The 100,316-nt window shown below is 64.2% G+C and carries 85 protein-coding genes and 1 pseudogene (1 of these 86 cut by a window edge); 44 read left to right on the top strand and 42 right to left on the bottom strand.

Annotated features, from left to right (window positions below; genetic code table 11):
- Window positions 1-200: 200 nt before the first annotated feature.
- The 6 genes and pseudogenes from BMW89_RS23210 to BMW89_RS23190 all read right to left on the bottom strand — a co-directional run bounded on the left by BMW89_RS23210 (window position 201) and on the right by BMW89_RS23190 (window position 7,586).
- Window positions 201-2,135 (bottom strand): alkyl/aryl-sulfatase, encoded by a 1,935-nt coding sequence (locus BMW89_RS23210; RefSeq protein ID WP_092029312.1) that lies wholly within the window; start codon window positions 2,133-2,135, stop codon window positions 201-203.
- A gap of 69 nt (window positions 2,136-2,204) precedes the next feature.
- Window positions 2,205-3,359, bottom strand: coding sequence for a GGDEF domain-containing protein (locus BMW89_RS23205; RefSeq protein WP_092029349.1), 1,155 nt, complete (start codon window positions 3,357-3,359; stop codon window positions 2,205-2,207).
- Between the two features lie 111 nt (window positions 3,360-3,470).
- Window positions 3,471-4,757: a TRAP transporter large permease gene (locus BMW89_RS38640; protein ID WP_349516534.1), complete on the bottom strand. Its 1,287-nt coding sequence runs from the start codon at window positions 4,755-4,757 to the stop codon at window positions 3,471-3,473.
- Window positions 4,758-4,994: 237 nt separating this feature from the next.
- Window positions 4,995-5,342: pseudogene (locus BMW89_RS38635) on the bottom strand (TRAP transporter small permease); the annotation flags it as partial.
- Between the two features lie 260 nt (window positions 5,343-5,602).
- Window positions 5,603-6,616, bottom strand: a complete 1,014-nt coding sequence (locus BMW89_RS23195; protein WP_092029311.1) for a DctP family TRAP transporter solute-binding subunit — start codon at window positions 6,614-6,616, stop codon at window positions 5,603-5,605.
- 199 nt (window positions 6,617-6,815) lie between these two features.
- A complete protein-coding gene (locus tag BMW89_RS23190; protein WP_092029310.1) occupies window positions 6,816-7,586 on the bottom strand; it encodes a methyltransferase domain-containing protein in 771 nt (256 codons plus the stop codon).
- Window positions 7,587-7,743: 157 nt separating this feature from the next.
- On the opposite strand from BMW89_RS23190, the gene BMW89_RS23185 reads away from it, so the two are divergent.
- The 4 genes from BMW89_RS23185 (at window position 7,744) to BMW89_RS23170 (ending at window position 10,612) form a co-directional block, all read left to right on the top strand.
- Window positions 7,744-8,487, top strand: a complete 744-nt coding sequence (locus BMW89_RS23185) for an SDR family NAD(P)-dependent oxidoreductase (RefSeq protein ID WP_092029309.1) — start codon at window positions 7,744-7,746, stop codon at window positions 8,485-8,487.
- A gap of 160 nt (window positions 8,488-8,647) precedes the next feature.
- Complete coding sequence (locus BMW89_RS23180) at window positions 8,648-9,106, top strand: hypothetical protein (protein WP_244547659.1); 459 nt, start codon at window positions 8,648-8,650, stop codon at window positions 9,104-9,106.
- Between the two features lie 202 nt (window positions 9,107-9,308).
- Entirely contained in the window at window positions 9,309-10,013 is a 705-nt protein-coding gene (locus tag BMW89_RS23175) for a hypothetical protein (RefSeq protein WP_092029307.1), read from the top strand.
- 206 nt (window positions 10,014-10,219) lie between these two features.
- On the top strand, window positions 10,220-10,612 hold the full coding sequence (locus BMW89_RS23170; protein WP_244547658.1) for an SDR family oxidoreductase: 393 nt from the start codon (window positions 10,220-10,222) through the stop codon (window positions 10,610-10,612).
- 90 nt (window positions 10,613-10,702) lie between these two features.
- Here the strand turns inward: BMW89_RS23170 and BMW89_RS23165 are convergent, their stop codons facing one another.
- The 3 genes from BMW89_RS23165 to BMW89_RS23155 all read right to left on the bottom strand — a co-directional run bounded on the left by BMW89_RS23165 (window position 10,703) and on the right by BMW89_RS23155 (window position 12,148).
- Complete coding sequence (locus BMW89_RS23165; RefSeq protein ID WP_092029306.1) at window positions 10,703-11,056, bottom strand: UBP-type zinc finger domain-containing protein; 354 nt, start codon at window positions 11,054-11,056, stop codon at window positions 10,703-10,705.
- A gap of 310 nt (window positions 11,057-11,366) precedes the next feature.
- The gene (locus tag BMW89_RS23160; RefSeq protein WP_143062808.1) at window positions 11,367-11,744 is read right to left on the bottom strand and encodes a hypothetical protein; all 378 of its coding nucleotides are present in this window, start codon (window positions 11,742-11,744) and stop codon (window positions 11,367-11,369) included.
- Complete coding sequence (locus tag BMW89_RS23155; protein ID WP_244547657.1) at window positions 11,741-12,148, bottom strand: hypothetical protein; 408 nt, start codon at window positions 12,146-12,148, stop codon at window positions 11,741-11,743. The genes BMW89_RS23160 and BMW89_RS23155 overlap by 4 nt, the downstream gene beginning before the upstream one ends.
- A 222-nt stretch (window positions 12,149-12,370) precedes the next feature.
- Here BMW89_RS23155 and arr point away from each other — a divergent pair, with 222 nt between their 5' ends.
- From arr to BMW89_RS23140, 3 genes are all read left to right on the top strand, one after another.
- Window positions 12,371-12,787, top strand: coding sequence for an NAD(+)--rifampin ADP-ribosyltransferase (arr, locus tag BMW89_RS23150; protein ID WP_092029304.1), 417 nt, complete (start codon window positions 12,371-12,373; stop codon window positions 12,785-12,787).
- A gap of 232 nt (window positions 12,788-13,019) precedes the next feature.
- Window positions 13,020-14,114 carry an amidohydrolase family protein gene (locus BMW89_RS23145; protein ID WP_092029303.1) on the top strand — a complete coding sequence of 365 codons (1,095 nt, stop codon included), beginning with the start codon at window positions 13,020-13,022 and terminating at the stop codon, window positions 14,112-14,114.
- A gap of 143 nt (window positions 14,115-14,257) precedes the next feature.
- Complete coding sequence (locus BMW89_RS23140) at window positions 14,258-14,719, top strand: hypothetical protein (protein WP_092029302.1); 462 nt, start codon at window positions 14,258-14,260, stop codon at window positions 14,717-14,719.
- Window positions 14,720-14,801: 82 nt separating this feature from the next.
- On the opposite strand, the gene cax is transcribed toward BMW89_RS23140, so the two are convergent.
- Together cax and BMW89_RS23130 are read right to left on the bottom strand one after the other, a co-directional pair.
- The gene (gene cax, locus BMW89_RS23135) at window positions 14,802-15,902 is read right to left on the bottom strand and encodes a calcium/proton exchanger (protein WP_092029301.1); all 1,101 of its coding nucleotides are present in this window, start codon (window positions 15,900-15,902) and stop codon (window positions 14,802-14,804) included.
- Between the two features lie 329 nt (window positions 15,903-16,231).
- The gene (locus BMW89_RS23130; protein ID WP_092029300.1) at window positions 16,232-17,293 is read right to left on the bottom strand and encodes an isocitrate/isopropylmalate dehydrogenase family protein; all 1,062 of its coding nucleotides are present in this window, start codon (window positions 17,291-17,293) and stop codon (window positions 16,232-16,234) included.
- A gap of 172 nt (window positions 17,294-17,465) precedes the next feature.
- Between BMW89_RS23130 and BMW89_RS23125 the strand changes: the two genes are divergently transcribed.
- The gene (locus tag BMW89_RS23125; protein WP_092029299.1) at window positions 17,466-18,854 is read left to right on the top strand and encodes an MFS transporter; all 1,389 of its coding nucleotides are present in this window, start codon (window positions 17,466-17,468) and stop codon (window positions 18,852-18,854) included.
- Window positions 18,855-18,859: 5 nt separating this feature from the next.
- On the opposite strand, the gene BMW89_RS23120 is transcribed toward BMW89_RS23125, so the two are convergent.
- The 7 genes from BMW89_RS23120 to BMW89_RS23090 all read right to left on the bottom strand — a co-directional run bounded on the left by BMW89_RS23120 (window position 18,860) and on the right by BMW89_RS23090 (window position 27,419).
- On the bottom strand, window positions 18,860-20,476 hold the full coding sequence (locus tag BMW89_RS23120; protein WP_092029298.1) for a B12-binding domain-containing radical SAM protein: 1,617 nt from the start codon (window positions 20,474-20,476) through the stop codon (window positions 18,860-18,862).
- A gap of 174 nt (window positions 20,477-20,650) precedes the next feature.
- Window positions 20,651-21,490 (bottom strand): aKG-HExxH-type peptide beta-hydroxylase, encoded by an 840-nt coding sequence (locus BMW89_RS23115; protein ID WP_092029297.1) that lies wholly within the window; start codon window positions 21,488-21,490, stop codon window positions 20,651-20,653.
- Between the two features lie 22 nt (window positions 21,491-21,512).
- Window positions 21,513-22,532, bottom strand: coding sequence for a class I SAM-dependent methyltransferase (locus BMW89_RS23110; protein ID WP_244547656.1), 1,020 nt, complete (start codon window positions 22,530-22,532; stop codon window positions 21,513-21,515).
- A gap of 389 nt (window positions 22,533-22,921) precedes the next feature.
- A complete protein-coding gene (locus BMW89_RS23105; RefSeq protein ID WP_092029295.1) occupies window positions 22,922-24,082 on the bottom strand; it encodes a radical SAM protein in 1,161 nt (386 codons plus the stop codon).
- A complete protein-coding gene (locus BMW89_RS23100; protein WP_092029294.1) occupies window positions 24,079-26,025 on the bottom strand; it encodes a RiPP maturation radical SAM C-methyltransferase in 1,947 nt (648 codons plus the stop codon). The genes BMW89_RS23105 and BMW89_RS23100 overlap by 4 nt, the downstream gene beginning before the upstream one ends.
- Complete coding sequence (locus tag BMW89_RS23095; protein ID WP_092029293.1) at window positions 26,022-27,080, bottom strand: radical SAM/SPASM domain-containing protein; 1,059 nt, start codon at window positions 27,078-27,080, stop codon at window positions 26,022-26,024. Before BMW89_RS23095 ends, BMW89_RS23100 begins: the two co-directional genes overlap by 4 nt.
- A gap of 84 nt (window positions 27,081-27,164) precedes the next feature.
- Complete coding sequence (locus BMW89_RS23090; RefSeq protein ID WP_092029292.1) at window positions 27,165-27,419, bottom strand: hypothetical protein; 255 nt, start codon at window positions 27,417-27,419, stop codon at window positions 27,165-27,167.
- A 269-nt stretch (window positions 27,420-27,688) separates the two neighbouring features.
- Here BMW89_RS23090 and BMW89_RS23085 point away from each other — a divergent pair, with 269 nt between their 5' ends.
- From BMW89_RS23085 to BMW89_RS23040, 10 genes are all read left to right on the top strand, one after another.
- On the top strand, window positions 27,689-28,138 hold the full coding sequence (locus BMW89_RS23085; protein WP_092029291.1) for a (2Fe-2S)-binding protein: 450 nt from the start codon (window positions 27,689-27,691) through the stop codon (window positions 28,136-28,138).
- Between the two features lie 10 nt (window positions 28,139-28,148).
- Complete coding sequence (locus tag BMW89_RS23080; RefSeq protein WP_092029290.1) at window positions 28,149-30,335, top strand: xanthine dehydrogenase family protein molybdopterin-binding subunit; 2,187 nt, start codon at window positions 28,149-28,151, stop codon at window positions 30,333-30,335.
- Window positions 30,336-30,381: 46 nt separating this feature from the next.
- The gene (locus BMW89_RS23075; protein WP_502686400.1) at window positions 30,382-31,665 is read left to right on the top strand and encodes an FCSD flavin-binding domain-containing protein; all 1,284 of its coding nucleotides are present in this window, start codon (window positions 30,382-30,384) and stop codon (window positions 31,663-31,665) included.
- A complete protein-coding gene (gene soxX / locus BMW89_RS23070; protein ID WP_092029289.1) occupies window positions 31,658-32,125 on the top strand; it encodes a sulfur oxidation c-type cytochrome SoxX in 468 nt (155 codons plus the stop codon). The genes BMW89_RS23075 and soxX overlap by 8 nt, the downstream gene beginning before the upstream one ends.
- Window positions 32,126-32,133: 8 nt before the next feature.
- Complete coding sequence (locus tag BMW89_RS23065) at window positions 32,134-32,601, top strand: SoxY-related AACIE arm protein (protein ID WP_092029288.1); 468 nt, start codon at window positions 32,134-32,136, stop codon at window positions 32,599-32,601.
- On the top strand, window positions 32,601-32,918 hold the full coding sequence (gene soxZ, locus BMW89_RS23060) for a thiosulfate oxidation carrier complex protein SoxZ (protein ID WP_092029287.1): 318 nt from the start codon (window positions 32,601-32,603) through the stop codon (window positions 32,916-32,918). The genes BMW89_RS23065 and soxZ overlap by 1 nt, the downstream gene beginning before the upstream one ends.
- The gene (soxA, locus tag BMW89_RS23055) at window positions 32,915-33,694 is read left to right on the top strand and encodes a sulfur oxidation c-type cytochrome SoxA (RefSeq protein ID WP_177196251.1); all 780 of its coding nucleotides are present in this window, start codon (window positions 32,915-32,917) and stop codon (window positions 33,692-33,694) included. Before soxZ ends, soxA begins: the two co-directional genes overlap by 4 nt.
- Before the next feature lie 82 nt (window positions 33,695-33,776).
- Window positions 33,777-35,099 (top strand): ABC transporter substrate-binding protein, encoded by a 1,323-nt coding sequence (locus BMW89_RS23050; protein ID WP_092029285.1) that lies wholly within the window; start codon window positions 33,777-33,779, stop codon window positions 35,097-35,099.
- Window positions 35,096-36,034: a carbohydrate ABC transporter permease gene (locus tag BMW89_RS23045; protein ID WP_092029284.1), complete on the top strand. Its 939-nt coding sequence runs from the start codon at window positions 35,096-35,098 to the stop codon at window positions 36,032-36,034. Before BMW89_RS23050 ends, BMW89_RS23045 begins: the two co-directional genes overlap by 4 nt.
- Window positions 36,031-36,855, top strand: a complete 825-nt coding sequence (locus BMW89_RS23040; RefSeq protein WP_177196250.1) for a carbohydrate ABC transporter permease — start codon at window positions 36,031-36,033, stop codon at window positions 36,853-36,855. The genes BMW89_RS23045 and BMW89_RS23040 overlap by 4 nt, the downstream gene beginning before the upstream one ends.
- Window positions 36,856-36,893: 38 nt before the next feature.
- On the opposite strand, the gene BMW89_RS23035 is transcribed toward BMW89_RS23040, so the two are convergent.
- Both BMW89_RS23035 and BMW89_RS23030 read right to left on the bottom strand, forming a co-directional pair.
- Window positions 36,894-38,240 (bottom strand): ATP-binding protein, encoded by a 1,347-nt coding sequence (locus tag BMW89_RS23035; protein WP_244547655.1) that lies wholly within the window; start codon window positions 38,238-38,240, stop codon window positions 36,894-36,896.
- Window positions 38,240-38,968 (bottom strand): response regulator, encoded by a 729-nt coding sequence (locus BMW89_RS23030; RefSeq protein ID WP_092029282.1) that lies wholly within the window; start codon window positions 38,966-38,968, stop codon window positions 38,240-38,242. The genes BMW89_RS23035 and BMW89_RS23030 overlap by 1 nt, the downstream gene beginning before the upstream one ends.
- Window positions 38,969-39,183: 215 nt before the next feature.
- Here BMW89_RS23030 and BMW89_RS23025 point away from each other — a divergent pair, with 215 nt between their 5' ends.
- From BMW89_RS23025 to BMW89_RS23005, 5 genes are all read left to right on the top strand, one after another.
- Window positions 39,184-39,438 (top strand): hypothetical protein, encoded by a 255-nt coding sequence (locus tag BMW89_RS23025; RefSeq protein WP_143062807.1) that lies wholly within the window; start codon window positions 39,184-39,186, stop codon window positions 39,436-39,438.
- Window positions 39,439-39,518: 80 nt separating this feature from the next.
- A complete protein-coding gene (locus BMW89_RS23020) occupies window positions 39,519-40,349 on the top strand; it encodes a DUF3313 domain-containing protein (protein ID WP_092029280.1) in 831 nt (276 codons plus the stop codon).
- Window positions 40,313-41,833, top strand: a complete 1,521-nt coding sequence (locus tag BMW89_RS23015; RefSeq protein WP_092029279.1) for an efflux transporter outer membrane subunit — start codon at window positions 40,313-40,315, stop codon at window positions 41,831-41,833. The genes BMW89_RS23020 and BMW89_RS23015 overlap by 37 nt, the downstream gene beginning before the upstream one ends.
- A 19-nt stretch (window positions 41,834-41,852) precedes the next feature.
- A complete protein-coding gene (locus BMW89_RS23010) occupies window positions 41,853-43,181 on the top strand; it encodes an efflux RND transporter periplasmic adaptor subunit (RefSeq protein WP_502686402.1) in 1,329 nt (442 codons plus the stop codon).
- A 2-nt stretch (window positions 43,182-43,183) separates the two neighbouring features.
- Window positions 43,184-45,157: a MacB family efflux pump subunit gene (locus tag BMW89_RS23005; protein ID WP_092029343.1), complete on the top strand. Its 1,974-nt coding sequence runs from the start codon at window positions 43,184-43,186 to the stop codon at window positions 45,155-45,157.
- Window positions 45,158-45,210: 53 nt separating this feature from the next.
- Here BMW89_RS23005 and BMW89_RS23000 read toward each other — a convergent pair whose 3' ends face one another.
- The 3 genes from BMW89_RS23000 to BMW89_RS22990 form a co-directional block, all read right to left on the bottom strand.
- Window positions 45,211-46,860: a regulator gene (locus tag BMW89_RS23000; RefSeq protein WP_092029342.1), complete on the bottom strand. Its 1,650-nt coding sequence runs from the start codon at window positions 46,858-46,860 to the stop codon at window positions 45,211-45,213.
- An 11-nt stretch (window positions 46,861-46,871) separates the two neighbouring features.
- A complete protein-coding gene (locus tag BMW89_RS22995) occupies window positions 46,872-47,570 on the bottom strand; it encodes a cysteine hydrolase family protein (protein ID WP_092029278.1) in 699 nt (232 codons plus the stop codon).
- A gap of 205 nt (window positions 47,571-47,775) precedes the next feature.
- Window positions 47,776-48,732, bottom strand: a complete 957-nt coding sequence (locus BMW89_RS22990; protein ID WP_092029341.1) for a hypothetical protein — start codon at window positions 48,730-48,732, stop codon at window positions 47,776-47,778.
- A gap of 165 nt (window positions 48,733-48,897) precedes the next feature.
- On the opposite strand from BMW89_RS22990, the gene BMW89_RS22985 reads away from it, so the two are divergent.
- A complete protein-coding gene (locus BMW89_RS22985) occupies window positions 48,898-52,374 on the top strand; it encodes an indolepyruvate ferredoxin oxidoreductase family protein (protein ID WP_092029277.1) in 3,477 nt (1,158 codons plus the stop codon).
- 132 nt (window positions 52,375-52,506) lie between these two features.
- Here the strand turns inward: BMW89_RS22985 and BMW89_RS22980 are convergent, their stop codons facing one another.
- The 4 genes from BMW89_RS22980 to BMW89_RS22965 all read right to left on the bottom strand — a co-directional run bounded on the left by BMW89_RS22980 (window position 52,507) and on the right by BMW89_RS22965 (window position 57,471).
- Window positions 52,507-54,231, bottom strand: a complete 1,725-nt coding sequence (locus tag BMW89_RS22980; RefSeq protein ID WP_092029276.1) for an FAD-dependent oxidoreductase — start codon at window positions 54,229-54,231, stop codon at window positions 52,507-52,509.
- A gap of 59 nt (window positions 54,232-54,290) precedes the next feature.
- Window positions 54,291-55,310 (bottom strand): S1C family serine protease, encoded by a 1,020-nt coding sequence (locus BMW89_RS22975; RefSeq protein WP_092029275.1) that lies wholly within the window; start codon window positions 55,308-55,310, stop codon window positions 54,291-54,293.
- 105 nt (window positions 55,311-55,415) lie between these two features.
- On the bottom strand, window positions 55,416-55,865 hold the full coding sequence (locus BMW89_RS22970; protein WP_092029274.1) for a gluconate 2-dehydrogenase subunit 3 family protein: 450 nt from the start codon (window positions 55,863-55,865) through the stop codon (window positions 55,416-55,418).
- Between the two features lie 7 nt (window positions 55,866-55,872).
- Window positions 55,873-57,471: a GMC family oxidoreductase gene (locus BMW89_RS22965; protein WP_092029273.1), complete on the bottom strand. Its 1,599-nt coding sequence runs from the start codon at window positions 57,469-57,471 to the stop codon at window positions 55,873-55,875.
- A gap of 201 nt (window positions 57,472-57,672) precedes the next feature.
- Here BMW89_RS22965 and BMW89_RS22960 point away from each other — a divergent pair, with 201 nt between their 5' ends.
- On the top strand, window positions 57,673-58,461 hold the full coding sequence (locus BMW89_RS22960) for a thermonuclease family protein (RefSeq protein WP_092029272.1): 789 nt from the start codon (window positions 57,673-57,675) through the stop codon (window positions 58,459-58,461).
- Between the two features lie 237 nt (window positions 58,462-58,698).
- Here the strand turns inward: BMW89_RS22960 and cyoD are convergent, their stop codons facing one another.
- The 4 genes from cyoD to BMW89_RS22940 are packed head-to-tail and all read right to left on the bottom strand — an operon-like array spanning window position 58,699 to window position 62,549.
- Window positions 58,699-59,088, bottom strand: a complete 390-nt coding sequence (gene cyoD / locus BMW89_RS22955) for a cytochrome o ubiquinol oxidase subunit IV (RefSeq protein WP_092029271.1) — start codon at window positions 59,086-59,088, stop codon at window positions 58,699-58,701.
- A complete protein-coding gene (locus tag BMW89_RS22950; RefSeq protein ID WP_092029270.1) occupies window positions 59,085-59,726 on the bottom strand; it encodes a cytochrome (ubi)quinol oxidase subunit III in 642 nt (213 codons plus the stop codon). The genes cyoD and BMW89_RS22950 overlap by 4 nt, the downstream gene beginning before the upstream one ends.
- Window positions 59,726-61,726, bottom strand: a complete 2,001-nt coding sequence (gene cyoB, locus BMW89_RS22945) for a cytochrome o ubiquinol oxidase subunit I (protein WP_092029269.1) — start codon at window positions 61,724-61,726, stop codon at window positions 59,726-59,728. The genes BMW89_RS22950 and cyoB overlap by 1 nt, the downstream gene beginning before the upstream one ends.
- Entirely contained in the window at window positions 61,716-62,549 is an 834-nt protein-coding gene (locus BMW89_RS22940; RefSeq protein WP_092029268.1) for a cytochrome ubiquinol oxidase subunit II family protein, read from the bottom strand. The genes cyoB and BMW89_RS22940 overlap by 11 nt, the downstream gene beginning before the upstream one ends.
- A gap of 230 nt (window positions 62,550-62,779) precedes the next feature.
- Between BMW89_RS22940 and BMW89_RS22935 the strand changes: the two genes are divergently transcribed.
- From BMW89_RS22935 to BMW89_RS22925, 3 genes are read left to right on the top strand one after another with little or no spacing between them, the layout of a single operon-like run.
- The gene (locus tag BMW89_RS22935) at window positions 62,780-63,592 is read left to right on the top strand and encodes an SDR family NAD(P)-dependent oxidoreductase (protein WP_092029267.1); all 813 of its coding nucleotides are present in this window, start codon (window positions 62,780-62,782) and stop codon (window positions 63,590-63,592) included.
- Window positions 63,593-63,605: 13 nt separating this feature from the next.
- On the top strand, window positions 63,606-64,160 hold the full coding sequence (locus BMW89_RS22930; RefSeq protein ID WP_092029266.1) for a carboxymuconolactone decarboxylase family protein: 555 nt from the start codon (window positions 63,606-63,608) through the stop codon (window positions 64,158-64,160).
- 1 nt (window position 64,161) lies between these two features.
- Window positions 64,162-64,962, top strand: a complete 801-nt coding sequence (locus tag BMW89_RS22925) for an SDR family NAD(P)-dependent oxidoreductase (protein ID WP_092029265.1) — start codon at window positions 64,162-64,164, stop codon at window positions 64,960-64,962.
- A 198-nt stretch (window positions 64,963-65,160) separates the two neighbouring features.
- Here BMW89_RS22925 and BMW89_RS22920 read toward each other — a convergent pair whose 3' ends face one another.
- Window positions 65,161-66,459 (bottom strand): PQQ-dependent sugar dehydrogenase, encoded by a 1,299-nt coding sequence (locus BMW89_RS22920; RefSeq protein WP_244547663.1) that lies wholly within the window; start codon window positions 66,457-66,459, stop codon window positions 65,161-65,163.
- 263 nt (window positions 66,460-66,722) lie between these two features.
- Between BMW89_RS22920 and BMW89_RS22915 the strand changes: the two genes are divergently transcribed.
- From BMW89_RS22915 to BMW89_RS22900, 4 genes are all read left to right on the top strand, one after another.
- Window positions 66,723-67,913: a urate hydroxylase PuuD gene (locus BMW89_RS22915; RefSeq protein WP_177196249.1), complete on the top strand. Its 1,191-nt coding sequence runs from the start codon at window positions 66,723-66,725 to the stop codon at window positions 67,911-67,913.
- Window positions 67,914-68,060: 147 nt separating this feature from the next.
- A complete protein-coding gene (locus tag BMW89_RS22910; RefSeq protein ID WP_092029262.1) occupies window positions 68,061-68,918 on the top strand; it encodes a VOC family protein in 858 nt (285 codons plus the stop codon).
- 77 nt (window positions 68,919-68,995) lie between these two features.
- Window positions 68,996-69,271 (top strand): hypothetical protein, encoded by a 276-nt coding sequence (locus BMW89_RS22905; protein WP_092029261.1) that lies wholly within the window; start codon window positions 68,996-68,998, stop codon window positions 69,269-69,271.
- 206 nt (window positions 69,272-69,477) lie between these two features.
- A complete protein-coding gene (locus tag BMW89_RS22900) occupies window positions 69,478-70,437 on the top strand; it encodes a lytic transglycosylase domain-containing protein (protein ID WP_092029260.1) in 960 nt (319 codons plus the stop codon).
- A 1-nt stretch (window position 70,438) separates the two neighbouring features.
- Here BMW89_RS22900 and BMW89_RS22895 read toward each other — a convergent pair whose 3' ends face one another.
- From BMW89_RS22895 to BMW89_RS22885, 3 genes are read right to left on the bottom strand one after another with little or no spacing between them, the layout of a single operon-like run.
- Window positions 70,439-70,822 (bottom strand): cupin domain-containing protein, encoded by a 384-nt coding sequence (locus BMW89_RS22895; RefSeq protein WP_092029259.1) that lies wholly within the window; start codon window positions 70,820-70,822, stop codon window positions 70,439-70,441.
- 11 nt (window positions 70,823-70,833) lie between these two features.
- Window positions 70,834-71,538, bottom strand: coding sequence for an SDR family oxidoreductase (locus BMW89_RS22890; protein ID WP_092029258.1), 705 nt, complete (start codon window positions 71,536-71,538; stop codon window positions 70,834-70,836).
- Between the two features lie 47 nt (window positions 71,539-71,585).
- Window positions 71,586-73,385: a thiamine pyrophosphate-binding protein gene (locus BMW89_RS22885; RefSeq protein ID WP_092029257.1), complete on the bottom strand. Its 1,800-nt coding sequence runs from the start codon at window positions 73,383-73,385 to the stop codon at window positions 71,586-71,588.
- Between the two features lie 229 nt (window positions 73,386-73,614).
- Between BMW89_RS22885 and BMW89_RS22880 the strand changes: the two genes are divergently transcribed.
- The 4 genes from BMW89_RS22880 to BMW89_RS22865 all read left to right on the top strand — a co-directional run bounded on the left by BMW89_RS22880 (window position 73,615) and on the right by BMW89_RS22865 (window position 79,353).
- Window positions 73,615-74,526 (top strand): IclR family transcriptional regulator, encoded by a 912-nt coding sequence (locus BMW89_RS22880; protein WP_244547654.1) that lies wholly within the window; start codon window positions 73,615-73,617, stop codon window positions 74,524-74,526.
- Between the two features lie 142 nt (window positions 74,527-74,668).
- Window positions 74,669-75,913, top strand: coding sequence for an ABC transporter substrate-binding protein (locus BMW89_RS22875; RefSeq protein WP_092029255.1), 1,245 nt, complete (start codon window positions 74,669-74,671; stop codon window positions 75,911-75,913).
- 27 nt (window positions 75,914-75,940) lie between these two features.
- The gene (locus tag BMW89_RS22870) at window positions 75,941-76,816 is read left to right on the top strand and encodes a branched-chain amino acid ABC transporter permease (protein WP_092029254.1); all 876 of its coding nucleotides are present in this window, start codon (window positions 75,941-75,943) and stop codon (window positions 76,814-76,816) included.
- Window positions 76,813-79,353 carry a branched-chain amino acid ABC transporter ATP-binding protein/permease gene (locus tag BMW89_RS22865; protein WP_092029253.1) on the top strand — a complete coding sequence of 847 codons (2,541 nt, stop codon included), beginning with the start codon at window positions 76,813-76,815 and terminating at the stop codon, window positions 79,351-79,353. Before BMW89_RS22870 ends, BMW89_RS22865 begins: the two co-directional genes overlap by 4 nt.
- Window positions 79,354-79,360: 7 nt before the next feature.
- On the opposite strand, the gene BMW89_RS22860 is transcribed toward BMW89_RS22865, so the two are convergent.
- The gene (locus BMW89_RS22860; protein WP_092029252.1) at window positions 79,361-80,344 is read right to left on the bottom strand and encodes a Bug family tripartite tricarboxylate transporter substrate binding protein; all 984 of its coding nucleotides are present in this window, start codon (window positions 80,342-80,344) and stop codon (window positions 79,361-79,363) included.
- Between the two features lie 407 nt (window positions 80,345-80,751).
- Between BMW89_RS22860 and BMW89_RS22855 the strand changes: the two genes are divergently transcribed.
- From BMW89_RS22855 to BMW89_RS22825, 6 genes are all read left to right on the top strand, one after another.
- Complete coding sequence (locus BMW89_RS22855) at window positions 80,752-81,357, top strand: hypothetical protein (RefSeq protein ID WP_092029251.1); 606 nt, start codon at window positions 80,752-80,754, stop codon at window positions 81,355-81,357.
- 756 nt (window positions 81,358-82,113) lie between these two features.
- Window positions 82,114-85,077 carry a patatin-like phospholipase family protein gene (locus BMW89_RS22845; protein WP_244547653.1) on the top strand — a complete coding sequence of 988 codons (2,964 nt, stop codon included), beginning with the start codon at window positions 82,114-82,116 and terminating at the stop codon, window positions 85,075-85,077.
- 155 nt (window positions 85,078-85,232) lie between these two features.
- Window positions 85,233-86,474, top strand: coding sequence for an MFS transporter (locus BMW89_RS22840; protein ID WP_092029248.1), 1,242 nt, complete (start codon window positions 85,233-85,235; stop codon window positions 86,472-86,474).
- Between the two features lie 48 nt (window positions 86,475-86,522).
- Window positions 86,523-87,728, top strand: coding sequence for a M20/M25/M40 family metallo-hydrolase (locus BMW89_RS22835; protein WP_092029247.1), 1,206 nt, complete (start codon window positions 86,523-86,525; stop codon window positions 87,726-87,728).
- 92 nt (window positions 87,729-87,820) lie between these two features.
- Window positions 87,821-88,909 (top strand): mandelate racemase/muconate lactonizing enzyme family protein, encoded by a 1,089-nt coding sequence (locus tag BMW89_RS22830; protein WP_092029246.1) that lies wholly within the window; start codon window positions 87,821-87,823, stop codon window positions 88,907-88,909.
- Between the two features lie 104 nt (window positions 88,910-89,013).
- The gene (locus tag BMW89_RS22825) at window positions 89,014-90,162 is read left to right on the top strand and encodes an amidohydrolase (protein WP_177196248.1); all 1,149 of its coding nucleotides are present in this window, start codon (window positions 89,014-89,016) and stop codon (window positions 90,160-90,162) included.
- Window positions 90,163-90,192: 30 nt separating this feature from the next.
- Here the strand turns inward: BMW89_RS22825 and BMW89_RS22820 are convergent, their stop codons facing one another.
- On the bottom strand, window positions 90,193-93,297 hold the full coding sequence (locus BMW89_RS22820) for a DEAD/DEAH box helicase (RefSeq protein WP_177196256.1): 3,105 nt from the start codon (window positions 93,295-93,297) through the stop codon (window positions 90,193-90,195).
- A 1,011-nt stretch (window positions 93,298-94,308) separates the two neighbouring features.
- On the opposite strand from BMW89_RS22820, the gene BMW89_RS22815 reads away from it, so the two are divergent.
- Entirely contained in the window at window positions 94,309-95,193 is an 885-nt protein-coding gene (locus BMW89_RS22815; protein WP_092029243.1) for a hypothetical protein, read from the top strand.
- Window positions 95,194-95,313: 120 nt separating this feature from the next.
- Here the strand turns inward: BMW89_RS22815 and BMW89_RS22810 are convergent, their stop codons facing one another.
- Complete coding sequence (locus BMW89_RS22810) at window positions 95,314-95,502, bottom strand: hypothetical protein (RefSeq protein WP_092029242.1); 189 nt, start codon at window positions 95,500-95,502, stop codon at window positions 95,314-95,316.
- A 101-nt stretch (window positions 95,503-95,603) separates the two neighbouring features.
- Here BMW89_RS22810 and BMW89_RS22805 point away from each other — a divergent pair, with 101 nt between their 5' ends.
- Window positions 95,604-96,119 (top strand): YciE/YciF ferroxidase family protein, encoded by a 516-nt coding sequence (locus tag BMW89_RS22805; RefSeq protein ID WP_092029241.1) that lies wholly within the window; start codon window positions 95,604-95,606, stop codon window positions 96,117-96,119.
- 64 nt (window positions 96,120-96,183) lie between these two features.
- Here the strand turns inward: BMW89_RS22805 and BMW89_RS37420 are convergent, their stop codons facing one another.
- The 4 genes from BMW89_RS37420 to BMW89_RS22785 form a co-directional block, all read right to left on the bottom strand.
- Window positions 96,184-96,468 carry a hypothetical protein gene (locus BMW89_RS37420; protein ID WP_143062805.1) on the bottom strand — a complete coding sequence of 95 codons (285 nt, stop codon included), beginning with the start codon at window positions 96,466-96,468 and terminating at the stop codon, window positions 96,184-96,186.
- 142 nt (window positions 96,469-96,610) lie between these two features.
- On the bottom strand, window positions 96,611-99,112 hold the full coding sequence (locus BMW89_RS22795; protein WP_092029239.1) for a two-component system VirA-like sensor kinase: 2,502 nt from the start codon (window positions 99,110-99,112) through the stop codon (window positions 96,611-96,613).
- Window positions 99,109-100,092, bottom strand: a complete 984-nt coding sequence (locus tag BMW89_RS22790; protein ID WP_092029340.1) for a cytochrome-c peroxidase — start codon at window positions 100,090-100,092, stop codon at window positions 99,109-99,111. The genes BMW89_RS22795 and BMW89_RS22790 overlap by 4 nt, the downstream gene beginning before the upstream one ends.
- Before the next feature lie 223 nt (window positions 100,093-100,315).
- Window position 100,316, bottom strand: partial view of a DUF1127 domain-containing protein gene (locus BMW89_RS22785; RefSeq protein ID WP_092029238.1) — a 1-nt sliver only. Its footprint extends 614 nt past the window's final position; only 1 of the gene's 615 nt is visible here; its start codon lies off the right edge, out of view; the stop codon is cut by the window's right edge — 1 of its three bases falls inside, at window position 100,316.

Raw genomic sequence — 100,316 nt, 5'->3', positions numbered from 1 at the left:
TCCGTCATCGTCCACATTCCGCTTCGCTGATCCGCGATGAAGCTAACCCGTTGGTCCATTGCGCAGCTCTCTCGCCAAGGCATCGGCTGTTCCTCGCAGCCGACAGAGAACTGTCACCTATCCATCCGGTCTACTGTGTTACCTATCTATCCGGTCTGGACATCGCGCCACCTTCTCCCACAAGGGGAGAAGGAAGAAAGTCACACCACCACCGCCCGCTTCGGCTCCACGATCTCGAACATCCGCGGAAATTCGTCCATCAGCCCCATCAGCTCGGCGAGCCGCATCGGGTTGCCTGACAGCTTGACCTTGCCGGCAGCGACCGCTTCCGGAAAGCTCGTCAATTTCGCGATCACCTCGTCGAGCGTCGCGCGCGCCAGCGTGAAGCTGGCATCGGCGCCTTCGGCCTGCACGCCCGCGGTGTAGGTGAGCGCGCAATTCTCCAGATTGAGCACGAACGTCTCGCCGGTATCGGAAAAACTCCAGTTCAGCACGATGTGCTTTCCTTCCGCCTTCGGCCCGTTGAGGCGAATACCCAGCACGTCCCAGAGCTGCTCGGTCCGAAGTGCGGCCAGCGTCTCGCGCGGCATCGGCGGGCGCGGCGGCGTCTTGGGCATGCCCTGACGCAACTCCTGCGCGCCGAACAGATAGGCGTTGCGCCAGGTCGAGCTCTCGGCGGCATAGCCGAGCTGCTCCAGCGTATCCGCCAGCAGCGCGCGCGCCGCAGCATTGTCGGGCTCGGCAAAGACGAGATGACCAAGCGCCTGCGCGACGAAACGGAACTCGCCCTTGCCAAAATCCACTCGCGCCCGCGTCAAAATCGCGTCGGCGCCGCCCATGTACTCGACATACTTCTTGCCTGATTCCACCGGCGGCAGCGGATCGAGATTGACCGGGTTGGCGTCATACCAGCCGAGATATTTTTGGTAGATCGCCTTCACATTGTGGCGGATGTGGCCGTAATAGCCGCGGCCGTGCCAGGCGCCTTCGAGACTCCTGGGCAGCTGGATCGTCTCGGCGATCTCGGTGGCGGTGAGGCCATGGTTCATCAGGCGGATGGTTTGGTCGTGCGCGAATTTGTAGAGGTCGCGCTGCTGGCGGATCATAGTGCCGATGCGCTCGCGTCCCCACACCGGCCAGTGATGCTGCCCGCACATCGCCTCCGCCTTGCCGTCCCAGAGCTGCAAGGCCTCACCCAGATATTTCGACCAGGCCAGCGCGTCGCGCACGTCGGCGCCGCGGAACGGCAGCAGATTGTGGAAATTATGCGTGCAGTTCTCGGCGAGGTTCAACAGCTTGTAGCGTGGGAGGAAGAAATGCATCTCCGCCGGCGCTTCGCTGTTCGGCGCCATCTGGAATTCGAATTCGACGCCGTCGATCACGCGCCTGTCGCCGGTCGCCATGATCAGATCGGTCGGCCGCAGCAGCGCAACCGCGCCTGCCGCCATCGACTTGCCGAGCCCGTTGTCGACCTGCCCCCGCACGCCCTTGGCGAGGAACGGACCAAATTGATATTGCGCCCGGCGGAGCATCGCCGGGCCCGCGATGATGTTCTCGGAGACGGCGTGCTCCATGAACAGGTTCGGCGCGATGATCGGAACGCGGCCGGTTGCGAGTGCATCCTCCTCCAGCACGCCGCGGGCCCCGCCCCAATGATCGGTGTGGGTGTGCGTGAAGATCACGGCCGCGACGGGCCGCTGCCCCCGGTGCTTGAAGTACAGATCCAGCGCGGCGCGCGCGCCTTCGATCGAGGTCAGGGTGTCCACGACGATGACGCCGCTATCGCCTTCGATCAGCGTCATGTTGGCGATGTCGAGCCCGCGCACCTGGTAGATTCCGGGCACCACCTCGAACAGCCCGTGATGCATATTGAGCCGCGCCTGCCGCCACAGGCTGGGATTGACCGTCGGCGGCGCCTGTTCGGCCGAGAGGAAGCCATAAGGCTTCAGGCTCCAGACCGTCCGTCCTTGCGGGTTGGTAATCTCCGCGTTCTCGATCGTGCCGAGAAAGCCGCGCGCGGCATCGTCGAAATCCCGCGTGTCGGAAAATGGCAGCGCGTTCAGCATCGCCGTCTGCTGCGCGATGACGGACGCCGTTGCGTCCTTCGGCGTGTCGGATGCGTCGATGCTGGTCATGAGGTTCCTCCCCGGCTCGTCTTGCTTGGGAGGCATCTAACCGCATCTCGATTGCGGTTCCAACCGCTCTTACGCCGCCAGCCCTTCGGAAACGGTCTGGCCCGATGTCGTGACCGGCATGCGAAGCTCACGGGCCAGCACATAACCGCCGCGGCTCTCCTTGGCCCGGTAGAGCGCCCTGTCTGAGCGCGACATCAGCGCCTCTGCGGTTCGACCGTCGTCCGGCGCGACGGCAACGCCGACGCTCACGCCGAGCTCGATGGCCTGCCCTTCGACCTCGTATGGCGCGCCGATCGATTGCACGATGTGCTGCGCCATCGCTTCCGCGTCGGCGGCCGCGCGCTGAATCAGCACGAATTCGTCGCCGCCCATCCGCACCACGAGGTGCTCGGCCGCGGCGATCGCCTTGAGCCGCCCGGCGACCTGCTTCAGCAAAGCGTCCCCAACAGGATGGCCGAACCGGTCGTTTGCCTCCTTGAATCGGTCGAGATCGAGCGTATGAACGGCAAGCCTCCCGGCCGCGAGCATGGCGGGCAAGTCCGTCGCGAGCACCGATCGGTTGGCGACGCCGGTCATCGGGTCGATGCGCGCGAGCTGCTCGAATTGTCGCTTGAGCGTAATCTGGTTGATCGAGGCGTTGAAGCTCAACCGCACCATCTCGAAGCTCGCGACCACATACATCAGGATGAGGAGCCCGAGACCGACATGGCGGAGATCCGGCTGCATGAAGGCCACGATCGCAGCGGGCGCAGCGATGGCGACGAGATCGAGCAGCGCCGCGACCGGGCGCAGCGCCAGCCGCGCCACCACGCCGGCACCAAAGCCGAATCCGATCCCGATTGCCATCACCGAGCAGAGCGCATCGCCCAGCACGATGCTGCGCGCGGCAAACAGGCCGAGGATGAGAGCCGTCACGACGGTGCCGGCAATATAGCGCCGTTCCCAGCGCGCGGCCTCGGCCCGGTCGAGCTGCGGCGATTGCCCGAGGCGGCGGCGGAATGCAAAAACTTCGAACAGACGGACGATGGCCACCACGACACCGGCGACCGTCAGGCCGGCCGTCACCATGTCGCCGGTCTCGTAGGTCGTGATGGAACCGACCATCGCCAGGCAAGCGGCCGCAAGAACGTTCGGCATCGTCGTGCCGTGAAGGCCCGTGATGACTTCCAGATAGACGGCGTCGGAGATCGAGGCCCGTCCGGATTCCATTCTGTTGAACAACATGCCAGCACCCATCCGCTGGCATGGTCGTACCGCACATCCGTAAAAATGCGTGCACTGCACCGCGACGGCATTTGAACGCGCGGGTTTACCGCGCGTTAGCCATACATCGCCTCACTGGTGCATCCCCAGCACCCGCGGCAGCCACAGCGTCAAATCGGGCCAATAGGTCACGATGACAAGGAAGCCGAGCATGGTGAGGAGCCATGGCATCACCGCGACCGCGAGCTCCGTTATTCGCATTCGCGCTATCATCGACGCGACGTAGAGATTTAACCCTACCGGCGGATGGCAGAGGCCGACCTCCATGTTGACGTCCATGACGATGCCGAAATGGACGAGGTCGATGCCGAGCTTCTTGGCTGCGGGCGCCAGGATCGGCGCCATGATCAGGATGATCGAGTTCGGCTCCATGAAGTTGCCCGCGAGCAGCAGCAGGACGTTGACGACCAGGAGGAAGCCGACCCAGCCGAGGTTCTGCGCCGCGATCCAGTCCGCCAGGACCGAAGGCAGGTTTTCGTTGGCCAGCACGAACGAGAACAGCACCGCGTTGGTGACGATATAGAGCAGCATCGCGCTGGTATTGGCGGCGCGCAGCAGCACCCGCGGCACGTCCTTCATGCCAATGGCCTTGTAGACGAAGACCGAGATGAAGAAAGAATACACCGCGGCCATCGCGGCGGCCTCGGTGGCCGTGAACAGGCCGCTATAGATGCCGCCGATGATGATGACGACCAGCATCAATCCCCAGATGCTCTCGCGGAAGGTGCGGACGGTCTCGCCCCAGCTCGCCTTCGGCAGTCGCGGATAGTCCCGCTTGCGCGCGAGCCACCAGGTGACGATGCAGAGCATCGTCGTCAGCAGGATGCCGGGCAGCAGGCCCGCGACGAACAGCGCGCCGATCGAAGTATTGGTCGAAACCGCGTAGACGATCTTCGGGATCGAGGGCAGCATCAAAATGCCGAGCGAGCCAGCAACGGTGATGATGCCGGCGCCGAAACGCATCGGGTAGCCGTGGCGTACCATCTCCGGCAGCACGATGGCGCCGATCGCCGCGACCGTCGCAACGCTCGAGCCGCACACCAGCGCGAACATCGCGCAGGCGACGATGCCGGCGAGCCCAAGGCCGCCGTGCCAGTGGCCGATCAGCGAGGTCGCAAAGTTGATCATGCGGCGCGCGACGCCGCCATGGGTGAGAAAATTGCCGGCGAGGATGAAGAACGGGATCGCCATGATCTCGAAGCCTTCGATGCCGGTGAAGAGCTTCATCGAGACGGCTTCGATCGGCACCGTGGTCAGCGTGAACAGGAACGTCATCACGGTGAGACCAAGCGCGATCGAGACCGGAATACCCGTCAGCATCAGCGCGATCAGCAGCGCAAAGACCGTCGCGGCCCGCATCCAGTGCGGCAGCTCCAGCACGCCAAACTTCTCGGCAAGACACATGGCGAAAATCAGGATCGGCGCCATGATCAGGATGACGCCCAGCGGCGAGACTTTTCGCGCAGCAGCCCTGGTTGCGGCGCCGGCGGGCTGCGGATGCAGCGCGGGCGAGCCGTCGGCCTCCACGCCCTCGACATGGCTCTCGTCGTGATGCGGCAGATGGCCGGTCCAGTAGTAGGACCAGCAGACCTGGAGGAAGCGGAAGCACATCAGGCCGGAGCCGAGCGGGATCGCGAGATACACGAACCACATCGGCGCTTCCAGATCGTTGGACTGCTGGCCGGTCTTGAACATCTCGTTGACGAAGGAGGCGCCAAAGGAGGCGATCATGCCGGTGAACAGCGCACCGCAGAGCAGCGAGAACATGATCACATGCTTGCGCGAATGCTCGGGCAGGCGGTTGACGAGGAGATCGACGCCGACATGGATGCCGGTGCGCACGCCATAGGCCGCGCCGAACTTCGCCATCCAGATGAACATGTAGATGCAGAGTTCCTGCGCCCAGGACAAATCGAGCTCGGACAGGAAGGTAAACACCGCCATCGACAGCGTCGCGAGCCAATTCATCCCGTGCGCGGCCGCCCATCTGGAGAGGACGATCGATTCGCCGGCGCCGTAACGGTGCACCACGGCGATGAAGATCAAACCGGTAGCAGCCGCAATGAGCGTCGCGATCAACCATTCCTCGAGATGATTGAGCGCCGAATTGAGCACGCGAAGCAAATCAAATTCCCCCTATCGATGCGAAACGGTCGGGAGTGCGCACACTCCCGACCGTTGGTATTATTCTCCAGGAAAACGCGTCAGTTCATCTTGACGTCGAGTTCCTTGGCGACGAGATCGAGCACTTCCTGCCCGACCCGGCCCTTGGCCCAGGCATAAGTCGGCCGCATCGCTTCCTGCCACGCCTTGCGATCGGCGTCGCTGAGATAATGCAGCGTGGTCTTGCCACCCTTCTTGATCTCGGCCAGCGCGTCCTCGTTTTCCTGGTGTGCGATCTGGTTGGTGTATTCGGTTGCGTCCGCCATCGCCTTCTCGACCTGGGTGCGGATGTCGGGCGGCAGGCCGGACCAGAATTTCGAGTTGACGATCACGGCGTATTGCAGATGCGCGTGATAGGACACGGTGATGTCCTTCTGCACTTCGTAGAACTTCTGCGTCAGATAATTGGACGCGGTGTTCTCGCAGCCGTCGACCACGCCGGTCTGGAGCGCCTGGTAGACTTCCGAGAACGCCATGATTTGCGGGATCGAGCCCATCAGGCGGAAATACTGATCGGCGATCTTCGATCCGGAAATACGAAACTTGAGCCCCTTGAAATCCTCCGGCTTCATCAGCGCTCGGTTCGACGACACCATGTGGAAGCCGTTGTCCCAATAAGCGAGCCCGGTGATGCCCTTGGCCTCCAGCTTCTGGAACAGCCATTTGCCGATGGTGCCCTTCATCGCGCTGGAATAGGTGGCGTCGTCCTTGAACAGCCAGGGCAGGTCGAGCGCCTCGAATTCCCGGATCCCGAGCGGCGCGAACTTCGCAGTCGAAGGTGCCAGCATCTGCACCGAGCCGAGCTGCAGCGCCTCGATCTCCTCCTTGTCCTTGTAGAGCGAGGAGTTCGGATAGATCTCGATCTTGACCTTGCCGTCGGTGTATTTCTCGGCAAGCTCCTTGAACTTCAGCGCGCCCTTCCCCTTCGGAGTATCGTTGGCGACGACGTGGCTGAACTTGATGACGATGGGGCTCTGGGCCTGGGCCAGATCAGGAATTAAGGCGGGGGCCACGAGAATAGCCGTGGCCGCGACCGCCAGAAGCAGCTTGCGCATGAGACAACCTCCCAACAACCTCTAAAACCGGGTCTTTTTTGTTTTACGGTTTCAGTAGTGGCAGCAATCCGCCACCCGAACAACTAGACCTAAGCCCAATTTGCCGCAGCCAAGCTATCTTGACGGCTGCTCTCGACGCAACCCGGCACCCGCTCCCTCCCCGGAAGCGAGCGCTTATGTCGCATTGCGATGCGTCGCATCAGCCCTTGCGCTGAGCAACCATGAACAGCCGCCGGAACGGGAACAGCGTCTGCCCCGCGGCATTCTTCGGGTAAGCCTTGGCGACCCGCTCGCCATAGGCCGCTTCGAACGCGGCCTTCTCCTCGCCCTGCAAAATGTCGAGATAGCGCGTTAGCCAGGTGCCCTTGGTCCATTCCTTAACGGGGTTGTCGCCTTCGAGCACCTGAAGATATTCGGTCTCCCAGATGTCGATGTTTTGCGACAACGGCGCCAGCAGATCGTGATAATAGGCCGGCCCCTCGACCGGCGGCGGCGTGACGAGATGCTCGACCTTGGACCGCCACGGACCGTTCAGCGCGGTCTCGCCGATCAGCACATGCGACGGGGCCAGGAAGTTGCGCGGCATCTGCACCGCCAGCATGCCGCCGGGCGCCACCTTCTCCATGACCGACGGAAACAGTGCCGCATGATTGGGCAGCCAGTGCAGTGCGGCATTGGAATAGACCACATCATATTGCCTGGCCGGGCGCCAATGGCCGAGGTCCTCGTGGGACCATTCCACGTCCGGCGCGGCCTTGCGGCCGGCGGCAACCATCTCGGCCGAGCCCTCGACGCCGGTCACCGCCGCATCGGGCCAGCGCTCTTTGATCAGTTTTGTCACGTTGCCCGCGCCAGCCCCGAGGTCGGCGATCGTGCGCGGACCAACATCCGGTATCCGCATCAACAGGTCGACCGCGGGCCGGAGCCGGTGGCCGGAAAATTTCAGATATTGCTGCGGATCCCAGACCATCGTTCGACGCCTTTTCTTTTTCGTGTTTCCTTCGCGGCGGCTCTTGGTTACCACTGCTCGTCCCGCTCAGGCAATTCGCAAAGCCGGCGGGACGGGCAGGAAACCAACACCCAACGAACCGCAATAAGCAAAAAAGCAATCAAGAGAGCGTGTGACCATGGACCTCGGGCTCAAATCGAAAACCGCTGTCGTCACCGGAGCGAGCATCGGCATCGGCCGCGCCATCGCCAAGGGCCTTGCCGCCGAAGGCGTGCGCATCGTCGGCGTGGCGCGGCGCACCGACCTGCTGGCAGAGCTGGTGAAGGAGGTCGGTGGCGGCTTGATCACGCCATTCGCGCAGGACGTGATGGCCAAGGATGCCGCCGAAAACATCGCGGCCTTCGCCGTGAAGGAGCTCGGCCATGTCGACATCCTCATCAACAATGCCGGCGGCAGCCGCCCCCTCCCCGTCGATGCGCCCGACAGCCAATGGGACGAGGCGATCGCGCTGAACTTCACCAGCTACCGCCGCATCGCACATGCGCTCTTGCCGCAGATGATCGAACGCAAATGGGGCCGCATCGTCAACATCACCGGCAAATCCGAGCCGGAAGGCCTCAACGCCGCGTTCGCAGCCAAGGCCGCCGTGCACGCCTGGGCCAAAGGCCTGTCGCGCGAGATCGGCGAGCACGGCATCACCATCAACTGCATCCCGCCCGGCCGCATCATGAGCGAGCAGATCCGCCGCAACTACGCGCCGGACTATCGCGAGCGCTTTGCCGAGGAGGAAATTCCGGTCGGCTATTGGGGCGAGCCGGAGGATCTGGCCGCGCTCGCGGTGTTCTTGGCGTCGCCGGTGGCGCGGTACATCACGGGGACGGTGATCCCGGTGGATGGGGGGCTGCGGCGGTATCAGTTCTAGGGCGGGGGTGTTGAGTCTGATCAACCGGATGCCGTGTCCGCTCTGCAAGAGAGAGCTCTCAGTGTCAGGCAGCCAAATATGAATGTGCTTTCTCCCCGAATTGGATAGCCTGAGCTATGCCTTGGAAATTGGCCAATTGCCATCGCTCGGGAGACCACGAATGAAGCGGATAGTCACCGCCACCATTGCGCTTGCTGCTTCGGTAATGTTCGCTGCCGCGCAGCCAGCAAAAGAGCTCTACCAACCGGGCCTTGGCGAATTCATGACAGCTACGCAGCTTCGCCACGCCAAGCTATGGTTTGCTGGCAAACAAAATAACTGGGACCTCGCTGCTTATGAGATCGACGAGATCAAGGAAGGCTTGGAGGACGCCGCAAGGCTTTTTCCAACACATGACGGCATCCCAGTCGCTGAGATGATCAAGACCATCATCGATCCACGGATAGAGGAGCTTGAAAAGGCCGTTAGAGCAAAGAGCGGTACCAAATTTACGGCCGCCTTCGACGAGCTTACCAGCGGCTGCAATAGCTGTCACGCGGGAGCCAGCAAGCCGTTTATACGCATTCAGCGTCCCATCGCGTCTCCACTGACCAACCAGAATTTTGCGCCAGAAAAATAATGGGAGTTGCGCGCATCGACCACATGACTTCCGAAAAGGGTCAGAAGCGGCGGTCAAAGTGAGTATGGCCCCGCGTCCGGTCTACCGCGGAGTGCTGACATCGCAACTGTCTCAGCTTTGCTCCGCTAAGGGGCCAGAAGCAGACAGAACAATCGCCGGTCTTTAGACGCGATCATTTATAGCTTATCAACCTGAAGCATATATGGGAGAAGCGCAAACTGCGGAACTGGAAATGAAGCCCGAGATAGCCTTCGGCCGATTAGCTCGATCTTGCATTGCCCCAGGGCTCATTTTAGTTTTGGGTCTATGGTCGTTCGACCGACAAGCAGCGGCGGCTTCTGACGAGCTGGAATATTTCCACGAGTGCGTGAAGCAAGAATTACCCACTACTCTGCACCTCTTCGTCATCAAAAATGGTCCAGATGGCTTAACCCGCGCCGAGGACAGCGCAAAAGTCGACATCGTTAATAGCTTATTTTCGGTTTGTAGACAGCGCGCAGTAGACAGCTCACACCGCGTGGATGACCGGTCTTACGTTGACGACAGCGTAGGATCATTCTTCAAGCAGATTCCCAGATTTGTCGAGCTACAGCGTCAAACAGAGCAGCTATGGAAGTCCGATCCTGATAAAGCGATCGAAGACCAAGCAGTGCGCACCTATCCCCTTTGCCTCGAGGGCACTGCACGAAGGTTAGCCCGAACTTCCGACGATCCTGCCGATACGATTGAGCACGGGGCACTCGCAGCGTGCGAGAAAAGTCGACAGACCATCTTCGACACATATTCCAGCCATGGCAAATCCTATGACCCGGAAGCGATGAAGGCTCTGGAGCAGGAGTTTCATCGTAAGTTGCCTGACGTAGTTACGAGGACACGGAATGACGTACGTAAAGCCACGCAGCAATAGCCATTTTTTCTGCCCGTGAAACAAATTCCACTCTGGGTCAAAAGCGGGAAGTGGCGGCCATCTCGCGGCCCGTCAGCTTATCTCTCAGCAGCAGACGTCGGTCGGCACGGAGGTCCGAGAAGGCTCAAAAAGGCGAAATACCGGAGTTGCCTGCCTAGGTCTGCTTCACGTCTCGAAGCGGACATACGCATGCGCTGCTGCCCCAGATGATCGCGCGCAAATGGGGCCGCATCGTCAACATCACCGGCAAGTCCGAGCCGGAAGGCCTCGACGCCGCCTTCGCCACGAAAGTCGCCGTGCACGCCTGGGCAAAAGGCCTGTCGCGCGAGATCGGCGAGCACGGCATCACCATCAACTGCATCCCGCCCGGCCGCATCATGAGCGAGCAGATCCGCCGCAACTACGCGCCGGATTATCGCGAGCGTTTTGCGGAGGAAGAGATCCCGGTCGGCTATTGGGGCGAGCCGGAAGACCTCGCGGCACTCCCGGTGTTTCTGGCGTCACCGGTGGCGCGGTACATCACGGGGACGGTGATCCCGGTGGAGTGGGGGGCGGAGGTATCAGTTTTAGGGACGGGGTTTGGATCCGATCACCCGTAGGATGGGTAGAGCGAAGCGAAACCCATCGATGGCATCCAACGTGAACATGATGGGTTTCGCAACTGCTCTACCCGTCCTACGGCTTATCGCCTATTCGTGGAGCAACCCTTGCCAGTCCGGAGGCACCGCTCCGGCCGGTCCAGGCACCGGCTGATCCAACGGATGCGAGTGAGGGCCTTGCAGCTTCGGTCCGGCGAAAGCCTCTCCTGTCCTATAGTCGTAAAACCATCGTTCGCCCGGCTCAAAGCTCGTGATAACAGGGTGACCAGTCGCCGCGTTGTGCTTCGATGCATGCTGATTGGGCGACGTGTCACAGCAGCCGATGTGACCGCATTCGGCACATCTGCGAAGATGAAACCACCACTCGCCGGCCGCCGAGCATTCCACGCAACCTGCTCCGCTTGGCTTGGCGGCGAGATTGATGCCATCCCTCTCAGACGTCATAGGCCAACTCACTGGAACTGCTCGTGGTCACCGCGGATGCGTTCACGTGGCGGTCTCGTCCCATCTCCGCCACGGCCGCACTTTGCCAGTGCTTTGTCGGACAGGTCAACGTCGCGGCAGTCCATAGGATGGGTAGAGTGCAGCGAAACCCACAACGGTATCCAGGTTGAAACATGATGGGTTTCGCAAGTGCTCTACCCATTCTACGGGCTCTAATAGTGCCCTGCCGCAAGGCTTGTAGAACGCAGCTCTCTGTGTGTGATTGAAATGTCGTCGCGGCGCAATTGCGATTGCCTGACCAAAGCCCGCTCTACTTGAAATACGACGGGTAGGTCCAATACTGGCCTTTCTCCTCCGGCAGATGTGCCCGCATGATTGCTTTTTGGCCGGCGCGGAGGTCTTCGTCGACAATCACTGCGGTGCCTACGGGAAAGGTCCGGCACTCCCCCGAACTCTTCTGCTCGCGCCAGAATGTCGCGAAGCGAGGAGGGTCATTCATCAGTTCGCCAAGCGTTTTCAGCGTCGGCCATGACTTGCATGCGACGGCCGCAGCCGTTGCGGTCACCTTCTGGCCTGGACTGCGCGCCTGCACAGCACCGATGGTGGTCATGGTGACGACGATGATGACGACGATGAACTTCACATCCAGTCCCTCTGCTTGACGGCATTTGATGCCGCGCAGCCTCATTTCACCAGCACCTGCACCTGCCGCAGCGCGGCCATCAGTTCAGCCCGCAGCTTGGTGGGCGGAATTGTAGCGCGGGCGACGGTGGACAGGTGCAGGTCGATCCACGTGCCCGCCTCGACCCGCTCGGCCCGCAGATTGGACTGGACGGCGCCTGGCAGGGACACGTCGAAGGCCACCACCTCCCACGCGCCCTCCCGCAGCGTTTCGACTCGAACTGGGGCGCGAGCGCCCGCATAAGCCGGGGATCGCGATTCGCCCTCCCAGAACGCGTTGAGACCCTTATATTGTTGTGCCGGCTCCAGCCAGCCGCTGACGATCAGCGGCGGCTCCTGTCGCGCGAGCTTGAAGTAGTTGGGCTTGGCAGCCGCCGCATCAGGAAGCAGCGAGGGGTCGGAGACTTTCACGACGACCCTGCTTTGTGGCATTGTAAAATTGAACGGGACTTCAGACCGAGCCACGCCGCTCAAAGCTGCGAACGAGACAATAAAAAAGGTGAACAACAACGCAAATCTATAGCCCGCGCAGTATCGCATCATTCCCCCTCGTCAAGATCAACCAGGATCATAGCTTGCATTAGAATGCACGCATAGCCAGTCATCCGCTTAGCCTCGCCTGGGGATCGTATCATGTCATCTGCGGCAACCGTCTTCGCGCAATCATTCTTCCACGGCACACGGGCGGATTTGAAACCCGGCGACCTCATTGTCGTCGGCCATCGATCCAATTTCACCGACGTCAAGCCGCTGTCCTGGGTCTATTTCGCGGCCACGCTGGATGCAGCGATCTGGGGCGCCGAGCTGGCCGCGGGTACCGCGCGCGGACGAATTTACGTCGTTGAGCCGACCGGACCGATCGTGGACGATCCGAACGTGACGGATAAGAAATTTCCCGGCAATCCGACTCTGTCCTATCGCTCGCGCGATCCGTTGCGGGTCATCGCCGAAGTGACGCAGTGGCAAGGCCACGCGCCTGAACGGCTGCAGCGGATGAAGGACAATATCGCCCGCCTGAAGGCGGAGGGTAATAACAACATCATCGACTAGATCGCTTTCGAGCGACGTGGACACCGGTTCGCCTGAAGCGGACGCGTTCACGCAAAGTTGCGGCTATGATGCGACGAGAGACATCGCTCGGCGACGAAAAATCGGCACATTCCAATCCCCAACAATCACAGCCCATGCCGCAGTCGCACCGCGGGATGCAACTGGACGCCCCATCGCCGATAGAAGTACCACGGCCCCTGTCCTCGCCAATTCATCACGGGAGACGCGCAACATGAACATCTGGAATCGGACGTCGCGAGGGCATCGCTCCTGCCCCACCTGTTACGGCCCGTCCGCGTCGCGCCGCGGCTTTCTCGCGGGCGTCGGTGCACTTGGCCTTGCCTCGGCCATTCCAGCCGCTGCGGTGTACGGACAGACCAGGCCGGCGCTGATCGATACCCACCTTCATTTCTATCCGCCTGAATACCAAAAGCTCTGGCTCGGCTACGAGGACGCACGCAAGCAGCCGCACTTTCCCGGCCAGGTGGCCTGGACCCGCGAGAAGCTCGTCGAGGACATGGACCGCAACGGCATACGCACGGGCATCCTGTCGATCGCTTCCACGCCAGGCGTGTGGTTCGATCTTGCGCCGGCGGAAGCTGGCCGGCTCGCCCGCGCCTGCAACGAGTATGCAGCTGAGATGATGCGCGACCATCCGGGCCGCTTCGGCCTGTTCGCGACCTTGTCGATGCTGGACATCGATGCCACGCTCAAGGAGATCGAATATGCATTCGACACGCTGAAGGCCGACGGGATCGGGCTGCAAAGCAGCTACGGCAACAAATGGCTAGGCAACGTCGCCTACAAGCCGGTGCTGGAAGAGCTGAACCGTCGCAAGGCGGTCGTTTACGTGCATCCGCTGGTCGCGAGTTGCTGTAGTGCGCTCAGCGTCGGCACGTTTCCAGCGGTGATCGAAGTCCCGCACGACACCACACGCACCGTGACGAGCCTTCTGCTCAATGGTTCATTTGCCCGCTACCGCGACATCAAATGGCTGTTCTCGCACGCCGGTGGCACGATTCCGATGATGGCCGGGCGCATCGATTCGTTCTATGGGGCGCGGCCCGACCTGAAGCAGTTTGCACCGGAGGGGATCGAAGGCGAGCTACGCCGGCTTCACTACGACACCGCGAACGCGACTTTTGCGCCGTCCATGGCCGCGCTGCTCAAGCTCGTACCGCCCTCCCAGATCACCTACGGCACCGACTATCCCTACTTCGGCCTTGGCCAGTTCGAACAGTTGCAGAAGCTTGGCCTCTCGACAGGGGATCTCGACGCGATTGGCCATAAGAACGCGACACGTCTCGTTCCGCGGCTGCAGGCTTAGAGCATCGCGCAACCTTACCCGATGCCGCGCCGGGACGGCTGACGCTTGATCTAGATCAAGGCCGCCACGGCCATGCCATCCCGGAATAGGCTGTCGATGGCCGCGCAGAACGCGCAGCCCGCAAGCCAAGGAGATGATCGGTCATGACCTCCTCGAATTCCCTCCGCACCCTCATTCTCGCCGGAGCCGGTGCCCTGCTATCGGGCGCAGTCGCTCAGGCCGGGCCGATCCCGACGCATCTGGTGACGATGAAGTCGATGGCCGATCAGACAACGACCGAAGTGCGCTGGGTTGGCGGCTGGCGTGGCGGCTACGGCTATCGCGGCGTCGGCAACGGCTACCGCGGCAGTTGGGGCTATCGCGGCTACGGCTATCGCGGCCTCGGTTACGGTGTGGCCGCCGGCGCCGTCGTCGGCGGCGCGATTGCGCGGGGCGCCTATTACGGCGGCTATGGCGGGTACTACGGTGGCTACCATGGCGGTTATCCCGCCTCCGGTTACAGCTACCCGGCCGCGTCAAATTACGGTTACGGCGGCAACTATGGCTATGGCTATCGCTATGGCGGCGATTATTGCCCGCCCTCCGGCAGCTACTGGGCCTACTAGCGGGGAAACGTACTCGCCGCTCGGAGGATGGCTTGCCGCGGGCTGCCATTCTCCGATGAGCCAACTCGCCGGCGAGCGCAGCTCATCCCTCGCCCGCCGGCGGGACGACATACAGCGTCAGCGCAAACACCGCGTAGATGAAGATCATCAGGGCGCCGACGAACCATGCCGAGCGTCCACTCGTGGTGATAAAGCTCGCCGCGACCGTCGCAATCATCACCATGGTGACGGCACCCGGCCAGAACTGAAGGTTCATCGGCGTCGGACCGACGACATAGCTGAGCAGCACGAGCGCCGGTGCAACAAACAGCGCGATCTGGGAGGCGCTGCCAAGTGCAATGCTGACGGCCATGTCGAGCCGGTCCTTGCGCGCAGCGGCAAAGGCCACCGCGAATTCGGCGGCGGCACCGACCAGCGAAACGATAATGAAGCCGACAAAGGCCGGGCTCATCCCGAACGATTCCGCCGCCTTCTGCACGGATTCCACGAAGATCTCGCTCACCAGCGCGACCAGCACGGTGACGACCAGCAACGTCCCGACGGCGACCCCGATCGGCCAGTGTCCCTCCTCGTTCTCGCCGTGATCGGCACTTGCGAACAATTCCTTGTGCGTGCCGAGCGAGAACCACAGGCCGAGCGCGTAAGCAGCAATCAACAGGATTGAAATGCCGACGCTCAGCTTGTGAATGACGCCGCCGCCCTGCGGCAGATGCTCGAGGTCAGCGACCGCCGAAGGAGCCAGCAGGGCGACGGTCGCCATCAGCAATAGGCCGGACGAGAGCCGTGCGCCGGCGCGGTTGTACTCCTGCACATGATAGCGCATGCCGCCGATCAGCAGGCAGGCGCCGAGCATGAACACCGCGTTGGTGACGATCGCGCCCGCAATCGAGGCTTTCACCAGCATGTACTGGCCCGCACGCAGCGCGGTGATGGCGATGATCAGCTCCGTCAGATTGCCGAGCGTTGCGTTGAGCAGTCCGCCCACGGCATCGCCCGTCCTGGCGGCGACCGCTTCGGTGGCGTGGCTGAGCAGCGCCGCCAGCGGCACGATCGCAAGCACGGCGAGCACGAAGAGCAGTGTGTGGGAATACGGGGCTATGGCCTCCGCCACCAGCACGCCCGGCACGAAGACCAGCATCCAGAGCAAAGGGGTATCCCGGATTTCCCTGAGCAGAGTTCGCATATGGGCCGCCCTTTCCATGGATGCGTTGCTGGAAAGGTCGGGCGGAGCCGCGGGGTGAGTCTTGATCTGGCTCAAGCGGGCCGGGGGAGACGCCCCACTGGAAGGCACAAAACCGACATCGCGCACGATGAGAATGTGCTCTCGTCCCCGACCGCTGGCACGATGACATCATGCCAGTGTTTTGCCCGACGGGTCAACGTGATCGTGGTCACGCATGCCTTCGCGACGATCGGCCAAAAACCCCTTGACGATCAAGGGGCCTTCTACTGTGCATGGGGTTGTTTTCGAATTTTTGTTTTGAGGCACAAGAAAAATCGCGCGGGCGGCGCCTACTCCGCCTGCAAGATCTCCGCAATCGCAGCCCCCGCCGCGATCGTGCCGAGCTTGCCGCCGACGTCACGCGTGGCCCTGCCCTCACGAAGCGCCTTCGCCACCGCAGCTTCGATCGCACGCGCAGCCTCCTCGTAGCGGACGGCGCCGGTCTTCTCGCCATGGCAGCCGAGCAGCAGCGCGGTCGACAGGATCAGCGAGACCGGATTGGCGACGTCCTGCCCCGCGATGTCGGGCGCCGAGCCGTGCGCGGCCTGCGCCATCGCATAGCGGTCGCCGACATTCAGCGAGCCGCCGAGGCCGAGGCTGCCTGACAGCTCAGCCGTGAGATCGGACAGGATGTCGCCGAACATGTTGGTGGCGACGATGACGTCGAAGCGGTCGGGGTTGCGCACCACATGCGCCATCATGGCGTCGACCAGGATGTCGTCGACTGCGAGACCGGGATAGCCCTTCGCCGCCGCACGGCAGATGTCCAGAAACATGCCGTCGCCGATCTTGAGCACATTGGCCTTGTGCACGATGGTGAGATGTTTTCGGCGCTTCATCGCCAGACGACACGCAGCATGCGCGATGCGCTCGCAGCAGAGGCGCGTGATCCGGCGTAGCGAGATCACGACATCAGGCGTGACCAGCATCTCGCCATTGCCCTGCTCCATGTTGCGGTCGGCGTAGAAGCCTTCGGTGTTCTCGCGCACGACGACGAGGTCGAACTCGCCGAGCCGGCCGGGCCGGCCGGCATAGGTGCGCGCGGGCCTGATGTTGGCGTAGAGGTCGAGGTTTTTGCGAAAATGCCTGGATGGATTGATCTCGCCATGCGCCTCGTCCTTGAAGTCGAAGGTCGCAGTCGGCCCCAGGATCAGACCGTCGGCGGCGCGGACGATGTCGAGCAGCTCGGGGCGCACCGTCGTGCCTGAGTGCTTCAGGCTCGCATGGCCGACCGCGTGCTCCTCCAGCCGCAAATTGAGCTGGAAGCGCTCGGAGGCCGCGCGCAGCACACCGGATGTCGCTGCCGTGATCTCGGGCCCGATGCCGTCACCGGGCAGAACGACGATTTGCATGGCGCTTCCCCTGAATTGCAGCCGATGGCGCGATCATACGCCGAGGCGTGGCGGCTTCGCCCAGCCTTCGCGCATACAATGCATGCGTGCTTGTACCTGTGGAAGCGGGCCCAAGCGTAGTACATGCCAAAAGTCCCCTTTAGCCACGCGGCCGGAGCAACGCGCCAACGCAATGACAATCACGTTACCCGCCGCCGCGCGCGAACCCGACCACACCATGTCCGACGGCCTGCCGGCAGCCCAACGGCGCTGGGCGATCGCTGCGATCTTCACCGCACTGGCGATGGCCTCGCTCGACACTGCGATCGCCAACATCGCGTTGCCGGCGATTGCCGCCGACCTGCATGTCTCGCCGGAGCAGTCGGTCTGGGTCGTCAACGTCTACCAGATCGCGCTGGTGGCAACGCTGCTGCCGCTCGGGGCGCTCGGCGAGATCGTCGGGCACCAGCGCATCTATCTCGGCGGCCTGATCCTGTTCACCATCGCCTCGCTGTTCTGCGCAGTGGCGTGGTCGCTGGACAGCCTCTTGGTCGCGCGCACGCTGCAAGGCCTGGGGGCCAGCGGCATCATGAGCGTCAACACTGCGCTGGTGCGCTTCGTCTATCCCGGACGAATGCTCGGCCGCGGTTTTGGTCACAACGCGCTGGTGGTCGCGACCGCCTTCACCCTCGGACCCTCGGTTGCCTCCGCCATCCTCGCGCTCGGGCCGTGGCCTTGGCTGTTCGCGGTCAACATCCCCTTTGGCCTGGTCGCGACCGGCATCGGCTTTGCGATGCTGCCGAAGACGCCGCGCGCCGATCACGGCTTTGATTTTCTCGGCGCGCTGCTGGCGTCGGCCTGCCTCGGCCTGTTCATCACCGGCATCGGCAGCGCCGCGCATAATCTGTCGCCGGTTATCGTGGGCATCGAGCTGGTCACCGGGCTTGCGCTCGGCTTCATCCTGACGCGCCGGCACGCCGATCACCCAGCGCCGATGCTGCCGATCGATTTGTTCAGCCGTCCCATGTTCGCCCTCTCGGCGGCGACCGCAGTCTGCTCCTTCGCCGTGCAGGGCCTCGCCTTCGTCTCGCTGCCGTTCTATTTCGAGGACGTGCTGGGACGCTCGCAGGTCGAGACCGGCTTCTTCATGACGCCGTGGCCGCTGGTGGTCGGCATCATGGCGCCGATCGCCGGCCGCCTCTCCGATCGCTACGCAGTGGGATTGCTCGGCGGCATCGGTCTCGTGCTGCTCGGCCTCGGCATGGCGCTGCTCGCGATGCTTCCGGCCAATCCTGCCATCCCCGACATCATCTGGCGGATGGTGATCTGCGGCATGGGTTTTGGTTTCTTCCAGGCCCCGAACATGAAGGCGGTGATGTCCAGCGCCCCACCGCACCGCAGCGGCAGCGCCTCCGGCATCGTCGCGACCGCGCGGCTGACGGGACAGACGACGGGCGCAGCACTCGCCGCCGCCTGCTTTGCTCTCGCCGGCCACAGCGGTGCGACCGTCGCGCTCGCACTCGGCGCAGGCTTTGCAGCACTCGGCAGTGTGATGAGCTTCTTGCGGCTGGCGGTGAAGTAAGGCCCTCAGGCCAGATGCCGGGCTGCGGTCACATCGATCGCCGCCGCAGGGATGACGGCCTCGTCGTCGAGCGCAGCAAGGCGCACATCGATGGCATCGATGACCTTGCGCGAGAACGGCCCGAGATGGGCATAGGCCGCGATCATCTGAACGGCAATGCGTGCCGATGACGTGTCGCGCTTGGCGCAGTTCATGAAAGTCTGCCACAGCGGGCGCCCGTTCGGAATCGCCGTCACCACGCGATGCACCGTCTCCATCGCTCCGATTCTGGCGCGGATGTCGCCTTCGGCGAGCTCGGGGCGCTGCCTGGAGCGGTCGAGAAGCGTCATCAACTTGTCGATGCGGCCTGCATAGGCCGCGGGGCTATAGACGCGTTCGAGCACGGTCTTGTAGTCCATCAGGATATCGCGCAGCGGACGGACCGGATCGAAATTGATGCCGCCGGTGCACTGGTCGCCGCCCGTGGTCGACGCCAGATCGTGGTCCGCATGCAGCCGGCCCTCCTTCTCAAGGCGGCGCGTCAGCTGCGTGTTCGGCAACGCATAGAGCAGGCCGACCATGGCGACCGGGATCGCGGCCTCCTCGATGAAGTCGACCATGGCATCCGCCATCGCAACCTTCTCGTTGTCGAAGCCGACGATGAAGCCCGCGGTGACGAGCATGCCGGCGGCGTAGATCTTGTGGATGCTCTCGGCAATGTTGCGGCGCGTGTTCTGCTTCTTCCGCATCGCGACCAGCGTCGCGGGATCAGGGCTTTCAATGCCGACGAAGATGGCGAAGAAATTGGCCGCCCCCATCAGGTCGAGCAATTCAGCATCGTCGGCGAGATTGACCGAGGCCTCGGTCGACAATTCGAACGGATAGCCGTGCGCGCGCTGCCATTCGGCGAGCTTCGGCAGGAACTGCCTGAGCGATTTCTTGTTGCCGATAAAGTTGTCGTCGACGAAGTCGAGATGGCCGCGATAGCCCATCTGGTAGAGCTTCTCGAGCTCGACGAACATCTGCTCGATCGTCTTGGTCCGCGGCACCCGCCCGTAGAGCTCGATGATGTCGCAGAACTCGCAGGTGAACGGACAGCCGCGGGAATACTGTACACCGAGATAGAGATAGTCCTCGAACTTGAGCAGGTCGAAGCGCGGCACCGGCGTCCTGGTGACGTCGGCCTGGAATTTCGGCGCGGTGAAGGTGCCGGCGCGTGCGCCGCTGTCCCAGGCCGCGATGAATTCGTCGATGATGCTTTCGGCTTCACCGAGCACGCGGAAATCGGCGCGTTCGTAGACATGGGGGCTCGAGGTCGGATCGGGACCGCCGACGACCACCGGCTTGCCGGCCGCGCGGCACTCTTCGATCAGGCGCAGCGTGTCGGCCTGCTGCGGCAGCATTCCGCCGGTGAAGACGACGTCGGCCCAGGCAAGATCGTCGTCACCGAACGCTTGCGTGTTGCAATCGATCAGCCGGACGGTCCAGCTCTTGGGCAACATCGCGGCAACGGTAATCAGGCCGAGGGGAGCAGCAGGGCGCTTCACGCCCATCAGCTTGCAGGATTCCCCAAAACTCCAAAACGACTCCGCCGTGAAGAGCGGATAGAGCATCAGCACGTTGCAAGGCTGCGGTACGTTCATAGAACCCCTTTGGCTTCACCCCCAGTGTAGCAGAGCGTCCTCGTCTTGCACCCCGGCAAAAGGGACAAACTGTCGCTGCAACGCAGCAGCGATCGGACCTGGAACCGCCGTTCATGAACGGACGTCGTCCCAAGCCGCGCGTCTGGCGTCCGGGGCTGGAACCGGGCCCGCTGATCAGGCGCGCTCGGTCGCAAGCAGCTTCCGGCTGCTCGCCAGCACGTCGCTGCACCAGGCGAAGAAGCCGCCGAGGAACTCGCGGCCGGCCGCGTCGGTGCGGGCGTGCTGCCGCAGCGTCTCGAACCCCTTCTCCATCCGCGAGGCATTGCGCGCAAGCAGCGTGCGGATATCGCTGCGAACTTGCGGATCCTCCTCCTGCTCGAGCAAGTACACGTCGAGCTGGGTGACGTGGATGAACGAATATTGCGCGTGCAGCACCGCCGTCATGGGGCGCGGCCGGTCGACCACGATCGGGCTCGGATAGAGCTCATCTTGCGGATTGCTGATGATCCGGATCGCATTCTCGTTGGCGACGCCGAATGCCCGCAGCTTGTGATGCGCCATTTCATGCACGATCGCCTGCGCGGTCGCGAGCGGACAGTTGACCGTGAGGCCGATGACGCCGAAGCGCGCATCGATCGAATGGCTGGCCGAGCCGAGGCGGCCGGGCCCTTCGGTCGGCTGCTCGGTGTCGTGATAGCACTGGATCGTGTGGACGATGTCAGGCCATTGTCTTGCAGCGAGCGGCCAGCGGCGGACGTAATGAAGCGCCTGCTCCATGGCCGTGATGGCTTGCCCGTCGGGGACGAACCGCGGCGCTGGCAGCAAGGGATCGTCGGTGCGCAGGGCAACCCTGCCCTCAGCAACGGCCGGCGCGCCGTTCACCGGAGGTCGCTGCGGCGGCAGCGGGCGCCACGGGGTCGACTCGGTTTCGATCAGGCCGAGAGCGACGGCGGTGTCGTAACCATCGGTCTGCGGTCGTGCTGTGCGTTCCCAGTCAATCGACGTCGCATTCATGGCGCGTTCTCCTTCAAACCGGTCAGTGCAGGCGATCCATCGCCGGCGAGAGCGTCGCGGACACCCGCGCCGCGCGCCCAGGCAGCAAGGCAAGCCCCATCGTTGCCGCAAGATTGTCCATATCCCTGAAGCGGTGCAGCGACCGGTCGGTGCCGATCACGATGATCGACCTTGCGATCGCGGAGATGGCGACGAGCGCGTCGCGATCGCCAAGCCGCTCCGGATCGACGAAAGCGATATCGATGCCGCCGGGAACCAGACGCGACAGTGCCGCGAGCGCTTCGATGCTCGCCCCGGCGAGCACAGGCGATGACGCGCCGAGGCGTTGGCGTGCGGCTTCCGCGAGCGCGGTATCTTCTTCCGTGCCGTACAATTTCAGCTTGGGCTTTGTTTGCGCAAGCAGCTGCAGCAACAAGCCATCGCCGCATCCGACATGCACGGCCGTTGTGGCGCGGCGCAGCGCAGCGGTCTGCTCCCAGACAACGGCGCTGAAGCGCGAGCGCATGGCGAAAGGACTCGCGAAACCGGCCGATTCAAATCCGATGCCGAGTTCGGCGAGGATATCGGCGCTGCCTGCGGCGGTGATCGCTGCGGCCTTTCGTTTTTCCGGGCGCGGCGCCGGCGCGGCGGGACGAGGCTGCGACGGACCCTCGTCGGACAGCCATGTGCAGCGGAACGCAGCCGTCGTGATTTCGGCGATGCCATTGACCAGCGACGCGTTGACCGTCCAACATGCGATCTCTTCCAGCCAGCTCATTTCCTCGATGAATCCGAGCTGGCGGCCAAGATCGAGAAACGCCCGCGAACGATCGCGCGTGGCGACACACCCCGCCGAACACGGCGCATGCCGCACCGGTCCCAGTCCGAGAACCCCGAGCGCGGTATGCGCGGGCATCGCCGCGTTGTCCTCGCGGGCGAGCAGGCTCGCGAGCGAATCGCTTCCGCCGCGCCGAAGATGGTTCGCCCAAGATTCCGCGCAACAGGCGGGATAGCCGAACCGTATCGCCGTCTTCACCACGTCCTCTGCAGCCGGATCGGCCATCGCGACATCGAGCGCCGCAGCGCCGATCAGGAACGCATAATCGAGCAGCCGTTTCGGTTCGTCGATCCACGCTTCCTGCGTCCAGTCGGCGGCATAGCCGAGCGAAGCCTTGACCGGCTTCGCTTCCAGGCCGATCGCGCGAGCCCTCTCCGTCAAGGCCTCGATGCCATCATAGCCGGTCCACAGCACAGTCGCCGGAATGTGCTCCCGTCGCACCATCTCCAGCTCGATCGCAATCGCAACGTCGCGGAGACGGTCCAGACGCGGCTGCCAGAGCGCACGCGCCTGCGGCCCGCTGAAGCTGATGCGCTGTGCGGCTGCCTTGGCGACAACCGGCTCCCGCGGAGTAGCTCCGAGCGGAGGACGGGGCCAAGTTAGCCAAGTTGACGTCATGTTGCCTCCGCCGGCTGGAGCAGCGAATGCAGGGTGGGATTATCACCGATCGACCAGGCCGCGATCATCTTCGCTTCGAGATCGGCGCGGCGCTCCGACCGGCTGATCACGGTTTCCCCGTTCGCCTGAAGTTCGGTCTCGATGTCCTCGAACAGACCGAACCACACCGGACAGTCGATCGAGCGCTTCCGCCAGTCGCCGCCGATCGCGGTGCCCGGGCAATTGCCCTTGCAGGCGAGGAAGAATCGGCAGTCCTGGCATCCGTCATCGGACTGCGGCGTGCGATAGAGCGAGAGCTGGCGCTCGAATGCTTCGCGGCTCGCGCGCAGATGGGTGACGCCATCCTTGTTGGTGCGGCCGCAATTGCCGAGCCGGCCATCGCTCTCGACGCCGACCACGGCACGCGTCGCATAGGGATCGCAGGCGTGGAACACGCACGAGGTGCGGGCGTCGTCTCCCCTGAGCATCGCGGCCATCTCGGCGAAGATGTCAAACTCGACTGACGACAGCTCCTGTTCGAGCTGGCGCAATCGCCTGAGAGCCACGAGATTCTCCTGCGCGGTGAGCGCGAGGCCCTCGCCTCCTTCTGTTTCGTCCTGCTCCAGCAGATGTAGCCGCAGCTTGCGCACGCCGAGGCTGCCGAGAAACCCGATCCAGTCGCAGAGCACGGCCAGCCGATCCGGCGATGCGTTGATCCGGTTGAGCGTCACGATCACGTTCGGCGGCATGCCCTCGCGGCACAGCGTCTCGATTGCCGCCTCGATCCGCGCGGTCGCGCGCCGCGTCGCCGGCAGACTGCCGGCCCAGCGGGCATCGTTGAGCGGTCCCGGACCGTCGATGGAGATGCCGATGCGCACGCGGTATTTCCTGAACAGCTCGATGTCGCGTTCCTCGATCAGCGTGCCGTTGGTCTGCATGCCGACGCCGCCATGGCGGTCGAAACCCAGCTGCATCAGCCGTTCGAGATCGGGCCGGCGGGTCATCATGATCTCGCCACCGAACAGGCTGAACGGCTCGGCCAGTCTGTCGAGCGTCGCCATGATCGCATCGAGATCGTAGCGCGTCGGCACGTTGCCGGCAGTGCGGATGCCCTCCTGATAGCAGTAGCGGCACTTGATGTTGCACTTGTCGCCGAGCGGGCGGACTTCGACGGTCATGGCTGCACCCGTTCGAGGTCGGCCGGCTCTTTGCCGACATCCGTCAAGCTCGCGAATACTGTCGCGCGTTCACGCGGAAGGATGAAACCGAGCGGAAACTCGGCGCGCGCTTCGGCATCAAAGATCTCCCGGCCGGCCTCCGTGACCAGCGAGAGCATCCTGCCGTCGATCTCGACCGCGAACCGCCGCGTCAAGACGGCATCCATTGCGGCGCCGACCAACGCTGCTTCGAAACAATCGGCCAACTGCTCGACGACGTTCGGTCGCGTGCAGGGATTGCGCAGCAGATTGAGCACGGCGACCTCCGCCCGTGTCGGGCAATAGAACGGCTGGAGCGCGCATGCGCGGGTGTCACTGACGAGATGCGCGGCGCCTACGGCCGTCATCGTCAATTGAGGCGCGAACGGCTGGTCGAACCAGCGCGCGCGCCAGCCCGCGCTCGCGGCCTTGAGCGACAGCAAATCCTGCTCGCGTGCGGCGTCAGGCGCATCGCCCTCGAAGAAGTAAGCGAGGTTAGCGAGATCCTCGTCCGGGACGTCGTAGATCGCGCCATAGGCCGGCATCTGCGTGACGTTGTGAAAGCCGATCTCTGCGGCGCGTTCGAAATTGGGGCTGAAGCGGTCGAGCCTGATACGGCCGCAGCCGACCGGCGGCTGAAGATGCTCGAGCAGCGGCACCATCTTGGCGACGGCGTCATAGGCCTCGCGCGGCTCGCCGGGAAAGCCATAGAGGATCGACCAGACGAGGCCAACGCCGAGCTCGCGGCAATTGCGCAGCAGACGCAGGTTGAGCAGAGCGCTCACGCCCTTGCGCATGAGATGCAGCACCGGATCGGACAGGCTCTCGATGCCGGGCTGCAACCAGACAGTCCCGGCCAGCGCCAGCTTCTCGAGCTGCGCCTCGTCCATATTGGCCTTGATCTCGTAGAAGAAGCGAAAGCCGTGCGCCGGCCGCTCGGCGAGCTTTCCGAGCACGCCGTCGATGTGGCTCATGCCCAAAATGTTGTCGGTTGCGGCGAAGCGGCTGATCCCGAACTCCGCATGCAGCGTCTCGATCTCGCTCAGCACGCGCGGCGCCGACTTGGCCCGGAACGCCATACCCTCCCCGTTCAGGCCGCAGAAGGTGCAGTGGTGTTTTTGGCCCCACCAGCAGCCGCGCGAGGACTCGAACGGAATAGAGGGGCGCACGCGGGCGGCTTCCGACAGCTCCGCGAGCTGCACGAAATAGTCGGCGTAGTCGGGGATCGGCAGCGCATCCATCGCGGTTGGACCGGTTGCGCTACCTGCGGCCGGCCGGTCGCGAGACAGGCACCCCGACAGGCCGCGAGGCACATCGCCACGCAGGATCGCCTCGACGGCCGGCCCGAACACAGTGTCGGCTTCGCCATTGAAGACATAGTCGATCTGCGCGAAATTCTTCAGCAGCACTGCGCCCATCGGCCCATGGCAATTGGCGCCACCGAAGCAAACGACCACGGACGGATCACGCGCCTTGACCGCGGCAGCGATCGCAAGCGAAGCGACCGTCTGCTCGAACATCGAGGTGAAGCCGATGATTCTGGGGTTTCTTTCGAGCAGCCGCTCGGCTGCTTCCTCGACGAAGGAGGGAATCAAATTGCGGCGAATCTCGTAGAGCCGTTCGAACCCCTTGCGCTCGATGGCGGCGCCGAGCTCATGGATGTGGCGCTGCACCTGCGGCCGGTTGGGCCGCGGGCCCAGGCACTCGCCAAACAGCCAATCGCCGGCCAGCAGATGGCTCGGCAGCTTCTCCGCAAGCTGCTCGTTCAGATCGAGCCCGATGCGATCGGCGAAGAGCAGATTGAGATAGAGCGTCTCGGCCCGAATCCCGTTCTGCCGCAGCAGCGCCTGCAAAAGGCCGAGCGCCGCCGACGGCCGCACCACGGACATCACCGGCGCAGAGCAGAAGAGGACATCGACGCTCATTGGGCGGCCACGATGTTTTCAGGCACAACCTGTCCGTCCAGCAGGATCTCGCAGGTCTCGATCTGGCTCCGGCGCGCTTCAGCAGCGGCGCGCACGCGCGCCAGCAGTTCCGGCGACCGAAAGATTCGATCGCAGGCGGTGCAAATCCCGTCGAAATCCTCCACGCGCATCGGCACGGGATCGTCGACCGTGACGGCGGCCAGAATGGCAACCGGACCTTCGAGCCTGATCCAGCGATAGAGAGGATCGTCGGCGGCCGCCCGCATGGCGGCTTCGATCCCCTCTTCGGCAATGTGGCCGACTTTCAGGGAATCGTAGTGAGGAAGCACACCGCAGCAGGGCTGGATGCCGCCCTCGTGATCGACCGTGAGGGTGTAGAGAACGGACTCGCACGGTCCGCGGTAAGCCGACGCGTGGCGAACGCGCCCCGCTCGCGTTTCCTCATCCGTGCCCTCGCCACGGCCGGTCGAGTTGGCGACAGTTTCGTAGATGTTGATCCCAGGCTCATCCTGGAGGCCAAGGTCGACGCGCAGGCTGGCGGCGGTGATCCGCGAGCCGGCCTCGACCACCACCGCGATTCGAAGCAGCAGGCCGCACTCCCGCGCGGCCGCGACCGCATTGGCGATGAAGTTCAGCGGCACAAATTCGGCATGGGGATCGTCATAGGACAACGTCATTTCAGTGAGGCCCGCAACCCGCAGCTGTTGGACAGCCGCCATCGCGCGCGCAGGCGACTTGGCCCAGAACGCACTCGTGGTGATGCCGGCGCGCAAGCCCAGCGATGCGGCCAACGCGACGGCTTCAGCTACGATATCCGCGTGCAGCATCGGATCGCCACCGACGAAATGGACGATCTCCATCGACGGTATCTGCGCGGCCTGCTGAATGCAGCGATGAACGTCAGCGGCGGAGAGATGGCCGCCGTGAAACATGTCGGATGAAAAGCAACAGTGCGAGCACTTGAGCGGACATTTCAGCGTGACGTTCAAAACGAGATTCTTAGGCGTCACCCTGGCCGCGCGGAAATCGGATAAATATTGTGCGCCGTGCGCCATGGCCGACGACCCCATATCCCGGCTGCCCGGCGAACCGGTCAGCCGGCCATCATGATCTGCCGACGAAAGTTTGCCGAAACCGGATCAGAGGAGGTCGATATGGATCGAGCCGGCCTGTACGCCACCGCTACGCGAGGCCAGCTTGCCCCGCAGCATCGACGCGGTCTGCTCGTCGAGCTGTACGCCGACGCTGCTCAGATACGAGACCGGGTCCTTGCTGACGTCGCTCGCGAGGCCGAGCAGGTCCGCGTGGCTGGTGAGTCCGGAAGGCGTTTTCGCTTTGAGATCGTTACCTGACGCAAGAACTTTTTCGAGATCAATCGTGACGATGCGACCCATGGCGTTTCTCCCTTAGGATGGACTAATGATCCATCAAACCAAAGGTTGTACAATACCCCTAGATAGTCAAATGAAATCGATGCGACCAAAGGCTGCGGACTTGTACCGCCGTTCACACGCCGCGACACCGCACTCCCGGAATTCTTCCCGGCGCGCTTCAATCTCTTTGAGCGGTGAACCCTCGGACTATTGATTTGAACAGTTCCAATTTGCCAGACACATTGTTTCCTGAGTCCAATCGGTGGATTGGGTCAATCAGGGGACTTGCGATGGCAAACCTAACAATCAACGGAAAAACCTTCACGCTCGATGTCGAGCCGGATACGCCGCTGCTCTGGGCGATCCGCGAGAATGCCGGCCTGACCGGCACCAAATATGGCTGCGGCATTGCACAATGCGGCGCCTGCACCGTTCACATGGACGGCGTCGCCATGCGCTCCTGCGGCGTTTCGGTGAGCGAGGCCGAGGGCAAGAAGATCACAACGATCGAGGGGCTCGCCTCCGGCGACACGCTGCACAAGGTGCAGGCAGCCTGGATCGCGAAAGATGTTCCGCAATGCGGGTACTGCCAGAGCGGCATGATCATGGCGGTCGCGGCGCTGCTCGCCGAGAAGCCGAAGCCGACCGACGCCGATATCGACGAGGCCATCACCAATATCTGCCGCTGCGGCACCTTCCAGCAGGTGCGCGAAGCGATCCACACGATCGCAAGCGCGTAAGGAGCCGCCCATGAACAAGCACGTCTCTCCCAAGATGAACCGCCGCGCCTTCGTCGTCGGCACCGCCGCAGTCGGCGCCGGCCTTGCCATCGGCCTGGACCTCCCCTTCGGCGGCCCCGCAATGGTTCGCGCGGCCGACGGCTCGCCCGAGGTCAACGCCTGGGTCGTGGTCAAGCCCGATGACACCGTGGTGATCCGCATCGCCCGCTCCGAGATGGGCCAGGGTTCGCTGACCGGTCTCGCCCAGCTCGTTGCCGAGGAACTCGAATGCGACTGGTCCAAGGTCACGACCGAATATCCGACCCCCGGCCAGAGTGTCGCACGCAAGCGCGCCTGGGGCGATTTCTCGACCGGTGGCAGCCGCGGCATCCGCTCCTCGCAGGACTACGTCCGCAAGGGCGGCGCCACCGCGCGCGTCATGCTGATCGAGGCCGCCGCCAACGAGTGGAAGGTGCCGGCCTCCGAATGCACCGTCGCCAAGGGCGTCATCACCCATAAGGCATCGGGCAAGACCACGACTTACGGCAAGGTCGCCGAGGCCGCGGCGAAGCTGACGCCGCCGGCCGAGGTCAAGCTCAAGGACCCGAAGGACTGGACCATCGCGGGCAAGGGCCTGTTGCGGCTCGACACGGCCGACAAGACCAATGGCAAGATGATCTACGGCATCGACGTCAAGCTGCCGGGCATGCTCAACGCCGCGATCAAGGACTGCCCGGTGTTTGGCGGCAAGCTGAAGAGCTATGACGAAGCCAAGATCACCGGCATGAAAGGCGTCAAGAAGGTCGTCAAGGTCGGCGATACCGCCGTTGCGGTCGTTGCCGACACCTGGTGGCACGCCAAGACCGCGCTGGACGCGTTGCCGATCGTCTGGGACGAGGGCGAGAACGCAAAAGTCTCCAGCGAGTCGATCGCGAAGTGGCTGGCCGAGGGCCTGAACAACGACCAGCCGGCCTATGTCGGCAACAAGAACGGCGACGTCAAAGCGGCGATTGCAGGTGCTGCGAAGAAGGTCGAGGCCGTCTACAACTATCCCTACCAGAACCACGCCACGATGGAGCCGATGAACGCCACCGCGCTCTACACGGCCGACAAATGCGAGGTCTGGTGCGGCACGCAGAACGGCGAGGCCGTCTTCGCGGCGGTGCTGGAGGCCTCCGGCCTGCCGGCGGAAAAGTGCGACATGTACAAGGTGATGCCCGGTGGCGGCTTCGGCCGGCGCGGCCAGACCGACTATGTCCGCCAGGCAGTTCTGATCGCCAAGGAGATGCCGGGCACGCCGGTCAAGCTGTTGTGGTCGCGCGAAGAGGACATGGCGCACGGCCGGTATCACCCGATCACCCAGTGCAAGATGACCGGCGCGTTCGATGCCGACAACAACCTGGTCGCGCTGCACTACCGCCTGTCCGGACAATCGATCCTGTTCTCGCTGCGCCCCGAAGCGCTGCAGAACGGCATGGATCCGGCCGCATTCCAGGGCGTCGCCCAATCCGGCGAGGCCGCGATCGGCTATTCGGTGCCGAACTTGCTGGTCGAGCATGCGATGCGCAACCCGCACGTCCCGCCCGGCTTCTGGCGCGGCGTCAACGTCAATCACAACGCGATCTACATGGAATGCTTCATGGACGAGCTGGCTCATTCTGTAGGCCAGGATCCGCTCGAGTTCCGCCGCAAGCTGATGGGCAAGAATCCCAAGCATCTGGCGGTGCTAAATGCCGTGGCCGAGAAGATCGGCTGGGACAAGCCGGCGCCGCAAGGCATCTACCGCGGCATCGCGCAGGTCATGGGCTATGGCAGCTACGTCGCCGGCGCCGCCGAGATTTCGGTGACCGAAGGCAACAAGATCAAGGTGCTTCGCATCGTCGCCTCTACCGACCCCGGCTACGTCGTCAATCCGGCGCAGGTGGAGCGGCAGATCGCGGGGTCCTTCGTCTACGGCCTCTCCGCACTGTTCTACGGTGGCTGCACCGTCAAGGACGGCAAGATCGAGCAAACCAACTTCGACACCTTCAACTCGATGCGCATCAACGAGATGCCGAAGGTGGAATCGGTGATGGTGCCGAGCGGCGGATTCTGGGGCGGTGTCGGCGAGCCGACCATCGGCGTCGCGGCGCCGGCGGTGCTCAACGCCTATTTCGCGGCCACCGGCAAGCGCATCCGTTCGGTTCCGCTGCGCGACCAGAACATCACCTTCGCCTGAGCAACACGCTGCGGCGGCGAGAGATCACCGCCGCAGCCTTTTACAGATGCCCCTGATGACCATGCGCCCGGTGACACGGCGGAATGCCGTGTTCGGCATCACCATGGCGGCCGCGACGTTGGCGCGGCCAGCGCTTTTGCGCGCGCAATCCACAGCCCGTGTCGTCGTGGTCGGCGGCGGTTTTGGCGGCGCGGCGTGCGCCCGCGCGTTGAAGCGTGCGCAGGCCGACTTGCAGGTCATCCTGATCGAACCCAATGCCGTCTTCACCTCCTGCCCCTTCAGCAACGAGGTGATTGCGGGCCTGCGCGACATCGAAGCGCAGCAATTCGGCTACGACGGGCTCGCCGCCGAGGGCGTCACCGTGATCGGCCAGGCCGTGACCACAATCGCGCCGCAGCAGCGCAGCGTCTTGACGACCGATGGCGTCGCGCTTCCCTATGACCGCCTCGTGCTCTCGCCCGGCATCGACTTCCACTACGAAGCCCTGCCCGGCTATGACGAGGCCGCGTCGGGAAAAATGCCGCACGCCTGGAAGGCCGGCGCGCAGACGCTGCTGCTGCGCAAGCAGTTGGAAGCAATGGCGGACGGCGGTGTCGTCGCCATCGCAATCCCCGCCAATCCCTCGCGCTGTCCGCCGGCGCCTTACGAGCGCGCCAGCCTGATCGCGCATTATCTGAAGACGAAGAAGCCGCGTTCGAAGGTGCTGATCCTCGATGCCAAGGACAGTTTCTCCCAGCAGCGGCTGTTCGAGCGGGCGTGGAAGGAGCTCTATGGCGACATGATCGAGCGCGTGGCGCTGTCGCAAGGCGGCCGCGTGACGTCTGTCGATCCCTCGACGCGGACGATCATCACCGAATTCGGCAATTACACCCCTGACGTCGCCAACGTCATCCCGGCGCAGCGCGCGGGGCGCATCGCCGAGATCGCGGGCGCGATTGATGCGACCGGCTGGTGCCCGATCGACCCTGTGACCTTCGAGTCGAGGCTCGTCCCGAACATCCATGTCATCGGCGATGCCTGTCTCGGCGGTGGCATCCCCAAATCGGCCTCCGCCGCGAGCGCGCAAGGCAAGGCCTGCGCAAGCGCGATCGTCAACCTGATCGCAGGCCGTCCGCCGGAGACGCCGCGGCTGACTGGAATCTGCTACAACACCGTCGCGCCCGGTTACGGCTTCTCGCTCGCCGGCAATTACCAGCCTAGGGGCGATATCTTCGCCGAGGTCGAGGGCGGCGCGACCAGCCCGGTCGATGCCCCGCGCGAGCTGCGCGCCCGCGAGGCGGCTGAGGCCGAGCGCTGGTTTCAAACCATCACGGCGGACACCTTTGGCTAATGCACCCCTCCATATCGCCGCGCTGATCGCCGCCGGCCTTGTTTTGGCTTGCGGGGTCCTGGCTTGCGGAGCAAGAGCAGACGAGCTCGTGCCTTACAAGATCATCGGTGATACCATTCCGCAGCCCCTCGCGGGTACGCCAGGCGATCCCGCGCGCGGACGCGCGCTGGTGCTGGCGCGCACCACGACCTGCATTCTCTGCCATTCCGGCCCGTTTCCGGAAGCACGGTTCCAGGGTGACCTCGCGCCCGATCTCAAAGGCACCGGGAATTGGTGGTCGGCGGGCCAGTTGCGGCTGCGGCTGGTCGATGCGTCGCGCTTCAACCCGCAGACCATCATGCCGTCCTATTATCGCAATGACGGGCTAGTCCGGGTGGGACGCAATTTTGCCGCCAAGCCGATATTATCCGCCGCGGAGATCGAGGACATCGTCGCCTATCTTGCAACGCTTCGGGACTAGGACTGTTCATGCGGACCACACGACGACAATTCCTGAGCCTGGCCGGAGGCGTCACGATCGCCGGAACGGTCCCGATCGTCACGCTACGGCCGCTGCAAGCGACGCCGGCCATGCTCAACACCGCCATCCGCAACATCGTCGGCGAAGCTCAAATTCGCACCGGCAAGGTGAAGCTCGACATTCCGCCGCTGGTCGAGAACGGCAACACAGTGCCGATGACGATCAGTGTCGCAAGCCCGATGACGGCGAGCGACTACGTCAAGAGCATCCACATCTTCAACGAGAAGAACCCGCAGCCGAACATCGGCAATTTCTATCTCGGTCCCGCCGCCGGCCGCGCCCAGGTCTCGACCCGGATCAGGCTTGCCGACACCCAGAAAGTGGTCGCGATCGCCCGTCTCTCCGACGACACCTTCTGGCAGGTCACCACCGAAATCGTCGTGACGCTCGCGGCCTGCACCGAGGAGATGAACTGATGGCCGCACTCATCAACGTCCCGGCCAAGGCAAAGCGCGGCGACATCATCGAGATCCGCACGCTGACATCGCACATCATGGAAACCGGCTTCCGCCACACCGCCGACGGCGCGCTGGTGCCGCGCGACATCATCACGAGCTTTACGTGCCGCTACAACGGCACCGAGATCTTTCGTGCTGACCTGTTTCCGGCGATCGCGGCAAACCCATACCTGTCGTTCTTCACCGTCGCAAAGGAGAGCGGCAAGTTCGAGTTCGAATGGATCGGCGACAACGGCTATGCGTCCACCGCCTCGGCGCCGATCACGGTCGAATGAATTTTTGGCACGCGATAGCGGCGGCGGCGCTCGCGGCCACGGCCCCAGCCCTGCTCGCCGGTGAAATCCCGACTGATGCGCGCCGGTCCGGCTACACCTTCATGGGCCCCGACACGCGCGCCATGCAGGATGACGACACCGCCAATCCGGGCATGCTGTTCGTGCTCGACGGCGAGGCGCTCTGGGCGAAGAAAACAGGCAGCGCCGAAAAAGCCTGCGCGGATTGCCATGGCGATGCTGCGACCAGCATGAAGGGCGTCGCGGCTCGCTATCCCGCCTTCGAAAAGGCGCTGGCGCGCCCCGTCACGCTCGACCAGCGTATCAATCTCTGCCGCGCCAACCATCAGCAGGCAACCCTGCTCCCCTATGAGAGCCGCGACCTCTTGGCACTCTCCGCCTTCGTCGCCCACCAGTCGCGGGGCATCACGATCACGGCCGGCGATGATCCACAACTAAAACCCTTCGTCGCGCAGGGCCACGACCTCTTCATGCGGCGCGAGGGCCAGCTCAACCTCGCCTGCACCAATTGCCACGACGACAACTTTGACAAGCGTCTTGCGGGCGCGCCGATCACGCAGGCGCAGCCGACCGGCTATCCGCTGTATCGGCTGGAATGGCAGACGCTGGGGTCGCTGGAGCGGCGCTTGCGCAGCTGCATGACCGGCGTTCGCGCCCAGGCCTATGATTATGGCACGCCGGAGCTGGTCGCGCTCGAGCTCTATCTGATGTCGCGGACGCGCGGCCTGCCGATGGAAGCACCGGCCGTACGGCCCTGATCGGCGCGAATTAGGACTAGGCAGACGCGGCGCGGTCGCTAGTATCCCCCGAAAGAACGATGAGTCACAGGGAGGACTAGAAGTGGTCGACTACAGAATCTCGCGCCGTACGCTCTTGACCGGGACCGCCGCGGCTGGCGCGCTCAGCCTGACGGGACTGCCGGCGCGCGCCGAGGTCAACTGGAAGAAATATGCCGGGACCAAGCTTGAGGTGATCCTCGCCAAGGGTCCGCGCGGCGACAATCTGCAAAAGAACCTCAAGGAATTCACCGATCTCACCGGCATCCAGGTCGAAGCGGAGCAGATCCCCGAGCAGCAGCAGCGCCAGAAGGTCGTGATCGAGCTCACCTCGGGCCGGCCGAGCTTCGACGTCGTCCATCTCAGCTATCACGTGCAGAAGCGGCAATTCGAAAAAGGCGGCTGGCTCGCCGACCTGACGCCCTTCATGAAAGATCCGACGCTGACGGCACCCGATCTCGTCGAGAGCGATTTTTCGGCCGCCGGCCTGCAATACGCCAAGAACGACAAGGGCCAGATGATGTCGCTACCCTGGTCGGTCGACTATTTCATCCTCTACTACAACAAGGAGCTGTTCGAGAAGAAGGGCGTTGCGGTGCCCAAGACCTTGGACGAGATGGTCGCGGCCGCCGAGAAGCTCACCGATCCCAAGGAAGGCATCTACGGCTTCGTCGGACGGGGCTTGCGCAATGCCAACATGGCGATGTGGAGCAACTTCTTCCTCGATTATGGCGGCGAATTCCTCGATGCCAAGGGCAACATCCTGACCGACGGTCCGGAAGCCATTGCGGCGACCAAGCTATATCAGACGCTGCTGACGAAGGCCGCCCCGCCCGGCGTCGCCGGCTTCAACTGGATGGAGTCGATGGCCTCGTTCACGCAAGGAAGGTCCGCGATGTGGATCGACGGCGTCGGCTGGGCGCCGCCGCTGGAAGATCCGGCCGCCTCGCGCATTGTGGGTAAGGTCGGCTACACCGTCGTACCCGCCGGCCCCAAGGGACAATATTCCTCGACCTATGGCGACGGCATCGGCATTGCTGCGGCGAGCAAGAACAAGGAAGCCGCCTATCTGCTCTGCCAGTGGGCGGTCTCCAAGCAGCAGGGCGCGCGGCTGCTCCAGGCCGGCGGCGGTGTGCCGTTCCGCAACTCGATCCTTGGCGATCCCGAGGTCCAGAAGGGCGTGAAGACCAAGGAGTGGCTGCAATCGGTGATCGAGTCCGGCAAGATCAGCAAGCTTGGCCTGCCCGTCGTGATCCCGGTCGCCGAATTCCGCGACATCGTCGGCGCGGCGCTTACCGCCACGCTATCAGGCGCCGATCCCGCAGCCGAGCTGAAGAAGGCGAACGACCAGTACCGTCCGATCCTGGAGCGTAGCGAAAAGACGTGAGTGCGTTGACACAATCGACTCCGGCCGCGGCACAGTCTGATGCCGCGCCGGAGAAGGAATTGCGGCCGCCGTCCTACTGGCCGTTCGTGGTGCCGGCGCTGGTCGTCGTGCTTGCGATCATCATCTTCCCCTGGGTCTTCACGATCTGGATGAGCCTGAACGAGTGGAAGGTCGGCTCGTCGACCACCTTCGTCGGGTTCTCCAACTATCTGCGGCTGACCAGCGATCCGCGCTTTCTCGAGTCTGTGGTCCACACCATCGTCTACACCGTACTCTCGGTGCTGCTGCCGCTGGTGCTCGGCACGTTCGCGGCTGTGGTGTTCCACCAGAAATTCGCCGGCCGCGGTTTTCTACGCGGTGTCTTCATCATGCCGATGATGGCGACGCCCGTCGCGATCGCGCTGGTCTGGACCATGATGTTCCACCCGCAGCTCGGCGTGCTGAATTATCTACTGTCGCTGGTCGGGATCCCCGCGCAGCTCTGGGTGTTTCATCCCGCGACCGTCATTCCCTCGCTGGTGCTGGTCGAGACCTGGCAATGGACGCCGCTCGTCATGCTGATCGTGCTCGGCGGCCTCGCCGCCATCCCGGCCGAACCTTATGAGAGCGCGCAGATCGACGGCGCTAATTTGTGGCAGGTGTTCCGCTTCATCACGCTGCCGCTGATCATGCCGTTCCTGTTCATCGCCGGCATGATCCGCATGATCGACGCGGTGAAGAGTTTTGACATCATCTTCGCGATCACGCAGGGAGGACCGGGCTCGGCATCGGAGACCATCAACATCTATCTCTACAGCGTCGCCTTCACCTATTACGACCTCGGCTACGGCTCGGCGATCGCGGTGGTGTTCTTCCTCCTCATCGTCGCCCTCGCAGCGGTGATGCTCTACGCTCGCCAGCGCATGGTGTGGACAGAAATCGCGAGCGACGCATGACACCCCGTCAGATCATCGGCAAAATCGGCCTGTGGCTTTCGGTGTTCGTCATCGTATCGCCGGCGATCCTGTTCTTCCTCTGGATGCTGTCGCTGTCGCTTAAATTCGAGATCGACAATGCCGCCTACCCGCCGGTGTTCCTCCCCGAGCATATCGCCTGGAAGAACTATGCCGACGTGCTCGCCTCCAATCGCTTCCTGACCTATTTCATCAACAGCCTGATCGTAACAGGCAGCGCGACGTTGCTTGCGCTGATCGTCGGCGTCCCCGCCGGCTACGGCATCGCGCGCATGGCCGCGCACAAATCTGCGATCGTGATCCTGATCGCGCGCATCACGCCCGGCCTGTCCTATCTGATCCCGCTGTTCCTGCTTTTCCAGTGGCTCGGCCTGCTCGGCACGCTGGTGCCGCAGATCATCATTCATCTGGTGGTAACGGTGCCGATCGTGATCTGGATCATGATCGGCTATTTCGAGACTACGCCGCTGGAGCTGGAGGAAGCCGCCCTGATCGACGGCGCCACGCGCTGGCAAGTCTTCCGCCACGTCGCCCTGCCGATCGCCAAGCCCGGCATCGCGGTCGCCTTCATCCTCGCCGTGATCTTCTCCTGGAATAATTTTGTGTTCGGCATCGTGCTGGCGGGACGCGAGACGCGCACCCTGCCCGTTGCGGTCTACAACATGATCTCGTTCGACCAGTTGAGCTGGGGCCCGCTTGCGGCTGCCGCACTGATCGTGACGCTCCCGGTGCTGCTGCTGACGGTGTTTGCGCAGCGGCAGATCGTCGCCGGGCTCACGGCGGGGGCCGTCAAGGGCGGGTAGCTGCAAGTCGCGAGATCGGGACGAAACGCGCCTGTCGATCAACTCATGTCAAGCTGCTGCTGCGGCAGGACCAGAAGCACCCGCAATCCGGTCGGTTGTCCCGGATGCATTTCGATTGCGCCGCCATGCCGCTTGACGATGTCCCGCGCGATCGAGAGCCCAAGGCCGAACCCGGTGCTGTCCTGGACGCGGGCATCATTGCCCTTGAAAAAGGGTTCGAACACCTTGTCGAGAAGCACGGAGGGAATTCCCGGACCGTCATCGGCGACCTCGATCTCGATCAGATCCGCAGGCCTGGTTCGGAGACCGACGGCCACGATACCACCGTGCTTGACGGCGTTCTCCACGATGTTGGTGACTGCGCGCGACAGCGCGCGCGGCCGGCAGGCGCAGGAAAGGCGCGCCGGGCCCAGATAGGCGACGGGATGTCCGGTATCGGCGAAGTCGGAGCAAATCGTCTGAAGAAAGCTTGGCAGATCGATCAGGGACATCGCCTCGGAACGGGCATCGTCGCGCAGATACTCCAGCGTGTCGTCGAGCATCCGAGCCACGTGAGTGATATCGTTCTGCATTCCGGTGCGTAAATTGTCCTGGTCGACCCGCTCGGCGCGCAGCCGCAGCCGCGTCAGTGGCGTTCGCAGATCGTGACTGATCGCCGCAAGCATGCGGGTGCGGTCGTCGAGCAACCCGCCGATGCGGGTGCGCATTTCGTTGAGCGCATCGGTCACCTGCATGATCTCGCGGGGGCCTCTCCGGTGCAGGACTTCATGATCCCTCGGCGAGCGGCCGAACGCCACCGCGGCCGTGGCGACCTCGGCCAATGGCGAGATCACCCAGCGCACGGCATAGACCGACAGCAGCAAGACCGAGACCAGAACGATGATCAGCAGCATCGCCGTCGGCGTCAGGAGGAAGCGCCACAGATTGGTATCGAACGAGATATCGAACATCAGCGCGCGCCCATCATCGAGCCTGGTGACGATCTGCGATCGCGTACTGCCGGGATATCGGAGATCTTCGACCAGTTCGACGCCCGGCTGGAGCGCGAGCTGCCGAAGCGCAAGCTTCAGAATGAAGGGCAGGCTGTCGGTATCCCGCGGCACAAGGTCCGACACGGCGATGCGCTCGACCTTCAGTCCGGTCCGCTGCACCGCAGCCAGCAGGTCGTCCGCCTCGATCGAGCTGCTCGCAGCCTTCAGCAGCCGCGTGGCGTCGGCAACGCGCGCGACCGAAAATGTCGGATTGCTGGGCGGATCGAACAGCAGTACCACGATGGCGACGACGACGGCAAAGCCGAGCATCACGGAGATGGCGACAAGACTGCTAATCTGCGTGGTGATGCTGCGCGGGATCAGGCGCTCCGGCCATCCCATCAGAAATGCCATCAAGCTTGCTCTACAGTTGGAGTGAACAAATAGCCGCCGAGCCTTACTGTCTTGATCATCGAAGGATCGTTCGGATCGGGCTCGATCTTCTGCCGGATACGGCTGACGTGGACGTCGATGCTCCGCTCGTCCGGACCGGCGAGGCCGCCGTGTACCATCCGGACCAGATGCTCACGCGAAAGCACCTGGCCGGGATTGCGGCAGAATGCCAGCAACAGGTCGAACTCGGCGCTGGTCAGCGTGATCCTGACGCTGCCGGGGTCGCGGAGCTCGCGCCGCGTGGGATCGATACGCCATCCGGCGAAGATCAACGGGTGCGACCGCAGTCGCGTCAACGCCCCCCCGCTCTCGGAGCGGCGCAGCAGCGCCCGGATCCGCGCCATCAGTTCGCGCGAGTTGAACGGCTTCGTCACATAGTCGTCCGCGCCGAGCTCGAGGCCGAGTATCCGGTCCACATCCTCGCCTCGCGCCGTGACCATGATGATCGGAATCGATGACGACATCCTGAGCCTGCGGCAGATGCTCAACCCGTCCTCGCCCGGCAGCATCACGTCAAGAACGACGAGGTCGATGCTCTCGCGCCTGAGCACGGCATCCATCTCAGTCGCCGACCCGATCCAGAACGGTTCGAAGCCATTGTCCGTCATTGCCTCGCTCAGCATGCGCGCGATATCGGCGTCATCCTCGACGCACAGAATGCGCGGTTTTGCGGCTATCACGGAGGTCAAGACAGGCCCGCCCCAGCTTGGGCTTTGGTAGAGTTCATGGAGTTGTCTGCGCAAAAAAGCAGTCCAGTAATTGTGTCGTCATTGTCAGAGAAACGCGTTCAAAGATGGCCGAAATCAGGTCGCGGCTCCGGTCCGAAATATCTCTTAATATCTCTTAATCCGGGACGATCGGCCCCAGTTCTATCGTGATGCCTCGACCGACCGAGAGGCACATCATGAAATTACCGTTCGTCTTCGCCGCCTTTGCCGTCATGACGGCCAGATCGACTTTGGCTCAACCGGCGCAGAATATCGCGCCGCTGGTCAGCGACGAGGTGCGGCAGATGTGCCGCCAGGTCGCTCAAAAGGTATGTCCATCCGGACTCATCCCGGATTTTCAGGCGATTTCCCGTTGCCTGGAGGACAACAAGACCAAGCTGCCTGCGCAGTGCGCGCCCATAATCGCGGCGTTCAGGCAGAGAGCGCAATGACCGCTCCGCGGACAGAGCGGCGTGCTGTCAACAAAACCTCAGGCTGCGGCTCCGACGGATTACGCCTGCTCGCCACACCCATGCCCACGACGTCCATACCCGCCCTGTCCATGGCGGCGATGGTCTTGTTGTCGGGCTGTGCCACTGCGCCGATGACGAAAGGCGGGTCGCTGTCGTCCTACGACAACATGGCGCCGTCCGACGGCGTGCTGGCGAAATCACTGGTCCGCGTCAGCAGGGTGGACATCCTCGCCGCAAAGACGGTGCGGATCGTTCCGGCGGCGTTCTCGCAGGCCGCATCGCCGACTCTGTCCACCAAGCAACGCGCGCTGGTGGCCAACGCCATCGATCGCTCATTGTGCGTTGGCTTGAGCGAACGGCTGGAAGTGGTCGGCGCCGACCGTCCAGCGGATCTGACCGCACATGTGCTGGTCACCCAGGCCGCACCGACCGACGAAGTGGCCGCGGGTGCATCCAAAGTGGTATCGCTCGTTCCGGCGGTGCTCGGCGTGCCAGCGCCGATCCCGCGGCTTCCGATCGGGCTGGGAAGCCTGACGCTCGAAGCCGAAGCGCAGGATCGAACCGGCAAGCAGCAGGCGGCAATGATCTGGGCGCGCGGCGCCAATTCTTTCACCAACTCGCCGACGGTCTCGGCCGCGGGCGATGCCTATGATCTCGCCACCGCGTTCGGCGGCGACTTCAGCCAGCTCCTTGTCACCGGCGAGACGCCGTTCGGAACGACGCCGAAGCTGCCATCGCTGGACAAGATCGGATCGTCATTAGGTGGAAAGCCGAAGAATGCCGCCTGCGAGGCATTCGGTCGTAGCCCCGGTGTGGCCGGAATGATCGCCGAGAAGGTGGGAATGCCGCCTGAATGGTCCGACAAGGGCGCGGCGGCAAGCGAACAGTGAGGCAGTTAGTTGAACGCGCCCTGCGCATTCTTGGTTGCGTCGCGTGGTTCGCGGCGCCCGCGTTGTTGCTGAGCGGCTGCGCCGTCGGACCCGACTACAAGAGCATGTCGATCGAGCTGCCCGCTCGCTGGAGCAACGGGACGGACAAGCGGGCGGCGCGGCCGCCCATCCTCGCGCAATGGTGGCGCCGCATGAACGATCCGCTGCTGAACGAGCTGATGGACGAAGCGGTGCAGGGCAATCTGGACGTCGCTGCCGCCAAGGCGCGCATCCGCGAGGCGCGCGCCTTGCGGCGGCAGGCGGTCGGCGAGCTGTTTCCATCGATCTCCGGCTCGGGATCGGCCACCACGAACCGCACCGGCAGCGCCTCGCTCGGTGGGGCCGCCGGCACCACCTACAGCCAGTTCGAAGGGGGCTTCGATGCAAGCTGGGAGCTTGACCTGTTCGGCGGCAATCGCCGCGCGGTTGAAGCTGCGAGCTACAACGTCGAGGCTGCGGACGAGGATCTGCGCGCGACGCTGTTGACCCTGATCGGGGACGTCGCCTCCGCCTATGCCGATGCCCGCGGCTATCAGGCGCGCGCGGCACTGGCCCGTCGCACCGCGGCGTCGCAGCGCGAAACTGCAGGCCTGACGCAGAAGAAGTCCGATGCCGGTTCGGCGACATCCGTCGACGTCGCGAAAGCCGTGGCGCAGGCGGCCAGCACCGAGGCCACGATTCCCAGCCACGAAGCGGCGTACGCGCAAGCCGTCCATCGTCTCGGCGTGCTGCTCGGACGCGATCCCACCGCGTTGACGCCGCGGCTGGCACGAGGCGCAGCGATTCCTTCGCCGCGGCTACCACTGCCCAAGGGCGTTCCCGCCGACTTGCTGACGATGCGGCCGGATGTTCGCAAAGCCGAGCGCCAGCTCGCACAATACACCGCCAAGATCGGCCAGGCCGAGGCGGCGCTCTACCCGGATCTCAGCCTCAGCGGATCGGTCTCCACCACCGCCCTCAAGCTCGGGGATCTCGGCAAGGACTCGACCATCGGATGGTCGCTGGGCCCGACGCTGAGCGTACCGATCTTCAACGGCGGCAAGCTCCGCGCCGCCGTCGAGACTGCACAAGCCCAACGCGATCAATATCACGTCGCCTGGCGCAGCGCCGTGCTGGCCGCGCTGGAGGATGTCGAGAACTCCATCGTATCACTGGCCGAGGAACGGCGCAGGATCCGCAGTCTTGCCGAGGCGGCCCGGCGCTACGGCGAAGCGGCGCAGCTGTCGCGCGCGCTCTACGAGAACGGTTCGACGAGCTTCCTCGACGTGCTGGATGCGGAGCGCTCGCGGTTTTCAGCCGAGGACGCCCTTCTGCAAAGCCGGGTGGCGGTGACGAAGGACTACGTGGCGCTCGCCAAAGCACTGGGCGGCGGCTGGGACGGGGCGATCGACAGCACGACGCCCGAAATCGTCGACGCCAATACCGGGCCGCACATTCCGAGATGACGGAGCGCCATCCATGCAGATGATCAATGACATTGCAAAGCAGCCGGTCAGACCCGCGCCCGGCAAGGACGTTTCGCCGCGGCCGGCCAGCGAAGCCTCGCCATCGCTCGCCCCTCCGCCGCATCGCAAGCGGCCGAAGCTATGGTGGAAGATGCTCGCCGCCGCAGCTCTCATCGCGGCGCTCGCTACCGGGTGGATGCTGAAGGCGAAGCTGTTGTCCGATCCGGCAGCAAATCTCGTGACGACGCAGGCCGTGGTTGGAAACATCGAGCGAACCGTGCTGGCAACCGGCACCCTGAAGCCGGTCAAACTCGTCGCCATCGGCGCGCAGGTTTCCGGCCGCGTGGTCTCCGTGAAAGTGGTGCTCGGGCAGCAGGTCAAGGCCGGCGACCTGATCGCCGAGATCGATTCCCAGACGCAGCAAAACACGCTGCGAACCAACGAGGCAGCGCTGCAATATAACCGGGCCCAGCGCCAGGAAAAGGAGGCGACGCTCGCGCTTGCGGAAGCGTCGCTGGCGCGTCAGCAGACTACGCTGGCACAGAAGGCATCGTCGCGCGCCGACTACGATTCCGCCGAGGCCAACGTCAAGACCACCAGCGCGCAGATCGCGCAACTCGACGCCCAGATCATCCAGGCGAAAGTCGCGATCGAAACCGCGCGCATCAATCTCGGCTATACCCGCATCACCACGCCGATCGACGGAACGGTGCTGGCGGTGGTTACCCAGGAAGGCCAGACCGTCAACGCGGTGCAGTCGGCGCCGACGATCGTGGTGCTCGGTCAGGTCGACACCATGACGGTGCGTGCGGAAATTTCCGAGGCCGATGTGGTCCGGGTCGCCCCCGGCCAGGACGTGTACTTCACGATTCTCGGCGATCCGGAACGGCGCTTCAATGCCAAGCTCGTCTCCATCGAGCCGGCGCCGGAATCGGTCAAGACCGACAGCAGCTTTACGTCTTCAACGACAACGTCCAGCAATTCATCGTCGTCTTCATCTTCATCGTCTTCGGCGATCTATTACAACGGGATATTCGACGTTCCGAATCTCGACGGCTATTTGCGGACCTACATGACCGCGGAGGTCCACATCGTGCTCGGCGAGGCGCACAACGTCCTGACCGTTCCGTCGGCCGCGCTCGGGAAGGCTCAGCCGGACGGCACCGCCATGGTGAGCGTAGTCAGCTCCAACGGCGACGTGGTCACGCGGACGGTCAGGGTCGGGCTCGACAACAAAGTGATGGCTGAGGTTCGCGACGGCCTCAAGCCGGGTGAACGCGTGGTGATCGGCACCGGTCGGGACGACGCCAAGAAGCAAACCAACATGCCGCCGCCCGGAGGCATGTGACCGTGACCGAGCCGTTGATCGTCATCGAAAGGCTGAGCCGCGAATATTCTTCGGGCGACTCGACCGTGGTCGCGCTCGACCATATCGACATCAGCATCGCGGCCGGCGAAATGGTCGCGATCGTCGGTGCATCCGGTTCGGGCAAGTCGACCCTGATGAACATTCTGGGCTGCCTCGATCGTTCGACGTCGGGCAGCTATCGGGTCTCGGGCCGTGAGGTCGCCTCGCTCGACATGGATGAACTGGCAGCGTTACGGCGCGAGCATTTCGGCTTCATCTTTCAGCGCTACCACCTCCTGAACGAACTTTCCGCGATCGGCAATGTCGAGGTACCCGCGGTCTATGCCGGTCTCTCGCAGCACGACCGCCGGGCCAAGGCATCCGCCATTCTCGATCGCCTCGGCATGGCGGGGCGGCTCGAGCATAGGCCCGGCCAGTTGTCGGGCGGCCAACAGCAACGGGTTTCGATCGCCCGCGCCCTGATGAACGACGCCAACGTGATCCTCGCCGACGAGCCGACCGGAGCGTTGGACAGCCGTAGCGGCGAAGAGGTGTTGCGGATCCTGCACGAGATCAACGCCGAGGGCCGGACCGTGATCATCGTGACCCACGACATGGCGGTGGCGCGCCGTGCCAAGCGGATTATCGAGCTGCGCGACGGCGTCGTCATATCCGACCAGCCCAATCACAGCGATTTGTCGATCGCGCCGATACCGATCGAGGACCGCAGCACGGCGCGATCGCCCGCGAAGCCGGCGGCGCCTTGGCGGGCGTCGTTCGGCAGGTTTCGCGAGGCCCTGCGGATGGCGCTGTTGACCATGAACGCGCACCGCCTGCGCGCGTTCCTGACCATGCTCGGCATCATCATCGGCGTTGCATCCGTGGTCTGCGTGGTGGCGCTGGGCGCGGGCTCGCAGGAGCGCGTCCTGGCCAACATCAACAGCCTCGGCACCAACACGCTGGAGATCTTTCCCGGCAAGGATTTCGGTGACACGCGCTCGACCAAGATCAAGACCCTGGTGGCGTCAGACGCGCGCGTCCTGGGGCAACAGATCTACGTCTCGGCGGTCACACCGACGGTATCGACCAGCGTCACCCTGCGCTTCGGCTCCATCGAGGCCAGCGCGCAGGTCTCCGGGGTCGGCGAGGAGTATTTTGCGGTCAAGGGCACCCAACTCGCGGAGGGTACGTTCCTCGATGCCGACAGCGTGCGCAGCTTCGCCCAGGATGCGGTGATCGACGACAACGCGCGCAAGGCGCTGTTTGCCAATATTTCGACGAGCCCGATCGGAACAATCATCCTGGTCGGCCGGGTGCCCTGCCGCATTATCGGCGTCACGCGCCAGCAGCAAAGCGGGTTCGGCTCCAGCGCCAATCCCACGATCTATCTTCCCTACACCACGGTGCAGGCGCGTTTTCTCGGCGACGTGTCGCTGCGCAGCATCAGCATTCGGGTCAACGACAGCACCTCCACCGACTTCGCCGAACAGGCGGTGACCGGCCTTCTGACACAACGACACAATGCCAAGGACTTCTTTATTCTGAACACCGACGATATCAGGCGCACCATCCAGACCACCACCGGTATCCTGACGCTCATGGTCGCCGCCATCGCCGTCATCTCGCTGATCGTCGGCGGCATCGGCGTCATGAACATCATGCTGGTGTCGGTTTCCGAGCGCGTGAGCGAGATTGGCGTTCGGATGGCCGTAGGCGCCCGCCAGAACGATATCCTGCAACAGTTCCTGATCGAGGCCGTGCTGGTGTGTCTGATCGGCGGCCTGACCGGGATTGGCCTATCGCTTGGCTTTGGCGTCGTCTTCAACGCCTTCGATGTCGGCTTCAGATTGATCTACTCGACCACCTCGATCGTCGCCGCCTTCCTGTGCTCGAGCATGATCGGCATCGCATTCGGCTACATGCCGGCGCGTAATGCCTCGAAGCTCGACCCGGTGACGGCACTGATGCGGGAGTGACCGCGGGAGAGAATGCGGCCGGGCGACGTCGCGCCGCCCGGCCGCGAACCTCGCTACTCCGCAGGGGCCGCCGACATCTCCGCGTGCGGCACGTAATGCTCGCTGGTACGCCGGCTGAGAACGTACAGTCCGGCCGCCACGACGGCGTAGGCGAAGGCGACGGACGGCGTGACGCCAAAGCCGCCACCGATGCCGACCGACTCACCGTGCATAAAGCCGAAATAGGTGAGCACCGCACCGACCAGCGCGAAGGCCGAGGCCTTCTCGAAGTCACGCTCGATGATGAAGACACCGATCGCGCCCAGGATAAGGCCGCCGAGGATGGAGCCACCGCCCATGATCTCGAGCCCGTGGTAGAACACGCCCTGCTGCGGAAGTGCGGCGATCGCGGCGGTCTTGACCGCGTCGGCCTTGTCGGCGGCCATGCCGCCGACAGTCGCCGCCGCATTCATGGTCGAGCCCAGCATCGTATCGATCTGGAGCTTGGCCCACGCCGCGAGATGCGGGGTCAAGGCCAGCACGATCGCGGGCGCGTGCTTGACCGGCGTGGTCTGGAACGCCTGCGCGCCGATGAGCATGCCGATATAGAGCAGGATCGGCGAGATCGCGACGACAGGCACCAGCGCCAGCAGCACCGGGATGATGCCGAACCACGCCAGCACCACCACCATGATGCCGGTCGCAGCCGAGTAGCCGATGCGGCCGCCCATCGCCTTCCAGCCGGGATGGCCGATATAGACGGCGTTGATGAAGGGGTTGCCCATCAGGCAGCCGATCAGGCTGACGACACCGTCTGCGGTCAGAACCCGCGTGGTCGGATATTCGTCGCCGGCCGCTTCCGCGCTCTCGACATTGTCCATGGCCTCGACGAGGTCATAGATGCCGAACGGAATCGCGGTGACCAGGATGACCCCGAGGAATTCGAAGCCGGAGAAAACCTGACCGACCGCCGGAATCGGCACCGAGAAGCCGAAGCTGGCAAAGGCATCGCCGACGCCCTTGACGCTCAGCCCACCGAGATTGAGCCCAAACAGGTTCGAGCCCCAGGCGATGACCATGCCGACCGCAATCGCGATCAGGCCCGCCGGGATGCTCTTTGGATACTTCACACCACCGAACCAGCTCACCAGAATGATGGCGAAGCAGACCAGACCGATCTGCGGCGTCATGTACATCTCGAGCGCGGGGCGCATCGAGATGAAGGTGACGGAGACGCCGGCGAGCGTGCCGAGCAGTGCCGCGCGCGGCGTGATTTTGCGGATGAACGGCGCAACGAAGCCGCCGATCATCAGGATGAAGCTCTGGAAGAATACCCAGACCAGACCCGCCGACCAGCCCTTGAGCGGATCGCCGGTCTTGATCGTGATCGGCAGCATGATCACGAAAGTGACGATGAACATGTGGGGCACGCTGACGCCCGAGGGCAACGCGCAGACGTCGCTGCGGCCGGTCTTCTGTGCGAGACGATAGGCGAGGTACGCGTAGTAGAAGGTCGACAGACACATCATCAGCCCAAGCGCGGGCAGGATGCGGCCGAACACGAGACTGTCCGGCATCTTCAAGACGAAGCGCAACAGGCCCGTGAGCACCAGCATGTTGACGAGGATGTTGGTGCCGAAGCCGAAAAACGCGTTCCAGTCGCCCGGTGTCCATAGTGCCGGCTTGAACTCGGACTTGCCGGCCGTCCCCGTCGATGTGCTCATGGTCATACCCCCTATGTGGTCGAAGTCTTCATCGCCTCCAGTACTGCGGCTGAGTCCGCGACCCAGCCGAAGATCCCGCCCTGGGCCTTGATCATCTTCAGGCCCATCTCGTGAAACTCGGGAAAGTAGGATGCGCAGCCGTCCGAGATGACGACGCAGCGATAGCCGCGGTCATTGGCCTCGCGCACGGTGGTGTTGACGCATACCTCTGTCGTGACGCCGCACACCAGGAGATTCTCGATGCCGTATTTCTCCAGCACGTCGGTGAGCTCGGTGGCGTAGAACGCGCCCTTGCCGGGCTTGTCGATCACGACCTCATTGTCGAGCGGATAAAGCTCGGGAATGATGTCGTGGCCGGCCTCGCCGCGAATGAGAATGCGGCCCATCGGGCCGGGATCGCCGATGCGAAGGCTCGGCGCACCGCGCTCGACTTTCGCCGGCGGCGCATCGGAGAGATCGGGCAGATGACCTTCGCGGGTGTGGACCACCAGCATGCCGGTGTCGCGCGCCGCCTTCAGTAGCGCGCCGATCGGCTTCACCGCGCGCGCAAGCTGGCTGACGTCGTTGCCGAGCGTCTCGCCGAAGCCGCCGGGCTCCATGAAATCGCGCTGCATGTCGATGATGAGAAGCGCAGTGCTCGCCCAGTCGAGCTTGATCGGCTCGGGCTCGGCGCTGACGACGCCGAGTGTCGACTTGGTTGAGTTCAACATGACTCAGGCCCCCGCGAGAACTCTCTTTGCAAGGAGTTCTGCAAACGCCGTGCCATTGTGTACAATAGCGTTTGGCTGGAAGTGGCGCAGAAATCTGGCGCACTTTCAGCGTGTTATGCGACGATCCAACCTCTGCTTATTCCCTGTGCGACGTCTTTGCGACGGGCATTTGCTCAAAGGATAAGCTGCGGCGCCGCTCGCTTTATTAGCGGGTAGTGGGGCCGTACAGCCGCCGATACTCCGCCTCATAGGGCGCGTAGGAATCCTTCAGCGTCGCCATGTTGAGCAGCATGGTCGCGACCACCGTCCCCGCCTTGTCGAACACGCGCGTCTTCGCCCAGGCGCTTTCAGTACGGCGGCTGCCGGAGAGTGCGACGACCTCGCGCTCGACTTCATACGCCTCGTCGACGAAGAGCGGGCCCTTGATCAGCCTGATCTCCTGATCGGCGAACAGGCCAACGGCCGGTCCCTTGGCCGGAAGCGGATCGTCCTTGGAGCGGTACTGGAACAACACGCTCAGCATCTCCATCGGGATGATCGCCCTGCCCCAGGGATTCTCGGCGCCCGAATAATGCGGCGAGCTCTCAGTGATCACGGCGAGCTTCTGCTTGAGCGAGAACGGATAGAGGTCGCCCATGTTCTGATCGAACGCCATCCGCACCGTCTGCCGCCTGCTGGTCTGTGCCACCTTCACGTCGCGCAGGATGACGGGATCGGTGAGCGGCTTGAGCTCGCCGAGGCGGGTCTCGAGCGCCGTTGCGGCTTGCGCATCGCCGACCGAGGCCGTGCCACGCAGCACCTCGGTGCCGTCGCGCTTCACCATCTGGATCTGGCACTGGTTCGTGCCGGGCAATGGCTTCGACAGGATCGCCTGTACTTCCTCGCCTTCGTAGCAGACGCTGCGGTAATGCGCGGAGAGGCAGCCGCTCTCGAACCACGCGCTCCCCCACAACTCCGCACCGAGCGGTGCAAACTGGCTGAAATGCGTGGGCCCCTCGATGGTGCCTCCCTTGAAGCCGAGCTTCTGCGCGGTGGCGTCGTCATGGATGGAGGCATGCGCGTCGTAAGTTTGAGCCTGAAGCATCTGGCGCGGCTGGCGCCACGGGCCTATCAGCGCCTCGGCGGTCTCGGTGATCTCGGTATTAAATGCTTGTGTTGTCATGCTGTCCTCCGCGCGCAAGCCATGACTAGCAGGAGCGCCACGGATGCGGCTAGCCGTATTGACTTCGGCTACCCATGCTCTTGACTGTCACAATTCGCGGCGCGCAACCGCAATCCCTCCCGCAGCGCACACCCCTCGCCAGCCAAGACAACAAGGACTTTCGACATGACGCTGATGCAGGTCGAGCTGGACGACAAATACCGGCTCGAATCGAAGCGGATCTTCCTGTCCGGCACGCAGGCGCTGGTCCGTCTGCCCATGTTGCAGCGCGAACGAGACCGCCTCCAGGGGCTCAACACCGGCGGCTTCATCTCCGGCTATCGCGGTTCCCCGCTCGGCATGTACGACCATGCGCTGTGGCGCGCGAAGTCGCACCTCCAGGAGCACGACATCGCCTTCGTCCCCGGCCTGAACGAGGACCTCGCGGCAACCGCCGTTTGGGGCAGCCAGCAGGTTGGCCTGTTTCCCGGCGCCAAGGTCGATGGCGTGTTCGGCATCTGGTACGGCAAGGGCCCTGGCGTCGACCGCTCGGTCGATGCGCTTAAGCATGCCAACGCCGCCGGCACCTCGCTGAACGGCGGCGTGCTCGCGCTTGCCGGCGACGACCATGGCTGCCAGTCCTCGACGCTGGCGCACCAGAGCGAGCAAGTGTTCGCGGCCGCGCTGATCCCCGTGATCAATCCCGCGACGCTCCAGGACTATCTCGACCTCGGCCTCTATGGCTTTGCGCTGTCGCGCTTCTCCGGCTGCTGGGTCGGCTTCAAAGCGATCAGCGAGACCGTCGAGAGCTCCGCCTCGATTGACAGCGACCCTGAACGTATCAGGATCGTGCTCCCCGACGATTTCGAGATGCCACCGGGCGGCCTCAACATCCGCTGGCCCGATCCGCCGCTGGACGCGGAGCGGCGCCTGTTCGGCCCGAAGATGGCGGCGGTGCAGGCTTTTGCACGCGCCAACCAGCTCGACCGCATCGTGCTGGATTCGAAGCCGGCACGGCTCGGCATTGTCGCGACCGGCAAGGCTTATCTCGATCTGCGCCAGGCGCTCGCCGACTTAGGCATTACAGACAAGGACGCGCAGGATCTCGGCCTTCGCATTTACAAGGTCGCACTGACCTGGCCACTGGAGGAAAGCGGCGCGAAGCGTTTTGCCGAAGGTCTTCAGGATGTGCTGGTGGTCGAGGAGAAGCGCGGCTTCATCGAAGACCAGCTGATGCGCATCCTCTACAACGTCGATGCGTCCCGGCGCCCGACCGTCACCGGCAAGCGCGACGAGAGCGGCGCGCCGCTGCTGCCGAGCGAGGGCGAGCTGACGCCGACCATCGTCGCGGGCGCGCTGGTGGCGCGCTTGCGCAAGCTCGGGCATCACAGCCCGGTGCTGGAGCAGCGCCTCGCCCGGCTCGAGGCCTTCGACAATCCTGTTACCGCCACCACGCAGATCAAGCTCGCGCGCACGCCGTTCTTCTGCTCGGGCTGCCCGCACAACACTTCGACCCGCGTGCCCGAAGGCAGCCGCGCCATGGCGGGCATCGGCTGCCACGGCATGGCCCTGAGCATGCCGACGCGCCGGACCGATTTGATCTCGCATATGGGCGCCGAGGGTGTGAACTGGATTGGGCAAGCGCCCTTCACGACCGAGCAGCACATTTTCCAGAATCTCGGCGACGGCACCTACACGCATTCCGGCTTGCTGGCGCTCCGCGCCGCCTCCGCCGCCGGCATCAGCATCACTTATAAAATCCTCTACAACGACGCCGTCGCGATGACCGGCGGCCAGCCCGCCGAGGGCGGCTTCAACGTCGCGCAGATCGCGCATCAGGTCTGGGCCGAGGGTATCAAGCGGCTTGCGATCGTCTCGGACGATCCGAGCAAATATCCGGAAGGAAACTACTTCCCGCAGGGTGCGACTATCCATCACCGCCGCGAGCTCGATGCCGTGCAGCGCGAATTGCGCGACATCAAGGGCCTCACGGTCATCATCTACGACCAGACCTGCGCCGCCGAAAAGCGCCGGCGCCGCAAGCGCGGGCTCTATCCCGATCCCGCCAAGCGCGCCTTCATCAACGAGCTCGTTTGCGAAGGCTGCGGCGATTGCTCGCAGGCCTCCAATTGCGTCTCGGTGCAGCCGCTGGAAACCGAGTTCGGCCGCAAGCGCCAGATCGACCAGTCGAACTGCAACAAGGATTTTTCCTGCGTCGAGGGCTTTTGCCCGAGCTTTGTCACCGTACATGGCGGCAGCCTGAAGCGCATGAAGACCTCGGCGGTCGACTCCGGACAATTGTTTGCCGACCTACCGCTGCCGCCTGCCCGTGAGCTGGAGGCGCCGTACAACATCCTCGTCACCGGTATCGGCGGCACGGGCGTCATCACCATCGGCGCGCTGCTGGGCATGGCCGCCCATGTCGACGGCCGTGGCTGCTCGGCGCTGGATTTCACCGGCCTGTCGCAGAAGAACGGCGCCGTGATGAGCCATGTCCGCATCGCCTCGGAGCCGGAGGACATTTCCGCCGTCCGCATCAGCACGGGCGGCGCCGACGTCATCCTCGGCTGCGACATGATCGTCTCGGCAGGCCCCTCCGCGCTCAGCCGTGCCGAGCGCGGCGTGACCAAGGCCTATGTCAACGCCGATTTGCAGCCGACCGCGAGCTTCGTGCAAAACCCCGATCTCGATTTCGAGATGGGCACGATGCAGACCGTGCTGCGCGACGCGATCGGCGAGAAGAATCTCGACATCATCGACGCCACAGGCATTGCTTCGGCGCTGATGGGCGACAGCATCGCGACCAACCCGTTCATGCTCGGCTTCGCCTTCCAGAAGGGCGCGATCCCGCTGTCGCTGGAGGCCCTGCTCCGCGCTATCGAGATCAACGGCGCCGCGATCGAGATGAACAAGCTCGCCTTCACCTGGGGGCGGCTGGCCGCCCACGACATGTCGCGGGTCCGTAGCGTGCTGCAATTCAAGAGCCGGGCGTCTGCTCCGGCGAAGTCGCTCGACGACATCATCGCGACCCGCGCCGAATTCCTGACCGGCTATCAAAACAAGGCTTACGCGGACCGCTATCTCGCGGCGGTTGCCAAGGTGCGGAAGGCGGAAACCGCCGCCTCACCCGCGTCCACCGAGCTCTCGGAGGCGGTGGCAAAGAACCTGTTCAAGCTGATGTCCTACAAGGACGAGTACGAAGTCGCGCGGCTCTACACCGACGGCAGCTTCGCCGGGAAGGTGTCGGAGAAGTTCGACGGCGATTTTACGCTGAAGTATCATCTGGCCCCGCCGATCTTCGCGCAGCGGGACAAGACGACGGGACATCTCCAGAAGAAGGAGTTTGGCGGCTGGATGATCCACGCTTTCCGCGTGCTGGCGAAGCTGAAATTTCTGCGCGGCGGCGCGTTCGATCCGTTCGGCCGCACTGGGGAGCGCCGGACCGAGCGGGAGCTGGTCGCGGATTATCTCGCGATGATCGATCAGCGGATGCCGGGGCTGAAGGCGGAGCATCTCCCGCTGCTGGCGCGGATCGCGCGCGTGCCGCAGACGATCCGCGGCTTCGGTCACGTCAAGGAAGCCAATATCAAGCTGGCGGCGGCGGAAAAGGCGCGGCTGGAAGCGGAGCTGGAAAACAGCCGCTTTGCCGCGGCTGCGGAGTAGCGGTTAGGCGCGAGCTCTCTCCGCCGTCATTGCGAGGAGCCCTTGCGACGAAGCAATCCAGACTGCCACCGCGGAAAGATTCTGGATTGCTTCGCTACGCTCGCAATGACGTGGATATAGCGGAGACAACGATCAGACCGACGCCTTCGCAGCGCTCGGCGCGATCGTCGTCCCCTCCGCCAAATGCCGCCCCGCAATATACCCGAACGTCAGCGCCGGCCCCAGAGTGATGCCCGGCCCGGGATAATTCCCGTTCATGATCGAGCCCATGTCGTTGCCGCAGGCGTAGAGGCCCGCGATTGGCGTTCCGTCCTCGCGGAGCACACGTGCCTGGGCATCGACCTTCATGCCGATCGCGGTGCCGAGATCGGCCGGATAGATGCGCATCGCGAAGAACGGCGCCCGGAGGATCGGCGCGACGCATGGATTGGGTTTGTGCGCGGCATCGCCAAGGTGGCGCTGATAGATCGTGCTGCCACGGCCGAATTCGGGATCGCGCCCTTCCTTCGCATCTGCATTGTAGCTCGCAATCGTCGCCGTGAGCATGGACGGTTTGACGCCGATCTTCGCCGCGAGCTGCGCGATGTCAGGCGCCTCGATCAACTCACCGCCCGCCACATAATGCCGAACGCTATGCGTGAACGGCTTGATGCGGCCGAGGCCATAAGCCCACAGAAACGAGCGGTCGCAGATCAGATAGAACGGCCGGTCTGGCTCGCCATTGCCGTCACGCAGCATGGCGAGCACGAACTCATGGTACGATAGCGCCTCGTTGACGAAGCGTCGGCCCGTAGCATTGACGGCGATCAATCCGGGCTTGGCGCGGTCGGTCACGGTATGCGGGAAGACGCCACGGCTGCCGTCGGCGCGCCGGAACAGCGAGGCCGGCACCCAATAGGCCGGGCTGGTCGCGTCCGTGTTGAGCGCAGCGCCGGCCGTAGTCGCAAGCCGCAGCCCGTCGCCTGTGCCTGATGTGCTGGTCGCCGAGACAAATCCAGCAGCGGCCGGAAAGAAGCGCTTGCGCAAAGTGGCATCGTGCGAAAAGCCGCCTGTCGCCAACACCACACCGCGGCGCGCGGCGATCGGGCGATCGCGTGAGCCATGGCGGATGACCACACCGCTGACGCGATCGCCCTGCATCGACACATCCTCGACGTCAGCGCTGAACAGGATCTCGACCTGCCGTGCCAGCAGCGAGGCATACATCCGCGCAGCGAGCGCATTGCCAAGATGCAGCGTTGTGCCGCGCGGGCTGCGCAGCCGCTGCAGCGCATACTCCGAGACCAGCCGCGCCGCGCGCAGGGTCGAGCGCAGCGATTGTCCGATCCGGCGCAGATGCGGGATGTCGAGCCGGTTGACCATCATCCCGCCGAACAGCGTGAACTCCGGCAGCGGCGCGCGCAGCCGCGCGAAATGCGCACCCAGCCTTGTGCCGTCGAAGGCGAGCGGCTCCAGCACGCGCCCGCCTGATGTCGCGCCCAGCCGCTCCGGATAATAATCCGGATAGGCCTTTACTGGCTGAAGGCGCACCTCGGTGTTGGCTTCGAGATAGGCGACTGCCTCCGGTCCGCGCGCCAGGAAAGCTGCGCGCAGGCCGGCATTGGCGGGCTCGGGCACCGTGCTCGAGAGATAGCGGACGGCATCCGTGATGCTGTCCGAGAGACCTGCCTCTTTCATTTTGGCGTTAGCGGGAATCCAGACCATGCCGCCGGACCACGCCGTGGTGCCGCCGACGAAGGCGGTCTTCTCGATCACGAGAACACGAAGACCTTCGGCGGCGGCCACCGCTGCCGCCGTCATGCCGCCAGCGCCGGCGCCGATAACGATGACGTCGTAGGTCTCATGTGCCGGCATCATGCGGCGGGGGTCCGGAAACGAGGCATGACACCGTCATACCCCGCCCCGGCCGCTGAACGCTAGCGGGCTGGCTTGCGCTCGATCGGGTCGATGTCGATTCCCCGCAGGCGGCCGAGCCGCAGCACGTCCATGGCGAGCCGCCGCCCGATCCGGTCGCGATCGAGCACGCGGATCAGATCGTCGACGCCGTTGATCTCGACGCCGTCGAGCTTGATCACGACGTCGCCGGGCAACAGGCCCGCCTTGGCCGCAGGTCCATCCGGCTCGATCTGCATCAAGAGCGCGCCCATCTTGTTCTCGACGCCGGCCAGCACCGCATGCCGCCGCGGAACCGGCGCCGTCTGTCCGGCGACGCCGATGAACGCGCGGCGGACATAGCCGTGGCGGATGATCTCCGACAGCACGAATTGCGCGGTGTTGCTGGCGACCGCGAAGCAGATGCCTTGCGCGCCGTTGATGATGGCGGTGTTGATGCCGATCACCTCGGCATTCGACGACACCAGGGGACCACCGGAATTGCCGGGATTGAGCGCAGCATCGGTCTGGATCACGTCCTCGATGGTGCGCCCGCTCACCGAGCGGATCGAGCGTCCCAGTGCCGAGACCACACCGGCGGTGACGGTCGATTCAAAGCCGAGCGGATTGCCGATCGCGATCACGAGCTGGCCGCGCTTGAGGGTCTTGGAATTGCCGAGCGCTGCATAGGGCAAGTCGCGCACGCCATCGGCGCGGAGCAGTGCAAGGTCCGTATCAGGATCGACGCCGAGAACCCGGGCATCGCCGACGTTTCCCTCGACGTCCCGCAGCCGAATCTCCTTCGACGAGCCGACGACGTGGCTGTTGGTGAGCACGAGCCCATCCGGCGAGATCACGATGCCCGAGCCGAGCCCGCCGCGCTCGCGGCCGTTCGGCACCTTTGGCCCGGTCTCGACCCGCACGACGGCGGGACCGACCCGGTCGGTCACGTCGATCACGGCATTGGAATAGGCGTCCAGCAGCGCCCGGTCATTGTCCGGGGCAGCCGCTTCCGTTCGCGATGACGAGGCGTCATCGACGATGTCTGAAGTGAAATCCAGCATGGCAAAAGTCCTTGAGGCTCACACAGATGGTGGCCTGTTTCCCCCCGCGCAAGTGGCCCGCCAGGGGCGCAAGGCTGGACTGCCAAGGCTGGACTGCCAAGGTGGCTAGGGCGCCCGCCGCAGCGTGCCAGACCTGGCCTTGACCGGGTCGAGCAGCGACCAGTCGCCATCCGGCAGCACATAGCCCTTGGGGAACGGCGCGCGCTGCTCCAGCCCCAGCGAGCGCAGCACGCGATCGTCGCGGTAGTAGCATTGCAGGACGACCCGGACGAGCGTCGCCGCGGCCGCGCCGCCGTGCTGGCGAAACTCCTGCGCCACCGCATCGCGCTTCGCAGTGTCGAGCTCGGCGAACGGCTGGCCGGCGAGCCGCGCCAGATGGTCCAGCGCCGCCACCACTAATTTGGTATCGCGGCCGAGCGTCGCCAAGATGTCGGCTTGGATCGCAGGGTCGTCGGCGCCGGGCACCTTATACGCATCGCTGGCGGGTACGATCATCGCGGCGACGGTGCGGAGGTCGTCGCGCTGGAGGCGTGTGAGTTGATTGTCTGCGGACATGACGGCCTCAGTCGAACAAATTTGCGAGGCGCTGCTTCATCTGGTCGGCGATGTACAGCGCGAGGGCCTGGATGGTGGAGGTCGGGTTCACGCCGCCCGAGGTGACGAAGATGCTGCCGTCGACGATGAACAGGTTCTTCACGTCGTGCGTGCGGCCCCATTCGTTGACGACGGAGCGCTCGGGGTCGGTGCCCATCCGCGCGGTGCCGAGCAGATGCCAGCCGCCCCAAGGGATCGGCGAGTTGACGCAGATGTCGGTTGCGCCCGCCGCCTCCAGAACTTCGCGGCCTCGCGCCAGCGCATGCTCCATCATCTTCCGGCTGTTCTCGCTGATCGTATAGTTGATCTTCGGCGCGGGAATGCCGTGGCTGTCTTTCAGCACGGGATCGAGCGTGACCTGGTTGTGCTCTTCCGGCAGGTCCTCGCAAATCGCGGAGAAACCCAGCCGATGGCCGTTGAGCTTGCGGAAGATTCGGTGATGGTCCTTGCCCCAGGGCAAAATACCCTTCTGCTCGCTGACGACGGCCTCGAACACCGGCCCTGCCCCGCGCACGAACTGGACGCCATAGCCGCGCACGAATCCGCGCGAGAGATCCGTATCGTACCACTCCTTGCTCCAAAGGCAGGTCGGCGGCGCACGGTTGCTGTCAGTCGGCTCCTTCAGATAGCCGTAGATCTGCGCATAGGGATGGAACATAAGATTCTTGCCGACAAGGCCCGACGAATTGGCGAGGCCGTTCGGAAAGCGGTTCGATTTCGAGTTGAGCAGGAGCCGCGGCGTGCCGACGCCGTTGCAGGCGATGATGACGACATGCGCCGGCTGGAACTGCTCGACACCGTCCTTGTCGTAATAGACCACGCCCGTGGCCATGCCGCTCTCGTCGGTGGTGATCTCGCGCACCCGGCAATGGGTGCGCAGCTCGACGCCGGCGCGGACCGCATGTGGCCAATAGGTGATGTCGGTCGAGGATTTTGCGCCTTGCGCGCAGGCCGGCGTGCAATGGCCGAGATTGATGCAGCGCGCCCGGCCCTCATAGTCCATGGTTGCGACCGTCGTATCCGACGGCCACCAATGCCAGCCGAGCTTGTTCATGGCCTTGCCGATGATGGCGCCGGACAATCCCATCGGCTGCTGCGGCATCGGCGGATGCGTCAGCGGCGACAGCGGATCGCCCGACAGGCCTGATGTCCCCATCATCCGGTCGTTCTCTTCGAAGAACGGGGTCAGCGCGTCGTAGTCGATCGGCCAGTCGTCGGCGACGCCGTCGAGCGTCTTGACCTTGAAATCGGAGGGATGCAGCCGCGGCCAGTGCGCGGTGTACATCACCGTCGAGCCGCCGACGGCGTTGTAGTTGACGACCTTGATTGGCGAATTGTCGTCGTTGATCGGATAGTCTTCGGGCCGGCCGCGAATGTTGGGGCTCGACGACCACTCGCCATAGAATTTGGCCTCCCAGTCCCGGCCCGTGCTGGGATATTCCGCCGGGTTCATCCAGCCGCCCTGCTCCAGGCAAAGGATGTGCATCTTGGTCTCAGCCAGCGACCACGCCATCGCCGCGCCGGAAGCACCAGCGCCGATGATCAGGACGTCTACGGGGTCTTTCATCGAAGCATTTTCCTCCCGCCCTCGCCGCTTCCCGGGCGATTCGGCCTTTGCTGCCACGTCAGCAGCGCCGAACGATAGGGGCAGACCGGCAGGCGAGTAAAGGCTGGCTGGCGAATGTCGCACTTCGCAGGGCGCAGACCATTGGTGTTGCCACGCCCGGATGCTAGGAACGAGGCGCCAGAGCAATCGTAGCGAGACCGTATGTCCTCCCAAAATTCATTTGCCGCCGCCCGCGCTTTCGCGCTCGTTCTGTTTCTCGCTCTATCCGGGTTTCTGGCTTCTTCCGGACCAGCCTCCGCGCTGACGGCGGCGGCCACCGTCCGGGACGCCAATTCGATCCAACTCGGCGACGTCACCTACCGGCTGGACGGCGTCGACGCGCCGGAGCTGGACCAGGTCTGCATCGACGATCACGCCGATCCCTGGACCTGCGGCATCGAGGCCCGCGACCAACTGGCGAAGCTGATCAACAAGCGCTCCGTGGGCTGCGACGATGTCGGGCCCGAAAAGAATTTCGGCAAGCGCCACCGCGCGATCTGCACGGCCGAGGGCGACAAGACCAGCCTGAACGAACAGCTGGTCAAGCTCGGCTATGCCATCGCCCGCGAGCCGATCAAGGCCAACGTCAAGCCGGCGGCCGGCGAAGCCAAAAGCGCCTCCGCTGGCATCTGGAAGGGCTGCTTTGTTGCGCCGCAGGAGTTCCGCACCGGCAAGAAGGACGGCACGCTGCTGGGCGCCGCCTGCCGCCCCGACCGCGACAAGGAGATCCGCGGGGTGCTGTTTCCGGAGGACCTGACGATGCCGCCGAGCTGCGCCATCAAGGGCAAGCTCGCCGTGCGCGCCCGCGTCACCGGCAATATCGGCATCTATCATTTGCGGGGCTGCCCGAGCTATCCCGCGACGACCAAGCCGGACCGCTGGTTCTGCTCGGAAGACGACGCGCAGGCGTCGGGGTTCCGCAGGGCGTACAATTGCCGCCGGCCAAAGTGAACAATTGGTTCACGCAGCCGTGAGTGGTAGCCGGAGCCAGTATTGATCCGGAATTGAACTCCAACGCGAGTTGCTGCACTTATAAACGTGCGCACACGCTTTGCGTGAGCGCTTCCTTGGCAGACGATCCTCATTGGATTGTCTTTGCTCGGGCGTTTCCTCCCTAGACTTGGGCCGCTTGTCACAACAAGCGGCTCTTCTTTTTTGGGCGGGGCTATCTCCGCATTCCTGCTCGCTTTAGCGATGCATCTGCATGATCTGGTCCATCGGCGGCATGTTCTGGTTGAGATGCCCCATGATCCAGACGGTGCCGCCGACCACCAGGAAAACGACCATGGCGCCGAAAGCCAGCGCCAGCACATTGTTGGTGTTGTCGGGCCCCGTCGTGATGTGCAGGAAAAACACGAGGTGCACGCCCATCTGAGCGATCGCAAGAACGATCAGCGCAACGGGGATGGAGGGTTGCCAGACCAGATCGGTGCCGGCGATGAAGAACGAGGTCGCCGTGAGCAGCAGCGCAAGGCCGAGACCAACGACGTAACCGATCACTCGCTCGCCGACGCTGTGTTGCTCTTCATCGCCCGGTGCGATGTCATGTTCGGTCCGCGTGTGCGCTTGATCGCTCATACGCCACTCCCAAGCAGGTAGACGACGGAAAAGACCCCGACCCAGACGATGTCGAGCGCATGCCAGAATAGCGCAAAGCACATCATCCGGCGCAGGACATCGGCGCGAAAGCCTTTTCCAAAGACCTGAGCCATCATGGTGAGGAGCCACAATATGCCGGCCGAGACGTGCAGGCCGTGGCATCCGACCAGCGAAAAGAACGACGTCAGGAACGCGCTGCGCGACGGGCCATAGCCGCGCGCGACGAGGTCTGCGAATTCGCGGAACTCGATGACGAGGAAGATCAGGCCGAGCACGCAGGTCACGGTCATGCCAAGATAGAACCAGAACCGGTTGCGCACATCGGCGGCAATGCTGGCCATGCCGCAAGTAAAACTCGACAGCAGCAGGCAGACCGTCTCGATCGCGACGTTCCGCTGCTCGAAAATCTCCGAGCCCCTTGGCCCGCCCGCGGTCTGGCTGACCAGCACGGCATAGGCCGCAAAGAAGCAGGAGAACATCACGATGTCGGAGAGCAGGAAGACCCAGAAGCCGTAGGCGGTCACGATCCGCTTCGACGCCGGACCGGGATGCTCGATCACGACGCCGATATGATGGGGATCGGCATGGGCGTGGCCGACGGTTGCCGTCATCGCCATCAGACCGCTCCCGCCATGCTGACGAGGCTGCGCCGTTCCTCGAGATTGATGCGGTCTATCGCTGCGACCTCCTCGGCCGGAATGACGTATTCGTCATGGTCGCGCCAGGCGAACACGACGAAGGTCGCGAACGCGCCGATGCCGCCCAGGATCACCATCCACCAGATGTGCCAGATCAGCGCGAAGCCCATGATGGTCGCAAAGAACGCGCAGATGAAACCGGTCGGCGAGTTCCTGGGCATCTCGATGTCATGATACTCGGGCGCTTCGTGCTCCAGCGATTGCTGCTGAGCACGGGTCTTCATGTCCCAATAGGCGTCCTCGCCGCGCACGTCGGGATGGAAAGCGAAGTTGAACACCGGCGGCGGCGACGAGGTCGCCCATTCCAGCGAGCGGCCATCCCAGGGATCGCCGGTGCGATCACGCAGCGCCTCGCGATTGCGGATACTGACGACGATCTGCACGATCTGGCAGATCACCCCGATCGACAGCACGGCCATGCCGGCGGCCGCCACGAACATCCAGGGCCGCCATTCCGCGACGTCGTAATGCTGCATGCGCCTTGTCATGCCGAGCATGCCGGCAACATAGAGTGGAACGAAGGTGACGTAGAAGCCGAGGAAAGTGAACCAGAACGCCAGCTTGCCCCAGCGCTCGTCGAGCCGGAAGCCGAACGCCTTCGGAAACCAGTATTCGAAACCGGCGAAGGCCCCGAACAGCACACCGCCGATGATCACGTTGTGGAAGTGCGCGACTAGGAACATGCTGTTGTGGAGCATGAAGTCGGCCGGCGGCACCGCGAGCAGCACGCCGGTCAATCCGCCGACGATGAAGGTGACCATGAAGCCGATCGCCCACAGCATCGGCGTCGCGAAGCGAATGCGGCCGCCATACATCGTGAACAGCCAGTTGTAGATCTTCACCCCCGTCGGCACCGCGATGATCATGCTGGCGATGCCGAAGATGGCGTTGACATCAGGCCCCGCCCCCATCGTGAAGAAATGATGCAGCCAGACCATGAAGGAGATGACGCAGATCGCCATGGTCGCGAGCACCATGGAGCGGTAGCCGAACAGCGCCTTGCCGGAGAAGGTCGAGACCACCTCGGAGAAGATGCCGAACGCCGGCAGCACCAGGATGTAGACCTCTGGATGGCCCCAGGCCCAGATCAAGTTCATGAACATCATGATGTTGCCGCCGGCCTCGTTGGTGAAGAAATGGAAGCCGAGGTAACGGTCGAGCAGCAGCATCGCGAGCGTGGCGGTGAGGATCGGGAATGCTGCGACGATCAGGAGATTGGAGGCCAGCGTGGTCCAGCAGAACATCGGCATGCGCAGATAGTTCATGCCCTTGGTACGCAGCTTCAGCACGGTGGTCACGAGATTGATGCCGGCCACCAACGTGCCGACGCCTGATATCTGCAACGACCAAGCGTAATAGTCGACGCCGACGCCGGGCGAGTAGGACAATTCCGACAGCGGCGGAAAAGCGAGCCAGCCGGTGCGCGCGAACTCGCCGACGACGAGCGAGAGGTTGACCAGCAGCGCGCCGGTCGCGGTCAGCCAGAAGCCGACGGAATTGAGCGTGGGAAAAGCGACGTCGCGCACGCCGAGCTGAAGCGGCACGATCAGGTTCATCAGCCCGATCACGAACGGCATCGCCACGAAGAAGATCATGATGGTGCCGTGCGCCGAAAAAATCTGGTTGTAGTGCTCGGGCGGGAGAAAGCCCTGCGACTGGTAGGCGACGGCCTGCTGGATTCGCATCATGATGGCGTCGCTGCCGCCGCGCAGCAGCATCACCGACGCCAGCAGGATGTACATGACGCCGATGCGCTTGTGATCGACGCTGGTGATCCATTCGTGCCAGAGATAGGGCAGATGCCCCTTCGCCACGACCCAGATCAGCACGGCGAGGATTCCGACCAGCACGATCGCGCCTGCGACGAGCGGAATGGGCTGGTCGAACGGAATCGCCGACCAATCGAGCTTACCGAGCATCGTGGGCTCCACTGTGGGGACGGCCTGCGTCGGATAGCAGCTCCGGTCCTGGTCCAGGCGGAATGTGCTGGGTCGCGATCAGGTCGAACAGGCGGGGATCGTCGAGGCGAAAGGTCAGCCTGTTCTTCTCGATGCCCTGCTGCATCAGCTTCTTGTAGCTGTCCTCGTTCAGCACGGCATCGGTCTTCGCCGTGGCCGCCACCCAATCCGGAAAGGCGAGCGGCGAGATCACGTTGACGTCGAACATCATGTCGGGAAAGCCGTCGCCGGAGAAATGCGCCGACAGCCCCTTGAGCTTGCCCTCATTGTCGGCGCGCAGGTTCAACCGCGTCACCATGCCGTTCATGGTGTAGATCATGCTGCCGAGCTGCGGGATGAAGAACACGTTCATCACGCTCGACGAGGTCAGCTGGAAATTCAACTCGGCGCCGGCCGGCACTGTCAGCGTGTTGATCGTGGCGATGCGCTGGTCCGGATAGATGAAGAGCCATTTCCAGTCGAGCGAGACGGCCTGAATCCGCACCGGGCTTCCGGTGCCCGGCACCGGCGCGGCAGGATCGAGCTGATGCGAGCCGATCCAGGCGACGCCGCCGAGCAGGATCACGGTGAGCGCGGGGATCGCCCACACCACCATCTCGACACGCCCGGAATAGACGAAGTCGGGCTGGAAGCGCGCCTTCGGATTGGAGGCGCGAAACCAGAACGCAAACCCAAGGATCGCGATGATCGTCGGCACGACGATCGCGAGCATGATGAAGACGGAATCGACCAGGATGGTGCTGTTGGCGGCAGCCACCGGCCCTTGTGGATCGAGCAGATTCATCGATACACCACTGGCGATTTGGGAAGCCCCGAGAGAAGCGTAACGCGAAAATCTCTCCACAACAAATGCAGTTGTATGACGACGGTTCCGAGAACCGTCTTTCAGAACCGCCCGATCCCGCGCGGCGGCATGCAATTCCGTGCGATGTCAATGACATCTGCGCGGGGCGGTCGGCCTTCTCACTCCCTCGCGCCGTTGCTATCGTCAGCAAAAACAAGGGATGAAACGACATGCAGGGCCCTGAGGACGATGCCGGCCTCGCCGGCAAGGTGGCGTTGATCAGCGGCGGCGGCGCTGCGGGCGACGGCATCGGCAACGGCCGCGCTGCAGCAATTCTGCTCGCCCGCGCCGGCGTAAAAGTGCTGGTGGCCGACCGCGACCTCAAGCTTGCTGAACGTACCGTCGAGATGATCGCAGCCGAAGGCGGCACGGCTGCGGCACATGGCGGCGACGTGACCAATGAAGCCGACTGCAAGCGGCTGGTCGAAGCAGCCCTCGACCGCTGGGGCCGGCTCGACTTCCTCGACAACAATGTCGGTATCGGCAGCCGCGGCAGCGTGGTCGACGAGGCGCCCGAACAATATCGCCGCGTCATGCAGGTCAATGTCGAGACCATGTTCCTGCTGTCGAAGCATGCGATCCCCGCGATGATCAGGACCGCCAAGGGCGGCGCGATCGTCAACATCTCCTCGATCTCGGCGCTGCGGCCGCGCGGGCTGACGACCTACACGACCTCGAAGGCGGCCATCATCGGCCTCACCCGCGCGATGGCGGTCGATCACGGCCGCGACAACATCCGTGTCAACTGCATCTGCCCGGGGCCGATGTACACGCCGATGGTCTATGCCCGCGGCATGAGCGAGCAGGCCCGCGACCAGCGCGCCAGGGCCTCCGTGCTGAAGACAGAAGGCACCGGCTGGGATGTCGGCCATTCCGTCAAATTCCTGCTCAGCAATTTTTCCCGCTACATCACCGGCCAGGTGCTGGTGGTCGACGGCGGCGTCACGCTGCAAGCCCCCGAACGCGAGTCACAAGAACACTAGAGGACACACAGAAATGGCCCGCCTGCCCTATCTCGAGGCCGACCAGGTCGCGCCCGAATATCGCGACATGCTCAAGCGCAACACCAATCTGCACAAGCTGCTGGTCAACTCGCCGGAGATGGCGCGCGCCTTCAACGGCATCGGCGGCTATATCCGCTTCAAGAGCAAGCTCAACCCGCGGCTGCGGGAGCTTGCCATCCTCCAGGTCGGCTGGATGGAGAAATCGGAATATGAGTTCACCCATCATGTGAAGATCGGCAAGGAGTTCGGCGTCACCGACGAGGACATCGCCGGCCTGATGGCGGAGACCGAGGGCAAGCCATCGAAGCTGGAGCCGCTCGCCAAGGCGATCCTGAAAGGTGCTCGTGAGATGGTGCGCGAACTCGCGATGTCGGATGCGACCTTCGCCGAGATCAAGCAGCATCTTTCCGACGAGCACACGGTCGACCTCGTGCTGACCATCGCCTTCTATTGCGGCGTGGTGCGCGTGCTCGCGACCATGAAGATCGACAACGAGCCGTATTACAAAGAGGTACTCCAGCAGTACCCGATCCCGGGAGTGAACTGAGATGCGCTTGAAGGACAAGGTTGCGATCGTCGTCGGCGCAGGGCAAAGCCCCGGCGAAGGCATGGGCAATGGCCGCGCTACCGCGCTGACTTTCGCGCGCGAGGGCGCGAAAGTGCTGTGCGTCGACCATCATCTGGAATCGGCGCAGGAAACCGTCGCGCTGATCGCCGAGGCAGGCGGCACCGCCGCGGCATTCAGGGCCGACGTCACCAAATCCGCCGACATCAAGGCGATGGTGGCGGAGGCACAGGTGCGCTGGGGCCGAATCGACGTGCTGCACAACAATGTCGGCGTCAGCCTGTCCGGCGGCGATGCCGAGCTGCTTCAAATCACCGAGGAAGCGTTCGACCGCGTCGTCGCGATCAACCTCAAGAGCTGCATCCTCGCGGCGAAGGAAGTGATCCCGATCATGCGCGCGCAGCAAAGCGGCGTCATCATCAACATCTCCTCGATGGCCGCGATCACCACCTACCCTTACGTCGCCTATAAGGCGACGAAGTCGGCGATGATCGCCTTCACCGAACAGCTCGCCTACCAGAACGCCGAATACGGCATCCGCGCCAACGTCATCCTGCCCGGCCTGATGAACACGCCGATGGCCGTCGATACCCGCGCCCGCGAATGGCACAAGACCCGCGCCGAAGTCGAAGCTGAACGCGACAGCAAGGTGCCGCTGCGCAAGAAGATGGGCACGGGATGGGACGTCGCAAACGCCGCGCTGTTCCTGGCGTCGGACGAGGCGAATTTCATTACGGGTGTGACGCTGCCGGTGGATGGCGGGGCCAGTGTGAGGCGGGGGTAGGCGGCCGCGAGCGCAGTGCCACTGCCCTTCTCCCCTTGAGGGAGAAGGTGGCGCGAAGCGCCGGATGAGGGGTATCTATCCGCGAACTCAACTGCAAGAGATGTGCGCGCGGATAGAACCCCTCACCCGTCTCGCCGCTATGCGGCGAGCCACCCTCTCCCGCAAGGGGCGAGGGTGCACCTTCACCGCCGCGCGAGTTTAATGCGTCACCCGCCAGATCGTGCCGTTGCCATCCTCCGACACCAGCAGCGATCCATCTTTTGCCACCGCAACGCCGACCGGCCTGCCCCACACCTCCGTATCGCTCACCACGAACCCCGTGACGAAATCCTCGTACTCCCCCGTCGGCTTGCCGTCCTTCATCTTGATGCGGATTACCTTGTAGCCGGTGCGCTTCGAGCGGTTCCAGGAGCCGTGCTCGGCAGCAAATGCGTCGCCCTGGTACTCCCCGGGAAACTGCGTGCCCTGATAGAACGCCATGCCGAGTGACGCCGAATGCGGCTGCACCAGCACGTCGGGGATCGTCACCTTGTCCTTGAGATCCGGCCGCGCGCCGGCGTGGCGCGGGTCTTCGTTGCCGCCGATATAGAACCACGGCCAGCCATAGAACGCGCCCTCCTTCACGCTGGTCACGTAATCGGGCACGAGATCGTCGCCGAGACCATCGCGCTCGTTGGTCGAACACCAGGGCAGACCGGTCTGCGGCTGGATCGCAAGGCCGACGCAGTTGCGGATGCCGGTGGCGTAAATCTTCCGCTCCTTGCCGTCAGGCGCGAAGGCCAGCACGGTGGCGCGCTCGAGCTCGCTGGCCCAGGCCGCGCCAAGCGGTTGCGCTTTCGACCACGCCTCCAACCCGCCCGGCGGCGTACCCATGCCCTCGGCGACATTGCTGAGCGAGCCGACCGAGACCAGCATGCGCTTGTTGTCGGGCGTGAAGACGATATCGCGAGTGGAATGGCCGCCGTCAGCCGGCAGGCTCGCCACGATCGTCTCCGCCTTGCCGCGCGCCTTGAGATCGCCGGCCTGATAGGCAAAGCGGACGACACTGTCGGTGTTGGCGACATAGACCCATTGCGGATTGTCGCCGTTCGGAAAGAAGGCGATGCCGAACGGTTGCCGCAGACCGCTGGCAAACAGCTCGTTGGTCGCAACCTTGCCGCCCTCCCCAGCGCGTAGCACGCGGATGGTGCCGCCCCGCGTCTCCGCGACGAAGACATCGCCGTTCGGTGCGACCCTGATGATGCGCGGGGCGCGCAGGCCTTCGGCGAACAGCTCGATCTTGAAGCCGGCCGGCACCTGGGGCGAGGCTTCCGGCGGACGCGGCGCCACGCGCGAGAAGCTCGCAACCGACTTTGTGGCGCCGGGCCTGACCAGATCCTGCGGCCGGATCAACCTGACCGTGCCGGGCTTGTCGGCCTGCCAATCGCCGTAGGCGTCCTTGCCCTGTAGCACCGGCTCGGCCTGCGCAGCGGCCGCGGCCAGCAATCCCGCAACCATTGCCACGGGCCCCATCCTGCTTTTCACGTCGTATTCCTCCCGGCCTGCATGTCTCGCGCGTCAACGCCGATCGACCCGCAAATGGTCCGCAACAGGCGAAACGCCTGCCGCATCCCACGTCAGCTCATGCCCGCACGATGTGCATCAGCCGCAACCCATCATACTGGAAAATGCCGCCGATCAATGCGACACATTGTAAGGGCGGGGCCGCCGGTTGCGGTCATCAAAGCTGCGGCATCGGTGTCGCCATTGATGGGGTGATCATGTGGGGATCCATCATATCGGAATGGGCGAGCCTGCTGCTCCGCTGGCTGCACGTGGTCGCCGCGATCGCCTGGATCGGCAGTTCCTTCTATTTCATCGCCCTCGACCTCAGCCTCAAGCCGAAGTCTGACTTGCCGGACGGCGTGCAGGGCGAAGCCTGGCAGGTCCATGGCGGCGGCTTCTACCGGATCATGAAATATCTGGTCGCCCCGAGCCAGATGCCGGACGAGCTGACCTGGTTCAAATGGGAGGCCTACACCACCTGGCTGTCCGGCTTCGCGCTGATGGTGGTGGTGTATTATCTCGAGGCCGATCTGTTCCTGGTCGACAAGTCGATCCTCGACCTCACACCGTTCCAGGCCGGGCTGTTCAGCTTCTTCAGCCTCGCGCTGGCGTGGCTGCTCTATGAGGCCGCCTGCCGCACCGGGCTCGCCCAGCGCGAGCTGCCCTTCGCCATCGGCGGCTATCTGTTCCTGGTCGCGCTGACCTATGCCTTCACTCACGTGCTGAGCGGCCGTGGCGCCTTCAACCAGATCGGCGCGCTCATCGGCACCATCATGGTCGCCAACGTCTTCGCGGTGATCATCCCGAACCAGAAGAAGATCGTGGCGGCGCTGATCGCGGGACAGGCGCCCGATCCGAAACTCGGCAAGACCAGCAAGGAGCGCTCGGTCCACAACAACTATCTGACGCTCCCCGTCGTCGTGCTGATGATCAGCAACCACTATCCCCTGCTCTACGCCACCCGCTTCAACTGGATCATCGTCGCGATCATCCTGGCGCTGGGACCGGTGATCCGCCACTTCTTCAACGAGGGCCACGCCGGGCGCAAATCGCCGTGGTGGGTGTGGGGCGTGGCGGCAATCGGCGTGATCGCGATCCTCTTCCTCTCCGCCGCCGGCCCGCGCGAGGTAAAAACGGGAGCGCTGTCGGCCCCAGTCACGGTCGCCAATGTCGAGGAGATCGTGATGTCCCGCTGCAGCATGTGCCACGCGGCCGAGCCGGTCTGGGCCGGCATCGTCACCGCACCGAAGGGCATTTTGCTCGACGCGCCCGAGCACATCCATCGCAACATCCGACTGATCGGCCGTGTCGCCGCCTGGTCCACCGCGATGCCGCCGGGCAACATCACGGAGATGACCAGCGAGGAACGCGCCATCCTTGCCGCCTATATCGAGCAGGCTCGCTGACGCCATCGCGTGTCGATGCCGCGTTTTGCGGAATGAAATTCCGCATCTCCCACAGAATTGAAAATGACTTGACCGCCTATCCGGCGTAGACAGGACCAGCGGCCGCCAGAGCGGTCCAAAGTCAGTTTGCATTCGGGGATAACAACAGTGGCCCTCAAGAACGTCATCGGGATCGACCACGCCGTCGTCATGGTTCAGGACCTCGACAAGGCCGCCGAGAATTACCCGCAGCTTGGCTTCACCCTCTCCCCGCGCGGCACCCACAGCGCGCATATGGGCACCGGCAATTACACCATCATGTTCGACCCCGACTATATGGAGCTGCTCGGCGTGCTGGTGGCGACCGAGCACAATGCGCCGGCCCGGGCCTTCCTCGACAAGCGCGGCGAAGGCATCGAGCGCATCGCCTTCACCGCGATCGATTCTGCCGCAGGTGCCGAGGAGATCCGCGCGCGCGGCCTGACGCCGATCGGCCCGACCGATTTCGAACGGCCGGTGACGCTGCCTGATGGCACCATCTCGGCCGCGAAATTCCGCACCTTCATGTGGCCGACCGCGGAAGCGCCCGGCGGCGTGCGCATCTTCGCCTGCCAGCACAAGACCCGTGACACGGTGTGGATTCCTGAGCTGATGAAGCACGCCAATGCGGCCAAGCGGATCAAGCAGACGCTGATTGCAACGCCCGAGCCCGCGCAGGAAGCCGCGCATCTCGGCCGGCTGATCGATCGCGAGCCCAAGGCTGAGGCGGATGGCGCGGTCACAGTGCCCTCCGGCGGCGATCGCGCCGACTTCGTCTATTTGACGCTGGACCAGCTCGGCAAGCGCTATCCCGGCGTCCCGCTCGCGGGCCTCTCCGAGCGCGGCGGCGCGGCGCTGGTCCTCGTCAGCGGCGATCTCGCGGCGACCGAGAAGGCACTGGGTTCGGCCGCGTTGCGCAGCGGGCCTGCGATCGTCGTGCCGCCGGCCAAGGCCAACGGCACCCTGCTCGCCTTCGTTGCCGGCTGATTTTAACTAATTCTTTAACGAGTGTTTACGCGGCGGCTCTAGGATTCCCGGCAGTCCAAGCCGTCGGGGCCAAGCGCATGTTCAAAGAGGAATCGCCGATCGCTTATGACGCGCCGGCCGAACTGAAGAAGTGGCCGTCGCTGAAGGGCGAGAGGCAGAAGCACCGCGGTCCGCCCTATATGGTCTACAACGGCACGCTCGCCGACTGCGTCCGCGAGCTGATGGGCAAGCCCATCAAGGGTATCTCGCTCTACGACATCATGACGAGACCGCAGCAAGCCTTCGACCAGACCGTGCTGTCGCCCGGCGATGCCGCCGAGATCGCGATGCGCAAGGACTTTCCCAAGGCGTAAGCGCCAACCTCCCGCCGCAAGATCACTCGCGCGTCGCGTTTGCCCGTAGATCCGCGGGGCCCGCGGCGCGTGTTCTACTATTGGACTCCCGTACTAACACCTGCCGCCCTGCGGAATCGCAGCTTCGCCGCAATTACGGTTAATGAAGTCCTCGTCACCGGCGCCCGCGCTGGTCGTTCCCCCACAGTTCGAGGACTCTTACCGAGATGCGATTTCTCGTCGCGGCTTGCGCTGCGTTCCTGATTTTGATGTGCGACGTCGGCTCACAGCCGTCCTTGCAAACATTGAACCTCGATCGCGCCACGTCCAAGACCGATCGCGCGCCCTCGCTGGTTCCCCTCGTCGAGCTCTTCCTCGCAAGGGTGCAGGCCATTGAGCTCGCAAATGCGCGCGCGGCTTACGTGGAGACGATCGAGCCCGCGCGCGCAGTCGAAACCGTCGTGGAAGCCCCGGCTTCACCGACCGAGCAATTCTGCCACGCGCTACGCGAAGCCGCCGAGGCGAGCGGCATTCCCGTGCCGTTCTTCGCGCGCCTGCTCTGGCAGGAGAGCCGCTTCCGTTCCAACGAGATCAGCCCGGCCGGTGCCCAGGGCGTCGCGCAGTTCATGCCGGAGACTGCCGCCGAAGTTGGGCTCGATGATCCCTTCGACGCCATGAAGGCGCTGCCCGCATCGGCAAAGTTTTTGCGAAAGCTCCGCGATGATTTCGGCAATCTCGGCCTCGCCGCGGCCGCCTATAACGCAGGGCCGGGCCGCATCCAGAAGTGGCTCGCCCGCGAAAGCGAGCTGCCGCGCGAGACGCGCGACTATGTCCGCATCATCACCGGCACCAAAGCAGAGGACTGGACCGAACACATCGAGGCCCTCGCAATCCGGATCGACCTGCCGCGCGAGGCGCCCTGCGAAGGCATCGGCAGCCTGTCCAAGACGAAGGATGTGGCCTGGGTTCCCGTGAACCTGACGCCGTCGGTCATCACCATCATGCGCAAGGCCGAACAACTGGCGGCGCGGCTCTCGGCGAACCGTGCGCGCAAGCGGTTCGTGTCGCTGCTGCGCAAGAACGCCTCGGCTCATGGCAAGGCGCGCAGCATGATCGCCACCCGCGCGGCGAAGGGAACGAGAACGCGCGCCATCCGCATGGCGGCGCGCGAGCGTTCCTCAGGCTAGATCACGCCGGTTTCTCGTCGTCGGTCACCGGCGAGGTCACCACCAGGAACACAAGGTCGGTCAGGCCCGAATTCGAGATCGCGTGCTCGACGCCGGGCGGCAGGAAGATCACGTCGTGCCTGCGTACGACATGGTTCTTGCCGGCGATCTCCATCAGCCCCTCGCCGTCAAGCACGTGATAGACCTGCTCCTGCACCTTGTGATGATGCCGCGCGACATAAGCCATCGGCTGGTACATCGAGATGCGATAGTCGATGTGGCGCGAGCCCGTGGTCTCCGGCATCACCAGCGGCTTTGACAGCGCGCCGCCAAAATGGTTGGCAAATTCGCGCCAGGGCACTTCCGCGATGTTGCGGATGAAGGCGCCGCCAGTCTGCTCGGCCATGATCGTGCTCCCTAGTTCACCAGTGCGCCGCCATCGACATAGACGATCGAGCCCGTAGCAAAACCGTTCGCCATGAAGCTTCCGATCTGCCGGGCGATGTCCTCGGCCATACCGACGCGACCAACAGGCAGCGCAGCCGCTGTCTTCGCCAGCATCTCCTTCCGCGCCGCCTCCGGCATCGCGGCTCGGATCGGCGTGTCGATCACGCCCGGCGACACCGCATTGACACGCACCGGCGCAAGCTCGAGCGCGAGTGCGCGGGCGAGCGATTCCAGTGCGCCGTTGGCCGCACTGATGATCGCCGAGTTCGGCCGCGGCCGAACGCTCAGAAAACCTGTGACCAGTGTCAGCGAGCCGCCCGGCCGGATCTCCGCCTCGCGCGCGACGCGCCAAGCGCCCCAGAACTTGCCTTCCATCGTCGCACGCACGTCCTCCATCGGGACCGTCTTGAATGGCCCGGTGCGAAGCTGAGCGGCCGTCAGCACGACGTGATCGACGGGACCGGTGCGCTTGAACAGCTCCGCGACGCTCTGATCGCTGGTGACGTCGGTCGGGATCGCGGTCACCTTCAGCCGCTCGGCGATGGGATCAAGCTTCGCCGCACTGCGCGACGCGATGATGACGTCCGCTCCTTCCCTCTTCGCGAGTTCCGCCGTAGCGAGGCCGATGCCTGAGGAGCCGCCGATCACGACGACCTTCTTGCCTGCGAGCGTCATTCCCATCTCCCCTGGTTTTCTCGATAGATGATTTGCGTGCCGCGCGATCAACCGGGCTGGAAGCGCGTGCCGATGCCGGCCTTGCTCTGGCCGAGGCCGGGCAGCTCCCAGACGCCGGCGCCGACCGGATTGATGTCAGCGGCGATATCGACGTCGATCAGATAGGGCTTGTTGGCGGCGATGCCCTTGCGGATCGCCTCGCCAAGATCTCCGGCGCGATCGACCCGCACGCCCTCGACGCCGCAGGCGCGCGCCATCGCCGCGAAATCGGGGTTATAGCGCTCGCCTGTCTCTGGATGCCTGAAGTCGGTCGCAAGCTCGCGCCCACCGAGATAACCGCGCTGAAGCCCGCGGATCGAGGCATAGGCGTAATTGTTCCAGACCACCCAGACCACGGGCAGATTGTACTCGACCGCGGTGCCCAGCACGTTGGCGTGCATGAAGAAGGCACCGTCGCCGCACACGGACACGCAGGGCCGATCGGGCGCGGCGAATTTCGCGCCCATCACGCCGGCGACGCCAAAGCCCATCGGGCCAAACCCCATCGAGCCGATCAAGGAGTCCGGCCGCTTCGGCTTGCAGAAGCCGAGCAGCCAATTGTGGTGCACGCCGATGTCGGAGACGAGGATGGCGTCTTCCGGCAGCGCCTTGTCGATCTCGGCCGCGGCGCGCTGCGGGTTGATCGGCGTGGTGTCGTCGGAGAAGCCGGGCGCGACGAACTTGTCCCACTCCCTGCGATAGCCGTCGATCTGCGCCAGCCATTTTTTGCGCGCGTCGGACTTTTTGAAGAGGTTGTCGCGGCGATCGAGCTCGGCATGGACCTGCCGCAGGAAGGTGCGAACGTCGGCCATCAGCCCGAGCGCGACGGGATAGTTGCGGCCGATCTCCTCGGGGTCGATATCGACATGGATCAGCCGCGTCGGCGGGATCGTGAAGGAATAGCCCGGGATCCACGAGCTTGAGGTACGATCATCGAAGCGGACGCCGAGCGCGAGCAGCACATCGGCCTGACGCGTCGCGTGATTGGCCTGATAATGCCCGGCACGCGCCACGAGGCCGAGCGCGAGCGGATGGTTGACGTCGAGCGCGCCGAGACCGCTGGCTGACGCTGCCACCGGGATCTGAAGTCGCTCGGCGAGCTTGCGCAACTCCTCTGCGGCGCCGCCATAACGAACGCCCTGCCCGACCAGCATCACTGGCCGATCGGCCGAGAGCAGCATGTCGACCGCTTTCTCGACGCCTTCGGGATCGGCGCCACAGCGGCTGGAAATGTTGGCGCTCCATTCGGCCGCCTTCGGCGCTTCTTCGGCCGCGGCCTCCATGAAGACGTCATAGGGCACATCTATCACCACGGGTCCCGGCCGTCCCGTGACCATGGTCTTCCAGGCCTGCCGCACTGCGAGCGGCACCATCTCGCCGCGCGTCGGCTGAAACACCTTCTTGCACATCGTGCGCACGGTGGAGGGGAAGTCGGCCTGGTAGTGCCGGTACATCTCCTGGAACGCGCCGCGGTTGAACTGGCTGGTCGGCACGTTGCCGGTGATCGCCATGAACGGCACGGAATCGAGGTAGGCATTGGCGAGCGAGATCGGCAGATTGGCCGAGCCCGGCCCGCACGAGGTGAAGGTCGCCGTCGGCCTTCCCGAGACACGGTAATAGACGTCGGCCATGAAGCCGGCGACGCTCTCGTGATGCACAGAGATCGTCTTGATCTCGGAGGAGCGCTCGTACAGCGCATCGATGAACTGGATGTTGCCGTGGCCGCAAAGCCCGAACACCTGGGGCACCTTCTCCTGGATCAGATAATCGACAATGACCTGGGCGCCATTGAGCATGTTCTTCGACATCAACCCGTCTCCCTCTCGGCCCGTCGACGTCTTCTGTACCGATGCGGGGAACGCGGCCGGTCATCACTGGGCCGTCGGGAGCCTATTTCTCATAATGCTGTACGTCAATTTATATTGTGGTAGTCTTCCGTCTTGAGGAAACGCAGAGCTCCGCGCCGACGGCCGCGCTTGTTGCGTGCTAGTCTCGCAAGAACGGAGCCATGACGATTCACCAGAGGGGGCCTTGTCCTTGAAATCGCGTACCAAGCCCACGACCGGCGAGACGCCCGCAAGCCCGCGCAAGGCTGCGATCGCCAAGCTGGTCCCTGCTCCCAAAGTAAATGGCGACGATGAGGCCGACGACAAGCAGCGCGCCGGCGGCGTCCAGTCACTGGGCCGTGCCTTCTCGATCCTCGAAGAGGTCGCGCGACATCGTGAGGGCATCGGACTTGCGGAGCTGAGCAAGCTGGTCGGCCTGCACAACTCGACGACCTTTCATCTCGCCAAGACGATGGTTTCGCTCGGCTACCTCCGCCAGGAGAAGGACAGCAAGCGCTACCGCATCGGCAGGCCGTTGTTTGCACTCGCGGCAAGCGCGCTCGACGAGATCGAGATGGTCAATGTCGCGACGCCCGTGCTGGAGGAGCTTTCGCGCCAGACCAGCGAAAGCAGCCATTTTGCCGTGCGGATGGGCGATGCCGTGATCGTCATTGCCCGCACCAGCGGCCCCGGCGCGTTCCAGCTCACCGACCGCGTCGGCGTGGTGCGCCCGGCTCACTGCACCGCACTCGGCAAGATCATTCTGGCCTCGCTTCGGCCCGAGCAGCTCAAGCGCTTCATCGATCGTGCGGAGCTGAAACCGTCGACACCAAAGTCGATCACCGATGCCGCCGTGCTGATGCGCGAGATCGCGGAGATACAGCGCACCGGCGTCGCCTTCGACGACGGCGAATTCAATCCGGAAGTACGCTGCGTCGCCGTGCCGGTCACCGATTTCACCGGACAGGTGATCGGCGCGCTCGGCATTTCCGGCCCGATCTGGCGCCTCTCCAACCAGGCGCTGCACGCCGGTGCCCAGATCGTGCAGGCCGCCGCCGACCAGCTGTCGGTCGAGTTCGGCGCCAAGGACCGGGCGCACAAGGCGTTCACGCAAAAAGCCTGAGACGCAACCCAAGCGTCGATTTTGCCGGTTGACACCGGCGATGGCGTTCGGGATTATCCTCCAGCATTAGAAAAAGGTCTCTCACAATATCGGATATCCGATTTTGAAGGGAGGCAGGCGATGCACCCGGGAGGAGACAGACATGATCCGCTACCCGCGACGGACGTTGTTACGGGCGGGCGCCGCCTTCGTCGGCGCATCCGCATTGGGGTTTCCCGCAATCGTAAGGGCGCAGGCCGAGAAGATCCGGATCGGGCACCTCACCCCGCTCACCGGCTTCCTCGGCGTGATCGGCAGCTACGCCCAGCTGGGCGTGAAGCTCGCCGCCGAAGAGATCAACGCGTCCGGCGGCATTTTGGGCAAGCCAATCGACCTGCTTTCGGAGGACTCGATCAATCCGGCGACCGCCGCGACCAAGGCACAGCGCATGCTGGAGCAGGACGGGGCAGTGGTGCTGCTGGGCGAGATCTCATCGGCATCCTCGCTCACCATCATGCAGGTCGCCGAGCGCAACAAGAAAGTGTTCTTCTCGACCGGCGCCCGCTCGGACGCGCTGCGCGGCAAGAACTGCAACAAATACTCCTTCCACTGCGACATCCCGAACACCGTGATGGTCAACGCGGTCGGCACCGCGCTGTCGCAGAAGGGCATGGTGAAGGGCAAAAAGTTCTTCACGCTGACGGCCGACTACATTTTCGGTCATGACCTGCTGAAGGCGGCCAAGACCTTCTTCGGCGCGCATGAGGCGAATTTGATCGGCGACGAGTTGATCGCAACCGACGTCACCGATTTCAGCCCGTATCTGCTGAAAGTGCGGCAAGCCAAGCCCGACGTGGTCTGCTGCAACCTTGCTGGCAATCAAGTCACCAACCTCGTCAAGCAATATGCCGAGTTCGGCTTCCCCTACCCGCTGGTCGGCTTCAATCTCAACACCGGCGATGCCTGGGCCGCGGGTGCGGGCAATCTCAGCGGCACCTGGCCCACGGTCTGGTATCACACGCTGAACAATCCGACGTCGCAGGCCTTCGTCGCGGCGTTCAGCAAGAAATACGGCAAGCCGCCGGAGAACCACGCCTGGATCGACTACATCACGCTGAAGCTCTTGGCGGAAGCGATCAACACGACCAAGTCGACCGACAGTCATGAGCTGATCACGTATTTCGAGAAGCAGGCGCAGTTCGACATCGGCAAAACGCGAAAAGCCTACTTCCGCAACTGGGATCACCAGCTGGTGCAGGAGGCCTATCCGTTCACCGTCAAGCCAAAGGACCAGATGAAGGACCAGTGGGACATGCTGGTGCTCGGCGACGTCGTGCCGGCGGCGAACGACCCGCTGGAGACGATCTATCCGACCCGGGAACAGAACCCCTGCGAGATGAAAGCCTGACGCGCGCACGCGCGGCAAGGACGCAACATGCAGTTCGAGTTCTTGCTGGAACAGGTGGTGAATGGCCTCGTGCTCGGAGGCTATTACCTGCTCATCGCGCTCGGGCTGTCGCTGATCTTCTCCGTCGGCGGCATCGTCAACCTCGCGCATGGCGCCTTCTATGCGCTCGGCGCCTATGTCTGCGTCGAGCTGACGAAACGCTTCGGCTTCGGCGCTTCAGTGATGATCTCGCCGCTTGTGGTTGCGCTCCTTGGCATCCTGTTCGAGCGCTTCATCCTGCGACGCTTCTACACTGCCGATCCCATTCTCAGCCTGCTCGTGACTTTCGGCCTTGCCATGGTCGCGGAACAGGCGATCCGCATGATCTGGGGCGCCGCGCCTGTTTCAACCGAGATCCCGCAAAGCTTTCGCGGCTCGGTCATCGTCGGCGATTTCCTGTTCTCGCGCTATCGCCTTCTGATCCTCGCCGTGGTCGCAACGATAATGATCGGGATCTGGCTGTTGCTGCAAAAGACCTCGTTCGGGCGCGTTGTGCGCGCCGGCATCCAGCGGCCGGACATGGTCGCGGCGCTCGGCATCCGCCTGCAACCCTACATGACAGGGATCGTGATGCTCGGCGTCGGCATGGCCGCGCTGGGCGGCGCCTTCTTTGCGCCGATCACGACGGTGCACCCCGCCATGGGCGCGGACATCATGACCGTCGCCTTCGTCGTCGTGGTGATCGGCGGCCTCGGCAGCTTCTGGGGCGTCGTCATTGCCGCGCTCCTCGTCGGCGTGGTGCGCGGCATCACCATTCACTTCGAACCTGCGGCCGGTGAAGCCTCGATCTACGTCCTGATGTTCCTGGTGCTGCTGGTGCGCCCGCGCGGCCTGCTCGGCGAGCGTATCGAGAAGTTCGAATGAGCCGCACGTCCGCCATCGACAGATTGAAGCCACTGCTGATCGCTGCTGCGGCGGTCATCGCGCTGCCCTTCCTGTTGAAGGCGGTCGGCCTGTCGCTGAATACCGGCACCTGGATCGTCGGGCTCGCGATCGCAACCATGGGGCTCAATCTCTGCATCGGCTATACCGGCCTCGTCTCGTTCGGCCACAGCGCCTGGTTCGGCATCGGCGCCTATGCCGCAGGCCTGATCCAGCTGCGCTATTTCCCCGGCGAGATCTGGCTGCCGCTGCTGGGGTCGATGATCGTCGTCGCGATCGTATCGACAGTCATCGGCATGCTGATCCTGCGCCGGCGCGGCGTTTACTTCTCGCTGCTCACTCTGGCGCTGGCCGCCCTCGTCTACACCACCGCTTTCCGCTGGACGAGCCTCACCGGCGGCGAGGACGGGCTCGGCGGCCTGAAACGCGGCGGCATCGGACGCATCAGCTTCGATAGCGCGCTCAGCTATTACATCGTGGTCGCAGTGATCGGGCTCGCCGTGCTCTATGTGCTGATGCGCTTGGTGCGTTCGCCGTTCGGCCATGTGCTGGTGGCGATCCGCGAGAACCAATTGCGGGCGAGCTTTCAGGGCTATCCGGTCGAGCGCTACAAGCTCGCGGTGTTCGTGATCTCCGCCGTCGTCACCGGCCTTGCCGGCGCGCTGATCGCGTTCCTCAACTATCTCGTTTCGGCCGAGGCCGTCTCGGTGCCGTTCGCCGGGGAGCTGCTGGCGATGGTGGTGATCGGCGGCATGCGCAGCCTGTTGGGTCCGGCGCTCGGTGCGCTGTTCTTCATTCTGTTCCGCGAGCTGTTCTCGATCTGGACGTCGGACTGGCTGTTCTGGTTCGGCCTCATTTTCGTGGCCTTCGTGATGTACTCGCCCGGCGGCCTCGTCGGCATCGGCGCGCTGATCATGCGGCGCCTCCGTCCGCCAGCGGAAGAGACCGCTGCGATGAGCCGGCGCAAGATCTATGACGGCCTGCCTCTGCCGGACTTTTTGCGACCGGAGGCGCTGAAGGGCACGGTGCTGGAGGTCAGCGGCGTGTCACGAAAATTCGGCGGCATCCGCGCCGTCGAGAATGCGAGCATCACGATCGCAGCCGGCGAGATCCACGCGCTGATCGGACCGAACGGCGCCGGCAAGACCACGCTGTTCAATCTGGTCTCCGGCCTCTACGCGCCGGATCAAGGCACCATCCGCCTCCAGGGTCGCGACATCGCCGGCGTGCCCGCAAACCTGATCTGTCATCAAGGGCTGGCGCGCTCGTTCCAGATCACCAATTTGTTTCGCGGGCTCTCCATCTACGAGAATTTGCGGCTGTCGCTGCAAGCGCGGCGACCGATGCGCTTCAACATCTGGAATGACATCGACAATTATCCGGAGATACACGCCGAGACCGCGGCGCTGACAAAATTCCTCGGGCTCGAAGGCATCGAGGAGATCGAGGGCGGCGAGCTCTCCTATGGCGGCCAGCGGCTGGTCGATCTCGGCATCGCGCTCGGCTCGAAACCGCAGGTGCTGCTGCTCGACGAACCGCTCGCAGGGCTCGCCGCCGCCGAGCGCGAGCGCGTCTCCAACCTCGTCAGGAACATCGCGACCAACATCCCCGTGCTGATCGTCGAGCACGACATCGACCGCGTGCTCGGCTTCTCCCAGGTCGTTACCGTGATGAACCAGGGCGAGGTCCTGATGTCGGACTGCCCCAGCGCAGTGCGGGCCGATCTGCGGGTGCAGGAGATCTACACCGGCAAGGGCATTCCCGCCGTCGAGCATCGCCGCAGCGATGAGGCGGCCGGCGAGCACGAGACCGTGCTGCGCCTCGACGGCGTCAATACATTCTATGGCAAGAGCCACATCCTCAACGACGCCGCGCTCGACGTGCGCGACGGCGAGATCGTCGCGCTGCTGGGCCGCAACGGCGCGGGCAAGTCGACGCTGTTGAAGACCATCGCCGGCCTCGTGCCGGCGGCCTCAGGCAGCATCGACTATCGCGGCACCGATATCGCATGCCTCCCAGCGCCCGACATCGCGCGCCGCGGCGTCGGCTACGTGCCGCAGGGCCGCGGCCTGTTTGCCGGCATGACCGTGCGTGAAAACCTCGCGCTCGGACGTCTCGCGCGCAAGACCGACGGCAGCGACGGCGTGGTGTGGAGCGAAGAGCAGATCCTGCATTACTTTCCCCGCCTGAGGGAGCGGATGAATATCGCCGCCGATTATCTCTCCGGCGGCGAACAGCAGATGGTGGCGGTTGCGCGTGCGATGTCCGGCAATGTCCGCCTGCTGCTGCTCGACGAGCCGTTCGAGGGCCTTGCGCCGGCCGTGACGCTCGAGCTGTTTGGGGTGTTCGACCAGCTGCGCAAAAAAATGTCGATCGTGATCGTCGAGCATAATCTCGATCTCGTGCTGGCGCTCGCCGACCGCGTCTTCGCGCTCGAGCGCGGCGCGGTGTTCCACCAGGGACCGGCGGCGCCGCTCTTGAACGATCTCGGCTATCGCAAGCAGATCCTCTGGCTGTAGGCGCCCCCTACTCCGCCTTGATGTTCGCGGCGGCCACGACTTCGGCAAGCTCCTTCGTCTCTTTCGCGATCTTGGCGGCATACTCGGCCGGGGCCAGCACGCTGACGACGCCCTGCGAGCCGAGCTTCTCCTCGACTGCCGGATCCTTGGCAGCCGTGACGATCTCCCGGTGCAGCGTCTCCAGGATCGGCGCAGGTGTCGCCTTCGGCATGAAGAAGCCGACCCAGAATGAGAGGTCGAAGCCGGGATAGTCGGCTTCCGCGACGGTCGGCACGTCGGGCAGCGACGGCAGTCGCTCGGCCGATGACACCGCGAGCGCCCGCAGCTTTCCGCCTTTCACCAGCGGCACCGCGGACAGCGGATCGAACACGGCGAGCACCTCCTGCGCGAGAATGCCGACCTCGGACGCCGCACCGCCGCGATAGGGCACGTGGATCATCTTGATGCCGGCCTTCTGGCTGAGCAGCTCCATGGCGAGGTGGGCGAGATTGCCGTTGCCGCCGGAGCCGTAGGCGAGTTCGCCCGGCCTGGCTTTCGCGGCAGCCACGAGATCGGCGACGGTCTTGATGTCGGCGGTCTTGGGGTTCTCCGGATTGACGACCAGCACGAGCGGCGCCGAGACGACTGTGGTCAGCGGCGCGAAGTCGCCTTGCGGGTCGTAGCGGATGTCTTTGAACAAGGTCTTGTTGAGCGTGATCGTGGAGGAGTTGCAGGCCAGCATCGTGTAGCCGTCCGCGTCCGCATGTGCGACGCCTTCGGCGGCAATCATGCCGTTGGCGCCGGCGCGGTTCTCGACCACGAAGGGCTGCCCGAGTTTTGCACCTAACCGATCGCCGATGATGCGCGCGACCACATCGACCGGACCGCCCGCGCTGAAGCCGACCATGACCTTGACCGGCCGCGTCGGGTATTTCTGGGCGAGGGTCTCCGTCGACAGCGCGCAGGCGCACAATCCGGCGATGACGGCCAGCAGGCGAGCCGTTCGTTGCATTGGTTCTCTCCCCAGACCGCATTGCGCCGCTTGTGCATGTTTGTTGGTGCGACGCGTGTGAGCGGCATGATTAGCGGGCACGCCGGATTTCGCAATCGCGTTTCCACGCCGGCATTCCGTCGCGCGGCAGGTGAGAGCAGCCTCCGAACAAAAAATGCGAAACAACCCCATGCACAGTAGGGCGCCGCTGCGAAATCAGCGGTTTGCTGATTTTACGAAATTCAGTTGACCCGTCGGGCAAAACAGGTGCATGATGCCACCATCGCAACAATCGCAAGCGTGGCCGCCGCCCGACCACGGCCGCCTCGACCTTGTTGCGCGTAAACCCTTCATCGACATCCCGAAATTCGCATCCGCCCGCACCAGCGAACGGTCGCGCGCGCCTGCGCCAGCAACGGACACAGCACATGACGACAGCACCGGACCTCCACGTCCCCTCAAAACTTGCGGCAATCAACCGCGGCGGCCCCGCCGCAACGCCGCGGGTGAAGCTCTACAAGCGCCGCATCGCGATCAACCATCCCGACCCGCAAGCTGGCGAACGATTGCTGGCCGAGGCGCTCGGCGCCGTCGACCGCGACGCGCTGCACGGCCTCCTCAGACAATTGGCCAAGGCGAGTGCGGTCGGACATAAGCCGGACGAGACCAATCTCGCCTTCATGATCTCGATGATCGGGAGCATCGCGCCGAAGGATTCCATCGAGGCCATGCTGATATCCCAGATGGTCTCCGTTCACATGGCGGCGATGCGTTGCGCCTGTCGCCTCGCCTGCATCGACGATCTTCCGCAGCAGGAGAGCGTCACACGCGCATTGACCCGGCTCTCGCGCACCCTCGTCGCCCAGGTCGAGGCACTGAACCGCCACCGGAGCAGCGACGAGCGCGCGATCACGGTACAGAACCTGTCCGTGCAGGACGGAGGACAGGCGATCGTGGGCAATGTCACCCAACACGCCAATGTGCTCGTTGCGGAGACGGGGCCGAGGGACACGAGGCAAGACGCCACCCCATGACCGGCTCCCACGCCCGCAACACAGGCCCGATGCGGGCCAGCCCCCGCTGCGGCGCCACAACCCGCGACGGCGGCACGTGCTGCGCCCCAGCCGCGCGCGGGAAGGAGCGATGTCGCATGCATGGAGGGGCACCACGATGCGGCGCGCCAAGAGGAAACTGGAATGCGCGGAAGCACGGGCTGTTCGCACGGGATCAGATCGCCGAACGAAGGGCGATCCGGGCGTTGCTCGGCGAGACACGGGAGTTGCTGATCAAGATGAAAACGGACGGACCACCGAAAGGCTAGTGGCTCATTTCCACGTTCCGATCTCGCCGCGAACGATCCATTAATAGACCATATAGAGTTATACGGTCCATTTATGAAGTGATCGGCGTCGAATCCCGCCGCCCTCCCTGGAATTGATTGGCTTCGCTTCCTAACGAACGCACCCTGACAATTTGCGCGTGCTTGTGAACTGCTTCACACGCGCGCCTTGGCCGACCTCGGTAGCTTGGGCCGGTCTCGGATCAGGCGGAGGGGTATCATGGGGGCATTGAACCTTTCACAGGTGCTTTGGGAGGAGCGACGCGCGCTGGCAGGCGCTCCTCTGGGATTCGCGCCGATCGATCCGCCACCCAACGGCGCAGAAGCGTCGACAAAGCCGGCATCCGCCACGGCGCCAGCGCCAGCAAGGCCCGCATCCGAGACTGCGTCAAAGTCAACCTCACCGTCAGCGCAGACTTCGCCACAGTCCTCCCCAACCTCAGCGGAGTCGGTGCCACTCCCCACGGACGAGGTCCCCGAGCAACTCCTCAAAGTCTACCAAGCGCTCAACACGGACGACCGGTGGGCCCTGTGCCTGTCCGGCGGCGGAATCCGCAGTGCTGCGTTCGCGCTCGGCATCCTGCAAAGGATTGCGGCCCTGGACGTCACGTCCAAACGCAAGGGCGAGAAAGCCGGCTCGGCTCTGATGCAGTTCGACTATTTGTCGACGGTGTCGGGAGGCGGCTATATCGGCAGCTGGCTGTCGGCGTGGCTCTATCAGAAGCGCAGGCGCGAAAAAGAGCGGCAGAAAAAGCATCCAGACGTGCCCTCAGAGGAGCGCGAGCCGGACGACGCGCCGGACTCCGTGGTGGCGGCACTCAACAAGCGGTATGGCGACGGTCAGATCAGGGATCACGAAGAAGCCGAGCCGGTTTCCAATCTCCGGCGCAACTCACACTTTCTCTCTCCGAGCTTTTCGTCGCTTTCTCCCGACCTGTGGAGTGATGTTGCGGGCGTCCTGCGCAATCTGTTCCTCAACTGGGTTTTGCTGGTTCCTCCCATGATTCTTGCGGTGCTCGTGACCAAAGCACTCTACTTTGTCCTCATCGACGCCCACGATATCACGGTTGCGCACCCGCTGACCTGGCTTCTGCTTGTGATGCTGGCATCGGCGCTCTGCTTCGGGGCTTCCTTGTCATTCTCCGTCGCGAACCGCCCCGCGCGCGGCTGGATCAATGTCCCACAATCCCGGTTTCTCCTTTGCGATCTCGCGCCTTTCCTTGTCGGAGCCGCATTGCTGGTTCTCGTGCTGCAAAGTCAATTCGGCCTGTCGAAGCTCTCGGAGCTGACCACAGCCGGCGGATTCGGATTTCTCAATCAGTTTGAGCGCGACCACCTCACACTGGCGGTGCTCGTCCGTGGGGGTATCTTCGGATTTGTATTTTATTTTCTCGCGCTGGTGTTCGCGCCTTTATGGGTGCGCATTTTTGGAAAGTCGGCTCGGCCGCCGCCCAAGGGCGGCCCCAAATATCCATGGGTCGATTTTGCCGCATGGTGCGTCGCCGGCGTAGCCTTCGGTCTGCAAAGCGCCGCGGGACTCATTCTGCTTTGGCGCTACAACCCCACCGACTCCGCCGCCACGGCGGCGGGCTTTGCGTGTGTGTTCGGGCTGCCCTGGATCGTGGCGGCGCGCATCGTCGCTGACGTGATCTATATCTCGGTTGCTGAATTTCTGTCGGAGGTGGACGTCGGTCTCGAATTTCAGGCGAGGTCAAGTGGACTATTCACGCTGGCCTATCTTGGCTGGCTGCTGTGGTTCGGGCTCGTGCTTGGCGCGCCACCGGCCGCCATATGGATCGAGAGTCATCTCGGCAGCGCGGCCGTCCCCTCTCTTGCAACGGGCGGAGGTGTTTCGGGCCTGCTATCCATCATTCTGGGGGCGAGCTCGAAGACCAAAGCCGCTGCCGAGCAGGTTTCTGGCTTCCGCCAATACCTCGGACTGAACACAATCGCAGCAATCGCAGCGGCGGTATTCGCAGTAGCCCTGGTCGCTCTCCTGTCCATCCTCTGGGATTGGGCATTCATACCTTTCGAGTCCTGCGCCGACGGTCACATGCCCTGGACCGTCGTGTTCATCACTGGCGCCGTGCTCGGCGTTCTGATCTATGCGACGTCGAGGGTGTTGAGCATCAACCGCTACTCACTCCACAGCATCTACCGGAACCGCCTGGTGCGCGCCTTTCTCGGCGCGTCACGCCACGAGAGCGCCCGCGACAAGACGAAGAATGCCTTCACGGATTTCGACGGCCGAGACAGCCCGTATCTGCGAGAGCTTTGGGAGCCCGGCATTGAGCCACGAGGGCCCCACTGGAAGCCGTTCCACGTCATCAGTGCGGCCCTCAACCTCGTTTCGTCCAAGAACCTGGCATGGCAGGAACGGATGGCGGCACCCTTTACGTTCTCGCCTCTGCATTGCGGCAGCGGCAGCGCGGTATTTTCCGACGGCGCTTACCGGACGACCTATGCCACGACCACGCAGCCGAAACCTTACGGAGGACCGCCGCTCGGCCTCACGCTCGGCACTGCCATGGCGATTTCCGGTGCGGCCGTGAGCCCGAGCATGGGCTACAACTCATCGCCCGGCGTCGCTTTCCTGATGGCGCTGTTCAATGTGCGACTTGGCTGGTGGCTGGCCAATCCGCGCGGCGACAATCCCGATTACGCGGAGGCCAAGCCGCCCTTTGCCCTCCGGCCGTTCTTCATGGAGATGTTCGGTCTGACCAGCGAGACCGAACGCTGGGTCTACCTCACCGACGGCGGGCACTTCGAGAATCTCGGCCTCTACGAAATGGTTCGCCGTCGCTGCCGCGTGATCGTTGTCAGCGACGCCGGCTGCGACCCCGACTATTCCTTCGAGGACCTCGGCAACGCGCTTCGCAAAATATGGATCGATCTCGGCGTGCGGATCGACATGCGCGGCCTCGATCTCCTGAAGAAGCGCTTCATGGAACGCCCGACCCCTGCGACGGACGCCCCTTACTGGGCGGTCGGCGATATTCTCTATCAGGAGGCCGATGGCGGTGAGTCGCAAAACGGCCTGCTCCTGTATTTCAAGTCGGGCCTGCACGGCACGGAGCCCATGGGCGTCCTGAGCTATGCGATCGCCCACGGCACCTTTCCGCATGAGTCGACGCTGAACCAGTTCTTCTCGGAATCGCAATTCGAGAGCTACCGGGCGCTCGGCTACGAGATCGCGGACCGCGCATTCAAATCCGGCGACGGCCTGGCGGTCGATGCGGCGACCGAGGCGCCGCCCACGTTCCTCTCGATCGTGCAGAAACTCAAAAGCCAGATGCCGGCAGACGCGACGCCGGCGCCACGTAAATATCGGCCGGTGCGACGATGGATTGCTCTGCCGTCGACACACACACGTCAACGGAACTCGACGCCCGCCTCCAGCGAGCCCTCAGGATGACGTCGCGTTGCGGGGCAATGCCGCTCAGCGGACATGCGCGAGATAGTAAGCGAGATCGCCGATCTGGTCCTTGCGCCAACACGCCCCCTCCGGCCATTGGCACGCCTCCCCCAATCATGTAACCCCACCCGAAACCTTCTCGGGACGGGACGCTCATGACTGCCACCGACGACGCGGGAGGCCCCACCCGCGCGCTGATCTTCGCGCTGGTTGCGCTCGCCTGCGGGCACATGCTCTCGACCTTGCTGCGCACCATTCCGGCGATCAGCCTCGACCTGATGGCGGCGGATTTCCGCATCGAGCCGCAGGCGCTGGCGAGCCTCACCTCGGTCTATCATTTCGCCTTTGCGGCGTCGCAGATTCCGGTTGGGGCGGCGATGGACCGGTTTGGCGTCCGGCCGGTGTCGCTCGCCTTGCTGGCGGGAACCGTGATCGGCGCGATCGCGTCGGGGTTTGCGCCGGGGCCGGAAAGTTTTGCGGTCGGGCAGCTGATGCTGGGCGTTGCCACCTCGGGCATGCTGATGTGCCCGATGACGCTGGCGGCCAAGCAATTGTCGGCTGCGCGCTTCGGCCTGTGGTCGGGCGCGATCCTCTCGATCGGCAATATCGGCATGCTGCTGTCGTCGAGCCCGCTCGCCTTCGTGATCGACACTTACGGCTGGCGCGCCGGGTTCTGGATCTCGGCGATCGGCGGCATCGCGGTCGCGCTCGCGGTGTTCGTGCTGGTGCCGAACCAGCCAGCCGGGCACAAGGACGAGTCCTCGGCGCTGTCGCAGATGATGGAGGTGCTCAGGCTCGGCCTGTCGCGGCCGCTGCGCGGCCTGATCGCGCTGGCGCTGGTGTCGCTGGCGAGCTCGCTGGTGCTGCGCGGCCTGTGGGGCGGGCCGTGGCTGATGCAGATCAAGGGATTGACGCGGGTCGAGGCCGGCAACCAGCTCGGCGCGTTCACGCTGGCGATGATCGCGGGGCCGCTGCTGGTCGGCATGATCGACCGCAGGCTCGGCCGCCGCCGCGCGCTGGTGGCCGGCACCCACGCGTTCGCGGCGCTGCTGCTCGCGCTGATGGCGTTAGGGGCGCCGCACCTGCCGGTCGCATGGCTGTTCGGCGTGACCGTCATGCCGCCATACTACGATCTGGCACTGTTCGTGCTCATCGGGCTCTTCACCTCCGCGCAGCCGCTGCTGTTCGGCATGTCCAGGCAGCTCGTCGATGCGCAGGTCGCGGGCAAGGCGCTCGCCGCAGTGAACCTCGCCTTCTTCCTCGGCACGGCGCTGATGCAATCCGTCACCGGCGCGGTGGCCGCGCTCGCGGGGCTGCCGGCGGTGCTGCTGTTCATGGCGGCGGCGCTGATGGTGGGAGTGCTGATCTTTTTGACTTGTACGACGTCGAATTCGTAGGATGGGTTTCGCTGCGCTCTACCCATCCTACGCGAAGGAATCAATTCCATGCCCGTCGACACCAAAGCCGCCACCGACCGCCTCATGCGCTTCCTCGCGATCGAGGGCGTCACCGGACAGGAGGCGGCGATCGGGCTTGACCTTGCCGCTGCGCTGAAGGAGGCCGGCGTGCCGGCCAAGGCGATCCGGCTCGACGATGCCAACAGCCGCATTCCCGTGCCGACCGAGACCGGCAATCTCATTGTCGACCTGCCCGGCCGCGGCGCGCTGCACAACCAGCCGCGGATCATGTTCATGACCCACATGGACACCGTGCCGCTCTGCGCCGGCGCCAAGCCGAAGCTCGCGAAGCGTAAGATCGTCAACGAGGCCAAGACCGCGCTCGGCGGCGACAATCGCTGCGGCTGCGGCGTGCTGGTGACGCTGGCGGCCGAGCTCGAAAAGCAGAAGCTCGATCATCCGCCGATCACGCTGCTGTTCTGCGTGCGCGAGGAGAGCGGGCTCTATGGCGCGCGCCACGTCAAGCTGGACGAGCTCGGCTCGCCGGTGATGGCCTTCAATTATGACGGCGGCTCGGCCTCCAACGTCGTCATCGGTGCCGTCGGCGCGGACCGCTGGACCGTCGAAATCATGGGCCGCGCCTCGCATGCCGGCGTCGCGCCCGAGCGCGGCATCTCCTCGACCATGATCATGGCGCTCGCACTCGCAGACGTGAAGGCCGGCGGCTGGTTCGGCAAGGTGGTGAAGGGCAAGGGCGCGAGCGCGCGGCAAGGCACCAGCAATGTCGGCCCCGTCACCGGCGGCGAAGGCCGCCCCGCGGGCGATGCCACCAACGTCGTCACCGACTATGTGCATGTGCGCGGCGAAAGCCGCAGCCATGACGGAAAATTCTTCAAGGAGATCACGAAAGCCTACAAGGCCGCATTCGAGAAGGCGGCCAAGAAGGTGACGAACGCGCAAGGCAAATCCGGCAAGGTCAAGTTCAAGGCCGAGACCGATTATTTTCCGTTCCGCATGAAGGAGAACCTCCCCGTTGTGAAGCGCGCGATCGAGGCGGTGTCCGCGGTCGGCGGCACCCCGAATGTCCGCGCCGCCAATGGCGGGCTCGATGCCAACTGGATGGTCCGCCACGGCATTCCGACCGTGACCTTCGGCGCCGGCCAGAACGAGGCGCACACGATCGACGAGTGGATCAATCTCGACGAATACGACCGCGCCTGCGCGCTGGCCGTGCAGCTCGCGACGATGCGGTGAGCTCTCGTAGGGTGGGTTAGCTCCGCGACTGCGCTTCGCGCATCCGCCTGCTACCCACCCTACGAACCAAAAAGAAAAAACAGGGAGGCCACATGCCGCGCATCGCGAATATCGAGACCGGGTTCTACCGGATCCCCCTCCCCGTCACGCTGTCGGACTCAACGCATGGCGAGATCGCGGCGTTCGAGCTGATCACCTGCCGGGTCCGCGATGCCGATGGCGCGGAGGGTGTGGGCTACACCTACACGGTCGGCCGCAATGGCGGCGCTGTCGCTGATATCCTCAAGCGCGAGATCCCGCCGCTGGTCGAGGGACGCGAGGCCGATGACACGGAAGCCGTCTGGCATCACGTCTGGTGGGGCCTGCATTATGGCGGCCGCGGCGGGCCGGCGGTGCTGGCGCTCTCCGCGCTCGACATTGCGCTGTGGGACCTGAAGGCGCGTCGCGCGAAACTGCCGCTGTTTCGTTTGCTCGGCGGTTTTGATGCGCGCGTGCCGTGCTATGCCGGTGGCATCGACCTCGATCTCTCCGTCGAGGCGCTGCTCGCCCAGACCGACGGCAATCTCGCAAAAGGCTTTCGCGCCATCAAGATGAAGGTCGGCCGGCCTGATCTCAAATCCGACGTCATGCGCGTCGCGGCGATGCGCCAACATCTCGGCGACGGCTTTCCGCTGATGGCGGATGCCAACATGAAGTGGACGGTCGAGGAGGCGATCCGCGCCGCCCGCGCGTTCGTGCCCTACGACCTCACCTGGCTGGAAGAGCCTGTTATCCCCGACGATGTCGCGGGCCATGCCCGTATCATGCAGGCGGGAGGCGTACCGATCGCGGCGGGCGAGAATTTGCGCTCGCTGTGGGAGTTCAAGAACTACATCGTCGCGGGCGCGGTGTCCTATCCCGAGCCTGACGTCACCAATTGCGGCGGCGTCACCGCCTTCATGAAGATCGCGCGGCTGGCGGAGGCGTTCAACCTGCCCGTCACCAGCCACGGCGCGCACGACATCACCGTGCATCTGCTCGCGGCCTGCCCGAACCGCTCGTATCTGGAGGCGCATGGATTTGGGCTGGACACCTATATCGAGCATCCGCTGGTGCTCGAGGACGGCAAGGCCTTGGCGCCGGACCGCCCGGGCCACGGTATCGGCTTCGACTGGAAGGGGCTGGCGAGGCTGGCGCCGTAAGCAACGCGCGTTGCTGCACGCGAGGCATTCCAAGGCGCTTGATGTGGCGGCCCGATATTCGGTTATGCTGGCAGCAGCCGGCCCTCCCTTGCGAAAGCCCCACCTTGACCCCCGAGTTGCACCAGAAACTGACCGCGTGGCGCCGGCATCTGCATGCCCACCCCGAATTGTCCTTGCAGGAGAAGGCCACTGCCGCCTTCGTGCAGGAAAAACTCACCGAGCTCGGTATTCCCTTCGAGGCGGGCGTCGGCGGCCACGGTATCGTCGCGACGCTGACACAGGGGGCGGCACAAGGCCGCGTCGGCCTGCGCGCCGACATGGATGCGCTGCCGATCACTGAGGACACCGGCCTGCCCTATGCGTCGACGAATCCAGGCGTGATGCATGCCTGCGGCCATGACGGGCACACCGCCTCGCTGCTCGGCGCCGCGGCGCTGCTCGCTACTGATCCCAGCTGGAGCGGCACGGTCGATTTCATCTTCCAGCCGGCCGAGGAAGGATTTGGCGGCTCGCGCGCGATGGTCGCGGCCGGGCTGTTCGAGCGCTTTCCGATGGACCGGGTGTTCGGCTTCCACAACTGGCCGGGCCTTCAGGCCGGCACGGTTGCGGTCCATGACGGCGTGGTCATGGCCTCTGGCGGACGCGTCAGCATCACCATCGACGGCCATGCGGGGCACGCCGGCATGCCGCATCTGACGCGCGATCCGGTGATGGCGGCGGGCCACCTCATCGTGGCGCTGCAATCGATCGTGTCGCGCAGCGTCGATCCGCTCGACACCGCCGTGCTCTCGCTCTGCACGCTCGAAGGCGGCACGGCGCGCAACCAGATCGCAGGACGTGTCACGATCGGCGGCACGCTGCGGTATCATCGCGAGGCGGTGAAGGACATCCTGCTTGCGCGGATCGGCGAGATCTGCGCCGGCATCGCGACGAGCTTTGGCGTCAAGGTCACGCCGGAGATCGTGATGGGCGTCGGCGTCGTCATCAACACGCCGGCGGAAGCGGGTCTCGCGCGCCTCGCCGCCGAGAAGATGCAGACGCCGGTTCGCCGCGACCTCGCGCCCAGCATGGCCGGCGAGGATTTTGCCCACTACCTCCAGCAGCGTCCAGGCGCCTTCGTCTGGATCGGCAACGGCGAATTGCGCGACGGCGCCGAGCTGCACGGCCCGCGCTACGATTTCAACGACGCGATCCTCCCCGTCGCATCCGACTGGATGGCCGAGGTCGCGAAGACGGCGCTGGCATCCAACTAGCTGCGCGCGGCGGCCATCCGGCCGCCGCCGTCACGCCTCGTCCAGGACTTCGAACAATTCCTCGACCCGGTCGAACGGGGCATCGCGCATCTGGCTGTGATAGACGACGCGGTCGCCGTCGCGTTGCAGCGATTTGCCGCGCGATTTCCGCAAGCGGCCCGGCAGGAACGTTGCGGCCACCGCACTTGTGCCGACGTCGAGGCGGACGATGCCCCGCCGCCTGCAATCGAGCCTCAGCCTTGCCGCAGCGAAGAAGTCGCACGCGATCTTCGGCAGTTGACCGAACCGGCGCGAGGTTTCCTCTTCGAGATCGTCGAGTTCGTCCTCGCTCCGGCACCGCGCGGCCCGGGCATAGAGCTCGAGCCGCACGGGCTCGGACTGCACATAGGTTTCGGGAAGCATGTCCGCGATCGGCAGATTGAGGTCGGGCACCCACATCTCGACCCGTCCGTCAGCGACCTTCTCGGAGGCCATTTTCAGAAGATGGCTGTAGAGCACCGGCCCGAACACCTGGACATGGCCGGATTGCTGCTCCGAAAACAGATCGCCCGCGCCTCTCAGATCCAGATCGCGCTCGCTGATGGCAAAGCCCGCACCCGGCCGGCTGAACTCCTCGAGGACGGCGAGCCGCTTCTCCGATTGCTCGGAGCCTGTCTCGTTCAGCAAATAGGCGAAGGCGCGGATGCCGCCGCGGCCGACGCGTCCGCGCAGCTGGTGGAGCTGGGCGAGACCGAATCTCTCGGGCCAGCAGACCACGATCGTGTTGGCGCGCGGAATGTCGAGGCCGCTTTCCACGATGTTGGTCGCGAGCAGCACGTCAGCCTCGCCCTCGACGAAGCTCATCATGCGGTCGTCGATCTCGTCGGCCGGCAATCTGCCGTGGAGACAGACGATGCGGAGATCAGGAGCCACTGCCTGCACGCGTGCCAGCATGGGCTCCAGATCCTGGATGCGCGGACAGACCAGGAAACTCTGGCCGTGGCGCCGCTGCTCCCGCAGCAATGCCGAAGCGATCGCGGCATCCGAGAGTGGAGCGATCTTGGTTGCGATCGGAAGCCGGTGAACCGGCGGCGAGGCGATCACACTGAGATCCCGGAAGCCGGCAAGACCTGCGGCGAGCGTGCGCGGGATCGGCGTGGCGCTCATCCAGAGGGTATGGACATTTTTGGCGAGGCTCGAGAGCTTCGCTTTCTCGGCTGCGCCAAAATGCTGCTCCTCGTCGATGATGACGAGGCCGAGATCATCGAATTTTACGTCCTTCGAGCCGAGCGCCTGCGTGCCGACCACGATCTTCATCCGGCCGCTGCGCAAGGCCTCCTTGGTCTGGCGCAACTCCGCACCCGACGTCGCGCGCGACATGTTGCCGACGTCGATGTCGAACGGGGCAAAACGCTTACGGAAGGTTGCGACATGCTGCCGTGCCAGCACCGTCGTCGGCACCGCGATCGCCACCTGCTTCCCGGAGAGCACCACGGCGGCTGCGGCCCGCAACGCCACCTCGGTCTTGCCGAACCCGACGTCGCCGCAGATCACGCGATCCATCGGATGGCCGGAGGCGAGATCGTCCAGGACGTCATTGATGGCTTTGGCCTGATCGACCGTCGTGAAGTAAGGAAAGCGCGCGACGAATTTTTCGTAGGCCGAGCCCGGCGGCACCAGCTTCGCACCCCGCCGGCGGCGGCGCTGGCTGATGTGCTTGGCGAGCGCCTTGCCGGCGATCTGGATCTCCAGCTCGGCCGAGGTGCGGCGCGACCACCATGTGCTGCCATCCGCCTTGTCGAGCGCCAGCTTGCCGGGCTCCGTCGCGTAAGGCCACATCAAACCGAGATCGGGCGGCGGCACGAGAGCGGCATTGCCTCCCGCGAACACCAGCCTGACCATCTCCCGCAAGGCGCCGCCGCCGGTGTTAACGGTCTGCAAGCCATCGAGCACGGCGAGGCCGCGCTGGAGATGAACCACCACCGTGCCCTGCTCCGGCACATCGGCATGATCGAAGGCCGCGCCCCAGCTGCGCGCCATCGGCTGCGGATGATGGGCCCTGCTGCCGAGCACGTCGGACGCGGTCAGGACGACGACGGCCTTTCGCCCGGGCATGACGAAGCCGGCGTCGAGATCGGCGATCAGTGCCGCTTCGCGATTGCGCGCGCGCATGGCCTTGTCCCAATCCGCGACGCGTTCCGCCTTCACGCCGCTCATCCGCTCCATCGCGCGCAAATCCTCTTCCTGCGCGGCAACGAAGATCAGGCGCGAATCGACTTGCCGGGTCTCCTCGACGAAGGCGCGAAGGGCTTTGCGCGAAGATGTCAGTTTCGAGAATTCGGGTGTGGGCTGGAACGGCGCCGTCCGCGGCAGCACCTTCATGCCCCTGGTCGCCTGCTTCCAGTCGCGCGGTCCAAGATATTCGCGCTCCCTGTCCGCGCGCGTCGCAGCATCCTCGATCGTGCTAAGCCAACCGTCAGCGTGCAACGGCACCCCGGCATCGGCGATCCATTTGGCGCGTCCGCAATAATCGAACAGCGTCGCGCGCTTGCCGCGGCCGGCCATGGCGAGCCGTTCCGACATCGGGTCGACGAGAAGCTCCTTGGTCTCGAAAATAACGTCGTGCTCTCTGGGGTCGAACGCCACGATCCGGCTGATGGTGCGCCCCGAATGCTCGATCCGGAACGGACCGAGCGCGCCCGCGGGAAATATCTCGAAGGTCTGCCCATGGAACAGCGCACCGCCCGGATAATCAGGCTCGTCTTCCAGATCGTAACCCAGGGCCTCCAGACGCACGCGAAGCTCGGCTTCCGAGAACGTCCCGCCGACCTTCAGGCTGGTGTTGAGCCGGAGCAGGCTCGCCGGCAGTGGCAAGCGCTCCATGACGGCTTCCGCCGTCGAGATCAGAAAGATCGGATTTTTGGATTTCGCCAGGCGCCGCAGCACGGACGCGCGCCGGCCTGCGATTTCGTGGGACGGTTCCAGCTGGTCGAACGGCAAGGTGTTCAACCGCGGAAACACCAGGACCTCGCAGGAGGGGTCGAGCCCATGAAGGATGCTGCCGAGCCGCTCCGCCCTGTTCTCGCTCTCGGCGAGGAACACGAGGCCAGCGCTGCCGGACTGCTTGTATTGAGCAAGCAGATGCAGCGCCATCAGACCAAGCGGCGACGACGACGCGACCGCGGCACGTTGCACCGCCTTGCCCTTCGCCGGCAGACGTCCGCGCGGCGCGCTCTTCCTTGGCGCGCTTTTCTTCGGCAAAGTCTTCGTTCGTGAAGTCTTGGTTCGTGAAGTCTTGGCCGGCGCGTTCTTGTCGCGAGAGAGCTTGTTTCCCGACGTCTTCGCCAGCCGCGTTTTTGTGGAATGCCGCACGTTCATTCGTCTCGAATTGTCAACAATCATCGATGGCACACGCGCCGAGCCGTTCCGATTCGGCGGTCCGTCGCCATGCATATGGGATTTGCCGTGCGAACGCACGTGTCCCGCACCGTAAATCCGCCCGGCCCCACGGCACTCTCGCCATGTTCGATCAAGCGGTGCTGCGACGAAGCGGATTGCGGCGCGCGGCGTGATGCGCCGCACGCTGGGGCATCATCGCGGCGCTGTCAAGAACGCCGTCATCGACACCAACGCTGGCCTTCCCTTGAAGCAACCCAACCCATGCACGGACGTTCCCTCCAGGACAAGCGCGGCCCTAGAACGCGCGCCATCTCTACGTGCCACCGATCGCGCGGTAGGGCACAATTCGGCGCAGTCCATCATCAGACGGAAATGGTTTGGTCCGACATGATTGCCGCCAGCCTGAAGCAACCATGACGTCCTGTTCGCGTTGATCCCGCGCACCGCCGGGTGACAACCGGACGCAACAGGGACGATGGACGCGAGGCATTTTTCCGGTTTCTGCCCGCGACACCAACGCATCGGTACGCGCTGACATCTGACCTGTTCCCGGCGCGTGCAGCCTTAAGCAGGTAGTGTTCCTATTCGCGCCAGAATTCCGTCAGCTCTTCCCCGATTGCCGCGCTGCACATAGGAACCACCGCACACTGATCGAATTGTTACGCGACAAATTGGAGGAGCCCAGCATGGACGGGATTGTTTACCTTGTCGGATTGATTGTCATCGTCATGTTCGTGTTATCCTTGTTCGGCCTGCGGTAGTGCTGCCATGACAATGGAAACGCCTGTTGCAGCCAATGAGGCAACAATTCGCCCGCCGGAGAGGCTCGAGCCGTGGGGCCTGCAATGGACCCCTGTTGTGGCGGGCGCCCTGGCAGCCTCGGCGCTCTCGCTGATCATGCTTTCGTTCGCGACGGCTCTGGGCCTGGGTGTCGCCTCGACGGCGCCGACATGGCGGGATGCCTCCATCGCACTCTGGCTGCTCTCGGGCATCTTTCTGATCCTTCAGTCGTTGATCAGCTTCGGCTGCGGCGGATATTTCGCAGGACGCGTGCGCGTCCCCTATGTCTCAACCACTGACGACACCGAGACCCGCGATGGATTTCATGGTGTGGCCTCGTGGGCACTGGCTGTCTTGATCGGCGCCGTTCTCGTCGCGCTGGTGGCCTGGGCGTCAAGCAGGCCGACCTCGACCACGCAGCCGCCGTCGGCGTCGGAACCATCGGTTCTGAGCTTTGAGCTCGATCACCTGTTTCGCGCACCGCGTCGACCGCCCAATGTCGGCCTCACCGCGGAGCGCGCCGAGGCGGCGCGGATTTTGATGACGTCTTCCAGCCATAACGGCGTTGCGACCGACGACAGGGCCTATCTCGTTCAACAGGTGACCGCTCTGACCGGGCTCGCTGCACCGGATGCGGAAAAGCGGGTCGATACGACAATCGCCAATGCGAAAAGCGCGATCTCGAGAGCGCGCGCAGTCAGCATCATCGTGGCGTTCTCTGCCGCAGCGGCGTTACTGCTCGGCGCCGTCGCTGCCTGGGCCGGCGCTGCGGCCGGCGGGCGACATCGGGACGGAGCCCCCATCTCGGATTGGATGGTCCATTCGAACCGTTGGTCCCGGCGCCGAATGCCGGCACCGCGGCCGATGCCCTAGAGCATGATCCGGAAAAGTGCGGAGCGCTTTTCCGACAAGACGATACGCGAACAAAGTCCTGAAGCGCGATGACGATTCAACCAATCGCATCGCGCTCCCGCGCCGGCTCCATCCCCTGCTTCAATCCGGTTTGACGGGATGAGCCGTGCGCGGATGGCGATCATGCAGCAATCGCGCGAGCGCTTCACGGTCTCCGGCATGACCTTTCATCGCCGTCTCGAACAGCGCTTCCTGGACGTCGCGCGGCATATCGCCCCACACGTCCATCGCGGCCTGGCCCAGCAATGCGGCAAAGCGTTCGTCGGGCATATCGGTGCTCCCTGTCCGTTCCGTGAATAGGAACTGCGAGCGCGCGCCGACGTTCCAGAGCAGTCATCAAGACCAGCCATTACGAAAGGGAGACATTGCAGATGGGATTGTTCACAAAGGATATCAAATCGATGGACGACCTGCTGATCCACGGGTTGCAGGACATCTATTATGCGGAGCAACAGATCCTGAAGGCTCTGCCGAAGATGATCGACAAGGCCACCAACCGGGACCTCGTGACCGGCCTCACCAACCATCTCGACGAGACCAGCAAGCAGGTGGAGCGGCTTCAGAAGGTATTTGCGAAGCTCGGCAAGGAACCCAACGGGACGCATTGCCCGGCCATCGACGGCATCATCAAGGAGGCCGACGAGACCGCTGGCGAGATCGAGGACAAGGCCGTGCTGGACGCCGCCATCGTCGCGAACGCGCAGGCCGTCGAGCATTACGAGATGTGTCGCTACGGGACGCTGATTGCCTGGGCCGAGGAGCTCGGGCACGACGAGATCGTCCGCTTTCTGACGACCAATTTGAACGAAGAAAAGGCTGCAAATACCAAGCTGAACACGGTCGCCTTGCGCAAGGGCGTCAACGCCAAGGCGTCGAACGCGGCGTAAGTGGATATTTGTCACGCGAGCGAGGGCGGCGGGCCGGCACGCAGGCCGCCGCCTTCAGGGATGATCAGCAGCCGCGGCAGATGATCAGCTTGCGATCGATCTCAACATCGAGCCGCCGCAGCTCGACGTCGGCGGATAAAGCCTGCACAGGCGCGGACAATTCGCTGGGCCTCGGCTGCCGGTGTCCAATGGGAGCTTGGCGGTACAAGTCCGCAAACTTTGTCGAGGCGGAACTACCGATCGGGACGATCGCCGTGGTGGCGCCGACACTCTCTCCGGCCCTGAGGCTTGAAAGCGGCCAGAGCAACAACGTAGCTGCGATGATGGTCGCACCAGGTCTGATCGGCATCATTTTTCTCCTCTCGCGGTGACATTGCGAACGCGCTCACGAGGAATAGAAGATGCCGGCTACTTGGCGATTTCGTCCGCGACGATATCGCGTTACGGTTGAAACCACCTGCTACGCTGCCGCGGGAACGTCGCCGGCAGACTCAGGACGCCCCGGCGGCTCGCCTCAATCTTCCGCTCCTGACTGATGCGACAAGGCTCCGCGCCAGCGCGCCGGCGAGCTCCGCCGATACCAGCGGGTGGTGGACGAGCTCGGTGATGCCGGATGTCTTGAGCGAGGGCATCGCCAAGTCGCGCGTCGAGGGCGCCGCCAGGATGATCGGCAGATCGGGCACGGCATCATGCAAGGCCGCCGCGAGATCGAGCGAGGAGCCTCCGGGCAAATGACACACCAGCGCCGCATCGAAACGGGCGTGCGCGGCCCGGCAGGCGGCGATCGCTTCCGCGAGCCTGGTGAAGCCGACGGGTTCATAACCCAGTGCCGCCAGAATTTCCTCATAGCGCAGCAGGCGGCTTGGGTCGGTGTCGATCACGAGCACGGTTTCGCCGGCGCCGCGGAGCGCCGGCTCCGAACCGTATTGAGCCGGCTCCGGCTCGTCAGATTCGCCCCACGGCAGCCAGACGTCGAAACGCGTGCCGGCATCCGGCTTGCTCTGCACGGCGATGGCGCCGCCATGTTGCTCGACGATCTCGTGAACCGTTGCGAGCCCAAGCCCGTTGCCGTCCGGGCGGGTGGAGAAGAACGGCTCGAAGATCCGCTCCAGCGTCGCCTCATCCATGCCCGGTCCGGGATCGGAGATCGAGATGACGGTGAAGCGGCCAGGACCGACTTCACTGCGACCGACCGCCAGCGGCTTTGAAAGATCATGCGTCTTGATCCCAAGCTCGATGCGGCCTGGTTCCTTCATCGCCTGCGCCGCATTATTGCACAGGTTCAGGATGACTTGCTGCAACTGGGCGGACTCGCCGGCCACGACGGCCATGTCCGCCGTCTCGCTGACCTCGAACTTGACGTGCGAGGGCAGCGATGCCGCCAACAGCGATCTGGTTTCGTCGACCAGGGTCTTGACGCAGACGCGCTCCCGCCTGCCCTCGCCGCGACGGCCGAAGGAGAGAATCTGCTCGACCAGCTCGCGCGCCCGCTCACCGGCGCGGCGGATCTCGGCCAGATTCGCAGCAGGTCGGCTTCCCGAGGGGACGCGCGCATCGGCCATCTCGGCATGGCCGAGAATGGCACCGACGATGTTGTTGAAGTTGTGGGCGATGCCGCTGGCGAAGGTGCCGATGGTCTCCATGCGACGCGCATGCTGCAAGCTCGCCTGCAGGCGCTCCTTCTCGCCTTCGAGCCGGGCCCGCCTGATCGCGTTGCCGATGGCGTCGAAGGCCATGCGAAATAGCGACACTTCGGCCCAGTAGGTGAGCGCGCCGCCACGCACGGCATCGAAGCCGAGAATGCAGTCGCGGCTGCCATAGGCCGCCATGATGCATAGCCAGCCGCTCACGCCGGCCTCGGCGAGCAGGTTCATCGTATCATGGCGATGTGAGCCGTTGACCTTGGGAATATAGACGATGCCGTCGTCGCCGCCGTCAAATCGCGGCGCGAGGCCCAACAGCCGCTCCGGCCAGCCCGGCTCGAACGCGACGTCGTCGCGGGACCACCGATAGGTCTGCATCGTGGTCCCGACCATGCAGGCAAAATAAGCCCGGTCCGCGCCGATATATCCGGCAAGCTGGTGCAGCGCCATCTCGACATCGGTGGCGATCCGCTCGTTGCTCGAGTTGATGAACAGCATCGAGATGTTGGCGATCGCGTGCTCGAACGTCGCGCGCCGGCGCAGCGTCACGGCCCGTTTGCGGAGCAGCATGCCGAAATAGATGATGCCGGTAAGCAGCAGCAGCGAGGTGATATACTGGAGCAACCGCGTCTTGCGCGCCGAAGCGCGCGCGGCAAGCTGGCGTTTCAGGATGACGGCCAGCATGGCATCCTGCTCGCGGTTGTTGGAATCGGCGACGAGCGTCTTCAGGATGAAGTCGATATCGGGCAGCAGGTCATGCAGCATCTGTCCATGAGTCAGCAGCGCGCTGACCGAGTCCTTTTCCACCGGCGGCGCTTGCAGTTGCGCCAGCTCTTCCAGCCGGTCCTCGACCTGGCGCGCTGCTGCGTCCGAAGTATCGAGCGTCAGGCGCAGCATGGCGGCTGCCAATGCGGAGGAAGCCGTCACCAGCGGCCGGGAGTCCGATTCAGAGAGCTTGTCGCTGAACAGGGCGAAATAGGCGAAGGAGTTCTGGAGCAACGCGTTCCTGCTCTTGAACCGTTCGATCAGGCTCTCCTGCCGGCCGGCCCGCACCGACAGCACGTCGATCGCCATGGTCTGCTCGGCGTCGAGGTCCGCAGTGTCGCGCAACCGCGTCAAAGCATCGTCATAGGCATTCACCATTTCCACCAGCCCGTCATAATTGCGCGATAGGCCGGCGCGCGCGGTGAGGACTTCCCTGGTCATCCCGCGTTCGAACCGGTTGAAATCCCCGAGCGCCTGCAACTGGGTATCGTAACGCGCCGAATTGACGTTCAGCCCGTTGAGCAGGAGCCAGGTGAGAAGCGCGAGCACGAATGCAAAGCTGGCAACGAGCGGAGCAGATCTCACGGCGAGCCTCCCACGGGCGCGCCGCGATAAGTCCCGGTCAGGCTGCCCAGAAAGGCGACGAGCGCCTTGGCCTGCTGGTCTGTCAGCGTCGCGTTCAACTGGGCCATCGCCATCTTGCGAACCGCGTCATCGAGCGTCGGTGCGCTGCCGTCGTGAAAATATGGCGGCGTGGTCGCGACGTTGCGCAGGCTCGGCACGCGCAGGATCTTCGGCTCAGGCGAGGCGAGAGGATGGAATATGCCGTGTCGCTCGTACAAATTGCCGCCGACATTGACGCCCTGGTGGCAGGCCGAGCACCCCAGCGACTTGAACAGGCGGTATCCATCCAGTTCGTCGGGAGACAGCGCTGCGTCGTCGCCCTGGAGCCAGCGATCGAACCTGCCGCCCGGCGTGAGCAGCGTGCGCTGAAAGCTTGCAAGCGCGTCGACGACATCGTCACTCTCGGGACGGCGGCCATAAGCCGCCATGAAGCGGCCGCGCATATCGAGATCGGCATCGAGCTTTGCGGCAATCTCCGCCGCGCTGCTAGCCATGATGCGCGGGCTTTCCAGCGAGGCATTGATATCGGCCTCGACGGTGCGGAATTTTCCTTCCCAGCTGAAACGAAAGCTGAGAGTCGAGTTGAAGACGGTGAGCGAATTGAGCGCAAGCTCCGCCCCGTCGAGACCTGTATCGTGCGGCTTCTGGCTCGCGCCGTTGGTCGAGACGTCGTGGCAATATTGGCAGCTGTGGGAATTGTCATGCGATATCCGGCGGTCACTGAACAGCTTCTCGCCGAGCGCGACCTTGAGCGGGTCGAGGGCAGGAGCCGAAGGAATTGGCGTGATCGGCTCGCCGCGGTCCATTACAACTGGCGGCGGCGATTGCGACGGCGCAGGCGTGACTTCCACGCAGCACAACAGCACCGCGCAAATGGCGATGACGCCGCCCCGATAGCCGGCGCCTGGTCCGGCTCCGCGAAATCCAATCAATGGTCGCACTGTCAATCATATAGGGGTGGAAACGAAACCAGCTGCATCTCTTCAAGGGTTTTTGATCGAAGCCTGATGATTTCGTGAACGAGGCCATGAACGTGACCATGAACGTGACCTGGGCCAGATCCGCAGACGGAGGCCGAACATGCCGGCGTCGAAGCCGCTCGAGATCATCAAACGGCACGCGGCGTGGCAGAGGTCCAGCCCGGCGAAGGCAAGATAGAACGTAT

Source organism: Bradyrhizobium sp. OK095 (assembly GCF_900109945.1).
Lineage (GTDB): Bacteria > Pseudomonadota > Alphaproteobacteria > Rhizobiales > Xanthobacteraceae > Bradyrhizobium.
The sequence above is the reverse complement of the archived record's forward strand: the minus strand, read 5'-3'. Positions and strand labels throughout refer to the sequence as shown.

Bases quoted from the DNA above. Each gene is read 5' to 3' on its own strand.
- BMW89_RS23210 (WP_092029312.1), bottom strand. From the start codon at position 2,135: ATGACCAGCATCGACGCATCCGACACGCCGAAGGACGCAACGGCGTCC.
- BMW89_RS23205 (WP_092029349.1), bottom strand. From the start codon at position 3,359: ATGTTGTTCAACAGAATGGAATCCGGACGGGCCTCGATCTCCGACGCC.
- BMW89_RS38640 (WP_349516534.1), bottom strand. From the start codon at position 4,757: ATGCGGGCCGCGACGGTCTTTGCGCTGCTGATCGCGCTGATGCTGACG.
- BMW89_RS23195 (WP_092029311.1), bottom strand. From the start codon at position 6,616: ATGCGCAAGCTGCTTCTGGCGGTCGCGGCCACGGCTATTCTCGTGGCC.
- BMW89_RS23190 (WP_092029310.1), bottom strand. From the start codon at position 7,586: ATGGTCTGGGATCCGCAGCAATATCTGAAATTTTCCGGCCACCGGCTC.
- BMW89_RS23185 (WP_092029309.1), top strand. From the start codon at position 7,744: ATGGACCTCGGGCTCAAATCGAAAACCGCTGTCGTCACCGGAGCGAGC.
- BMW89_RS23180 (WP_244547659.1), top strand. From the start codon at position 8,648: ATGAAGCGGATAGTCACCGCCACCATTGCGCTTGCTGCTTCGGTAATG.
- BMW89_RS23175 (WP_092029307.1), top strand. From the start codon at position 9,309: ATGGGAGAAGCGCAAACTGCGGAACTGGAAATGAAGCCCGAGATAGCC.
- BMW89_RS23170 (WP_244547658.1), top strand. From the start codon at position 10,220: ATGATCGCGCGCAAATGGGGCCGCATCGTCAACATCACCGGCAAGTCC.
- BMW89_RS23165 (WP_092029306.1), bottom strand. From the start codon at position 11,056: ATGACGTCTGAGAGGGATGGCATCAATCTCGCCGCCAAGCCAAGCGGA.
- BMW89_RS23160 (WP_143062808.1), bottom strand. From the start codon at position 11,744: ATGAGGCTGCGCGGCATCAAATGCCGTCAAGCAGAGGGACTGGATGTG.
- arr (WP_092029304.1), top strand. From the start codon at position 12,371: ATGTCATCTGCGGCAACCGTCTTCGCGCAATCATTCTTCCACGGCACA.
- BMW89_RS23145 (WP_092029303.1), top strand. From the start codon at position 13,020: ATGAACATCTGGAATCGGACGTCGCGAGGGCATCGCTCCTGCCCCACC.
- BMW89_RS23140 (WP_092029302.1), top strand. From the start codon at position 14,258: ATGACCTCCTCGAATTCCCTCCGCACCCTCATTCTCGCCGGAGCCGGT.
- cax (WP_092029301.1), bottom strand. From the start codon at position 15,902: ATGCGAACTCTGCTCAGGGAAATCCGGGATACCCCTTTGCTCTGGATG.
- BMW89_RS23130 (WP_092029300.1), bottom strand. From the start codon at position 17,293: ATGCAAATCGTCGTTCTGCCCGGTGACGGCATCGGGCCCGAGATCACG.
- BMW89_RS23125 (WP_092029299.1), top strand. From the start codon at position 17,466: ATGACAATCACGTTACCCGCCGCCGCGCGCGAACCCGACCACACCATG.
- BMW89_RS23120 (WP_092029298.1), bottom strand. From the start codon at position 20,476: ATGAACGTACCGCAGCCTTGCAACGTGCTGATGCTCTATCCGCTCTTC.
- BMW89_RS23115 (WP_092029297.1), bottom strand. From the start codon at position 21,490: ATGAATGCGACGTCGATTGACTGGGAACGCACAGCACGACCGCAGACC.
- BMW89_RS23110 (WP_244547656.1), bottom strand. From the start codon at position 22,532: ATGGCCGATCCGGCTGCAGAGGACGTGGTGAAGACGGCGATACGGTTC.
- BMW89_RS23105 (WP_092029295.1), bottom strand. From the start codon at position 24,082: ATGACCGTCGAAGTCCGCCCGCTCGGCGACAAGTGCAACATCAAGTGC.
- BMW89_RS23100 (WP_092029294.1), bottom strand. From the start codon at position 26,025: ATGAGCGTCGATGTCCTCTTCTGCTCTGCGCCGGTGATGTCCGTGGTG.
- BMW89_RS23095 (WP_092029293.1), bottom strand. From the start codon at position 27,080: ATGGCGCACGGCGCACAATATTTATCCGATTTCCGCGCGGCCAGGGTG.
- BMW89_RS23090 (WP_092029292.1), bottom strand. From the start codon at position 27,419: ATGGGTCGCATCGTCACGATTGATCTCGAAAAAGTTCTTGCGTCAGGT.
- BMW89_RS23085 (WP_092029291.1), top strand. From the start codon at position 27,689: ATGGCAAACCTAACAATCAACGGAAAAACCTTCACGCTCGATGTCGAG.
- BMW89_RS23080 (WP_092029290.1), top strand. From the start codon at position 28,149: ATGAACAAGCACGTCTCTCCCAAGATGAACCGCCGCGCCTTCGTCGTC.
- BMW89_RS23075 (WP_502686400.1), top strand. From the start codon at position 30,382: ATGCCCCTGATGACCATGCGCCCGGTGACACGGCGGAATGCCGTGTTC.
- BMW89_RS23065 (WP_092029288.1), top strand. From the start codon at position 32,134: ATGCGGACCACACGACGACAATTCCTGAGCCTGGCCGGAGGCGTCACG.
- soxZ (WP_092029287.1), top strand. From the start codon at position 32,601: ATGGCCGCACTCATCAACGTCCCGGCCAAGGCAAAGCGCGGCGACATC.
- soxA (WP_177196251.1), top strand. From the start codon at position 32,915: ATGAATTTTTGGCACGCGATAGCGGCGGCGGCGCTCGCGGCCACGGCC.
- BMW89_RS23040 (WP_177196250.1), top strand. From the start codon at position 36,031: ATGACACCCCGTCAGATCATCGGCAAAATCGGCCTGTGGCTTTCGGTG.
- BMW89_RS23035 (WP_244547655.1), bottom strand. From the start codon at position 38,240: ATGGCATTTCTGATGGGATGGCCGGAGCGCCTGATCCCGCGCAGCATC.
- BMW89_RS23025 (WP_143062807.1), top strand. From the start codon at position 39,184: ATGAAATTACCGTTCGTCTTCGCCGCCTTTGCCGTCATGACGGCCAGA.
- BMW89_RS23020 (WP_092029280.1), top strand. From the start codon at position 39,519: ATGCCCACGACGTCCATACCCGCCCTGTCCATGGCGGCGATGGTCTTG.
- BMW89_RS23015 (WP_092029279.1), top strand. From the start codon at position 40,313: ATGGTCCGACAAGGGCGCGGCGGCAAGCGAACAGTGAGGCAGTTAGTT.
- BMW89_RS23010 (WP_502686402.1), top strand. From the start codon at position 41,853: ATGATCAATGACATTGCAAAGCAGCCGGTCAGACCCGCGCCCGGCAAG.
- BMW89_RS23000 (WP_092029342.1), bottom strand. From the start codon at position 46,860: ATGAGCACATCGACGGGGACGGCCGGCAAGTCCGAGTTCAAGCCGGCA.
- BMW89_RS22995 (WP_092029278.1), bottom strand. From the start codon at position 47,570: ATGTTGAACTCAACCAAGTCGACACTCGGCGTCGTCAGCGCCGAGCCC.
- BMW89_RS22990 (WP_092029341.1), bottom strand. From the start codon at position 48,732: ATGACAACACAAGCATTTAATACCGAGATCACCGAGACCGCCGAGGCG.
- BMW89_RS22985 (WP_092029277.1), top strand. From the start codon at position 48,898: ATGACGCTGATGCAGGTCGAGCTGGACGACAAATACCGGCTCGAATCG.
- BMW89_RS22980 (WP_092029276.1), bottom strand. From the start codon at position 54,231: ATGATGCCGGCACATGAGACCTACGACGTCATCGTTATCGGCGCCGGC.
- BMW89_RS22975 (WP_092029275.1), bottom strand. From the start codon at position 55,310: ATGCTGGATTTCACTTCAGACATCGTCGATGACGCCTCGTCATCGCGA.
- BMW89_RS22970 (WP_092029274.1), bottom strand. From the start codon at position 55,865: ATGTCCGCAGACAATCAACTCACACGCCTCCAGCGCGACGACCTCCGC.
- BMW89_RS22965 (WP_092029273.1), bottom strand. From the start codon at position 57,471: ATGAAAGACCCCGTAGACGTCCTGATCATCGGCGCTGGTGCTTCCGGC.
- BMW89_RS22960 (WP_092029272.1), top strand. From the start codon at position 57,673: ATGTCCTCCCAAAATTCATTTGCCGCCGCCCGCGCTTTCGCGCTCGTT.
- cyoD (WP_092029271.1), bottom strand. From the start codon at position 59,088: ATGAGCGATCAAGCGCACACGCGGACCGAACATGACATCGCACCGGGC.
- BMW89_RS22950 (WP_092029270.1), bottom strand. From the start codon at position 59,726: ATGGCGATGACGGCAACCGTCGGCCACGCCCATGCCGATCCCCATCAT.
- cyoB (WP_092029269.1), bottom strand. From the start codon at position 61,726: ATGCTCGGTAAGCTCGATTGGTCGGCGATTCCGTTCGACCAGCCCATT.
- BMW89_RS22940 (WP_092029268.1), bottom strand. From the start codon at position 62,549: ATGAATCTGCTCGATCCACAAGGGCCGGTGGCTGCCGCCAACAGCACC.
- BMW89_RS22935 (WP_092029267.1), top strand. From the start codon at position 62,780: ATGCAGGGCCCTGAGGACGATGCCGGCCTCGCCGGCAAGGTGGCGTTG.
- BMW89_RS22930 (WP_092029266.1), top strand. From the start codon at position 63,606: ATGGCCCGCCTGCCCTATCTCGAGGCCGACCAGGTCGCGCCCGAATAT.
- BMW89_RS22925 (WP_092029265.1), top strand. From the start codon at position 64,162: ATGCGCTTGAAGGACAAGGTTGCGATCGTCGTCGGCGCAGGGCAAAGC.
- BMW89_RS22920 (WP_244547663.1), bottom strand. From the start codon at position 66,459: ATGGTTGCGGGATTGCTGGCCGCGGCCGCTGCGCAGGCCGAGCCGGTG.
- BMW89_RS22915 (WP_177196249.1), top strand. From the start codon at position 66,723: ATGTGGGGATCCATCATATCGGAATGGGCGAGCCTGCTGCTCCGCTGG.
- BMW89_RS22905 (WP_092029261.1), top strand. From the start codon at position 68,996: ATGTTCAAAGAGGAATCGCCGATCGCTTATGACGCGCCGGCCGAACTG.
- BMW89_RS22900 (WP_092029260.1), top strand. From the start codon at position 69,478: ATGCGATTTCTCGTCGCGGCTTGCGCTGCGTTCCTGATTTTGATGTGC.
- BMW89_RS22895 (WP_092029259.1), bottom strand. From the start codon at position 70,822: ATGGCCGAGCAGACTGGCGGCGCCTTCATCCGCAACATCGCGGAAGTG.
- BMW89_RS22890 (WP_092029258.1), bottom strand. From the start codon at position 71,538: ATGACGCTCGCAGGCAAGAAGGTCGTCGTGATCGGCGGCTCCTCAGGC.
- BMW89_RS22885 (WP_092029257.1), bottom strand. From the start codon at position 73,385: ATGTCGAAGAACATGCTCAATGGCGCCCAGGTCATTGTCGATTATCTG.
- BMW89_RS22875 (WP_092029255.1), top strand. From the start codon at position 74,669: ATGATCCGCTACCCGCGACGGACGTTGTTACGGGCGGGCGCCGCCTTC.
- BMW89_RS22870 (WP_092029254.1), top strand. From the start codon at position 75,941: ATGCAGTTCGAGTTCTTGCTGGAACAGGTGGTGAATGGCCTCGTGCTC.
- BMW89_RS22865 (WP_092029253.1), top strand. From the start codon at position 76,813: ATGAGCCGCACGTCCGCCATCGACAGATTGAAGCCACTGCTGATCGCT.
- BMW89_RS22860 (WP_092029252.1), bottom strand. From the start codon at position 80,344: ATGCAACGAACGGCTCGCCTGCTGGCCGTCATCGCCGGATTGTGCGCC.
- BMW89_RS22855 (WP_092029251.1), top strand. From the start codon at position 80,752: ATGACGACAGCACCGGACCTCCACGTCCCCTCAAAACTTGCGGCAATC.
- BMW89_RS22840 (WP_092029248.1), top strand. From the start codon at position 85,233: ATGACTGCCACCGACGACGCGGGAGGCCCCACCCGCGCGCTGATCTTC.
- BMW89_RS22835 (WP_092029247.1), top strand. From the start codon at position 86,523: ATGCCCGTCGACACCAAAGCCGCCACCGACCGCCTCATGCGCTTCCTC.
- BMW89_RS22830 (WP_092029246.1), top strand. From the start codon at position 87,821: ATGCCGCGCATCGCGAATATCGAGACCGGGTTCTACCGGATCCCCCTC.
- BMW89_RS22815 (WP_092029243.1), top strand. From the start codon at position 94,309: ATGACAATGGAAACGCCTGTTGCAGCCAATGAGGCAACAATTCGCCCG.
- BMW89_RS22810 (WP_092029242.1), bottom strand. From the start codon at position 95,502: ATGCCCGACGAACGCTTTGCCGCATTGCTGGGCCAGGCCGCGATGGAC.
- BMW89_RS22805 (WP_092029241.1), top strand. From the start codon at position 95,604: ATGGGATTGTTCACAAAGGATATCAAATCGATGGACGACCTGCTGATC.
- BMW89_RS37420 (WP_143062805.1), bottom strand. From the start codon at position 96,468: ATGCCGATCAGACCTGGTGCGACCATCATCGCAGCTACGTTGTTGCTC.